The organism is Pseudolysinimonas yzui, assembly GCF_014653215.1.
GTDB lineage: Bacteria > Actinomycetota > Actinomycetes > Actinomycetales > Microbacteriaceae > Pseudolysinimonas_A > Pseudolysinimonas_A yzui.
This window is the reverse complement of the sequence record NZ_BNAI01000001.1, coordinates 794,880-907,377: the sequence shown is the minus strand read 5'-3', so window position 1 is coordinate 907,377 and position 112,498 is coordinate 794,880. Positions and strand designations below refer to the sequence as shown.

At 68.8% G+C, this 112,498-nt stretch carries 118 protein-coding genes, 1 tRNA gene and 1 pseudogene (2 of these 120 only partly in view); 58 read left to right on the top strand and 62 right to left on the bottom strand.

All coding sequences use genetic code 11. The annotated features are described in order from the left end of the window. The 11 genes from ftsW to dnaE form a co-directional block, all read left to right on the top strand. Window positions 1-420 carry the 3' end of a putative lipid II flippase FtsW gene (gene ftsW, locus IE173_RS04565; RefSeq protein ID WP_229841878.1) on the top strand. Its footprint begins 765 nt before the window's first position, so 420 of the gene's 1,185 nt are visible here — the last part of the coding sequence; its start codon lies beyond the left edge, outside the window; its stop codon occupies window positions 418-420. After that, a complete protein-coding gene (gene murG / locus IE173_RS04560; RefSeq protein WP_191282156.1) occupies window positions 417-1,499 on the top strand; it encodes an undecaprenyldiphospho-muramoylpentapeptide beta-N-acetylglucosaminyltransferase in 1,083 nt (360 codons plus the stop codon). The genes ftsW and murG overlap by 4 nt, the downstream gene beginning before the upstream one ends. Window positions 1,500-1,509: 10 nt before the next feature. Continuing rightward, window positions 1,510-2,898: a UDP-N-acetylmuramate--L-alanine ligase gene (gene murC, locus IE173_RS04555; protein WP_191282154.1), complete on the top strand. Its 1,389-nt coding sequence runs from the start codon at window positions 1,510-1,512 to the stop codon at window positions 2,896-2,898. 74 nt (window positions 2,899-2,972) lie between these two features. Further along, window positions 2,973-3,782, top strand: coding sequence for a cell division protein FtsQ/DivIB (locus IE173_RS04550; RefSeq protein WP_229841877.1), 810 nt, complete (start codon window positions 2,973-2,975; stop codon window positions 3,780-3,782). Between the two features lie 136 nt (window positions 3,783-3,918). Then, window positions 3,919-5,064, top strand: a complete 1,146-nt coding sequence (ftsZ, locus tag IE173_RS04545; protein ID WP_191282152.1) for a cell division protein FtsZ — start codon at window positions 3,919-3,921, stop codon at window positions 5,062-5,064. 41 nt (window positions 5,065-5,105) lie between these two features. After that, complete coding sequence (locus IE173_RS04540) at window positions 5,106-5,732, top strand: YggS family pyridoxal phosphate-dependent enzyme (RefSeq protein WP_373298449.1); 627 nt, start codon at window positions 5,106-5,108, stop codon at window positions 5,730-5,732. A gap of 55 nt (window positions 5,733-5,787) precedes the next feature. After that, window positions 5,788-6,240, top strand: coding sequence for a cell division protein SepF (locus IE173_RS04535; RefSeq protein ID WP_191282150.1), 453 nt, complete (start codon window positions 5,788-5,790; stop codon window positions 6,238-6,240). A 167-nt stretch (window positions 6,241-6,407) separates the two neighbouring features. Further along, window positions 6,408-7,160, top strand: a complete 753-nt coding sequence (locus IE173_RS04530; RefSeq protein ID WP_191282148.1) for a DivIVA domain-containing protein — start codon at window positions 6,408-6,410, stop codon at window positions 7,158-7,160. A 37-nt stretch (window positions 7,161-7,197) separates the two neighbouring features. Further along, the gene (lspA, locus tag IE173_RS04525) at window positions 7,198-7,746 is read left to right on the top strand and encodes a signal peptidase II (RefSeq protein ID WP_229841876.1); all 549 of its coding nucleotides are present in this window, start codon (window positions 7,198-7,200) and stop codon (window positions 7,744-7,746) included. Next, complete coding sequence (locus IE173_RS04520) at window positions 7,743-8,666, top strand: RluA family pseudouridine synthase (RefSeq protein WP_229841875.1); 924 nt, start codon at window positions 7,743-7,745, stop codon at window positions 8,664-8,666. Before lspA ends, IE173_RS04520 begins: the two co-directional genes overlap by 4 nt. A 36-nt stretch (window positions 8,667-8,702) precedes the next feature. Then, entirely contained in the window at window positions 8,703-12,227 is a 3,525-nt protein-coding gene (dnaE, locus tag IE173_RS04515) for a DNA polymerase III subunit alpha (RefSeq protein ID WP_191282147.1), read from the top strand. Window positions 12,228-12,249: 22 nt separating this feature from the next. Here dnaE and IE173_RS04510 read toward each other — a convergent pair whose 3' ends face one another. Continuing rightward, window positions 12,250-12,786: a flavin reductase family protein gene (locus tag IE173_RS04510; protein ID WP_191282145.1), complete on the bottom strand. Its 537-nt coding sequence runs from the start codon at window positions 12,784-12,786 to the stop codon at window positions 12,250-12,252. A 51-nt stretch (window positions 12,787-12,837) separates the two neighbouring features. Between IE173_RS04510 and hisD the strand changes: the two genes are divergently transcribed. From hisD to IE173_RS04495, 3 genes are read left to right on the top strand one after another with little or no spacing between them, the layout of a single operon-like run. Further along, complete coding sequence (gene hisD / locus IE173_RS04505; protein WP_191282143.1) at window positions 12,838-14,145, top strand: histidinol dehydrogenase; 1,308 nt, start codon at window positions 12,838-12,840, stop codon at window positions 14,143-14,145. A gap of 30 nt (window positions 14,146-14,175) precedes the next feature. Continuing rightward, the gene (gene nrdR / locus IE173_RS04500; protein WP_191282141.1) at window positions 14,176-14,652 is read left to right on the top strand and encodes a transcriptional regulator NrdR; all 477 of its coding nucleotides are present in this window, start codon (window positions 14,176-14,178) and stop codon (window positions 14,650-14,652) included. Window positions 14,653-14,699: 47 nt separating this feature from the next. After that, on the top strand, window positions 14,700-15,716 hold the full coding sequence (locus IE173_RS04495; RefSeq protein WP_191282140.1) for a quinone-dependent dihydroorotate dehydrogenase: 1,017 nt from the start codon (window positions 14,700-14,702) through the stop codon (window positions 15,714-15,716). Here IE173_RS04495 and IE173_RS04490 read toward each other — a convergent pair. Then, a complete protein-coding gene (locus IE173_RS04490; RefSeq protein WP_191282138.1) occupies window positions 15,713-16,276 on the bottom strand; it encodes a DUF3043 domain-containing protein in 564 nt (187 codons plus the stop codon). The two genes, IE173_RS04495 and IE173_RS04490, sit on opposite strands and share 4 nt — an antisense overlap. A gap of 16 nt (window positions 16,277-16,292) precedes the next feature. On the opposite strand from IE173_RS04490, the gene IE173_RS04485 reads away from it, so the two are divergent. The 7 genes from IE173_RS04485 (at window position 16,293) to IE173_RS04455 (ending at window position 22,137) form a co-directional block, all read left to right on the top strand. Continuing rightward, window positions 16,293-17,699 carry a dipeptidase gene (locus IE173_RS04485; protein WP_191282136.1) on the top strand — a complete coding sequence of 469 codons (1,407 nt, stop codon included), beginning with the start codon at window positions 16,293-16,295 and terminating at the stop codon, window positions 17,697-17,699. Between the two features lie 27 nt (window positions 17,700-17,726). After that, window positions 17,727-18,104: an iron-sulfur cluster insertion protein ErpA gene (gene erpA / locus IE173_RS04480; RefSeq protein WP_191282134.1), complete on the top strand. Its 378-nt coding sequence runs from the start codon at window positions 17,727-17,729 to the stop codon at window positions 18,102-18,104. A 93-nt stretch (window positions 18,105-18,197) separates the two neighbouring features. Beyond that, on the top strand, window positions 18,198-19,079 hold the full coding sequence (ctaC, locus tag IE173_RS04475) for an aa3-type cytochrome oxidase subunit II (RefSeq protein ID WP_229841873.1): 882 nt from the start codon (window positions 18,198-18,200) through the stop codon (window positions 19,077-19,079). Next, a complete protein-coding gene (gene ctaD / locus IE173_RS04470; RefSeq protein WP_191282132.1) occupies window positions 19,079-20,797 on the top strand; it encodes an aa3-type cytochrome oxidase subunit I in 1,719 nt (572 codons plus the stop codon). Before ctaC ends, ctaD begins: the two co-directional genes overlap by 1 nt. Before the next feature lies 1 nt (window position 20,798). Beyond that, complete coding sequence (locus tag IE173_RS04465; protein ID WP_191282130.1) at window positions 20,799-21,251, top strand: cytochrome c oxidase subunit 4; 453 nt, start codon at window positions 20,799-20,801, stop codon at window positions 21,249-21,251. A 30-nt stretch (window positions 21,252-21,281) separates the two neighbouring features. After that, on the top strand, window positions 21,282-21,749 hold the full coding sequence (locus IE173_RS04460) for a GNAT family N-acetyltransferase (RefSeq protein ID WP_191282128.1): 468 nt from the start codon (window positions 21,282-21,284) through the stop codon (window positions 21,747-21,749). A 46-nt stretch (window positions 21,750-21,795) separates the two neighbouring features. After that, window positions 21,796-22,137, top strand: a complete 342-nt coding sequence (locus IE173_RS04455) for a helix-turn-helix domain-containing protein (RefSeq protein WP_191282126.1) — start codon at window positions 21,796-21,798, stop codon at window positions 22,135-22,137. Here IE173_RS04455 and IE173_RS04450 read toward each other — a convergent pair. The 6 genes and pseudogenes from IE173_RS04450 to ctaE all read right to left on the bottom strand — a co-directional run bounded on the left by IE173_RS04450 (window position 22,115) and on the right by ctaE (window position 27,657). Then, a complete protein-coding gene (locus tag IE173_RS04450; RefSeq protein ID WP_191282124.1) occupies window positions 22,115-22,735 on the bottom strand; it encodes a ClpP family protease in 621 nt (206 codons plus the stop codon). The genes IE173_RS04455 and IE173_RS04450 overlap by 23 nt on opposite strands. Then, a pseudogene (locus IE173_RS04445) lies at window positions 22,732-23,344 on the bottom strand (ClpP family protease). The gene IE173_RS04450 and the pseudogene IE173_RS04445 overlap by 4 nt, the downstream one beginning before the upstream one ends. Before the next feature lie 76 nt (window positions 23,345-23,420). After that, complete coding sequence (gene qcrB / locus IE173_RS04440; protein WP_191282495.1) at window positions 23,421-24,986, bottom strand: cytochrome bc1 complex cytochrome b subunit; 1,566 nt, start codon at window positions 24,984-24,986, stop codon at window positions 23,421-23,423. A 74-nt stretch (window positions 24,987-25,060) separates the two neighbouring features. Then, window positions 25,061-26,134, bottom strand: a complete 1,074-nt coding sequence (qcrA, locus tag IE173_RS04435; RefSeq protein WP_191282122.1) for a cytochrome bc1 complex Rieske iron-sulfur subunit — start codon at window positions 26,132-26,134, stop codon at window positions 25,061-25,063. A 39-nt stretch (window positions 26,135-26,173) separates the two neighbouring features. After that, complete coding sequence (gene qcrC / locus IE173_RS04430) at window positions 26,174-26,959, bottom strand: cytochrome bc1 complex diheme cytochrome c subunit (protein ID WP_191282120.1); 786 nt, start codon at window positions 26,957-26,959, stop codon at window positions 26,174-26,176. Between the two features lie 5 nt (window positions 26,960-26,964). Then, window positions 26,965-27,657 (bottom strand): aa3-type cytochrome oxidase subunit III, encoded by a 693-nt coding sequence (gene ctaE / locus IE173_RS04425; RefSeq protein ID WP_191282118.1) that lies wholly within the window; start codon window positions 27,655-27,657, stop codon window positions 26,965-26,967. Between ctaE and trpD the strand changes: the two genes are divergently transcribed. After that, entirely contained in the window at window positions 27,656-28,708 is a 1,053-nt protein-coding gene (trpD, locus tag IE173_RS04420) for an anthranilate phosphoribosyltransferase (RefSeq protein ID WP_191282116.1), read from the top strand. The two genes, ctaE and trpD, sit on opposite strands and share 2 nt — an antisense overlap. Window positions 28,709-28,712: 4 nt before the next feature. Here trpD and glpK read toward each other — a convergent pair whose 3' ends face one another. Further along, window positions 28,713-30,215: a glycerol kinase GlpK gene (gene glpK / locus IE173_RS04415; protein WP_191282114.1), complete on the bottom strand. Its 1,503-nt coding sequence runs from the start codon at window positions 30,213-30,215 to the stop codon at window positions 28,713-28,715. 52 nt (window positions 30,216-30,267) lie between these two features. Between glpK and IE173_RS04410 the strand changes: the two genes are divergently transcribed. Genes IE173_RS04410 through IE173_RS04395 form a run of 4 tightly spaced genes read left to right on the top strand, consistent with a single transcriptional unit; the run spans window position 30,268 to window position 33,137 of the window. Then, window positions 30,268-30,708: a nuclear transport factor 2 family protein gene (locus IE173_RS04410; protein WP_191282112.1), complete on the top strand. Its 441-nt coding sequence runs from the start codon at window positions 30,268-30,270 to the stop codon at window positions 30,706-30,708. 39 nt (window positions 30,709-30,747) lie between these two features. After that, on the top strand, window positions 30,748-31,101 hold the full coding sequence (locus tag IE173_RS04405) for a metalloregulator ArsR/SmtB family transcription factor (RefSeq protein WP_191282110.1): 354 nt from the start codon (window positions 30,748-30,750) through the stop codon (window positions 31,099-31,101). Next, complete coding sequence (locus tag IE173_RS04400) at window positions 31,008-31,823, top strand: DUF2071 domain-containing protein (RefSeq protein WP_308433078.1); 816 nt, start codon at window positions 31,008-31,010, stop codon at window positions 31,821-31,823. The genes IE173_RS04405 and IE173_RS04400 overlap by 94 nt, the downstream gene beginning before the upstream one ends. 45 nt (window positions 31,824-31,868) lie before the next feature. Beyond that, window positions 31,869-33,137, top strand: coding sequence for an MFS transporter (locus IE173_RS04395; RefSeq protein ID WP_229841871.1), 1,269 nt, complete (start codon window positions 31,869-31,871; stop codon window positions 33,135-33,137). Here the strand turns inward: IE173_RS04395 and IE173_RS04390 are convergent. Continuing rightward, the gene (locus IE173_RS04390; protein ID WP_229841870.1) at window positions 33,116-34,585 is read right to left on the bottom strand and encodes an SDR family NAD(P)-dependent oxidoreductase; all 1,470 of its coding nucleotides are present in this window, start codon (window positions 34,583-34,585) and stop codon (window positions 33,116-33,118) included. The two genes, IE173_RS04395 and IE173_RS04390, sit on opposite strands and share 22 nt — an antisense overlap. A gap of 225 nt (window positions 34,586-34,810) precedes the next feature. On the opposite strand from IE173_RS04390, the gene IE173_RS04385 reads away from it, so the two are divergent. Then, on the top strand, window positions 34,811-36,082 hold the full coding sequence (locus IE173_RS04385) for a prolipoprotein diacylglyceryl transferase (protein ID WP_191282108.1): 1,272 nt from the start codon (window positions 34,811-34,813) through the stop codon (window positions 36,080-36,082). 272 nt (window positions 36,083-36,354) lie between these two features. Further along, window positions 36,355-36,786, top strand: a complete 432-nt coding sequence (locus IE173_RS04380) for a hypothetical protein (protein WP_191282106.1) — start codon at window positions 36,355-36,357, stop codon at window positions 36,784-36,786. Window positions 36,787-37,241: 455 nt separating this feature from the next. Here the strand turns inward: IE173_RS04380 and IE173_RS04375 are convergent, their stop codons facing one another. Further along, on the bottom strand, window positions 37,242-37,682 hold the full coding sequence (locus IE173_RS04375; protein ID WP_191282104.1) for a hypothetical protein: 441 nt from the start codon (window positions 37,680-37,682) through the stop codon (window positions 37,242-37,244). 89 nt (window positions 37,683-37,771) lie between these two features. After that, on the bottom strand, window positions 37,772-38,542 hold the full coding sequence (locus IE173_RS04370) for an IclR family transcriptional regulator (protein WP_191282102.1): 771 nt from the start codon (window positions 38,540-38,542) through the stop codon (window positions 37,772-37,774). Window positions 38,543-38,749: 207 nt separating this feature from the next. On the opposite strand from IE173_RS04370, the gene IE173_RS04365 reads away from it, so the two are divergent. From IE173_RS04365 to IE173_RS04340, 6 genes are all read left to right on the top strand, one after another. Then, window positions 38,750-39,538 carry an ABC transporter ATP-binding protein gene (locus IE173_RS04365; RefSeq protein WP_191282100.1) on the top strand — a complete coding sequence of 263 codons (789 nt, stop codon included), beginning with the start codon at window positions 38,750-38,752 and terminating at the stop codon, window positions 39,536-39,538. Further along, the gene (locus IE173_RS04360) at window positions 39,525-40,235 is read left to right on the top strand and encodes an ABC transporter ATP-binding protein (RefSeq protein ID WP_191282098.1); all 711 of its coding nucleotides are present in this window, start codon (window positions 39,525-39,527) and stop codon (window positions 40,233-40,235) included. Before IE173_RS04365 ends, IE173_RS04360 begins: the two co-directional genes overlap by 14 nt. Before the next feature lies 1 nt (window position 40,236). Next, window positions 40,237-41,118: a branched-chain amino acid ABC transporter permease gene (locus IE173_RS04355; protein ID WP_191282096.1), complete on the top strand. Its 882-nt coding sequence runs from the start codon at window positions 40,237-40,239 to the stop codon at window positions 41,116-41,118. Then, window positions 41,118-42,212 (top strand): branched-chain amino acid ABC transporter permease, encoded by a 1,095-nt coding sequence (locus IE173_RS04350; protein ID WP_191282095.1) that lies wholly within the window; start codon window positions 41,118-41,120, stop codon window positions 42,210-42,212. Before IE173_RS04355 ends, IE173_RS04350 begins: the two co-directional genes overlap by 1 nt. Further along, complete coding sequence (locus IE173_RS04345; protein ID WP_191282094.1) at window positions 42,209-43,453, top strand: ABC transporter substrate-binding protein; 1,245 nt, start codon at window positions 42,209-42,211, stop codon at window positions 43,451-43,453. The genes IE173_RS04350 and IE173_RS04345 overlap by 4 nt, the downstream gene beginning before the upstream one ends. Window positions 43,454-43,535: 82 nt before the next feature. Further along, complete coding sequence (locus IE173_RS04340) at window positions 43,536-44,114, top strand: dihydrofolate reductase family protein (protein WP_191282093.1); 579 nt, start codon at window positions 43,536-43,538, stop codon at window positions 44,112-44,114. Here the strand turns inward: IE173_RS04340 and IE173_RS04335 are convergent. Both IE173_RS04335 and IE173_RS04330 read right to left on the bottom strand, forming a co-directional pair. Beyond that, window positions 44,080-44,544 (bottom strand): NUDIX hydrolase, encoded by a 465-nt coding sequence (locus IE173_RS04335; RefSeq protein ID WP_191282092.1) that lies wholly within the window; start codon window positions 44,542-44,544, stop codon window positions 44,080-44,082. The genes IE173_RS04340 and IE173_RS04335 overlap by 35 nt on opposite strands. An 8-nt stretch (window positions 44,545-44,552) precedes the next feature. Beyond that, window positions 44,553-45,323 (bottom strand): SDR family oxidoreductase, encoded by a 771-nt coding sequence (locus tag IE173_RS04330; protein ID WP_191282491.1) that lies wholly within the window; start codon window positions 45,321-45,323, stop codon window positions 44,553-44,555. A 42-nt stretch (window positions 45,324-45,365) separates the two neighbouring features. Here IE173_RS04330 and IE173_RS04325 point away from each other — a divergent pair, with 42 nt between their 5' ends. The 4 genes from IE173_RS04325 to IE173_RS04310 all read left to right on the top strand — a co-directional run bounded on the left by IE173_RS04325 (window position 45,366) and on the right by IE173_RS04310 (window position 48,069). After that, complete coding sequence (locus tag IE173_RS04325) at window positions 45,366-45,845, top strand: NfeD family protein (RefSeq protein ID WP_191282091.1); 480 nt, start codon at window positions 45,366-45,368, stop codon at window positions 45,843-45,845. Further along, a complete protein-coding gene (locus tag IE173_RS04320; protein WP_191282090.1) occupies window positions 45,842-46,756 on the top strand; it encodes an SPFH domain-containing protein in 915 nt (304 codons plus the stop codon). The genes IE173_RS04325 and IE173_RS04320 overlap by 4 nt, the downstream gene beginning before the upstream one ends. Continuing rightward, window positions 46,734-47,522, top strand: a complete 789-nt coding sequence (locus IE173_RS04315; RefSeq protein WP_191282089.1) for a glycerophosphodiester phosphodiesterase family protein — start codon at window positions 46,734-46,736, stop codon at window positions 47,520-47,522. The genes IE173_RS04320 and IE173_RS04315 overlap by 23 nt, the downstream gene beginning before the upstream one ends. Window positions 47,523-47,688: 166 nt before the next feature. After that, complete coding sequence (locus tag IE173_RS04310) at window positions 47,689-48,069, top strand: RNA polymerase-binding protein RbpA (RefSeq protein ID WP_191282088.1); 381 nt, start codon at window positions 47,689-47,691, stop codon at window positions 48,067-48,069. Here the strand turns inward: IE173_RS04310 and lnt are convergent. The 9 genes from lnt to IE173_RS04265 all read right to left on the bottom strand — a co-directional run bounded on the left by lnt (window position 48,066) and on the right by IE173_RS04265 (window position 57,860). Beyond that, window positions 48,066-49,673, bottom strand: a complete 1,608-nt coding sequence (lnt, locus tag IE173_RS04305; protein ID WP_191282087.1) for an apolipoprotein N-acyltransferase — start codon at window positions 49,671-49,673, stop codon at window positions 48,066-48,068. The genes IE173_RS04310 and lnt overlap by 4 nt on opposite strands. After that, window positions 49,670-52,192 carry a DEAD/DEAH box helicase gene (locus IE173_RS04300; protein WP_191282086.1) on the bottom strand — a complete coding sequence of 841 codons (2,523 nt, stop codon included), beginning with the start codon at window positions 52,190-52,192 and terminating at the stop codon, window positions 49,670-49,672. Before IE173_RS04300 ends, lnt begins: the two co-directional genes overlap by 4 nt. Further along, window positions 52,189-53,028: a twin-arginine translocase subunit TatC gene (tatC, locus tag IE173_RS04295; protein ID WP_308433077.1), complete on the bottom strand. Its 840-nt coding sequence runs from the start codon at window positions 53,026-53,028 to the stop codon at window positions 52,189-52,191. The genes IE173_RS04300 and tatC overlap by 4 nt, the downstream gene beginning before the upstream one ends. A gap of 5 nt (window positions 53,029-53,033) precedes the next feature. Then, a complete protein-coding gene (gene tatA, locus IE173_RS04290; protein WP_373298446.1) occupies window positions 53,034-53,240 on the bottom strand; it encodes a twin-arginine translocase TatA/TatE family subunit in 207 nt (68 codons plus the stop codon). A gap of 61 nt (window positions 53,241-53,301) precedes the next feature. Beyond that, window positions 53,302-54,288, bottom strand: coding sequence for a helix-turn-helix transcriptional regulator (locus IE173_RS04285; protein WP_191282085.1), 987 nt, complete (start codon window positions 54,286-54,288; stop codon window positions 53,302-53,304). Beyond that, window positions 54,275-55,255 carry a helix-turn-helix transcriptional regulator gene (locus IE173_RS04280; RefSeq protein ID WP_191282084.1) on the bottom strand — a complete coding sequence of 327 codons (981 nt, stop codon included), beginning with the start codon at window positions 55,253-55,255 and terminating at the stop codon, window positions 54,275-54,277. Before IE173_RS04280 ends, IE173_RS04285 begins: the two co-directional genes overlap by 14 nt. Before the next feature lie 16 nt (window positions 55,256-55,271). Next, window positions 55,272-56,198, bottom strand: coding sequence for an FKBP-type peptidyl-prolyl cis-trans isomerase (locus IE173_RS04275; protein ID WP_191282083.1), 927 nt, complete (start codon window positions 56,196-56,198; stop codon window positions 55,272-55,274). Between the two features lie 10 nt (window positions 56,199-56,208). Then, window positions 56,209-57,195 (bottom strand): tRNA (adenine-N1)-methyltransferase, encoded by a 987-nt coding sequence (locus IE173_RS04270; protein ID WP_191282082.1) that lies wholly within the window; start codon window positions 57,193-57,195, stop codon window positions 56,209-56,211. Next, window positions 57,192-57,860, bottom strand: coding sequence for an HAD family hydrolase (locus IE173_RS04265; RefSeq protein ID WP_268248896.1), 669 nt, complete (start codon window positions 57,858-57,860; stop codon window positions 57,192-57,194). The genes IE173_RS04270 and IE173_RS04265 overlap by 4 nt, the downstream gene beginning before the upstream one ends. Window positions 57,861-57,902: 42 nt before the next feature. On the opposite strand from IE173_RS04265, the gene IE173_RS04260 reads away from it, so the two are divergent. Further along, entirely contained in the window at window positions 57,903-58,763 is an 861-nt protein-coding gene (locus tag IE173_RS04260; protein WP_191282081.1) for a proteasome assembly chaperone family protein, read from the top strand. A 3-nt stretch (window positions 58,764-58,766) separates the two neighbouring features. Here the strand turns inward: IE173_RS04260 and IE173_RS04255 are convergent, their stop codons facing one another. Genes IE173_RS04255 through IE173_RS04225 form a run of 7 tightly spaced genes read right to left on the bottom strand, consistent with a single transcriptional unit; the run spans window position 58,767 to window position 65,316 of the window. Next, the gene (locus IE173_RS04255) at window positions 58,767-59,633 is read right to left on the bottom strand and encodes an undecaprenyl-diphosphate phosphatase (RefSeq protein ID WP_191282080.1); all 867 of its coding nucleotides are present in this window, start codon (window positions 59,631-59,633) and stop codon (window positions 58,767-58,769) included. Window positions 59,634-59,668: 35 nt separating this feature from the next. Continuing rightward, on the bottom strand, window positions 59,669-61,090 hold the full coding sequence (locus tag IE173_RS04250) for a hypothetical protein (protein ID WP_191282079.1): 1,422 nt from the start codon (window positions 61,088-61,090) through the stop codon (window positions 59,669-59,671). Continuing rightward, window positions 61,080-61,847, bottom strand: coding sequence for a TIGR03943 family putative permease subunit (locus IE173_RS04245; protein WP_191282078.1), 768 nt, complete (start codon window positions 61,845-61,847; stop codon window positions 61,080-61,082). Before IE173_RS04245 ends, IE173_RS04250 begins: the two co-directional genes overlap by 11 nt. Before the next feature lie 22 nt (window positions 61,848-61,869). Beyond that, a complete protein-coding gene (locus IE173_RS04240) occupies window positions 61,870-62,892 on the bottom strand; it encodes a permease (protein ID WP_191282077.1) in 1,023 nt (340 codons plus the stop codon). Window positions 62,893-62,896: 4 nt separating this feature from the next. Continuing rightward, window positions 62,897-64,207: a M20/M25/M40 family metallo-hydrolase gene (locus tag IE173_RS04235; protein ID WP_191282076.1), complete on the bottom strand. Its 1,311-nt coding sequence runs from the start codon at window positions 64,205-64,207 to the stop codon at window positions 62,897-62,899. Between the two features lie 35 nt (window positions 64,208-64,242). Continuing rightward, window positions 64,243-64,713 (bottom strand): hypothetical protein, encoded by a 471-nt coding sequence (locus IE173_RS04230; RefSeq protein WP_191282075.1) that lies wholly within the window; start codon window positions 64,711-64,713, stop codon window positions 64,243-64,245. Between the two features lie 27 nt (window positions 64,714-64,740). After that, the gene (locus tag IE173_RS04225) at window positions 64,741-65,316 is read right to left on the bottom strand and encodes a YdeI/OmpD-associated family protein (protein ID WP_191282074.1); all 576 of its coding nucleotides are present in this window, start codon (window positions 65,314-65,316) and stop codon (window positions 64,741-64,743) included. A gap of 105 nt (window positions 65,317-65,421) precedes the next feature. Here IE173_RS04225 and IE173_RS04220 point away from each other — a divergent pair. The 4 genes from IE173_RS04220 to IE173_RS04205 all read left to right on the top strand — a co-directional run bounded on the left by IE173_RS04220 (window position 65,422) and on the right by IE173_RS04205 (window position 68,348). Beyond that, a tRNA-Leu gene (locus IE173_RS04220) sits at window positions 65,422-65,505 on the top strand. A 96-nt stretch (window positions 65,506-65,601) separates the two neighbouring features. After that, window positions 65,602-66,360, top strand: a complete 759-nt coding sequence (locus IE173_RS04215; protein ID WP_191282073.1) for a hypothetical protein — start codon at window positions 65,602-65,604, stop codon at window positions 66,358-66,360. Further along, on the top strand, window positions 66,357-66,656 hold the full coding sequence (locus tag IE173_RS04210; RefSeq protein ID WP_191282072.1) for a DUF1905 domain-containing protein: 300 nt from the start codon (window positions 66,357-66,359) through the stop codon (window positions 66,654-66,656). The genes IE173_RS04215 and IE173_RS04210 overlap by 4 nt, the downstream gene beginning before the upstream one ends. Before the next feature lie 24 nt (window positions 66,657-66,680). Further along, window positions 66,681-68,348 carry a phospholipase D-like domain-containing protein gene (locus IE173_RS04205; RefSeq protein ID WP_191282071.1) on the top strand — a complete coding sequence of 556 codons (1,668 nt, stop codon included), beginning with the start codon at window positions 66,681-66,683 and terminating at the stop codon, window positions 68,346-68,348. Between the two features lie 9 nt (window positions 68,349-68,357). Here the strand turns inward: IE173_RS04205 and IE173_RS04200 are convergent, their stop codons facing one another. Next, window positions 68,358-68,750: a hypothetical protein gene (locus tag IE173_RS04200; protein ID WP_191282070.1), complete on the bottom strand. Its 393-nt coding sequence runs from the start codon at window positions 68,748-68,750 to the stop codon at window positions 68,358-68,360. Window positions 68,751-68,793: 43 nt separating this feature from the next. Next, the gene (locus tag IE173_RS04195; RefSeq protein WP_191282069.1) at window positions 68,794-69,138 is read right to left on the bottom strand and encodes a VOC family protein; all 345 of its coding nucleotides are present in this window, start codon (window positions 69,136-69,138) and stop codon (window positions 68,794-68,796) included. Between the two features lie 44 nt (window positions 69,139-69,182). On the opposite strand from IE173_RS04195, the gene IE173_RS04190 reads away from it, so the two are divergent. Further along, window positions 69,183-70,748, top strand: coding sequence for a DNA polymerase Y family protein (locus IE173_RS04190; protein ID WP_191282068.1), 1,566 nt, complete (start codon window positions 69,183-69,185; stop codon window positions 70,746-70,748). Between the two features lie 25 nt (window positions 70,749-70,773). Here IE173_RS04190 and IE173_RS04185 read toward each other — a convergent pair whose 3' ends face one another. Continuing rightward, window positions 70,774-71,061 (bottom strand): DUF2087 domain-containing protein, encoded by a 288-nt coding sequence (locus tag IE173_RS04185; protein ID WP_191282067.1) that lies wholly within the window; start codon window positions 71,059-71,061, stop codon window positions 70,774-70,776. Between the two features lie 3 nt (window positions 71,062-71,064). After that, on the bottom strand, window positions 71,065-71,625 hold the full coding sequence (locus IE173_RS04180) for a GNAT family N-acetyltransferase (RefSeq protein ID WP_191282066.1): 561 nt from the start codon (window positions 71,623-71,625) through the stop codon (window positions 71,065-71,067). Between the two features lie 28 nt (window positions 71,626-71,653). On the opposite strand from IE173_RS04180, the gene IE173_RS04175 reads away from it, so the two are divergent. Further along, window positions 71,654-75,031, top strand: a complete 3,378-nt coding sequence (locus tag IE173_RS04175) for an error-prone DNA polymerase (RefSeq protein WP_191282065.1) — start codon at window positions 71,654-71,656, stop codon at window positions 75,029-75,031. Window positions 75,032-75,111: 80 nt separating this feature from the next. Continuing rightward, complete coding sequence (locus tag IE173_RS04170) at window positions 75,112-75,696, top strand: hypothetical protein (protein WP_191282064.1); 585 nt, start codon at window positions 75,112-75,114, stop codon at window positions 75,694-75,696. Here the strand turns inward: IE173_RS04170 and IE173_RS04165 are convergent. The 7 genes from IE173_RS04165 to IE173_RS04135 form a co-directional block, all read right to left on the bottom strand. Next, window positions 75,693-76,580 (bottom strand): oxygenase MpaB family protein, encoded by an 888-nt coding sequence (locus IE173_RS04165; RefSeq protein ID WP_191282063.1) that lies wholly within the window; start codon window positions 76,578-76,580, stop codon window positions 75,693-75,695. The genes IE173_RS04170 and IE173_RS04165 overlap by 4 nt on opposite strands. A gap of 30 nt (window positions 76,581-76,610) precedes the next feature. Beyond that, window positions 76,611-77,039, bottom strand: coding sequence for an OsmC family protein (locus IE173_RS04160; RefSeq protein WP_191282062.1), 429 nt, complete (start codon window positions 77,037-77,039; stop codon window positions 76,611-76,613). A gap of 37 nt (window positions 77,040-77,076) precedes the next feature. After that, on the bottom strand, window positions 77,077-78,255 hold the full coding sequence (locus IE173_RS04155) for a right-handed parallel beta-helix repeat-containing protein (protein WP_191282061.1): 1,179 nt from the start codon (window positions 78,253-78,255) through the stop codon (window positions 77,077-77,079). 262 nt (window positions 78,256-78,517) lie between these two features. Then, on the bottom strand, window positions 78,518-80,305 hold the full coding sequence (locus tag IE173_RS04150) for a DEAD/DEAH box helicase (RefSeq protein ID WP_229841869.1): 1,788 nt from the start codon (window positions 80,303-80,305) through the stop codon (window positions 78,518-78,520). A gap of 68 nt (window positions 80,306-80,373) precedes the next feature. Then, window positions 80,374-81,624 carry a DNA polymerase IV gene (gene dinB / locus IE173_RS04145; RefSeq protein WP_191282060.1) on the bottom strand — a complete coding sequence of 417 codons (1,251 nt, stop codon included), beginning with the start codon at window positions 81,622-81,624 and terminating at the stop codon, window positions 80,374-80,376. Window positions 81,625-81,674: 50 nt separating this feature from the next. Then, window positions 81,675-81,944 carry a GlsB/YeaQ/YmgE family stress response membrane protein gene (locus IE173_RS04140; protein ID WP_191282059.1) on the bottom strand — a complete coding sequence of 90 codons (270 nt, stop codon included), beginning with the start codon at window positions 81,942-81,944 and terminating at the stop codon, window positions 81,675-81,677. A gap of 112 nt (window positions 81,945-82,056) precedes the next feature. Further along, entirely contained in the window at window positions 82,057-82,326 is a 270-nt protein-coding gene (locus IE173_RS04135; protein ID WP_191282058.1) for a GlsB/YeaQ/YmgE family stress response membrane protein, read from the bottom strand. A gap of 148 nt (window positions 82,327-82,474) precedes the next feature. Here IE173_RS04135 and IE173_RS04130 point away from each other — a divergent pair, with 148 nt between their 5' ends. Next, window positions 82,475-83,236 (top strand): SGNH/GDSL hydrolase family protein, encoded by a 762-nt coding sequence (locus IE173_RS04130; protein ID WP_191282057.1) that lies wholly within the window; start codon window positions 82,475-82,477, stop codon window positions 83,234-83,236. 4 nt (window positions 83,237-83,240) lie between these two features. Here the strand turns inward: IE173_RS04130 and IE173_RS04125 are convergent, their stop codons facing one another. The 3 genes from IE173_RS04125 to IE173_RS04115 are packed head-to-tail and all read right to left on the bottom strand — an operon-like array spanning window position 83,241 to window position 86,857. After that, window positions 83,241-84,479, bottom strand: a complete 1,239-nt coding sequence (locus tag IE173_RS04125; RefSeq protein ID WP_229841868.1) for a D-alanyl-D-alanine carboxypeptidase family protein — start codon at window positions 84,477-84,479, stop codon at window positions 83,241-83,243. A 17-nt stretch (window positions 84,480-84,496) separates the two neighbouring features. Continuing rightward, window positions 84,497-86,038, bottom strand: a complete 1,542-nt coding sequence (locus IE173_RS04120) for an APC family permease (protein ID WP_191282056.1) — start codon at window positions 86,036-86,038, stop codon at window positions 84,497-84,499. Between the two features lie 9 nt (window positions 86,039-86,047). Further along, complete coding sequence (locus tag IE173_RS04115; protein WP_191282055.1) at window positions 86,048-86,857, bottom strand: TrmH family RNA methyltransferase; 810 nt, start codon at window positions 86,855-86,857, stop codon at window positions 86,048-86,050. A 109-nt stretch (window positions 86,858-86,966) separates the two neighbouring features. On the opposite strand from IE173_RS04115, the gene IE173_RS04110 reads away from it, so the two are divergent. Continuing rightward, the gene (locus IE173_RS04110) at window positions 86,967-87,812 is read left to right on the top strand and encodes a Sir2 family NAD-dependent protein deacetylase (protein ID WP_229841926.1); all 846 of its coding nucleotides are present in this window, start codon (window positions 86,967-86,969) and stop codon (window positions 87,810-87,812) included. A gap of 26 nt (window positions 87,813-87,838) precedes the next feature. Next, window positions 87,839-88,465, top strand: coding sequence for a histidine phosphatase family protein (locus tag IE173_RS04105; RefSeq protein WP_191282053.1), 627 nt, complete (start codon window positions 87,839-87,841; stop codon window positions 88,463-88,465). Here IE173_RS04105 and IE173_RS04100 read toward each other — a convergent pair. From IE173_RS04100 to IE173_RS04090, 3 genes are read right to left on the bottom strand one after another with little or no spacing between them, the layout of a single operon-like run. Then, entirely contained in the window at window positions 88,462-89,250 is a 789-nt protein-coding gene (locus IE173_RS04100) for a LamG domain-containing protein (protein WP_191282052.1), read from the bottom strand. The genes IE173_RS04105 and IE173_RS04100 overlap by 4 nt on opposite strands. Further along, on the bottom strand, window positions 89,247-90,338 hold the full coding sequence (locus IE173_RS04095) for a glycosyltransferase family 4 protein (RefSeq protein ID WP_191282051.1): 1,092 nt from the start codon (window positions 90,336-90,338) through the stop codon (window positions 89,247-89,249). Before IE173_RS04095 ends, IE173_RS04100 begins: the two co-directional genes overlap by 4 nt. Then, window positions 90,335-91,183: an alpha/beta fold hydrolase gene (locus IE173_RS04090; RefSeq protein ID WP_191282050.1), complete on the bottom strand. Its 849-nt coding sequence runs from the start codon at window positions 91,181-91,183 to the stop codon at window positions 90,335-90,337. The genes IE173_RS04095 and IE173_RS04090 overlap by 4 nt, the downstream gene beginning before the upstream one ends. Before the next feature lie 41 nt (window positions 91,184-91,224). Between IE173_RS04090 and treS the strand changes: the two genes are divergently transcribed. Further along, window positions 91,225-92,934, top strand: a complete 1,710-nt coding sequence (gene treS / locus IE173_RS04085) for a maltose alpha-D-glucosyltransferase (protein WP_191282049.1) — start codon at window positions 91,225-91,227, stop codon at window positions 92,932-92,934. 50 nt (window positions 92,935-92,984) lie between these two features. Then, window positions 92,985-94,106, top strand: a complete 1,122-nt coding sequence (locus tag IE173_RS15450) for an NUDIX domain-containing protein (RefSeq protein ID WP_229841867.1) — start codon at window positions 92,985-92,987, stop codon at window positions 94,104-94,106. A gap of 66 nt (window positions 94,107-94,172) precedes the next feature. On the opposite strand, the gene IE173_RS04075 is transcribed toward IE173_RS15450, so the two are convergent. The 3 genes from IE173_RS04075 to glgA all read right to left on the bottom strand — a co-directional run bounded on the left by IE173_RS04075 (window position 94,173) and on the right by glgA (window position 96,536). Continuing rightward, window positions 94,173-94,430 carry a type B 50S ribosomal protein L31 gene (locus IE173_RS04075; protein WP_191282048.1) on the bottom strand — a complete coding sequence of 86 codons (258 nt, stop codon included), beginning with the start codon at window positions 94,428-94,430 and terminating at the stop codon, window positions 94,173-94,175. 93 nt (window positions 94,431-94,523) lie between these two features. Then, window positions 94,524-95,309 carry an ABC transporter ATP-binding protein gene (locus tag IE173_RS04070; RefSeq protein WP_191282047.1) on the bottom strand — a complete coding sequence of 262 codons (786 nt, stop codon included), beginning with the start codon at window positions 95,307-95,309 and terminating at the stop codon, window positions 94,524-94,526. 12 nt (window positions 95,310-95,321) lie between these two features. Then, on the bottom strand, window positions 95,322-96,536 hold the full coding sequence (gene glgA / locus IE173_RS04065; RefSeq protein ID WP_191282046.1) for a glycogen synthase: 1,215 nt from the start codon (window positions 96,534-96,536) through the stop codon (window positions 95,322-95,324). Window positions 96,537-96,586: 50 nt separating this feature from the next. Here glgA and IE173_RS04060 point away from each other — a divergent pair, with 50 nt between their 5' ends. After that, the gene (locus IE173_RS04060) at window positions 96,587-97,828 is read left to right on the top strand and encodes a glucose-1-phosphate adenylyltransferase (protein ID WP_191282045.1); all 1,242 of its coding nucleotides are present in this window, start codon (window positions 96,587-96,589) and stop codon (window positions 97,826-97,828) included. Between the two features lie 28 nt (window positions 97,829-97,856). Then, window positions 97,857-98,498 (top strand): phosphoserine phosphatase SerB, encoded by a 642-nt coding sequence (gene serB, locus IE173_RS04055; RefSeq protein WP_191282044.1) that lies wholly within the window; start codon window positions 97,857-97,859, stop codon window positions 98,496-98,498. Here serB and fabG read toward each other — a convergent pair. Next, a complete protein-coding gene (fabG, locus tag IE173_RS04050; protein WP_191282043.1) occupies window positions 98,495-99,202 on the bottom strand; it encodes a 3-oxoacyl-ACP reductase FabG in 708 nt (235 codons plus the stop codon). The genes serB and fabG overlap by 4 nt on opposite strands. A 46-nt stretch (window positions 99,203-99,248) precedes the next feature. Here fabG and IE173_RS04045 point away from each other — a divergent pair, with 46 nt between their 5' ends. Genes IE173_RS04045 through IE173_RS04035 form a run of 3 tightly spaced genes read left to right on the top strand, consistent with a single transcriptional unit; the run spans window position 99,249 to window position 100,533 of the window. Then, a complete protein-coding gene (locus IE173_RS04045; RefSeq protein WP_191282042.1) occupies window positions 99,249-99,518 on the top strand; it encodes a DUF3099 domain-containing protein in 270 nt (89 codons plus the stop codon). Then, the gene (locus IE173_RS04040; RefSeq protein ID WP_191282041.1) at window positions 99,515-99,748 is read left to right on the top strand and encodes a hypothetical protein; all 234 of its coding nucleotides are present in this window, start codon (window positions 99,515-99,517) and stop codon (window positions 99,746-99,748) included. The genes IE173_RS04045 and IE173_RS04040 overlap by 4 nt, the downstream gene beginning before the upstream one ends. Next, complete coding sequence (locus IE173_RS04035) at window positions 99,745-100,533, top strand: SURF1 family cytochrome oxidase biogenesis protein (RefSeq protein ID WP_191282040.1); 789 nt, start codon at window positions 99,745-99,747, stop codon at window positions 100,531-100,533. Before IE173_RS04040 ends, IE173_RS04035 begins: the two co-directional genes overlap by 4 nt. Here the strand turns inward: IE173_RS04035 and IE173_RS04030 are convergent. Further along, window positions 100,530-102,128, bottom strand: a complete 1,599-nt coding sequence (locus IE173_RS04030; RefSeq protein ID WP_191282039.1) for an ABC-F family ATP-binding cassette domain-containing protein — start codon at window positions 102,126-102,128, stop codon at window positions 100,530-100,532. The genes IE173_RS04035 and IE173_RS04030 overlap by 4 nt on opposite strands. Before the next feature lie 143 nt (window positions 102,129-102,271). Here IE173_RS04030 and IE173_RS04025 point away from each other — a divergent pair, with 143 nt between their 5' ends. Both IE173_RS04025 and IE173_RS04020 read left to right on the top strand, forming a co-directional pair. Next, the gene (locus tag IE173_RS04025; RefSeq protein ID WP_191282038.1) at window positions 102,272-102,904 is read left to right on the top strand and encodes a biotin transporter BioY; all 633 of its coding nucleotides are present in this window, start codon (window positions 102,272-102,274) and stop codon (window positions 102,902-102,904) included. Between the two features lie 51 nt (window positions 102,905-102,955). Continuing rightward, complete coding sequence (locus tag IE173_RS04020) at window positions 102,956-103,792, top strand: response regulator transcription factor (RefSeq protein WP_191282037.1); 837 nt, start codon at window positions 102,956-102,958, stop codon at window positions 103,790-103,792. 19 nt (window positions 103,793-103,811) lie between these two features. Here IE173_RS04020 and IE173_RS04015 read toward each other — a convergent pair whose 3' ends face one another. The 10 genes from IE173_RS04015 to IE173_RS03970 form a co-directional block, all read right to left on the bottom strand. Further along, window positions 103,812-104,174, bottom strand: coding sequence for a hypothetical protein (locus IE173_RS04015; RefSeq protein WP_191282036.1), 363 nt, complete (start codon window positions 104,172-104,174; stop codon window positions 103,812-103,814). A 98-nt stretch (window positions 104,175-104,272) separates the two neighbouring features. Next, window positions 104,273-105,445, bottom strand: a complete 1,173-nt coding sequence (locus tag IE173_RS04010) for a GGDEF domain-containing protein (protein WP_191282035.1) — start codon at window positions 105,443-105,445, stop codon at window positions 104,273-104,275. Next, window positions 105,442-107,043 carry a sensor histidine kinase gene (locus IE173_RS04005; protein ID WP_191282034.1) on the bottom strand — a complete coding sequence of 534 codons (1,602 nt, stop codon included), beginning with the start codon at window positions 107,041-107,043 and terminating at the stop codon, window positions 105,442-105,444. The genes IE173_RS04010 and IE173_RS04005 overlap by 4 nt, the downstream gene beginning before the upstream one ends. Before the next feature lie 161 nt (window positions 107,044-107,204). Next, window positions 107,205-107,534, bottom strand: coding sequence for a metal-sulfur cluster assembly factor (locus tag IE173_RS04000; protein ID WP_191282033.1), 330 nt, complete (start codon window positions 107,532-107,534; stop codon window positions 107,205-107,207). Between the two features lie 26 nt (window positions 107,535-107,560). Continuing rightward, window positions 107,561-108,319 (bottom strand): Fe-S cluster assembly ATPase SufC, encoded by a 759-nt coding sequence (sufC, locus tag IE173_RS03995; protein ID WP_191282032.1) that lies wholly within the window; start codon window positions 108,317-108,319, stop codon window positions 107,561-107,563. Further along, the gene (locus tag IE173_RS03990) at window positions 108,316-108,630 is read right to left on the bottom strand and encodes a non-heme iron oxygenase ferredoxin subunit (RefSeq protein WP_191282031.1); all 315 of its coding nucleotides are present in this window, start codon (window positions 108,628-108,630) and stop codon (window positions 108,316-108,318) included. The genes sufC and IE173_RS03990 overlap by 4 nt, the downstream gene beginning before the upstream one ends. Next, window positions 108,627-109,808, bottom strand: a complete 1,182-nt coding sequence (sufD, locus tag IE173_RS03985) for a Fe-S cluster assembly protein SufD (RefSeq protein ID WP_373298445.1) — start codon at window positions 109,806-109,808, stop codon at window positions 108,627-108,629. Before sufD ends, IE173_RS03990 begins: the two co-directional genes overlap by 4 nt. After that, window positions 109,808-111,226, bottom strand: a complete 1,419-nt coding sequence (gene sufB / locus IE173_RS03980) for a Fe-S cluster assembly protein SufB (RefSeq protein WP_191282030.1) — start codon at window positions 111,224-111,226, stop codon at window positions 109,808-109,810. The genes sufD and sufB overlap by 1 nt, the downstream gene beginning before the upstream one ends. Before the next feature lie 103 nt (window positions 111,227-111,329). Next, entirely contained in the window at window positions 111,330-112,322 is a 993-nt protein-coding gene (locus IE173_RS03975) for a COX15/CtaA family protein (RefSeq protein ID WP_229841866.1), read from the bottom strand. Window positions 112,323-112,335: 13 nt separating this feature from the next. Further along, window positions 112,336-112,498 carry the final stretch of a heme o synthase gene (locus IE173_RS03970; RefSeq protein WP_191282029.1) on the bottom strand. It continues 779 nt past the right edge of the window, so only the last 163 of its 942 coding nucleotides appear in the window; its start codon lies off the right edge, out of view; it ends in the stop codon at window positions 112,336-112,338.

Here is a 112,498-nt window from a genome sequence, read left to right as displayed (position 1 = left end):
GGCGTGGGCCTGGGCAACTCCGCGGGCAAGTGGTCGTGGATCCCCGAAGCCGACAACGACTTCATCTTCGCGATCATCGGTGAAGAGCTGGGGTTGGTCGGCTGTCTGCTGGTGCTCGCCCTGTTCGTGCTGCTCGCGATCTGCTTCGTGCGCATCATCCGCATCGCACGCGATCCGTTCGCGAAGATCGCCACCGCGGCGGTGATGACCTGGATCCTCGGACAGGCATTCGTCAACATCGCGGTCGTGCTCGGAATCCTCCCCGTGCTCGGCGTGCCGCTGCCGTTGGTCTCGGCGGGTGGCTCCGCATTGCTCACGACGATGGTCGCGATCGGCATCGTGCTGTCGTTCGCCCGGCATCGGCCGCACTCGCTGGCCGACGATGTGCCGGTCGTGCGGTCGAACAGAATGATCAGGTGACCACCTACCTGTTCGCCGGCGGAGGGACTGCCGGCCACGTCAACCCGCTTCTCGCCACCGCCGACCGGCTCCGCGAGCGCGAGCCCGACGCCGTGATCCTCGTGCTCGGCACCGCCGAAGGCCTCGAGGCCCGGCTCGTGCCCGAACGGGGCTACGAGTTGCTGACCGTGCCGCGGCTGCCGTTCCCGCGGCGTCCGAACGCCGACGCCCTGCGATTCCCGCGCCGCTGGCGCGCGTCGGTCGACCGGGTGCGCGCCCTTCTGCGCGAACACCGGGTCGACGTCGTCGTCGGGTTCGGCGGCTACGCGTCGGCACCCGCCTACGCCGCCGCCCGCAAAGAGCGACTGCCGATCGCGGTGCACGAGCAGAACGCCCGCCCGGGGATCGCCAACCGGCTGGCCGCGCGCTGGACCCGGCACGTCGGCGTCACCTTCACCGGAACGCCGCTGTCGCACGCCCGGGTCGTCGGGTTGCCGTTGCGTGCCGAGATCGAGCGACTCGATCGCCCGTCGGCCCGCCTCGCGGGGCTCGAGCTCTTCGGGCTCGACGCCGGCGCCCCCGTGCTGCTCGTGACCGGCGGATCGACCGGGGCCCTGCGCCTCAACCGGAGCGTCGCCGCGTCGGTCGCCGCGCTCCTCGGCACCGGGTGGCAGGTGCTGCACATCACCGGGAGCCGCTCACCCGTCGACGACCCCGGACTCGCCGGCTACCGCATCCTGGAGTACTGCGACCGCATGGATCTCGCCCTCGCCGTCGCCGACCTGGCCGTCTCGCGCGCGGGGGCGGCGACGGTGTGCGAGCTCGCCGCCGTCGGCATCCCGGCGGTGTTCGTGCCCTACCCGGTCGGCAACGGCGAGCAGGCCCTCAACGCTCGCGGCGCGGTGGATGCCGGCGGGGCCGTTCTGGTGGTCGACGCCGCCTTCACTCCGGAGTACGTCGAGCGCGAACTGCCCGCGCTGCTCGCGGACCGCGCGCGCGTCGCCGACATGGCGGCACGCATGGCGTCGGTCGGCGTACGCGACGGCGCCGACCGGATGGTCGACCTCGTGCTCGAAGCGCGCGCCGCGGGCCGACGGTAGCGTTGAGTCGATGATCAAGCCCGACCTCGACCTGGAGATCCCGGCGGATCTGGGGAAGCTGCACTTCGTCGGGATCGGCGGCTCGGGCATGAGCGGGATCGCCCGCCTGTTCCTCGAGGCCGGGCACCGGGTCACGGGGTCGGATCGCAGCGAGAGCGCGGCCGTGATCGAGCTGCGTGAACTCGGCGCCGAGGTCTGGATCGGGCACGACGCCGCTCACGTCGGCGACGCCGACACCCTCGTCGTGACGGGGGCGCTCTGGCAGGACAACCCCGAGTACCAGGAGGCGCTGCGGCGCGGCATCCCGGTGCTGCACCGGGCGCACGCGTTGGCCTGGCTGGTGCGCGGAACCCGGCTCATCGCGGTCGCGGGCGCCCACGGCAAGACCACGTCGACCGGGATGGTCGTCACGGCGCTGCGGGAGCTGGGTGCCGACCCGAGTTTCGTGAACGGCGGCGTCATCGCCGGCTATGGCCGGAGCGCCGCGAGGGGTGCCGGGGAGTTCTGGGTCATCGAGGCGGACGAGTCCGACGGGTCCTTCGAGCTCTACGACCCGGCCGCGGTGCTGATCACCAATCTCGACACCGACCACCTCGACCACTACGGCTCCGAGGCGGCCGTCGAGGATGCCTTCGTGCGCGTCGCATCGGGCGCGAGCGAGTTGCTCGTGACCTCGGCCGACGACGCGGGTGCCCGCACGGTCGCCGCGCGGTCGACGGCACCCCGCGCGCTCACCTTCGGCACGGCTCCGGATGCCGACGTGCGTCTCGTCGATGTCGATGCCGCCGAGACGGTGTCGTTCACCCTGAGGTTCGGCGGCGAGGACCATCCGGTGCGGCTCGGCGTCGCGGGGGCGCACAACGCCCTCAACGCCGCCGGCGCGTTCGCGGTGCTCGCCGGTCTGGGCTTCGATCCGGCGGGGATCGCGCGCGGTCTCGAGGCGTTCGCCGGCACCGGGCGTCGATTCGAGCACCACGCAACGGTCGGCGGAGTACGGGTGTACGACGACTACGCGCATCACCCCACCGAGGTCGTCGCCGCGCTGCAGACGGCGCGTTCGGTCGTCGGTGCGGGTCGGGTCATCGCGGTGCACCAGCCCCACCTGTACAGCCGAACGCTCGCCATGGCGGGGGAGTTCGCCGAAGCCTACGAGCGACTCGCCGACCACACCGTCGTGCTCGACGTCTACGGGGCGCGCGAGGATCCGATTCCCGGGGTGACGGGTGCCCTGGTCGCCGAGCGATTCCACGACCCCTCGCGGGTCGACTACCTCCCCGACTGGCAGGCCGCCGCCGACCGGGTCGGTGAACTCGCCCGCCCCGGTGACCTCGTGATGACGCTCAGTTGCGGCGACGTGTACCGCATCATCCCGCAGCTGGTCACCGCGCTCGAGTCGTGAAGCGTCCCGAGCGCCCGGCCGCGCACCCGCAACAGCCTCCGCAGAAGCCTCCTCGGCGGGTCGAGGAGAGACCGGTGAAACGCGCGGCGACGCCGGCGGCGCAGCCGAAGGTGCGCGCCGAGCAGTCGGCGCGCAAGGCCGACCGCGTTCGCCAACGCTACGAACGCGCGGAGGTCAAGCGATTCACCCGGCATGCCCGGCGTCGCCGCATCGGCGGGCTGGTGGTGCTGGGGGTTCTCGCGTCCACGGCGGGCCTCATCGCGGCCGCGGTCTTCTCACCGATTCTGGCGCTGCGCGAGATCCGGGTCGACGGCACCGTGCGTCTCGACCCGGCCGTCGTCCAGGAGGCGGTGTCGGGGCAGCTCGGCACCCCGTTGGCCCTGCTCGACGAGGCGCGCATCCGCGACGAGCTCGGGCAGTTCACGAGCATCCGCAGCTACGTCACGGAACTCGTGCCCCCCGACACCCTCGTGATCCACATCGTGGAGCGCACGCCGCTGGGGGTGATCGCGACCCCCGCGGGATTCGACGTCGTCGATGCCGCCGGCGTGGTGCTCGAGTCGTCGCCGGCGCGCCCGGCGAACCTCCCGTTGATGCAGATCGACGGCAGCGAACCCGATGGCACCGGTTTCGACGCGATGGCCGAGGTTCTCATCGCGCTGCCCCCCGACGTGCTGGCACAGGTGGACTCGATCGGCGCGCGCACGCAGGACGATGTGACGCTGAGCCTCACCGGCAGCGACCAGCGCGTCGTCTGGGGGAGTGCCGACGACTCCGAGCGGAAGGCCGACATCCTCGCCGCGCTGCTGGCCCGGTTCGCGACCGCCGGCCCGGGGGAGTACGACGTCTCGGCGCCGGGAAGCGCGGTCTTCCGACTGGATTGACTCCCGGCGCGACGACACGCGCACAGATGTCCGGGGTGTTGCGCGTCGACGCGCTTACCGTGGGGGCGAATCATCATATTGAGAAAGAATCTCAACTTCAAGCTGAGGTTGAAACTTTCCCCTCGGAGGCCGGAACGTGACGTCGAACCAGAACTACCTGGCGGTGATCAAGGTCGTCGGAATCGGCGGCGGTGGGGTCAACGCCGTCAACCGCATGATCGAGCTCGGTCTGCGCGGGGTGGAGTTCATCGCGATCAACACCGACGCTCAGGCCCTCTTGATGAGCGACGCCGACGTCAAGCTCGACGTCGGACGGGAACTCACCCGCGGCCTCGGCGCCGGCGCCGACCCGGAGGTCGGCCGCCGCGCCGCTGAAGACCACGCCGAAGAGATCGAAGAGGCCCTCGCCGGCGCCGACATGGTCTTCGTCACGGCAGGTGAGGGCGGGGGCACCGGAACCGGTGGCGCGCCCGTCGTGGCCCGCATCGCCAAGTCGATCGGTGCGCTCACCATCGGTGTCGTCACGAAGCCCTTCGCGTTCGAGGGCAAGCGGCGTTCGTCGCAGGCCGAGGTCGGAGTCGCCGCGCTCAAGAACGAGGTCGACACGCTCATCGTCGTGCCGAACGACCGTCTGCTCGAGATCAGCGACCGCGGCATCAGCATGCTTGAGGCGTTCGCCACCGCCGATCAGGTTCTGCTCGCGGGTGTGCAGGGCATCACCGACCTCATCACGACGCCCGGTCTCATCAACCTCGACTTCGCCGACGTCAAGAGCGTCATGCAGGGTGCGGGTTCCGCGCTCATGGGCATCGGAGCCAGCCGCGGCGCCGACCGCGCGATCAAGGCCGCCGAACTCGCGGTCGCCTCGCCGTTGCTCGAAGCCTCGATCGACGGGGCGCACGGGGTGCTGCTGTCGATCCAGGGCGGCTCGAACCTCGGCATCTTCGAGATCAACGACGCGGCCCGGCTCGTGCAGGAGGCCGTGCACCCCGAGGCGAACATCATCTTCGGTGCCGTCATCGACGACACCCTCGGCGACGAGGTGCGCGTCACCGTCATCGCCGCCGGGTTCGACGGTGGCGAACCCTCGATCTACCGGCCGGCGCCGGTGCGCCGCGACTCGTTCGTGGCCGCCGAGGCCCCGGTGCCGGTCGCGGCCGGAGCGACGGGAGCCGTCGACACCCAGGGCTGGGCCGCCGAACCGGATGCGCCGCTCGGTGCCCCGCTCGATCGCGACTTCGACGACGAGGGCGACCTCGACATCCCGGAGTTCTTGAAATAGCACCCACACTCGCGGAGCGCCTCGCTGCGGTCGACGCAGCCATTGCCGACGCGGTACGGGATGCCGGTGCCGCGCCGCCGACGCGCATCGTCGTGACCAAGTTCCAGCCCGCCTCGCTCGTGCGCGAACTCGCCGACCTCGGGGTGCGCGATGTGGGGGAGAACCGGCATCAGGAGGCCGTCGCGAAGGTCGCGGAGGTCGACGACCCGCGGCTGGCCTGGCATTTCGTCGGACAGTTGCAGAGCAACAAGGCCAAGGCCGTGCGGCAGTATGCGGCGACCGTGCACTCGGTCGACCGGGAGTCGCTCGTCGCCGCGCTCGCCTCCGACGACGGACGGGTGCTCGGGGCCTTCCTCGAGATCGGGCTGAGTGACGAGCCCGGGCGCGGGGGAGTCGATCCTCAAGAGGCCGAGTCGCTCGCCGACCGCGTGCTCGCCGCACCGGGACTCCGGCTGCTCGGCGTGATGGGTGTCGCACCGCTCGGCGTCGAGCCGCGACGCGCCTTCGCCCGCCTGCGCGAGGTGTCGGAGCGGGTGCGCCGGGTGGATCCGAGCGCCACCGCGATCTCCGCCGGGATGTCGGGAGACTTCCGCGAGGCGATCGCCGAGGGCGCGACACACCTGCGCATCGGCACGGCAATCACGGGAAATCGACCGATCCCCGGTTAATGTCGAATCGGATGCCGCGCCTGTGACAGCGGCACCGATCCTTCGGGAGGACGACATGGCGAATCCGCTGCGCAAGACGATGGTCTACCTCGGCCTGGCCGACGAGGACTACGACGAACACCTGCCCGCGGCTCCGGTCGCGCCGGTGGCCTCGACGGCGGGCCGCGCTCCGGTGACCCCGCTCCGGCGTCCCGCGGCGGCGAGCACCAAGCACGCCGCCCCCGGGATGAACGAGATCCTCACGGTCAATCCGCGTCAGTACAAAGACGTGCAGGCGATCGCCGAGGCGTTCCGCGAGGGTGTTCCGGTGATCATGAACCTCTCGCAGATGCCCGAGCCCGATGCGCGGCGCCTCATCGACTTCGCGAGCGGCCTGGCATCCGGCCTGTACGGCAAGATCGAGCGCGTCACGAACAAGGTGTTCCTGCTGTCGCCTGAGCATGTCGCCGTCAGTGGCGAGGCCGAAGAGGCCGAGGCGGGCGTCGACGCGGGCTTCTTCGCTCAGTGACCGGCAGGTAGCTCGACTGAGCGACTGCCGGTAACCTTCGGTTCATCCGGCCTGGCGTTGTACGCTGGAACCCTCACCCCTTCACTGAGGGTGAGATGTCGATATCGTCATCGAGGCGCGACCGGAGGTCGCGGGGGTGATGGCGAGCAATGCGTGAGGTGAAAGACATGGCCTTGACTCCTGAAGATGTGGTCAACAAGCGGTTCAACCCGACGAAGTTCCGCGAGGGCTACGACCAGGACGAGGTCGACGACTTCCTCGACGAGGTGGTCGTCGAGCTGCGCCGCCTGAATCAGGAGAACGAGGAGCTGCGTCAGCGCCTCGTCGCCGGGGAGTCGCGTCTCGCCGAGCTGCAGCGCAGCGCCGCACAGCAGCCCGCAGCGCAGCAGGCGGCTCCGCAGCAGGCAGCGCCCCAGCCGGCGCCGGTGCCCGAGCAGCCGGCCTACGCGCCCACGGGCGGCTTCGACCCGAACGCCATGGACCCGGGCAACACCAACAACCTCCTGCAGCTCGCCCGCCGACTCCACGAAGAGCACGTCCGCGAGGGCATGGAGAAGCGCGACGCGCTCATCGCCGAAGGGCACGCCGCAGCAGCGCGCGTGGTCTCCGAGGCCGAGCAGGGCGCGCGCGCTCAGCTCAACGCCCTTCAGCAGGAGAAGAGCGAACTCGAGCGCGAGGTCGAAGAGCTGCGCCAGTTCGAGCGCGACTACCGCACCAAGCTGCGTGGCTACATCGAGGGGCAGCTGCGCGAGCTCGAGAACTCCAACGCGCTGAGCGCCGCGCCCGCGCAGGCGGCCGTCACGGCGACCCCGCAGCCGTACGCGGCGGCCGCGCCGGCCGGCTACGGTCAGCCGCAGCAGGCGGAGTACTCCGCATATCAGCAGCCCACCGAGTACACGGGTTTTGGCCCGGGCAACTGACCCGCCCGCGCCGGACGCCGCACCGCGCCAGCGGCAGGTGAGTCCCCGCGCGCTCGGGTTGCTCGCCGCCATCGCCGTCGTCGCCTACGGCCTCGATCAGGGTACGAAGTATCTCGTCACGACCAACCTCGCGGTCAACGAGACGGTGCCGGTCCTCGGCGAGATCCTGCAGCTTCACTACGTCACGAACCCGGGCGCCGCGTTCTCGTTCGCGACCGGGTTCACCTGGGTGCTCTCGATCGTCGCGATCGGAGCCATCGTCTTCATCATCGGCTTCGCGCCCCGCATCAGATCGCTGCGCTGGGCGACCATGTTCGGGCTCGTGCTGGCGGGGGCTTTCGGCAATGTGACCGATCGCCTGACCCGCCCGCCGGGGTTCGGGGTCGGTCACGTCATCGACTTCATCCAGGTGTGGGGGTTCCCGGCGATCTTCAACGTCGCCGACATCGCCATCGTCTCGGCGATGGGGCTGTTCCTGTTGCTCTCACTCCGCAACGTCGGTCTCGACGGCGTGCGCCGTACCGACGACGCCGGGGGCACCGACGACCCCGAGAAGGCGTCCGCCGACGCACCCTCGACCCCGTGACCGAGCAACGCAGTCTGCCGGTCCCCGAGGGTCTGGGCGGCGAACGCGCCGATGCGGGCATCGCCAAGCTGCTCGGATTCTCACGCAGCTTCGCGGCGGAGGTGCTGGAGGCCGGGGGAGTTCGGCTCGACGGGATCCTGCTCGGCAAGTCGGATCGGTTGCGGGCCGACGGGTGGCTCGAGGTGGAGTGGGCGCCGAAGGAGGCGCCGCGCGTCATCCCGCAGCTCGTTCCCGGGTTCCGGATCGTCCACGACGACGACGACCTCGTGGTGATCGACAAGCCGGTCGGCATCGTCGCGCATCCCGCGCCCGGGTGGAGCGGCCCGACGGTGCTCGGCGCCCTGGCCGCCGCCGGCTACCGCATCTCGACGTCGGGAGCAGCCGAACGCGCCGGCATCGTGCACCGGCTCGACGTCGGCACGAGCGGGCTCATGGTGGTGGCGAAGTCGGAATCGGCGTACACCGAGCTGAAGCGGCTGTTCCATGACCGGGAGGTCGACAAGATCTACCACGCGGTCGTGCAGGGTCACCCCGATCCGCTCGCCGGCACGATCGACGCCCCGATCGGGCGCCACACCAGCAACGACTGGAAGTTCGCGATCCGCGCCGAGGGCAAGCACGCGGTGACCCACTACGAGACGATCGAGGCGATGCGCGCCGCAAGCCTGCTCGAGGTCACCCTCGAGACGGGCCGCACGCATCAGATCCGCGTGCATCTCGCCGCCCAACGGCATCCGTGCGTGGGCGACACCCTGTACGGCGCCGACAAGGGTCTGACCGAACGACTCGGACTCACCCGGCAGTGGCTGCACGCGCACAAGCTCGGATTCCGGCATCCCGCGACCGGGGAGTACGTGTTGTTCGAGTCGCCGTACCCCGACGACCTGCAACACGCTCTCGATGTTCTGCGCGCCGACTAGCCGCGACCTATCCTGGGATTCGACCCCGGAGCCAGAGTGACCGATTCCTTCGTGCATCTGCACGTGCACAGCGAGTATTCGATGCTCGACGGTGCGGCCCGCGTCGGCGAACTCATGACGGCCGTCGCCGAGCAGGGCATGCCGGCGATCGCAATCACCGACCACGGCAACAACTTCGGCGCCTACGACTTCTACAAGCAGGCGACCGCGCTCGGGGTCAAGCCGATCATCGGCACCGAGGCGTACCTCACGCCCGGCACGCACCGCACCGACAAGACCCGGGTGCGCTGGGGCGACGGCGGGCAGGACGACGTCTCCGGCTCGGGCGCGTACACGCACATCACGCTGCTCGCCGAGACCACGGAAGGCATGCACAACCTCTTCCGGATGTCGTCGCTCGCCTCGATCGAGGGCTACTACTTCCAGCCGCGCATGGACCGCGACCTGTTGAGCACCTACGGAAAGGGCATCATCGCCACGACCGGGTGCCCCGGCGGCGAGGTGCAGACCCGGCTGCGGCTCGGGCAGTGGGACGAAGCGGTCGCGGCCGCGGCGGAGTTCCGCGACATCTTCGGCAAAGACAACTACTTCGTCGAGATCATGGACCACGGCCTGCAGATCGAGCGCCGGGTGCAGTCCGACCTCATCCGGCTCGCGAAAGAGCTGAACCTGCCGCTCGTCGCGACCAACGACCTGCACTACACGCACGCGGCCGACGCGCACGCGCAGGAGATCCTGCTGTGCATCCAGTCGGGCTCGACGATGGACGACCCGAACCGCTTCAAGTTCGACGGGCAGGACTACTACCTGAAGTCCGCCGCCGAGATGCGGCAGCTGTTCCGCGATTACCCGGAGGCGTGCGACAACACCCTGCTGATCGCCGAGCGCACCCACGTCGAATTCGCCAAGCGCGACCTCATGCCGCGATTCCCGGTGCCCGAGGGCGAGACCGAGGCGTCGTGGTTCGAGAAGGAGGTCGAGCGCGGGCTGCTCGTGCGCTTCCCCGGCGGCGTGAGCGACGTGCATCGGCGTCAGGCCGACTACGAGGTCGACGTCATCAAGCAGATGGGCTTTCCCGGCTACTTCCTCGTGGTCGCCGACTTCATCGCGTGGGCGAAGGCACAGGGAATCCGGGTGGGCCCGGGGCGCGGCTCGGCGGCCGGATCGCTCGTCTCGTACGCCATGGGCATCACCGAGCTCGACCCGCAGCGCTACGGGCTGATCTTCGAGCGATTCCTCAACCCCGACCGCGTCTCGTTGCCCGACGTCGACGTCGACTTCGACGACCGCCGCCGGTCGGAAGTCATCCGGTATGTCACCGAGAAGTACGGCGACGACCGGGTCGCGCAGATCGTCACCTACGGCACGATCAAGGCAAAGCAGGCGATGAAGGACTCGGCGCGCGTGCTCGGGATGCCGTTCAGCGTCGGCGAGAAGCTCACGAAGGCGTTCCCCCCGCCGGTGCTCGGCAAGGAGATGACGCTGACCGATGTCGTCACTCCGACATCCGAGCGCTACAAGGAGGCGGCCGACATCCGGGCGCTGCTCGAGACGGACGCCGAGGCGGCCCAGGTCTTCGAGACGGCGCGGGGCATCGAGAACCTGAAGCGGCAGTGGGGCGTCCACGCCGCGGGCGTCATCATGTCGGCCGAACCGCTCATCGACGTCGTGCCGCTCATGAAACGGCAGGACGACGGCGCGATCATCACGCAGTTCGATCAGCCGCCGTTGGAAGACCTCGGCCTGCTGAAGATGGACTTCCTCGGCCTCCGCAACCTGACCGTCATCCAAGACGCCCTCAATGCGATCGAGAAGAACACCGGGCGGCCGCTCGCCATCGAGGACCTCGACCTCGACGCCGACCCGGCGACCTACGAGCTGCTCTCGCGCGGCGACACGCTCGGGGTGTTCCAGCTCGACGGTGCGCCGATGCGGGCGCTGCTCAAGCAGTTGAAACCCACCAACTTCGAAGACATCTCGGCCGTCATCGCGCTCTACCGGCCCGGCCCGATGGGCATGAACTCCCACACCAACTACGCGCTCCGCAAGAACGGGTTGCAGCGTTCCGAGCCGATCCATCCCGAACTCGCCGAGCCGTTGCGCGAGATCCTCGACACCACATTCGGCCTGATCGTCTACCAGGAACAGGTGATGGCGGTCGCCCAGAAGGTCGCCGGCTTCAGCCTCGGTCAAGCCGACGTGCTGCGGCGGGCGATGGGCAAGAAGAAGAAGTCGGAGCTCGACAAGCTCTTCGCCGAATTCGAATCCGGGATGACCGGCAACGGGTACTCGAAGCAGGCCGTGCAGGTCCTGTGGGACACCCTGATGCCGTTCGCCGACTACGCCTTCAACAAGGCGCATTCGGCCGGCTACGGCGTGCTGGCCTATTGGACGGCCTATCTCAAGGCGAATCATCCGGCCGAGTACATGGCGGCGCTGCTGACCAGCGTCGGCGACGCGAAAGACAAGCTCGGCCTTTACCTCAACGAGTGCCGGCGCATGGGCATCCGGGTGCTGCCGCCCGACGTCAACGAGTCGGCAGGCGACTTCACCGCCGTGCCCAGCGAGACGGGCGTCGGCGACATCCGCTTCGGCCTCGGGGCCGTGCGCAACGTCGGCTACGGCGTCGTCGAGCACATCCGGGCCGCCCGCGAGAAGGAGGGGCGCTTCGTCGCGTTCCACGACTTCCTGCGCAAGGTGCCGATCCCCGTCGCCAACAAGCGCACCGTCGAATCGCTCGTGAAAGCCGGCGCCTTCGACTCGCTCGGCAACACCCGGCGTTCGCTCATCGAGATCCACGAGGGTGCCGTCGAGCGGGCCGTGAGCGACAAGCGCAACGAGGCGAACGGCCAGGTCGGCTTCGACTTCGACTCGCTGTGGGACGAGCCGGAGCACGCCACCGAGTCGGTGCCGGAGCGGCCGGAGTGGAGCAAGCGCGACAAGCTCGCCTTCGAGCGCGAGATGCTGGGCCTCTACGTCAGCGACCACCCGTTGGCCGGCCTGGAGCAGACGCTCGCGAAACACGCGACGATCTCGATCGGCGAGCTCATCGGCGGGGATGCCGCGAACGACGGCGAGCAGGTCACGGTCGCCGGGCTGCTGACGACCGTGCAGCACCGCACCGCCCGCAACTCCGGCAACCAGTACGGGATGGTGACGGTCGAGGACTTCGGCGGCGAAGTCACCGTGCTGTTCATGGGCAAGACCTACCAGGAGTTCGCGCCCGCGCTGCAGAACGACTCCATCGTCGTGATCAAGGGCCGGGTCGCCACCCGCGACGACGGGCTCAACCTGCACGCGGTCAGCCTCTTCGTGCCCGATACGGGTGCGTCGCTCGGTGCGGGGCCGCTCGTCATCTCGGTGCCCGAGCACCGTGCGACGACCGACGTCGTCTCCGCCCTCAACGACGTGCTCATCCGGCATCGCGGCGACAACGAGGTGCGGTTGCGGCTCGTGCGCGGCGAGAGCGCCCGGATGTTCGAGGTGCCGTTCCCGGTCACCGTGACCGCCGACCTCTACGGCGAACTGAAGTCGCTGCTCGGGCCGAACTGCATCGCCTGAGCGTCGGATCGCCTGAGCGTCGCTACGGGGTGAGGGGTGGCCCGGGAGTCATGTAGGTGCGCTCGTGGTACAGCAGCGCGTCGTCATCCACCCCGAGTCCGCCGTCTTCGATCTGCACGACGACGACGGCGTTGTCGGCGACCGGCACCCGCTCGACGATCCGACCGAGCATCCAGGCGGGAACGTCTTTCAGCAACGGCAGACCGAGCGGCCCCGGAGCCCAGTGGTCGCCGGCGAACCGCTCGTCGTGCGGCCCGGAGAGCCGATCGGCGAGCGCACGGTTGCGGGCGCCGAGCAGATGGATGATGACATGCGTCGTGCCCTCGACGGCCGGCCAGGCGGTCGAGACGCGCGCCATGTTGAAGGTCGCGAGCGGCGGCACGGCGGCGAGGGAGGCGAGCGACGTCGCCGTGAACCCGACGGGCGTGCCGTCGGGGGTGCGAGCGGTCACCACGGCGACCCCCGCGGCGTGCCGCCGGAACGCGAGCTTGAACGCGGAGAGGTCATCGACGATGTGCGGTTCCACGCCACCAGTCAACCCTGTCCGCGGGGTCGGCATTCCACCGCGCTGGCATTCGAGGCTTTCGTGCGCCCGTAGCATGGACGGGCCATGATCCAGACGATCGATCTCCGCGGCCGGCGTCCCACCCCCGGGGAGCTCCGGGCACTCGTGCATCGTGCCGAGGTCGACGTGTCGGCCGCCATCCCGGTGGCCGCCGAGCTCGTCCGCGACGTTCGCGAACGCGGCACGATCGCGCTCGACGAGCAGGCCGACCGATTCGACGGCGGGCGGGCCGAGACCATCCGGGTCGACCCGGCCGCGATCACCGCCGCCGTCGCCCGACTGCCCACGCCGATCCGGGCGGCCCTCGACGAGGTCGTCGGCCGCGAGCGGGCGGCCAGCCGGGCGCAGGTGCCGAGCCCGGCGGTCACCACCGTCGCCCCCGGGGCGCAGATCACGCAGCGCTGGCAGCCCGTGGACCGGGTCGGGCTCTACATCCCCGGCGGCAAGGCGGTGTACCCGTCCAGCGTCGTCATGAACGTCGTGCCCGCGCAGGTCGCGGGGGTCGGGTCGATCGCCCTCGCCTCGCCGCCGCAGAAGGACTTCGACCACGGCATCCACCCGCTGATCCTCGGTGCGGCGGGCGTGCTCGGCGTCGACGAGGTCTACGCGATGGGCGGTGCCGGGGCCATCGGCGCGCTCGCCTACGGCGTCCCCTCGCTCGCACTCGACCCGGTCGATGTCGTCGCCGGTCCGGGCAACGTCTACGTCGCCGCCGCGAAACGAGTCGTGCAGGGCGACGTCGGCATCGATGCCGAGGCCGGTCCCAGTGAGGTGCTGGTGATCGCGGATGGCGCTGCGGACGCCCGCGTCGTCGCCGCCGACCTGATCAGCCAGGCCGAGCACGACGAGTCGGCCGCAGCCGTTCTGGTGACGGATGCGCCGCAGCTGGCGGACGCCGTGCGCGCCGAGCTCGAGCGTCAGGTCGCGACCACGGCGGCGCGGGACCGGGTGCTCATCGCCCTCGCCGGCCCGCAGTCGGCGATCGTGCTCGTCGACGACCTCGAGACCGCGGCACGGGTGAGCGACGCCTACGCGCCGGAGCACCTCGAGATCCAGACGGCCGACCCGGGCGCCGTGCTCGACCGCATCTCGCACGCGGGCGCCATCTTCGTGGGCGCCTTCTCGCCGGTGAGCCTCGGCGACTACCTCGCCGGGTCGAATCACATCCTGCCCACGGGGGGAACGGCGCGCTTCGCATCCGGCATCTCGGCCGTCACCTTCCTGCGCCCTCAGCAGGTGGTGAGCTATGACGCCGAGGCGCTTCGGGGGGTCGCGCACCACATCCGCGCGATGAGCGACGCCGAGCAACTGCCCGCTCACGGCGACGCGGTGGATGCCCGCTTCCCTGACTAATCGCGCGGCGGCGCCTATCCTGGTGCCACCATGTTCTGCCCGTTCTGCCGTTACCCGGACAGCCGCGTCGTCGACTCGCGCACGAGCGACGACGGCCTCGCCATCCGTCGGCGGCGGCAGTGCCCCGAATGCGGGCGCCGGTTCTCGACGACCGAGACGGCGAGCCTCTCGGTGATCAAGCGCTCCGGAATTGTCGAGCCGTTCAGCCGGGAGAAGATCGTCGCCGGCGTACGCAAGGCCTGCCAGGGTCGTCCGGTGAGCGACGCCGACCTCGCGCTCCTCGCGCAGCGGGTCGAGGAGTCGATCCGGGCGACCGGGGTGTCGCAGATCGACGCCAACGACATCGGTCTCTCGATCCTGCCGCCGCTGCGGGAGCTCGACGAGGTCGCCTACCTCCGCTTCGCGAGCGTCTACCAGGGCTTCGACTCGCTCGACGACTTCGAGGCCGCGATCGCCCTTCTCCGTGTTGAGAACGCGAGCACCGGAGAGACCTCGGTGGTCGAGTAGCGCAGGGCGCGCGTCTCGCGACCGCACCTCCCGATAGCCTGAACTCGATGTACGCGCTCCTGTTCCGCTTCGTGCTGCGTCGGATGGATCCCGAGCGGGCACACCACCTGGCATTCCGCGTCATCCGCCTGCTGCCGGGCTTCCTCCGGGGGCTGAGTCGCCCGCATCCGTCGCTCGCCGTCGACGCCCTCGGGCTGCGCTTCGCGTCGCCGTTCGGGCTCGCCGCCGGGTTCGACAAGGAGGCGTCGGGAATCCGCGGCCTCGGCGTGCTCGGCTTCGGTCATGTCGAGGTCGGCACGATCACGGCGGTGCCGCAACCCGGCAACCCGAAACCGCGGCTGTTCCGGCTCGTCGCCGATCGTGCCGTGGTCAACCGGATGGGGTTCAACAACGCCGGCGCCGAGGCGGCGGCCGAGCGACTGGCCCGGGAACGTCGTCGCCGCGGGCGGCCGATCATCGGCGTCAACATCGGCAAGTCCCGCGTCGTCGCGGTCGAGGACGCCCTCGACGACTACCTGGCTTCGACCCGCTTGCTCGCACCGCTCGCCGACTACCTGGTCGTGAACGTCAGCTCACCCAACACCCCGGGCCTGCGCGGCCTGCAGGAGCTCGACCGGCTCGCCCCCCTGCTCGAGGCGGTGCGGGATGCCGCCGAGGGCGTGCCGGTGCTCGTCAAGATCGCGCCCGACCTCACCGACGAGCAGGTGCTGCGGATCGCGGCGCTCTGTGTCGATCTCGGTCTTCCCGGGCTGGTCGCGACCAACACGACCCTGTCCCGGGCGGGCCTGCGTTCCGACCCCGCCGAGATCGCGGCGGCGGGGGAGGGCGGCCTGTCCGGTGCGCCGCTCGCCGCCCGCTCGATCGAGGTGCTGCGCCTGGTGCGCCGAGCGGTGCCCGACGACTTCGTGGTGATCTCGGTCGGCGGTGTCGACACCGGCAAGGATGTCGCCGAACGCCTGGCGGCCGGCGCGACCCTGGTGCAGGGCTACACGGCGTTCCTCTACCGCGGCCCGTTCTGGGCCCGCGGCATCAATTCAGTGCTTCGCTCGGCCGCTTCCGGCTAAGACGGGTACGCGCCGCGCTTCACCTGAGGCTTGGGCAGGCGCAGGAAACGCATCTGGATGGCGCGCATCGCGGCATACCAGCGCACCTTCTCGACCTTGTCCTTGCCGTACTTCGCCGCGAGCCTGCGGGTCACCTGGAAACCGAGCACGACGCAGTCGGCGACGACGAAGAGGAAGATCGCCCAGAAGCCGAGGAACGCATAGTCCGCGATCTGCGGCACGAACCAAGTGAGGATGACGAGCACGAGGGTCGGCATCAGGATCTCGCCGGCGCTGAACCGGGCATCGACGAAGTCGCGCACGAAACGCTTCTGCGGGCCCTTGTCGCGGATCGGGAGGTAGCGTTCGTCGCCCTTCGCCATGCCGATACGGGCCTTTTCGCGCTCGGTCGCCAGCGCCGCGCGGTTCTGCTGGGACGCGAGTTTGCGGTCCTTCGGCACGAGCGGACGACGTTGCGCCGCCTCCCGCTCCTTACGCGTCGGGGTCGCGCGACCCTTGCCCGCGGGAGTCGGATCGGGTTCGACCGCGGGGGAGGCGGGAGTGCTGGGGGTCTTGGCCACGACTTAAGATTACGGGATGCCTGCCACGCCGCCTTCGACTCCGTTCGCCGACGAACTCCGTGAGGCGGTCGCTGCCGGGTTCCCGCTCGCGGTGGCCGACCTGTCGCGCCTCGTGCGCATCCCGTCGGTCTCCTGGGATGGGTTCGACCCGGAACAGGTCGAGGCGAGCGCCGAGGCCGTGAGGGCCCTCGCGGCCGATACCGGCGTCTTCGAGGACATCGACATCGTGCAAGTGCCGATTGGCGAGGGCAGCAAGCTGGGGCTTCCCGCCATCATCGCCACCCGCGCCGCACGCAACGGGCGGCCGACGATCCTGCTCTACGCGCACCACGACGTTCAGCCGCCCGGTGAGGACGAACACTGGGACTCGGTGCCGTTCGAGCCGACGCTGCGCGGCGACCGGCTGTACGGCCGGGGCGCGGCCGACGACAAGGCCGGGGTGATGACCCACATCGCCGCGATCCGATCGCTCGTGGCGGTGGCTGGCGACGATCTGGATGTCGGCCTCGTGCTGTTCATCGAAGGCGAGGAGGAGTTCGGCTCCCGATCGCTTCCCGAGATCCTGCGCCGCTACCGGGACCGCATCGCGTCCGACGTCATCGTCGTCGCCGACTCGGGCAACTGGGACCTCGATACCCCTGCCCTGACGATCGCGCTGCGCGGCGCCGTGGCCTTCAACCTCAGGATCACGACCCTCGCGCACGCCTCGCACTCCGGGATGATGGGCGGCGCCGTACCCGACGCGCCGATGGCCGCGATCGAACTGCTCGCCACCCTCTGGAAGAAGGACGGCTCGGTCGCCGTCGAGGGTCTGACGAGTCACGACGAGGAGACTCCGAAGTACGGCGAGACGAAGCTGCGCGAGGAGTCGGGACTCCTCGACGCGGTCAGCCCGATCGGGAAGGGGGCGATCCTCTCGCGGCTCTGGTACCAACCGTCGATCACCGTCACCGGCATGGACATCCCGAACATCCGCAACGCCTCCAACACCCTGGTGCCGAGCGTCAGGGTGCGGATCAGCGCGCGGGTCGCGCCGGGGCAGACCGCGCAGGAGGCGTTCGACGCGATCGAAGCTCACCTCATGGGCCATGTGCCGTTCGGGGCCGAGATCTCGATCGAAGACCTCGACATGGGCAACCCGTTCCTCGTCGACTCCTCAGGCTGGGCTGCCGCTGACGCCCTCGAGACGATGGGGGAGGCCTGGGACACCGAAGGGGTCGAGATCGGTGCAGGTGGGTCGATCCCGTTCATCGCCGACCTCGTCGACATGTTCCCCGAGGCCCAGATCCTCATCACCGGCGTCGAAGACCCCGACTCACGCGCGCACAGTCCGAACGAGTCGCTGCATCTGCCGACTCTGCGACGCGCCATCCTCTCGGAAGCACTGCTGCTGTCACGGTTGAACGCCAGATCCGGCGAATGACCGGGATGCTCGCTTACACTCGATGACATGACCGACACCGCCCTGACCTCGACTGACCAGGCCTCGACCGACGTCACCACGCACGGCGTGAAGCTCACCGACACGGCGGCGACCAAGGTCAAGAACCTGCTTCAGCAGGAAGGTCGCGACGACCTCCGCCTGCGGGTCGCCGTGCAGCCGGGCGGCTGCAGCGGCCTCATCTACCAGCTCTACTTCGACGAGCGACTGCTCGACGGCGACGCGACGGTCGACTTCGATGGCGTCGAGGTGGTCGTCGACAAGATGAGCGTGCCGTACCTCGAGGGAGCGGCGATCGACTTCGAGGACACCATCCAGAAGCAGGGGTTCACGATCGACAACCCCAACGCCGCCGGATCCTGCGCCTGCGGCGACTCTTTCCACTAGATCGGCGCGACTCTCCGGGGCCTGCGGCGGTTTCTGTCGTTCGGCTGATGGATAGACTGGCCTCAGGTCATCCACGTTCCTGAGAGGTCACCGGTGCGCTCCACTCGCCCCCCGAAGTCGAAACTGGCGCGTTGGGCGTTGCTCCCCATCGTGGGCGCCCTCACCGTCATCCTGGCCGGCTGCACGCAAGCGCAGCTCATCGGGTTCCTCCCCGAGGACTCGGTTGGGGCGACGAACCACACCGATCGCATCACCGGTCTCTGGGTGACGTCGTGGATCGTGCTGCTTGCAGTCGGCGTCGTCACCTGGGTGCTCATCATCTGGGCCGCCGTGGTCTACCGGCGCCGCAAGGGTCAGACCGGTCTGCCGGTGCAGCTGCGCTACAACATGCCGATCGAGATCTTCTACACGATCGTGCCGCTCGTGCTCGTGATCGGCTTCTTCGCCTTCACCGCCCGCGACCAGACCGCGATCGAGCAACCCACCGCCGACCCCGACGTGCAGATCGAGGTCTACGGCCAGCGCTGGTCGTGGGCGTTCAACTACACGCAGGAAGACGTGTACGAGGTCGGCATCCAGGCGCAGGAGGGCGAAGACGGTCAGGTCGACACCGACCAGCTTCCGGTGCTCTACCTGCCCGTCGACGAGACGGTCGAGATCAAGATCGAGTCACGCGACGTCATCCACTCGTTCTGGATCGTCGACTTCCTCTACAAGAAGGACATGATCCCGGCGCGGTCGAACTACATGTACTTCACCCCGCTCAAAGAGGGCGAATACGACGGCAAGTGCGCCGAACTGTGCGGCGAGTACCACTCGCAGATGCTCTTCAAGGTGAAGGTCGTCTCGCGTGAGGAGTACGACGCCCAGATGGAGCTGCTGCGCGAGAAGGGCCAGACCGGTCAGCTCGACGACACGTACAACGTGAACCAGAACCAGCCGGGCACGGGCGCCACGGGCGAGGGAGAGAACTGATGACCACGGCCACCGCACCCCAGCAGGCCTTCGGCACGCCCAGGGTCGAGCGCAAGGGCAACATCGTCGTCAAGTGGATCACCACCACCGACCACAAGACGATCGGTTACCTCTACCTCATCTCGTCGTTCATCTTCTTCTGCATCGGTGGCGTGATGGCCCTCGTCATCCGCGCACAACTGTGGGAACCGGGCAACACGCTCGTGGCGAGCGGTGAGCAGTACAACCAGCTTTTCACGATGCACGGCACGATCATGCTGCTGCTGTTCGCGACACCGTTGTTCGCGGGTTTCGCCAACGTCGCCATGCCGCTGCAGATCGGCGCCCCCGATGTGGCCTTCCCGCGGCTCAACGCCTTCGCTTACTGGCTCTTCCTGTTCGGCGGCATTGTCACGGTCGCCGGCTACCTGACGCCGCAGGGGGCGGCGTCGTTCGGTTGGTTCGCCTACGCCCCGTTGTCGAACACCACCTTCACGCCGGGGCTCGGGGGCAACCTCTGGGTATTCGGTCTGACGATGACCGGGTTCGGCACGATCCTCGGTGCCGTGAATTTCATCACCACGATCATCACGATGCGCGCGCCCGGGATGACGATGTTCCGCATGCCGATCTTCACCTGGAACATCCTGGTGACCTCGATCCTCGTGTTGATGGCCTTCCCGGTGCTCGCCGTTGCCCTGTTCGCGCTCGGCGCGGACCGCGTCTTCGGAACGCACCTCCTCGACCCCGCGAACGGCGGCGCCATTCTCTGGCAGCACTTGTTCTGGTTCTTCGGGCACCCCGAGGTCTACATCATCGCGCTGCCGTTCTTCGGCATCATCTCCGAGGTGCTGCCGGTCTTCAGCCGCAAGCCGATCTTCGGCTACAAGACCCTCATCTACGCGACCATCGCAATCGCGGCCCTCTCGGTGACGGTGTGGGCGCACCACATGTACGTCACCGGGTCGGTGCTGCTGCCCTTCTTCGCGCTACTGACGATGCTCATCGCCGTGCCGACGGGGGTGAAGATCTTTAACTGGGTCGGCACGATGTGGCGCGGGTCGGTGACGTTCGAAACTCCGATGCTCTGGGCGATCGGCTTCCTTATCACCTTCACGTTCGGTGGTCTGACCGGTGTCATCTTGGCAAGCCCGCCGCTCGACTTCATGGTTTCCGACACCTACTTCGTGGTCGCGCACTTCCACTACGTCGTGTTCGGCACCGTCGTCTTCGCCATGTTCTCTGGCTTCTACTTCTGGTGGCCGAAGTGGACCGGCAAGATGTTGAACGAAACGCTTGGCAAGTGGCACTTCTGGATGCTGTTCATCGGATTCCACACGACCTTCCTCATCCAGCACTGGATCGGCGTGGCGGGCGGGGCCCGGCGCTACTGGAGCTACCTCGAGGAAGACGGCCTGACCTGGATGAACCAGATCTCGACGTTCGGCGCGATGATCCTCGCCGTTTCTCTGATCCCGTTCTTCCTCAACGTGCTGATCACCGCGCGTCGCGGCGAGAAGGTCACCGTCGACGATCCCTGGGGCAACGCCCGTTCGCTCGAGTGGGCCACCTCGTGCCCGCCGCCGCGTCATAACTTCGTGTCGATCCCGCGCATCCGTTCGGAGTCGCCGGCATTCGACCTCCACCACCCCGAGGCCGGCCCCCAGGTCGGGATCGGACCCCTGAAGGACGCTCCCGAGGGTCCTGTCGTCGACCTCGTCGACGGAAAGGTGAAGTAGCGTGCGCGTCAACGCCAACCTGTTCTGGATCCTCGCGGTGTTCTTCGGACTTTCGGCGGTCGGGTACACGCTCTGGTCGCTCATCGACTACGCCAACACCCCCGGGCAGATCGAGCCGCTCACGGCGCAGGGCGTGGAGTGGGTCGGCACCGTGGGCATTGGCCTCGGCACCGTCTTCTCGGCGTTCCTCGCGTTCTACCTGACGATCACCAAGCGCGCTCAGGGCGGCGAACTGCCCGAGGACTCCTACACCGCGGACATCGACGATGGTGACCCTGAGGTCGGACACTTCAGTCCGTGGAGCTGGTGGCCGATGGTGCTGGCACTCGGTCTCGCTTTCATGTTCCTCGGCTTCGCCGTCGGCATCTGGCTGGCCTTCCTCGGCGGTCCGATCGTGCTGATCGCCATCGTCGGCTGGCAGTACGAGTACTACCGCAGCTTCTTCGCCCGCTAAGAGTTCGCCTCCTGAAGGGGGATGGCTTCGATGACCGATGCCGTGATCCGCGAGGCACGCCCCGGGGATGAGGATGCCATCTTCGACCTGGTGCAACAGCTCGGGCACGCCTTCACCCCCGATCGTGCCGCGTACGACGTCACCATTGCCGAGTACTTTGCGGGCGCTCACCCGACTGTGCTGTTGCTTGTCGTTGACGATGGCTCGCCGCGACTCGGCGGTTACGCGCTGACGACCATCGTTCCGCTGCTCGCCACCAACGGGCCGTCGGCTCAACTCCAGGAGATCGCGGTCGACGAGGCCGCCCGCGGACGCAACTACGGAACCCTTCTGGTGCGCGCGGTCGAGGCGGCCTGCGAGGAACGTGGTGTGACGCAGCTGACGGTCGCGAGTCGCCGAGCCGGAGGGTTCTACGACCGCCTCGGCTTCAGCGACGCAGCGGAGTATATGCGCCGCTTCTTCCCGCCCGACCGGGGTGCCGCCCGCGTTCTGCCCTGAGCGGACGCATCTCCTCGTCGACCACGCGGCGCCCTATCGTGAGGTCATGGCCGATGTGACGCTCATCGACGAAGCTCCCCGCCGACGCTCGTCGACCCCGGAGACGGCGGGACTCGAACCGCTGTGGCGCGAGGTGCTCGGCGGTCACCTGCGCGACCTCCGTGCCGACCGCGAGCAGACGCTGGTGGACACCGCGCGCCGGGCCGGCATCTCGCCGCAGTATCTCTCCGAGATCGAGCGGGGGCTCAATGAGCCGTCGAGCGAGATGATCTCGGCGGTCGCCGGGGCGCTCGACACGACGCTCGCCGAGATCGCCTCCGACATCGGTCGCGACCTGGGCCGTCGCTCGGCGGCCACCCAGCGCATCACGTTCGCTTTCGCGGCGTGAGCGCCCCAACCGCTCGCGGCGGCAAGAGCTCGTCGATCAGCCCGTAGTCCCGAGCCGTCGCTGCGGCGAAGACCCGATCGCGGTCGGTGTCACGACGCAGCGTCTCGACACTCTGCCCGGTGTGCATCGAGAGGATCGCCTCGAGGTCGGCACGAACGCGCACGATCTCGTCGGCGGCGAGGATGAGGTCGGGAATCGTGCCGCGTCCCTGCCCCGACGGTTGGTGCAACACGATTCGGGCGTGGGGCAGAGCGGCTCGTCGTCCGGGCGAGCCCGCGGCGAGCAACACGGCCCCGGTCGCGATGGCTTGCCCGACACAGGTCGTCGCGACGGGCGACTGCAGGTACTGCATGGTGTCGTAGACGGCGAGCATCGCCGCGGGGTCGCCGCCGTTGCAGTTGATGTACATCGCGATCTCCCGCCCCGGCCCGTCGGCGTCGAGGTGCAGCAGCTGGGCGATCAGTGCGTTCGCGACGCCGGCGTCGATCGCGGTGCCGAGGTAGACGATCCGCTCGGTCAGCAGGTGCGAGTACACGTCCATGATCCGGTCGCCACGCGGATGCGCCGACACGACGTTGGGCACGAGGTAGCTGTTCATCGACCCGCCCCGATTCCGATCGGTAGCGCACGGTCGGGCATGACCTCGTCGAACGATCCCACGATGGCGTCGACGAACCCGTAGTCCCGCGCCTCGGGGGCGGAGTACCAGCGATCGTGGAGTGAGTCCTCGAACACCCGCTCCAGCGGCTGCCCGGTGTCGGAGGCGATGATCCCGAGCACGATGTCGCGAGTGTGCCGCAGGTCGTCGGCCTGGAGCTCGATCTCGACGGCCGAGCCGCCGATCCCGGCGGAACCCTGGTGCATCAGGATGCGCGCGTGGGGGAGGGCGTAGCGCCTCCCGGGAGCGCCGGCCGAGAGCAGGAACTGCCACGCGCTGCAGGCCAGCCCGAGGGCGAGGGTTGCGACGTCGCACGGCACGAGTCGCAATGACGTCGCGAATCGCGAGCATCGAGGGCACTGATCCGCCGGGGGAGTGGATCCACATTGCGATGTCGGCGCGCGGATCGTCGGCAGCGAGGGTGAGCAGTTGCGCCGCCAGGAGCGTGCCGTTGTCGTCGTCGAGCACTCCGTCGAGTACGACCACGCGCTCGTGCAGGAGCCGTTCGCGCATCGCGGAGGAGAACTGGCGAGGAGGGGTGTCGGTCATGCTCCCCAGCCTGCGCCGGCCGAGCATGCCGAGGGCCGATCCACTGCTCAGAGCGGATCGGCCCTCGGCAGAACGGTCAGTGGTGGCTCTGGGACTCGAGTTCCGTCTTGGTGACCGGTGCGATGCGATCCTCGAAGAACAACCTCGACGCGGCGGCACGCACGCGTTGCGCGACCGAGATCCGGCCGTGCTTATCCGGGCGCACCATGAGCGGCTGGTAGTCGGTGTAGGACACCAGGCGCCAGCGCTCGTAGTCGCTGAGCGGCTGGTGCACCTCGACGTACTGACCGCCAGGAAGACGCACGATCCGGCCCGACTCGTAGCCGTGCAGGGCGATCTCGCGGTCCTTCTTCTGCAGAGCGAAACAGATGCGACGGGTCACGAAGAACGCGATGATCGGTCCGGCGATCAACAGAATCTGAAGGGCGAGAGTCACCCCTTCGACGGCGAGCTTGAAGTGTGTCGCGATGAGGTCGGAGGATGCCGCGGCCCACATGACCGCGTAGAAGGTGACGCCGGCGGCGCCGATCGCGGTGCGCATCGGGGCGTTGCGCGGACGGTCGGCGATGTTGTGGTGCCGCTTGTCGCCCGTGACCCACGCTTCGAAGAACGGGTAGAAGGCCACGAGGGCGAGGAACAGCGGGAGCACGAGCAGCGGCACGAGGATGTTGAGCGAGAGCGTGAAGCCGAGGATCTCGAGTTCCCAGCCCGGCGGGATGAGCCGCAACATGCCGTCGGCGAACCCGATGTACCAGTCGGGTTGTGTCCCGGCCGAGACGGGGGACGGGTCGTAGGGGCCGTAGTTCCAGATCGGGTTGATCGTCACGGTCGCCGCGACCAGCACGATGACGCCGAACACGATGAAGAAGAATCCGCCGGCCTTCGCCGCGAACACCGGCATCACCGGCACACCGACGACGTTGTCGTTAGAGCGGCCGGGGCCCGCGTACTGGGTGTGCTTGTTGACGAACACCATGATCACGTGCACGCCGACGATCGCGACGAGGATCGCGGGTAGCAGCAGGATGTGCAGGCTGTAGAACATGCCGATGACCGTGGTGCCCGGGAACTCGCCACCGAACAGCAGGTACGAGATCCAGGTGCCGATGACCGGCACTCCCTTGACCATGCCATCGATAATGCGCAGACCGTTACCCGAGAGCAGGTCGTCGGGAAGCGAGTAGCCCGTGAAGCCCTCGGCCATCGCGAGGATGAAGAGGGTGAAGCCGAGCAGCCAGTTGATCTCGCGGGGCTTGCGGAACGCGCCCGTGAAGAACACCCGCAGCATGTGCAGACCGATCGAGGCGACGAACAGCAGCGCCGCCCAGTGGTGGATCTGCCGCACCAGCAGCCCGCCGCGGATGTCGAAGGAGATGTCGAGCGTCGAGGCCATTGCCGCCGACATCTGGATGCCCTTGAGCGGCACGTACGAGCCGTCGTAGTGCGTCTCGACCATCGACGCCTGGAAGAAGAAGGTCAGGAACGTGCCGGAGAGCAGCACCACGATGAGGCTGTAGAGCGCGACCTCGCCGAGCATGAACGACCAGTGGTCGGGGAAGATCTTGCGCCCGTAGTCCCGCACCCAGCCCGAGAGCTTGAAGCGTTCGTCCACGTAGCCGGCGGCCCAGTTGGTGAATCGCATGCCGCGGCCGACTTCGGCGACGGCGGGCTCGGTGCCCGGGCGGTTCGTGCCGGTGGTGTCAGACACAGTGACGGTCACAGCGAACGCTCCCAGAAGCTCGGGCCGACGGGCTCGGTGAAGTCGCTCTGAGCGATCAGGTAGCCCTCGTCGTCGATGGTGATCGGCAGTTGCGGCAACGGGCGCTTGGCGGGGCCGAAGATGACCTTCGCCTCTTTCGTGATGTCGAACTGCGACTGGTGGCACGGGCACAACAGGTGGTGGGTCTGCTGCTCGTAGAGCGCGACCGGGCAGCCGACGTGGGTGCAGATCTTGGAGTAGGCGACGATGCCCTGGTAGTTCCAGTCCTTGCGATCCTCGGAGATTTCGAGGTCTTCGGGCTTGAGCCGCATGAGCAGCACGGCGGCCTTGGCCTTCTCTTCGAGCTTGCCGTGCTCGAGGTCTTCGAGACCTTCGGGGATGACGTGGAAGACCGAGCCGAGCGTCACGTCGGCGGCGCGGATCGGGGTGCCGTCGGGGTCGCGCGCAAGCCGGGTGCCCTTCTTCCACAGCGTGTGCTTGAGCAGTGTCACCGGGTCTTCGGCTGGGGCGAGGTCGCGGAAGAGCACGACCGCCGGCAGCGGGAACACAACGAGTGCGCCGATGAGCGAGTTGCGGATCAGCTTGCGCCGGGTGAACCCGGATTCCTTGTTGCCGGCGGTGAAGACCGCGGCCGCTCCGGCGCGCTTCTCGTACTTCTCTTCCGGCGGGTGGCCGGCGTTGCGGTCTTCGACGAGGTCGTGACCGTCCATGAGCGACTTCGACCAGTGCACGGCACCGAATCCGATGCCGAACAGCGCGAGCGCCATCCCGAGCCCGAGGAAGGCGTTGTTGACGCGCACCGACCCGGGGTCGTCGGCATCGATCGGGAAGACGAAATAGGCGACGATCGCGAACACGCTGCCGATGATCGACGCCCAGAAGAACCAGGCGACGCGACGCTCGTTCTGTCGTTCCTTCTTGGGGTCGACGTCGCTCACTCGCGGCCGGTAGGGCGGAAATCCGGGGTTCTCGATCGCGTCCGTGGGCACGACGGCAGTTCCGGGTGCGTCGACCGGGATGTCCCGCGGAACGACTGCGCTACCGGGTTCGGCGCTGCCGTGGTCTGCCATGCTCGTGTGCTCTCTTATCTCTTCGTGCGCCAAGAACGCTCAGTTTGACTTCGCGGTGAGCCAGACCGTCACCGCGACGATCGCGCCGAGCGCGAAGATCCAGACGAACAGACCCTCCGAAACGGGCCCCAGTCCGCCGAGGTCGAGGCCTCCGGGGGAGGGGTGATCGTTGAGGTATTCGAGGTAGGCGATGATGTCGGCCTTCTCCTCGGGGGTGATGTTGAGGTCGTTGAACACCGGCATGTTCTGCGGCCCGGTGACCATCGCTTCGTAGACGTGCGCGGGGTCGACGTCTTTGAGGTCGGGTGCGAACTTCCCTTCGGTCAGCGCTCCGCCCGCACCGGCGACGTTGTGGCACATCGCGCAGTTGATGCGGAAGAGTTCGGCTCCGAGGGCGACATCGCCTTCCCCGGTCAGGAATTCGTCGGCCGGGATGGCGGGGCCTTCGCCGAGGGTCGCGACGTAGGCCGCGAGGGCTTTGACCTGCTCGTCGGTGAACTGTACCGGTTTGGCTTCCGCCTGCGGTCCGGAGGCGGCCATCGGCATCCGTCCGGTGCCCACCTGGAAGTCGACCGCGGCGGCGCCCACCCCGACCAGGCTGGGGGCGTCGGTCGTGCCGACCGCACCGATTCCGTGGCAGGAGGCGCAGTTCGCCATGAAGAGCTTCTCGCCTTCCTCAGCGGTCGTCGCCGAAGCGGAGGTCGTGCTGGCGGTGGCGCTCGACGTGACGAGGGCATAGGCGCCGCCCGTGGTCAGCAGACCGATGACGAGGAGCGCGACCGAGGCCAGGGGAGAACGGCGGCCCGTGCGGCGACTGCGTGGCATAAGGGTCAGACTCCGAATCGCGGGAGAACGTAGATGACGAGGAAGAGCCCGATCCACACCACGTCGACGAAGTGCCAGTAGTACGAGACGACGACCGCGGTGGTGGCTTCCTTGTGGGTGAAGCGTTTGACGGCGAAGAATCGGCCGATCACGATGAGGAACGCCAGAAGGCCGCCGGTGACGTGCAGGCCGTGGAAGCCGGTCGTGAGGTAGAACGCCGAACCGAACGAGTCGGAGGTGAATCCGACGCCTTCGCTGACCAGCAGGGCGTACTCGTAGACCTGGCCGATGATGAACAACGCGCCGAGGAAGAACGAGAGGAAGAACCACTCGACGACACCCCAGCGGCGCAGGTTCCACCACGCACCGGTGCGCCACTTCTGCAGGCGCTCCGCGGCGAAGACGCCGAACTGGGCGGTGAACGACGACGACACGAGGATGATCGTGATGATCGCCGAGAAGAAGATGTTGAGCTTCGACCCCTGGTCGGCCCACAGACCCGGTGAGGTCGACTTCAGGGTGAAGTAGACGGCGAACAGGCCGGCGAAGAACATGACTTCGCTGCCCAGCCAGACGATGGTGCCGACCTGCACGGAGTTCGGTCGATTGATGACCCCTGCGGCTGGGCGGTGCGAAATCGGTGTCGAGGTCACGAGCCCATTATGGCCGATATCGGAGGTCGCTACGATCGACGCCATGCCGACGGAACTCACCTGGCCTGCTCTGATCACGCAAGCACTCGCCGGGGCCGACCTGTCGATCGCCGAAGCGTCCTGGGCGATGGAGCAGGTCATGGAGGGCGCCGTCACGAACGCGCAACTCGCCGGCTTCCTCGTCGCCCTGCGCGCGAAAGGCGAGACGGTGGATGAGATCGTCGGATTCCGCGACGCGATCCTCGCCCACGCCCAGCCGCTCGCGGTCGACCCGATGGCGCTCGACATGGCGGGCACGGGCGGCGACCGGATGGGCACGGTCAACGTGTCGACGATGGCCTCGATCGTGGCCGCGGCTGCGGGGGCGAAAGTCGTCAAGCACGGCAATCGCGCGGCGTCGTCGGCCTCCGGTTCGTCGGACGTCCTGGGGGCGCTCGGCATCGAGCTGCAGCTGACCCCGGATCGGGTCGCCGCAGTGCTGCAGGAGGTGGGCATCACCTTCGTCTTCGCGGCTCTGTTCCACCCCGGGTTCAAGCACGCCGGCCCGGTGCGTGCCGAGCTCGGCATCCCGACCGTCTTCAACTTCCTGGGCCCGCTGTGCAACCCGGCACGCCCCGAGGCGTCGAGCGTCGGGGTCGCGGCGCTCGACAAGGTACCCCTGATCACGGGGGTGTTCCGCACCCGCGGGGCGACCGCGCTCGTCTACCGCGGCGACGACGGACTCGACGAGTTGACCACCACCGGGCACAGCCACATCTGGGAGGTCTCGCGAGGCGACATCCACGAGCACGACCTCGATCCGGCCGACCTCGGCATCGGCAGGGCGAGCATCGACGACCTGCGTGGCGGCGACGCGGCGCACAACGCCGCGATCGCCCGCGGGGTGTTCGCCGGTGATCCGGGGCCGGTGCGCGACATCGTGCTGCTCAATGCGGCAGCGGGCCTCATCGCCTGGGAGCTCGCGCACGACGCGACGCAGCAGGAGCGCGACATCCGCGATCGCTTCACCGAGAAGCTCGCGGTCGCGACCGAGGCGATCGACTCCGGCGCGGCGACCGAGAAGCTCGACGCCTGGGCCGCGGCCACGCAGCGCTGAGGGGTCAGGGCGAGTCGACCCAGTCGAACGTGCGCGTGACCGCCTTCTTCCACGCGCGCATCCGCTCGGCGCGTTCGGCGGCAGCCATCATCGGTTCCCAGCGGTGGTCTTCGCGCCAGTTCGCGCGCAGCTCGTCGAGGTCTGACCAGAACCCGACCGCGAGACCCGCGGCGTAGGCCGCGCCGAGCGCGGTCGTCTCGATCACCGCGGGACGCACCACGGGAATCCCGAGCACGTCCGACTGGAACTGCATGAGGGTGTCGTTGGCGACCATGCCGCCGTCGACCCGCAGTTCGGTGATCGGGGCGGGAAGGTCGGCACCCGCGGCGTCGAGCACGTCGACGGTCTGAAGTGCGACGGCCTCGAGGGCGGCCCGGGCGATGTGGGCTTTCGTCGCGAACCGCGTGAGGCCGAGGATGGCGCCCCGCGCGTCGGGCCGCCAATAGGGCGCGAACAGCCCCGAGAACGCCGGCACGAACGCGACGCCGCCGGTGTCGGGCACCGAGAGCGCGAGCTGCTCGACATCCGCCGAGTTCTCGAAGAAGCCCAGGTTGTCGCGCAGCCATTGGATGAGCGATCCGGTCACCGCGATCGAGCCCTCCAGCGCGTAGCGCGGTTCGTCGTCACCGAGTCGGTACGCGACCGTCGTGATGAGCCCGTTGGCGGAGTGCACGATCTTCGTGCCCGTGTTGGCGATCAGAAAGTTGCCGGTGCCGTAGGTGTTCTTGCTCTCACCCGCGCCGAAGGCGGCCTGCCCGAACGTGGCCGCCTGCTGGTCGCCGAGGATGCCGGAGATCGGCACCCCCGCAAGGGGAGCGATCGCGGTGCCGTAGACCTCGGACGAGGAGCGGATGTCGGGGAGCAGTGCGCGAGGGATGCCGAACGCGGTCAGGAGGCCGTCGTCCCAGGCGAGGGTGGCGAGATCCATCAGCAGGGTGCGGCTCGCGTTCGTGACATCCGTCGCGTGCACTCCGCCGTCGGCTCCGCCGGTCAGGTTCCAGAGCACCCAGGAGTCGGTCGTGCCGAACGCGAGTTCGCCCGCCTCGGCCCGCGCTCGAGCTCCCTCGACCGAGTCGAGCAGCCAGGCGATCTTCGTCGCCGAGAAGTAGGTCGCCAGTGGTAGCCCGGTCTGTGCGCGAAACCGATCGACCCCGCCGTCGGCGGCGAGACGATCGACGAGATCCTGGGTGCGGGTGTCCTGCCAGACGATGGCATGCGCGATCGGCTCGCCGGTCGCGCGATCCCAGATCACCGCCGTCTCGCGTTGGTTGGTGATGCCGATCGCGGCGACATCGGCGGGGTCGGCACCGGCGGCGGCGAGCGCCTCGGCCAGCACCGCGAACGTATTGTCGCGGATCTCGGTCGCGTCGTGCTCGACCCAGCCCGCCTGGGGGAAGATCTGCCGGTGCTCCCGCTGTCCGGTGGCTACCGGCATCCCGGCATGGTCGAAGAGGATCGCGCGGGTGCTCGTGGTGCCCTGATCGATCGCGATGACGTACCTCGGCATGCGCCCACGCTACGCTCTCGACCACGTAAGGCTGGGCTGAACGGGGGACGACATGGCCGCAGATATCAAGCCGATCATCGAAGCGATGTTCGCGGGGGTGGAGGCGCGAGACCTCGACCTCGCGACCGCGCATTTCGCCGACGACATCCAGCTCTACGACCCGCACTACCCGTACCCGAACATGAACGGCATCGCCGAGGTGCGCGAAGGCCTGACCTGGAGTTTCGCCGGGATGAAGAGCATGGGCTTCGACATCGATCGCTGGTTCCTCAGCGCCGACGGGCTCTCCGCGGTTGTGGAGGTTTCGACGCACCATGTGCTGGCTGCCGGAGGCAAGCACCTCGACTTTCCGCAGGTGTTCGTCATCGAGACCGACGGATCCAAGATCACGAAGATGCGCGCCTACGAGCCGTACGGCCCGGGCGGCTCGGTCGGCTTTGGGCTCGCGATCGGGCACACCGTGTACCGGCTCACCCACCGTCGCAAGAAGTAGAGCTATCTCGCTAATTAGCAATAGTGCTAAGTTGCGAACGTGACCGATTCAGTCAGCGACGTCTTCACGGCGCTTGCCCATCCGACGCGTCGCCAGATCCTCCAGGATCTCAAGAACGGCGAGCTCGCCGCAGGGGAGATCGCCTCGCGATTCGCGACCTCGGGGCCGACGATCTCGCGGCACCTCTCGGTGCTGCGAAGCGCCGGACTCGTGGCCGAACGACGCGATGCCAACCGCATCCTCTACTCGCTCGTCGAAGATCGACTGGCGCTCTCGGTGGGCGACTTCCTCTCGACGGTGTGTCCCGAACAGATCGTGTTGCGCGAAGTGCGGCGCCATCGGCGCGGCGAAGGTGCGGCTCGATCGGCCTCTCCCAGCGAGGCCTTGTCGTGAGCGCCCTTGCGACTCTCCGCGCCCAAGTGCGCCGTCGACTCCTCATCACGTATCGGGTGGACCCGGACGTTGCAGCATCCCTCGTCCCGGCTCCCCTCCGGCCGCAGCTCGTCAACGGGAGTGCGGTCGCCGGGGTGTGCATGATCGGCCTGAGCGCGGTGAGGCCGGGTTGGCTTCGCCCTCGGTTCGGCTTCCGCACCGAGAATGTCGCACACCGAGTCGCGGTGGAGTGGGATGACGAGGGCGGCACACGCACGGGTGTCTACATCGTCGAACGGCACAGCTCGTCGTTGCTGCCGGTGCTCGGCGGCGGGCGGTTGTTTCCCGGAGTGCAGCGTCGCGGACGATTCGATCTCGATGAGACCAAGGATCGCTTTCGCGTCCGAATGACGGCGCCCGGAATCCGAGTTGCGGTCGATGTCGGGGTGGGAGGTCCGTGGCACAGTGAGCTCTTCTCGTCCGTCGAGGACGCGTCGGAGTTTCATCGTCAGGGGTCGGTCGGGTGGTCACCATGTGCGGGCGGTGGCGGAGTCGAGGCGCTCGAGTTGACATCGAAAGAGTGGGCGGCTGAGACGGGCGTCGTTCACTCCGTGGAATCGTCGTTCTTCGATTCGCTTCCGCAGGGTTCAGCCGAGCTCGACAGTGCGCTGGTCATGCGCGACCTCCCGTTCTTCTGGGACACCCCGCGCATCGACCTCACGCGCGGGCACGCGGTGGTCTGACGCCTCGCGACCCGCCCGCCGGCGGAAGCTGAGAGACTGTCGGACGTGACCGACGTCGACACCCGCCCGCACTGGAAACGCGACGTCGGGATGTTCCTGACCGGGCAGACGGTGTCGTTGTTCGGCTCCATGCTCGTGCAGTACGCCGTCATGTGGCACCTGACGCTCACCACGAAGTCGGGCACCGTGATGGCGCTCGCCGCGCTCTTCGGGTTCCTGCCGCAGGCGGTCGTGTCGATCTTCGGGGGAGTGTGGGCCGACCGGCTCAACCGCAAGATGCTGATCATCGTCGCCGATGCCGCGATCGCGGCCTCGACCCTCGCGCTCGCGCTGTTCATGCTCTCCGGGGTCGACTCGTTGGTGCTCATCTACGCGACGCTCGCGATCCGATCGATGGGCGCCGGCATCCAGACCCCGGCGGTCTCGGCGCTGATTCCGCAGATCGTGCCCACCCAGCATCTGATGCGCGTCAATGGGATTCTCGGCAGCATCCAGTCGGCGCTGGCGCTGATCGCGCCGGCCGCTGCCGGCGTGCTCTACGCGACGGCGTCGATCGTCACCATCTTCTTCGTCGACGTGGTGACGGCGGTTCTCGGCATCGCGCTGCTCGCGACCGTCGCCGTGCCGACGATCGTGCGGGCGGAGCGCACCGGGTACTTCACCGACCTCGTCGAAGGGGTGAAGTACGTCGCCACCCACCGGCTCATCCGCTGGTTGTTGCTGGTCTTCGCCATCATCTTCCTGCTCACGGTGGCGCCGTCATACCTCACGCCGCTCATGGTCGTCCGCTCGTTCGGGGGCGACTTCTTCGGGCTGGACGACGTCGCGAAGCTGACGATTCTCGAGATCGCTTTCAGTGTCGGAATGCTGCTCGGGGGCATCGTGATCTCGATCTGGGGCGGCACGAAGAACAAGGTGCTGATGATCATCGCGTCATCGGTGTTGTTCGGGCTGCTGTCGATCGCCCTGGGCCTCTCGACGAACCTGTGGTGGTTCTTCGGCTTCATGTTCGTCTTCGGGCTGCTCGTGCCGTTCTTCTCGACGCCCGCGATGACGCTGCTGCAGTTGCGGGTCGAACCGGAGCGTCAGGGCCGGGTCTTCGGGTTCGTCGGCATCGTGATGGCCGTCTCGATGCCGATCGGCATGGTGGTGTTCGGCCCGCTCGCCGACGTCATGCCGGTGGAGACGCTGATCGTGAGCGCCGGCATCCTGACCTTCGTCGTCGTGGTGCTCGCCGTGCTCGTGCCCGCCGGGCGGCAGGCCATCCGGGAGGGGCGCGTCGAGGCGGACCCTCACCAGGAGCCGGGCGCGTAGTCCTTCAGGAAGACGCCGTACAGGTCTTCGCCCGCCTCGCCGCGCACGATCGGGTCGTAGACCCGCGCAGCACCGTCGACGAGGTCGAGCGGGGCGTGGAAGCCCTCTTCGGCGAGCCGCACCTTCGTCGGGTGCGGGCGCTCGTCGGTGATCCAGCCGGTGTCGACGCTCGTCATGAGGATGCCGTCAGTCTCGAACAATTCTCGGGAACTGGTGCGGGTGAGCATGTTGACGGCCGCCTTGGCCATGTTGGTGTGCGGGTGACCCGGGCCCTTGTAGCCCCGGCCGAAGACGCCCTCCATCGCGCTGACGTTGACGATGTAAGTGCGGCGCGCGGGGGAGGAGGCGAGGGAGGCCCGCAGCTTGGAGATGAGGATGAACGGTGCCGTCTCGTTCGCGAGCTGCACCTCGAGCATCTCGAGCGGATCGACCGCGTCGACGCTCTGCGTCCACGAGTTGATCGGTGCGAGGTCGGGCACGAGCCCGCCGGCGTCGATCGCGGTGCCGGCGGCGAGACGCTCCAGCGAGGACGATCCGGCGGCCATCGCCTGCTCGGTGAGCTCGTCGGCTTGCTCGGCGGCAGCCGCGAGGATCGGATGCGCGGCGACGGCGCGCGCCAGGGCCTGCGGGTGACTGTCGTTGGTGTGGCCGAAGGTCTCCAGCTCGGGAAGCGGACCATCAGGCAGGGGAGCGAGCTCGGCATCCACGAGCTTGGAGTACGCACCGGGGGAGCGGCGCACCGTCTGGGCGGCGTTGTTGATGAGGATGTCGAGCGGCCCCTGCTCGGCGACCGATTCGGCGAGCGCGATCACCTGAGCAGGGTCCCGCAGGTCGATGCCGACGACGCGCAGCCGGTCGATCCACTCGGGGGAGTCGGGGAGGCTCGTGAACCGGCGGACGGCATCCCGCGGGAACCGCGTGGTGATCGTCGTGTGGGCGCCGTCGCGCAGCAGCCGCAGCGCGATGTACATGCCGATCTTCGCGCGGCCGCCGGTGAGCAGCGCGCGCTTGCCGGTGAGATCGGTGCGGGCGTCGCGCTTGGCATGGCTCATGGCCGCGCAGGTCGGACAGAGCTGGTGGTAGAACGCGTCGACGACCGTGTAGTCCTGCTTGCAGATGTAGCAGGGCCGCGGCTTGCGGAACACTCCGGCGATCGCGGCGGTCGTCGCACCCGAGATCGGGATGCCGCGGGTCTCGTCGTCGATCCGGTCCGGGGCGCCGGTAGCAGTCGCGGCGACGACGGCCTTGTCGGCTTCGGCGACCTGCGCGCGCAGTTCGAGCCGACGCTCCCGCTTGACCGCTTTGAACATCGCGGCGGTGGCGCGACGGACCGCGACGAAGTCGGGATCGGCGGGATCCACACCGGGCATCGCCGCGAGAACGCGGAGGGTGGCCTCAAGATCCGCCGGGTCGATGCCGCTGCGGGAACGGGGGTGGTCGGAGGGCACGGGTGATTCTCTCACCACCCTGGATCGCGCGCCGCCCGACGGGCTCGGAGTCGCTCGGGCGCGTACCTCGTCGACCACACCCTTGTTGGCGAGAACGACTAAACTCGCACAAACATCATCGTCGCCCTGCCGGGGTCCCGACCGAGGCGGCCGAGGTCCCGCGACCAGTGTGTTTCGTTGCGCGGGGCCGCGATGTCCGCCGGAATTCGAGATAGAGCCAAGACGATGACCAATCACCACAAGCCGGGCACCTGGCAGCCAGGGGCGTCCTTTCAGCGCCGACCGGCGGCTTCTGCCACGAACTCTTCCGCCACGAAGGTGGAGCCGAGCCATCCGGCACCTCCGCTGCCGGATCCAGATCGCGGCAGCGACGCGGCGCCGACGAACGCGTTGCGGGTTTCCGCGTTCAACTGCGATGCGTTGGCAGAGGTCGAACCGCATGCGTTGGGACTGACGTATGAGTTTCTTGCCGCGCCTGAGGGCGATCCGTATTCGGTGACCATCGCGTTCGAGGGGCGCCGCACCGGCGTCAAGCACCAACCCCGTCCCGGTGACCGGTTCACCCTCTCCACGACGGTGGAGAAGGTGCTGCCCGGGAGCGGGCGGGTCGCGGTCACCACTCGAGTACCCGATGTGACCCCCGGTTCGTGGCATGTGGTGGCGCGCCCTTCCGTACACCCCATCGGATCCGATCGCAAGCCCTCCGGCGGTGCGCGCCCGGTGCTACCACGTCTGGCGGGGGGCTCCGCCGAGGGCTCGACCGGCTGGGCGCCGGTGATCGCCCAGAAGGCCCCGGGGGTGCTGCTGGGCTCCTGGGCCGGGCTGGTAGGTCTGGGGGCGGGGGTCGGGCTGATCGTCCAGGCGATTCTCGCCGGCCTCCTGGGGCTCCCTGTGTTCGGTGTCTTTCTGGTGTCGGTGTTGGCGAGCCTGATCGGGCTGGTCGGCGCGAAGGTCTACTACCTGGCCGTGTACCCGGCCGCTCGACGACAGCCGCTCAACGGCGGTGGGATGTGCATCCAAGGGTTCGTCATCGGCGCCGCTGTCGGGTTGATCGTCGGGGCGTTGGCCGTCGGCGTCGAGATCGGTTCGCTGCTCGACATCACCGCGCCGCCGCTGATGTTCGGAATGATGATCGGGCGCTTCGGGTGCTTCTTCAGCGGATGCTGCGTGGGCCGGCCGACGGCGTCGCGTTGGGGCCTGTGGTCCTCGGACCGACGGCTGGGAGTGCGCCGGATCCCCACACAGTTGTTCGAGTCTGCGCTGGCGGCCACCATCGGCGCGATCGCGCTGGCCGTACTGGTCACGGCCGGACTGCCCGAGCTGGGCGGCACCATCTTCATCGGAGCACTGGCCGCCTACGTCCTGGGTCGTCAGTTGCTGTTGCCGCTGCGTGCCGAGTCCAGCAAGACCCAGCATGGCCGGGCAATCACGCTCGCCGGCGCGGCAATTGTTCTGCTAGCCGCCATCGTTGTTGCGATCATCACGTACGCGAGCTGAGGTCGGGGCCGGGACACCGACCGTGCCGGCCCGGGCGTCGGCGAATCGTCCTACCGCCCCTCGGGCGGGAGGACGCGGGCCTGATCCTGGCGGCTGTCTCGACGGCTGAGAGCGGAAGGCCAAATCCCGAGGCGGGTGCCAAGGGGGAACCGTGCGCGACCGCGTGCCGATGCCGGGACTTTCGACACTTGCTCTCCACGCCCGGAGGGGGCGGAATGGTCATGCCGGTCGGGCATTTGCCAAGCCGAAGAGACGGATCGCAAGAAGGGGCCATGAGCGCGGACGGGACGAGACCCTCAACCAGGCACCGATGGATGGGGCTGTCCGCGATCGCGATCGCGATCTTCCTCGCGGTAGAGGCTGTGACCAAACTCACGATGGGCGCGCGCCCGGAACTCGATGACTCCCTGGCGCTCGTCGAATACATCCGGGAAAGGTCGACGCAAACCTTCATCGTGATTCTCGCTGACACGTTCTTGTTGGCGTTTCTCATCGTGTTTCTGGCATGCTTCCAACACCTCGTCACGGCTTCACGGCCCGACCTCGCGTGGGTTGCACAGATCACATTTGGCGCTGGGCTCGTCTTCGTCGCTGTTACCCTGGTGGGCGATTCGATGGAGGGCGGGGCAGCGCTCGATGTCATCGCGCTAAGTGGACTCCACTCGAACAGCTTTCGGTATAGTCGGTGTCTGTCGTGTAAGTGACCGGGATGATGAGATCGGGGTCATGCGCTCCTCGATTCCACCGGTGAGGGCGAACGCGAGCGCGGGTACCAGTGGGATCGCGGCGAACCACAGAGCACGGCGTCGACGGCGAGCGGGCCGCGCCTTGTGTCGCGCATCGTCGACCATCGCAAGGAGGTTTGCCTCCACCGCCGGATCGGCCGGGGCAGGGGAGGGCGCACTTCGCCGAAGCAGGGTGTCGAGGGTGCGGTCGTCCATTCATACCGTGTATATGGCCGGCCGGGCGTGAAGTGTTGCACCCTCAAGAGGGAAAGCTCACAAGCCTCTGCGCGACGTGGCCTCCGCCCGATCAACGCGGCACCCGAGAAAGTCCTGGTGAGGCAACCACTCGGGGAGTGCTGAACGCTTACCCGTTGAATCCAATTGGACATAATGCTGCTTATCGGATGTGCTGAATCGCCCGGAAGGGGCGGGATTCAGCCCGCCGCCTTCTTCAGGGTGGCGAGGAAGGCCTTCTCGTCGGCCGCGGTGAATGCGGAGATGCCCCAGGCGACGGGCCACATCGTGGTGTCGTCCAGCGTCGCCGGCTGTTCGAAGCCGATCGTCGCGTAACGCACCTTGAACTTCGACGCCGGCTGCATGAACACGAGGATCTTGTCGTCGGCGTTCGCGAAGCCCGGCATCCCGTAGTAGGTCTTGGGCACCAGGTGCGGAGCGTGTTCCGTGACCAGCGCGTAGAACTTCTCGGCGATCTCGCGGTCGCTGCCCGCCAGCTTCTCGATCGCGTCGCGCACCGCTTTCGTGCCGGCGGCGCGCTTGTCGGCGGCCTTGGATTGGGCGCGCAGTTCCGCGGCGCGCTCCTTCACGGCGGCCCGCTCGTCGGCGGTGAGCCCATCGGATGTCGTCTTCTCAGCCATCTCGTGTTCCTTTCCCTGGTCGGGTGTCTCCCCGAATGCCTTCACGATAGGCAGGGACGCGTCGCTCCCGCTTCTCAGGATCTGCTCGATCAGCCGGCGCGGCTGAGCGGCCGGAACGGCGGGTCGTCGCCGGCCGACAGCAGCGCGGCACTGATGAGGCGTGCGGCCCGCAGCACCAGCGGAGCCAGCTGTTTCGGATCGACGGTGCCGATCGTGGCGACGATCGACACGGCCCCGTAGAACTCGCCGCGCTGGGCGAAGACGGGTGCCGAGATCGACACGGTTGTCGACACGATCGCGCCCTCGCTGATAGCGATCGAGGTGCGTCTCACTTCGCGCACCACGGCACGTAATGCATTCGGATCCGTGATGGTGCGCGGCGTGTAGGCGTGCAGCGGCCCGGCCTCGATGGTCTCCCAAAGTTCCGGCGGCCCGAATGCGAGGAACACGTGACCCGGCGACGAGGCGTGCAACGGCAACCGCTCCCCCAGGCCCGCCGCGAGCCGCGCGCCGCGTCGCCCGAGCAGCTGTTCGACCATGACCGGTTCGCCGTCGAGGAGCACCGTGAGCACCAGGTGTTCCCGGGTCGCGACGAACAGCTCCTCCAGAAAGGGCAGGATGCGCGAGCGATGGCGGTAGGCACGGGGCGACAGCAACCCGAGCTCCCACAACCGCAGGCCGATGACATATCGTCGGCGCTCGTCACGTTCCAGGGCTCCCCAGGCGACCAGCTGGCCGACCAGGCGATGCGTCGTCGAGATCGGCAGCTTCGTGGCCTCGGCGATCTCCGACAGGCTCAGGCTGGGACGGTCGGCGGTGAAGGCACCGAGGATGCCGAGTACCCGTTCTTGCACGGCCATGGGCGACAGACTTCCACTGGTTGGGAATCGAATTGTCAACAATCTACCCCTCCCCTACGTTTCCCCTCACACAGCAGGAGGCGACGTGGCCGAAGCACCTTCGTCGACGAAATTGTCGACAAGCGGTTGCCGGGTGGAAGGCGACGGGTTACCGTGGCACCACCCCTCCACCACCACGACGTTCGGCAACGAAGCGGAGGACGGCGTATGGCCGCTCGGCTGAAGCTCACAGATGTCTCCCTGCACTTCGGCGGGATCTCGGTGCTGCAGAACGTGAGCCTCGAGGTCGAGCCGGGCGCCGTCTTCGGCCTCGTCGGACCGAACGGGGCCGGCAAGACGTCGCTGTTCAACTGCATCAGCGGGCATTACCGCCCCTCGTCGGGCTCGATCCGGATCGACGACGTCGAGACCCTGGCGGTGCACTCCTCTCGACTCGCGAAGGTCGCCGGTCTCGCCCGCACGTTCCAGCATCCGGCCCTGCGGCTGGAGGCGTCGGTGCTCGAGAATGTGCTCCTCGGCGCCCACAGCCACCTCCCGGGCGGCCCGGTCAGCTGGGCCCTCCGGCTCCCCCCGACCATGAGGCGGGAACGTGAGGCACGCGCCGAGGCGCGTGACCTGCTCGAACGATTCGGGCTGGCGTGGGCGGCCGACATCCCCGCCGACGAGCTGTCCCACGGCTTGCACAAGGGAGTCGAACTGGTGCGGGCGATGATGTCCCATCCGCGACTGCTTCTGCTCGACGAGCCGGCCGCCGGCCTGTCGCATGCCGAGGTGGAGAGCTTCATCGCGTCGGTCCGCACGATGCGTGCCGACTTCGACCTGACGATCGTGATCGTCGAGCACCACATGGGGCTCATCTCGGCGTTGACCGACCGCGTGGTCGTGCTCGACCACGGCGCGAAGCTGATGGAGGGAACGGCAGCCGAAGCGCAGTCCGATCCACGCGTCGTCGAGGCCTACCTGGGCAAGGAGGTGGCCGACGGTGACGCTGCTTGAACTCGAGGACGTGACGGCGTCGTACGGCCACGCGCAGGTGCTGCACGGCATCTCGTTCCGGGTCGGTGAAAACGCCGCCGCGGGCATCCTCGGCGCGAACGGTGCCGGCAAGACGACCACGTTGCGTGCGATCAGCGGGATGGTCGCCACCGGCGGCAAGATCACCTACGACGGGCGGGACATCACCGGATACCGCCCCGACAAGGTCGCGGCGCTCGGCATCGCACACGTGCCGGAGGGGCGCGGCACCCTCGGCGACCTCTCGGTGCGCGACAACCTGCGGGTCGGTGCTTACCTGCGCAAGGACCGCAAAGGGGTCGCGGCCGATCTGGACCTGTGCCTCGACCTGTTCCCGAACCTGCGGGAACGCATCGGGTCGAATGCGTCGGCGCTCTCCGGCGGCGAGCAGCAGATGCTCGCGATCGCGCGCGCGATCATGGCCAAGCCGCGCCTGATCCTGCTGGATGAGGCATCCCTCGGCCTGGCGCCGAGCACCGCCCAGCGGGTGTACCAGGCGATCCGGCGGCTGCGCAGCGAGCAGGGCGTGGCGATGGTGGTGGTCGAGCAGAACGCGATGCTGGCCTTCTCGGTCGTCGACCACGCGATCGTGCTGGAGACCGGAAAGACCTCGCTCAGTGGCTCGCGTGACGAGCTCATGGGCCTCGACGAGGTGCGCCGCGCGTACCTGGGAGGCTGACATGGAGTACTTCATCCAGCTCGTCATCGAAGGTCTCGCCACCGGCTCGATCTACGGTGCGCTCGCCCTGGCGATCGTGCTCGTGAACCGGGCGACCGGCCTCATCAACTTCGCCCAGGGCGGGATGGCGGTGCTGTCGACCTTCGTCGCCTACGCCCTGTTCGACGCCGGCGCCCCGCTCGCGCTGGCGATCCTCGGCGCGATCGTCTTCGCCTTCGCGCTCGGCGCCGTTCTCGAGCGGGTTATCGTGCGGCCGTTCGAACGGGGCGACCCCGACACGGCGGTCGTCGTGACGATCGGCCTGTTCGTGCTGCTCGGCGGCGTCGCGGCCTTCTTCTTCGGCTATGAACCCCGCCAGTTCCCGTCGTTCTTCGGCCTGGAGACCCTCAACATCGCCGGCGTGTTCGTCAGCCTCCGGTCGATCGGCACGATCGTCGTGCTCGCGCTCGTCGTCGTGCTGCTGCAGGTGCTGTTCCGCGGCACGAAACTCGGGCTCGCGATGCGCGCCGTCGCCGACAACCCGGTGTCGGCATCCCTCTCGGGCCTGCCGGTGAGCTGGCTGCTCATGATCGGCTGGGGCCTGGCCTCCGTGCTCGGCGTCATCGCCGGCGTGCTGGTCGCACCGCAACTGTTCGTCTCGCCCGGGATGCTCGACTTCGTGCTCGTCTACGCGCTCGCGGCGGCGATCCTCGGCGGGCTCGACTCTCCCCAGGGTGCCGTCATCGCGGCCTGGTTCATCGGTGTGATCGAGAATCTGGCCGGCGCCTACATCGACATCGTCGGCAATGACCTGAAGATCGCCGTTCCGTTCGTGGTGATGATCATCATCCTGATCGTGCGACCCCAGGGGCTCTTCGGACGGAAGGTCGTGGTGCGCGTCTGATGAAATCGCTGACGAGACTCACGACGAACCGCTGGGTTCGCCTCGCTATCGGCGTCGCCGTCGCGGCGCTGCTCATCGTGCTGCCGTTGATCTCGAGCAAGTTCGTGAACTACCAGCTGTCGCTGATGGCCGTGTTCGCCGTCGCGATCCTCGGGCTCAACATCGTCATGGGCTACACCGGCCAGGTGTCGCTCGGCCAGAGCGCCTTCCTCGGCCTCGGGGCCTACATCGCCGCCTATGGGGTGACCGAAGGCTGGCCGATCCCGTTGATCTTCCTGCTCTGCGCCGTCGTGCCCGCGATCGTCGGCCTCATCATCGCTCTCGCCGCCGCCCGCCTGCGCGGTCTCGCGTTGGCGATGGTGACGATCGCCCTCCCGATCATCGGCATCCCCCTGGCGAAGCGCTTCCGCGAGTTCACCGGCGGTTCGCAAGGCACCACCGTGCGGTGGCTCAGCGCCCCGGAGTGGAACGAAGGATTCCTCGAGAACGACCAGTGGCGCTACTACGTCGTCGTCATCATCGCGGCGCTCATGTTCCTCCTGGCCCGCAACCTCGTACGGGGACGCATGGGCCGCGCCTTCCGCATCGTGAAGGAGAACGAAGCCGTCGCCATCTCGATCGGCATCTCGCCCTACCGGTACAAGGTGCTCGCCTTCACGATCGCGTCGCTCTTCGGCGGCGTCGCCGGTTTTCTGTACCTCGGCGTCGTGCAGTACACCTCCCCTGAGACCATGTCGTTCCACACCTCGATCAACATGGTCGCGGCGATGGTCATCGGCGGCTCCGCCAGCATCCTCGGCACGATCTTCGCCGCGATCTACTTCGTGCTCGTGCCCAACCTCGCGAACGAGATCAACCCGTCGCTGACGGCGCTGTTCTCCGGCGCCATCCTGCTCGCGGTGCTCTTCCTCGTTCCCGGCGGCGTCGTCTCGCTCCCCCGCCGGATCGCGCAGGTCCTGCGTTCACTCCGCCGCCGCGGCAACGCGCCAGCCCGAGACGCCGAAACTCCCCAGAACCCTTCGGATGGGGCGCTCGCGCCCACCGCCACCGGTCCGAAGTCCACCGAGAAGAACAGAAAGAGGCAAGGTCAATGATGAACCTCCGTAACGCGAGCCGCATCGGCGGCGTCGTCGCCACGGGCGCCATCGCCGCCCTGCTCATCACGGGATGCACCCGTGAGGGCGACGGCGACGCCGGCCCCGCCGAGGCCAGCCCGGGAATCACCGACACCACCCTGAGCCTGGGGATCAGCAGCCCGCTGAGCGGCCCGACGGCCGGCCCGGGCTCCTGCACGGTGGCCGGGCTCTACACCTACCTCGAGGCGGGCAACGCCGCGGGCGGTTTCGAGTTCGGCGACGGCAACACGCGCACCGTCGAACTCACCTACCTCGATGACGTGTACGACCCGGCGAAGGCCGTGTCGAACTTCCGCCAGCTGGTGGATGACGGCATCTTCGCGTACGTCGGCGCCCTGGGCACCCCGACGAACGCGGCGATCCTGCCGATCGCCAATGAGGACGAGATCCCGCAGGTCTTGCTGGTCACCGGCGCGACGATGTTCTCGTCGGACCAGGAGACGAACCCCTGGACCTTCGGTCTGCTCCCGACGTACTACAGCGAAGGCTTCGCCTTCGGTGAGCTCCTCGCCGAGCGCGGCGAGGTCACGGTTGCGGTTCTGTCGCAGAACGACGACTACGGCGACGACTACGTGGCCGGGTTCGAGGCGGCCATCGAGGGAACCGATGTCGAGGTCGTCGCGTCCGCGACGTACGAGCCGACCGATCCGACCCTCGACGGGCAGGTCACGGAACTCGCGGCTTCGGGTGCCGACGCTCTGCTGAGCGCCGTGTCGGTCACCCCGCTGCAGGTCGGCGTGCTGACCAAGGCACAGTCGCTCGGCTGGCTGCCGGAGATCTTCCTGCCGTCGAACACCTCGACGCCGGCGACGGTCGTCATCCCGGGCAACGGGGCCGCCTACCCGGCGGTCTACACCACGTCGCTGTCGAAGGTTCCGGTGTCGCCGACGTTCGCCGAGGACGAGGACGTCATCGCCTTCAACGAGGCCTTCGCCGAGTACGGTGCGGAGATCGCGCCGACCTACACGCCGCACTGCGCGTGGAGCTACGCCGAGGGCGCGATCCTCGAACAGGCGTTCCTGGGAATGACCGAGCCGACGCGCGACAGCTTCATGGAGGCGCTGCACTCGATCGAGGACTTCCAGGCACCGCTGCTGCTCGACGGCATCACCGTCAACACGACCGACCCGACGCTGCCCGCGATCCAGGGACTCAACCTGGTGCAGTTCAACGGCACCGGCTACGGCCCGGTCCAGTAACACCGAGTGACGAGAACGCCCCGGGCCGCGAGGTCCGGGGCGTTCCCTCATGAGCGTCGGATGTCGCGCCTAGCGTTGCGGCATGGGCAAGATCCTGTTCGACACCGCCACGACGATCAACGGCTGGATCGCCGACGAGAACAACTCCCTCGCCTGGCTGTTCGCGGTCGAGGACGGCGAACAACCCGACGCCGCGCTCCTGCCCGCGAACGCGACCGTGCTGGTAGAAGGGTCGACGACTTACGAGTGGATGCTCGCCGAGCTCGGTCTGCTCGAACACCTTGAGAAGTGGGCCGACTTCCACCGAGACCGGCCGACTTTCGTGTTCACGACGCGGCAGCTCCCGACGCCGACCGGTGCCGACATCCGGTTCGTGAGTGGATCGGTGGCCGACGCACTCCCCGCCATCCGGCACGCCGCGGGTGACGGCGACATCTGGGTCATCGGCGGGGGCGATCTCGCGGGGCAGTTCTTCGACGCAGGAGCGCTCGATGAGATCGCGCTGTCCGTCGCGCCGGTCGCGCTCACCGGCGGCGCCCCCCTCTTTCCGCGCCGGGTCGAGTCGGACCGCTTGCAACTGGTCTCGGCCGAGAAGGTCGGCCAGTTCGCGCGACTGGTCTACGCGGTCACGCCTGGCACGACGGCAGTTGCCGGCGGATGAGGTCGATGAGTTCTTTCGGTTCGAACGGCGGGCGCTCCGCGAGCAGCTCCGCCAGCGTCCACCAGCGGTGCTCGCTCACGTCGATCCGCTCGTCGTCGGTCCAGTTCGCGTCGGAGGGCTCGAAGGCGTCGACGACCGCGGTGTAGAACTCCGCATGTCCGGTGTCGTGGTCGGCAGAATCCCACTCGACGTCGAAGTCGTGCGACCACACCGGACCGGTCAGGACCTCGAGGCGCAGGCCGGTCTCTTCGTCGAGCTCGCGCAGCGCCGCCTCGTGGTGGGACTCACCGGGGTCCACTCCCCCGCCGGGGGTGATCCAGCGTGCCCGCCGGGACGAGTCGGGCGCCGCCGTCAGGAACAACAGCACCCGGTCGTCGCGGTCGAACAGCAGCACCCGCGAGGTGAGGCGATGCGCGTGGAGATTGGGCACGGCGCGCCTCAGCGGTGCGGGTTGAGGAAGCCGCTCACGTCGCCGACATAGCGGATGCGGCCCTCCGGCAGCGGGTCCACGGCGGCACGGGCGACCTCGGCGGCGAACTCGCTCACCGTGTAGAGGCGTCCGGCGTCTTCGCGGCGGGCGTCGATCGCGCCGGGGCGCGCGCGGTCGAGCAGGGTCGCGGTGATGGTGCCCTCGATCATGTCGCCCGAGACGACGACGAAGCCGATGCCCGCGGCATCCAGCGTCGGGATGCGCTCCCGGAGGGCATCCTCGCCGGCGCGCTTGCTCTCGGCGACCTTCTGGTACTCCGGCATCGTCGGCACGGTGTGGATGAAGTGGGCCTGGTGGCTCGTCACGAACACGACGCGTGAGCCTTCGCCGAGCAGTGGCAGCGCCGTCTCGAGCGCACGCACCTGCGCGTCGCGGTTGAGCTGCAGGGCGTAGTCCTCGGCCATGCCGCCCTCCATGCCGCCCGAGGCGTTGAGCACGAGGATGTCGAGGCCGCCCCAGGCGTCGGCGACGGTCTGGAACATCGCGTCGACCGACGGCGCATCCGTGAGGTCGCCGCCGATCGCGATCGCCTCGCCTCCGGCAGCCGTGATCTCGGACACGAGCTTGAGGGCTCGAGCCTCCTTGTTGCGGTAGTTGATCGCCACCTTGGCGCCGGCGGCGGCGAGGTACTTGGCGGTGTCGGCGCCGATGCCCCGGGAGGATCCGGTGACGAGGGCGCGCTTTCCGGACAGGGATCCGGCGGGCAGAACGGGGTCGATGCTCACGGTCACTGAGACTAGCCGGTCTGCTAGTTTCGACACATGTCGGGAGAGTTCCTGGTTCAGTGGGGCTGGGTCTTGTGGCTCGCCCTCATTCTGATCTTCGTGATCATCGAGGTGTTCACTCTCGACTTCACCTTCCTCATGCTGGCCGGCGGCAGTCTCGGCGGGCTCGTCGCCGGATTCTTCCAGGCTCCGCTCTGGGCGCAGATCGTCGTCGCGGGCATCCTCGCGCTGCTGCTGCTCTTCGTCGTGCGGCCGCCGCTGCTGCGGGCGTTCCGCAAGGGCGGTGATCCCACCCTCAGCAACGTCGAGGCACTCGTGGGGCTCACCGGCGTCGTCGTCACCGAGAACGCCTCGCGCAGCCAGGTGAAGCTCGCGAACGGTGAGACGTGGACCGCGCGCCTGGTCGACGGTCTCGACGGCGAACTCATCGAGGGCGATCGCGTCGTCGTCACCGCCATCGAGGGGGCGACCGCCGTGGTCGTCCCGGCGCCCCGAAAAGAAGGACAGATCTCATGAGCGACGCCGAAGTCTTCAACTCGGTGATCCTGTGGATCGTCGTGGCGGTCGTGATCATCTTCGTGTTCACGATCATCGCTCGCTCGATCCGCATCATCCCGCAGGCGTATGCCGGCATCGTCGAGCGGCTCGGCCGCTATCACAAGACGCTCAACCCGGGCCTCAACATCCTCGTGCCGTTCATCGATCGGCTGCGTCCGCTCGTCGACATGCGCGAGCAGGTCGTCTCGTTCCCGCCGCAGCCGGTCATCACCGAAGACAACCTCGTCGTGTCGATCGACACCGTCGTCTTCTTCCAGGTGAACGACGCCCGGGCCGCGACCTACGAGATCGCCAACTACCTCGGTGCGGTCGAGCAGCTCACGACGACGACACTCCGCAACGTGGTCGGTGGCCTCAACCTGGAAGAGGCGCTGACCTCCCGCGACAACATCAACGGCCAGCTGCGCGTGGTGCTCGACGAGTCGACCGGCAAATGGGGCATCCGCGTCGGTCGTGTCGAGCTCAAGGCGATCGACCCGCCGGTGAGTATCCAGGACTCGATGGAGAAGCAGATGCGCGCCGAGCGCGACCGCCGCGCCGCGATCCTCACCGCCGAAGGCACCAAGCAGTCGCAGATCCTCGAAGCGGAGGGCATGCGGCAGTCCGAGATCCTCCGCGCCGAGGGTGACGCCAAGGCGGCCGTGCTGCGCGCACAGGGTGAAGCCGAGGCGATCACGACGGTCTTCGGCGCCATCCACGCCGGCAACCCCGACAGCAAGCTGCTCGCGTACCAGTACCTGCAGACGCTGCCGAAGTTGGCAGAGGGCGAATCCAACAAGTTGTGGATCATCCCGAGCGAACTGACCGAGGCGCTCAAGGGCATCACTCCCGGCTTCTTCGCACCACGTGACACCCCTCCCGCCAAGTAGTAACGGGTACTTCTCCCCCGCTCCCCCGCGGGTGCTCGCTCACCGCGGGTTGGCGCTCGGGGCACCCGAGAACACCCTGCTGGCTTTTGCGAAGGCCGTCGCGGTCGGCGTGACGCACCTCGAGACGGATGTGCACGGCTCGGCCGACGGCGTCGCGATGATCAGTCACGACCCCGACCTCACCCGGCTCGCCCGGCGAAAGGTCGGCGTCGGGCAACTCACCTCACATGAGCTGCGCCGCATCCAGCTGGGCGAGGGCCAGGCCTTCTGCTCGCTCGCCGAGGCGCTCGACGCCTTCCCCGACGCGCGGTTCAACATCGATATCAAGGCCGAGAACGCCGTCGCCCCGACCGTCGCCGCGATCCTCGCCGCGCGCGCGACCGACCGGGTGCTCATCGGGTCGTTCAGCCCGGCTCGTCGGCTCGCCGCGGTGCGCCAGCTGCCCGGCGTCGCCACCTCGATCTCGGCTCGCGGCGCCGTCGCCGCCGTCAGTGCCGCCCGCAGCTTGGGCGGCCTGCCGACGCTGCGCCGCATCCTGCGTGACGTTCACGCGGTGCAGTTGCCCCTCTCGGTTCTGCGGATGTCGACGATGACCCCGCGCACGATCGCGGCATTCCACGCGGCAGATGTCGAGATCCACGCCTGGACGATCAACGACGAAACCACGATGGACCGGCTGCTCGACCTCGGCGTCGACGGCCTGGTGACCGACCGCTCCGACCTCGCCATGGCGGTGTTGGCACGGCGTTCCGGCCACCGATCCTGAGGCGTCCTCGCGACCCGCTTCGCATCCGACCGGCAACGGCTGTGAATGCACTGGGAACAGGTGTGCGCGGGCATGGCGGACGCCAGCCTGTCGTTATACCAGTCACGGGTGCGCTCCACAGAGTGCGCCGCATCACCGCCACCGGGAACAGGAAGAAGGCCACACGATGGCAGAGCGAAACCTGCGGGGCATGCGTCTTGGATCGCAGAGCCTCCAGAGCGAAGAGGGCGTCGAGTTCGTCTCGCGCCGCAAGAGCCTCTACCGCACGGAAGACGGCTCCACGTTCGAGGTGACGTTCGCCTTCGACGCCGAGATCCCCGAGACCTGGGAGTCGCCGCGCAGCGGCCAGGAAGGCCGCCTCGTCGCCGAAGACGGTTCGCTCGTCGAGACCACCGTCGTCGAGACGAAGGCCCCCCGCACGCATTGGGACATGCTGCTCGAACGGCGCACGCGCGCCGAGCTCGAGGAGCTGTTGCAGGAGCGCCTTCAGCTGCTTCGCGCCCGCCGCGGCGACGAGGCCGTGAAGAACTCGAAGAAGTCGGCCTAACCCCGGCGCTCGCGCAGGCTCGATCCGCTCCGCGCGGTGAGCCCCGCGATCAGCAGTCCGGCGAGCCCGACGATCGACGCGAGCCATTCGAGCTGACGGCCGACGAGCACGGCCGGAGTGACCGTGGTGAGCAGCGGCACATCCGCCACCATGACGCCCGGCTCGTACCACGGCAGCTGTTGTTCGATGGTTCCGTCGGGCAGCACGATGGCACTCGTGCCCACGGTCGAGATGTTGACCACGGTGCGCGCCGTCTCGATGGCCCGGATGCGCGCGATCGCCAGCTGCTGCACGCTCTCATCGGTGCGTCCGAAGTCGGCGTTGTTCGTCTCGGCGAAGACGATCTGACCACCCTGCTCCACGATCTCGGTGAGCAGCTGGTCGTCGACGATGTCGAAGCAGATCGCGTGGCCGACGATGACGCCCTCCCCCAGGTCGAAGACGGAGTCGGTCGTCCCCGGCGTGTACTCGCGCTGGATCAGGTCGATGAGGTCGGGCGCGAACTGTCTCCAGAAGGCGCGGTCGGGAACGTACTCGCCGAACGGCACCGGATGCTTCTTGTCGTAGTAGTCCAGAACCCGGGATTCGCGTGAACCCTCCCCCGCATCCCACAGCATGACGGTGTTGAAGTACTCCGGCATCGGTTCGCCGTCGGCGTCGACCTTGTCGAGCTGCCGCGTCGTGATCGTGCCTCCGATGAGCGGCGCACCGGCGCGCTCCGACACCTCGTCCCACAGGTCGGCCGCCCACGCGTAGCGCAGCGGGTCGGCATCCGAGGCACCTTCCGGCCAGACCACGACATCCACGTCTTCGTCGTAAAGGGGCTCGGTCGCCGCCACCTGTGCGATCAGGTTGTCGCCGAACGCCTCGGGCGGGTCGAAGTAGCCCGCCTTCGTGGCGCCCTGCACCGCGCCGACCCGCAACGTGGGCGCGCTCATAGGGGCGGTTCCGGGCAGCGACGTCCACGGCGGCACGGCGACGAGCAGCATCGCGAAGACGGCGACGAGCGCGCCGAGGGCGGCGCTGCGCTGTGGATGCCGAATCGCCTCCTGCACGGCGGCGACCGCGAGGGCGACGAGGAACACCATCGCGAACGAGACGCCCGAGACCCCAAGCCAGGCGAACAGCGGGGAGAGCGGGCTGTCGGACTGGGAGAACGCCACCCGACCCCACGAGAAGCCGCCGTACGGCCAGACGCTGGCGATCGCCTCGCGGGCGGTCCAGATGCCGGCGACGATGGCGGGAAGCAGCAGCAGGCGCCCGGCGGCCCCGTTCCACACCCGGGGCACCCAGCGATAGGCGAGGGCGATGAGTGCCGCGGCGGCACCGTTCCAGAGCGTCATGACGGCGGCGAGGGCCGACCACGGGACGACGCCGAGGAACTCCGATGCCCACTCGATGTGCGGCCAGTAGAAGAACGCCCCGAACACCAGCCCGACGAGGATCGCGCCCCCGACCCGGCGGCCCTGCATCGCGATGAGCGCGAGGGCGATGGCCGGAAACGCGGTGAACCACCACCCCTTGTCGGGGAATGCCGTGTCGAGCAGCAACCCCGCGGCGGAGGCGACGACGAGCGCAACCGGAAGCGGCAAGGGACGGGTCACGAGACCCCAGAGTACGCGACGATTCCCCGGCGGATACTGTCGATCGCCTGCCGCGCCCGACGCCCGAGCGGACCGTCGGCGACGATCGACAACTGGTCGAGCAGATCGACCGCCTGCTTCATCCAGCGCACGAAGTCGCCGGCGGCGAGCTCGGCATCCCGCAGCACCACATCCAGGGCCGCACCCTGCGCCCAGCGCTGGGTGGCGAGCGCGATCCCGGGCGAGGGTGCGGTGCCTTCGGGCAGGCGGTGCGCGATCTCGAGGGCCTGCAGTTCCTGCCACACCGCCTCGGTCGCCTCGAGCGCTGCCCGAAACCCCCCGCGAGGGATGCGATAGTCGACGTCGGAACCCTCGCGGCGCGGCTCGTAGACGAGGCTGCTCGCGAGGGCCGCCAGCCCGGCGACGTCGAGGTCGTCCCACAGCCCGCGGCGCAGGCACTCCGACACGAGCAGGTCGCGTTCACCGTAGATGCGCATCAGCACGCGACCGGATGCGGTGACCTCGAGCTCGCCCTCACCGCCCTGTTCGGAGGTCGTGACGTAGCCCAGCTCGTACAGCACCTCGGTGACCCGGTCGAACACCTGCGAGACCGCCCCCGTGCGTCCGGAGATCTGCGACCGCAGCTGGTCGGTGTCGCGCTTGAGCCGCCACCAGCGCTCCGCCCAGCGGGCATGCGCGTCGCGTTCGGCGCAGGCGTGACAGGGATGCTGCTTCATGCGCTTGCGCAGGTCGGAGATCTGGCGTTGCCGGCGGTCGCGTTCGCCCCGGCTCTCGTGCTGTGTGCGACCCTCGGCGCGGGCGTTCTTGCGTTCCAGGTCGCTCAGCTCGCGGCGCAGCGACGAGTACTCGCGGAAGTCGCCGAGGTGGCAGGTCATCGCCTCCTCGTCGCCGCCGAGCGCCTCCTCCTGTTTGCGCACCCGTCGCGCGAGGTCGACGACGGCGCGGTCGGCCTGGAACTGCGCGAACGACTGCTCGAGGATCTCGCGTGTGCGGGTGCGGCCGAACTGCTGGATGAGGTTGACCGCCATGTTGTACGTCGGGCGGAAGCTCGAGTGCAGCGGATACGACCGGCGCGAGGCGAGAGAGGCGACCGCCCGCGGGTCGACCCCGCCCGTCCACTGGATGACGGCGTGCCCCTCGACGTCGATGCCGCGGCGACCGGCGCGCCCGGTGAGCTGGGTGTACTCCCCCGGCGTGATCGGAACCCGGGCCTCGCCGTTGAACTTCTCGAGCTTCTCGATCACCACGGTGCGAGCCGGCATGTTCACGCCGAGTGCGAGCGTCTCGGTCGCGAAGACGACCTTCAGCAGCTTGCGCTGGAAGAGCTCCTCGACGATCTCCTTGAAGATCGGCAGCATCCCGGCGTGGTGGGCGGCGAGGCCGCGCTCCAGTCCGTCGAGCCACCCCCAGTAGCCGAGCACCGCGAGGTCGGAGTCGGGGATGGCGCGGCAGCGTTCCTCGACGAGCGCGCGGATCTCGGCGCGCTCCCACGCCTCGGTGAGCCGCACGTCGCTGCGGGCGACCTGTTCGACGGCGGCATCGCAGCCGACCCGGCTGAACACGAAGAAGATCGCGGGCAGCAGGTTGCGCGACCGCAGCAGCTTCACGATGTCGCCGCGCCCCATCCGATCACCGAACAGCCGCTCGGATTTCTCGGTGGTCGAGGAGCCGCCACCGACGTCGTATCGAGACCCGCGGCCCCGGGAACCACCCCGGTATCCGGTTCTGGCCCGGTCCGACGCGCCGGTGAGCCGGGTCACCTCCGGGTTCACGCGGGCCGCGTCGGTGCCGTCGCCCCGCACCAGGCTCGAGGTCTCGAACAGGTCGAGCAGCTTGCTGCGCACGAGCACGTGCTGTTCCAGCGGAACCGGGCGTTCCTCCGAGACGACGACATCGGTGTCGCCGCGCACCGCCTGAAGCCAGTCGCCGAACTCCTCGGCGTTCGACACGGTCGCCGAGAGCGACACCATGCGCACGTCCTGCGGGAGATGGATGATGACCTCCTCCCAGACGGCGCCGCGGAAGCGGTCGGCGAGGTAGTGCACCTCGTCCATGACGACGTAGGCGAGGTCGCGCAACAGCGGGCTGTCGGCGTAGAGCATGTTGCGCAACACCTCCGTCGTCATCACGACGACGCGGGCGTGACTGTTGATGTTGCTGTCGCCGGTCAGCAGCCCGACCTGGTCGGCACCGTGCTCGGCGGTGAGCTCGGTGAACTTCTGGTTGCTGAGCGCCTTCATCGGGGTGGTGTAGAACACCTTGGCCCGGTCCCGCGCCAGCGCGAGGTGCACGGCGAACTCGGCGACGATGGTCTTGCCGGCTCCGGTCGGCGCGGCGACGAGCACACTGCGTCCCGCCTCGAGCGACTGGCAGGCCTCGAGCTGGAACGGGTCGAGGTCGAAGGCGAGCTTGCTCCGGAAATCCTGAAGCCGCGGGGTGCCGCGGCGGGACTTCGCGGCCGCGAAGCGTTCGGCCGGCGACGGCTCGCCCCCCGACGACCCGGACGAGGGCGCGTTCACTCCTCCAGGCTAGCTGCCGCGCGGCGGTCGGCGATCCGGTCGTGCCAGACGGCGATCCCCACGGCGGCGAAATAGAGCACCGTCATCGGGATGGCCAGCAGCACCATCGAGAGGACATCCGCGGCGGGGGTCGCGATGGCGGTGAACACGACGATCGCGAGCACCGCCCAGCGCCAGCCCTTGAGAATCGAAATGCCGCGCAGCACGCCGACGAAGTTGAGCAGCACGAGGAAGACGGGCAGCACGAACGCCACCCCGATGGCGAGCATCAGCTTCAGCACGAAGTCGAGGTAGTACTTCGCGTCGTACAGCGTCGTCGCCCCGGGCGGCACGAAGTTCGCCATCACCTCGACGATGCGCGGCAGCACGAACCAGCCGGAGGCGCAGCCGGCGAGGAACAACGGGATGGCGGTGAAGAAGAAGCCGAAGGTGTAGCGCTTCTCGCGGCCGGTCAGGCCCGGAACGAAGAAGGCGAACAGCTGATACAGCCAGACCGGGCTGGACAGCACGATGCCGGTGGCGAGGGCCACCTGGAACTGGATGTCGAGCGCGCCGGTGATCGTCGTGAAGTTGATCGCCGCATCCTGGGCTTCGGCGATCCGCTCGATCGGCTCCCGGAGCGCTGCCCACGTTCCGACGTCAGTGAGCGCCTTCCCCGCACCCGCCATCGCGGGTTCGAGCAGGTTGCCGACCCACGTCAGGTCGTAGACCATCCAGCCGATGATGGTGCCGCCGACGATCGCGAGGGCGGCGCGGGTGAGCCGTTTGCGCAGCTCGACGAGGTGGGCGCCGAGCGACATCCGCCCTTCGGGGTTCCGCCGGCGTGGGGCGGCCACGCGGGCTACTTCTTGTCGGCGGGCTGGTCCGACGAGGCCGTCGGCGCCTCATCGGTGTCGTCCGACTTGATCTCCTTGCGGAAGACCTTCGCCGACTGGCCCAGGCTCTTGGCGAGCGCCGGCAGGCGAGTCGCGCCGAACAGCAGGAGAACGACGACGAGGATGATGACCCACGTCTGCCACTGGTTCACCAGAAGGATGTGTGTGAACACGCGGATCTCCTTGCTCAGAAAGTCAGGGTCGAGTAGCCGTCAGGACTGCGTTCAGTGTATCTCAGCGGTATCGCTCGGCCCCGGCAGCCGCCCACTCGGCGACGGCTGCTCGTGCGGCCTCGGGTGCGATGACGGTGACGACCCCGGGCATGCTCGCGATGAGCCGTTTCAGGCCGTGGTAGTGCGAAACCCGGAGGGTGGTGCGGATGCGACCGCCGTCCGGCGTGCTGCGCGCCCCGTCGGGGATGAAGTCGGCGAGCAGCGGCATGGCGGAGGCCTCGACATCGATGACGACCTCGAGATCGTCGGGCGATCCTTCGAACAGAGCCGGCAGCCGCACGTCGCTCGCCCGATGTTCGATGGCGGCATCGGTGACGACGGCGCCGGAGATGCGGTCGAGCCGGAAGGTGCGCACCGCTTCGCGCAGGTGGCACCAGCCGCGCAGGTACCAGTCGGCGTCGATCGATTCGATCTGGAGCGCGTCGACGCGGCGGCGTTCGCGTTCGCCGCGGGCGTTGAGGTAGTCGAACTCGAGCTGCAGCCCCTTGTCGACCGATTCGCGGATGAGCGCGAGCGACGGGGTGAGGCTCTCGAGAGACTCCGCTCCCCCGACGCTCACCGGGGCGACCGCGCCCGACGTGCCACGGGAGAGTTTCGCGATGAGGCTCGCGATCGAGGCCCGGTCGGCGTACTCGGGCAGCGCCGAGAGGTACTGCAATCCCATGATGAGCGCCGAGGCTTCCCGAGCCGAGAAGCGCGGCGAGTCGTCGATCGCCACCCGATTGGTGAGCACGATCTCGTCGTCGTTCTCGAAGGCGTCCCAGTCGATGTCGAACAGGTCGTCGTGCTGGTAGGCCGATGTCTCACCCGGCAGGCCGCTCACGGCGATGAGGTTGACGGCATCCCGGATCTGTTCGGGCTCGACCGCGAAGTGCTCGGCCGCCTCGGTGACGGTCACCCGGTCGTGGTCCATGAGATAGGGCACGAGGGCGAGCAGGAACGCGAGCTTGTCGCGCGCCTGGAACGGCTGCGGCTTAGGGCCGGCCATGGGCGGCCACCACCCCTCGCAGGCGGTCGACGACGGCGTCGCGCAGGGCGGGCGGTGAGAGCACGAGCACCTCGGGCCCGAAGCCGCTCAGCTCGTCGGCCAGGATGTTGATGTCGACGAAGTGCACCCGGGCGCGGTCGCCGGTCAGCTCGACGCCGTCGCGGTTGGCGAGGCGGGTGGCGGCATCCGATCCGGGCACGAGGTCGAGTTCGGCGACGTTGCGCTCCCACACCTCTTCGAGCCCGGCGAGTGCCTCCGCCGCGTGGTCGCCGTCGGGCATCGTCACCGCCTTGCCCGAGGTGATGGCGCCGACGATGCGGCGCAGCAGGAACACCTTGCGATCGCCGTCGAGCTCCTCGGCGGAGAGGTGCCACCGGCCCTGGTACTGCACGAGCGCGAGCGGGATGACGTCGCGGTCGGTGGCGCGCTCCTCCCCCGGCTTCAGGTACTGGAAACGCACCCGCACGCCCTTGCGGATGGCGGCGTCGAGGGGGTCGAACGCGGCGTCACGCAGGCGGATGCGCGGCGCGTAGCCGAGCAGCGGTTCGTCGGCGGTGACCCCGAGCGAGCGCAACTTGAGCAGCGCGCGCCGCGACTCCCCGGAGAGCGAGCCTTCGCGCCACACCATCGCCGCAAGGTTGAGCAGTGCCGTCTCCTCGGGGCTGAACGTGACATCCCGCGGCAGTTCGTACGCGCCTTTCGGGATGCGGTAGCGCAGCATCTGGTTGTTGCCGGCGTCCCCCGGGGAATCCAGGGTCTCCAACGGCACTCCGAGGTCGCGGATGTCGTCTTTGTCGCGCTCGAACTGGCGCTCGAGGTTCGCGTTGTCGCCACCGCTCTTGAACCGCTGGCGGTACCCCTGCACGGTCGACAGGATCTCGTTCTTCGTCAGCCCGGTCTCGGTCGCGAGCAACGCGAGCACGAGGCTGAAGAGCCGCTCCTCGACCGGTACGGCAGCTTGCGTCACGCCGTCACCCCGATCGTTACTCCGTGGCGAGAATGCCGAGGATGTCGAACACGAAGACGGTCGCCGACGAGGCGGAATCCGCCGCGGGGATGACGACGAGAATCTGCGATCCCACGGTGGCCCCGATGAAGGCGTCGACGAGGGTCTCGTCGCCCAGCGAATCCACCGTGGGGGCGAACGCGTAGGGCGTGCCGGTCGTCCAGGAGTCGACGTCCCCGAGAGTCACGGTGTTCGTGGTTCCGGCCGACCAGTTCCAGCTGCGGGCGTGGAAGACCACGGTGTCATCTTCGGTGACCGTCGCACCGCTGCCGGCCTTGATGGTGGCGGTGCGGGGTTCCTCGGCGATCGGCTGATAGGTCGAGCTGATGCCGGGCTCGCCGTTGACCGCGGTGACGACCGTCGGCATCCCGTCCTGCGGAAGCTGGTTGACGCCGTTCGCCTTGCCGAGGTAGATCGCCTCGATGTCGAGAATCGCGACGATGGTTCCCTCAGTGCCTTCCTCGACACCGTCGAGGACCTCGGCGACCGGACCGACGACCGCGATCCGCGAGCCGACCGTGACGCACTCGAGCGACTCCCCGAGGCCCATCGCGAGGTCGCTCGCGGTGAACAGCTCGGTGCTCTCGGTGCCGGAAGCCCCGGTCGCTCCGTCGAAGTAGGTGTAGCGCGCGCGGATCACCGAACCGGCGGCGGCGGGCTCGCCGTCGCCCTGGACCAGCACCGAGCGCTGGGTCTCTTCGGCGATGAGCGGAGTCGGGAACTCGACGGCCGGCGAGTCGCCGACATCCCCCGTCGCGGTGACGGCGTTCGACGCGTCGCCGGGCTCGAACACCGGCTCGCACGCGCCGGAGAACGAGACGCCGGTGCAGCCGACGAGGGCACTCGTGACCAGAACGGCGGCAACGACGGCCGTCAGGGGCCGGGCAAGGGGGGAACGACGCACGACGAACACTCTACTTGTCATCGTGCGCACTGCCTGCGTCGAGCGGCGCCCCCGCCTGGTCGGCGATCGCACGGGCCTCGCGGGCGACTTTGCGCATCCGTTTGTCGCTCTTGACGTGTTCGCCCAGGGCCCCGGGCGTCCACAGCTCGACGTCTTCGTCGCCGTACTCGGTCTTCGAGCTGCGGCGCGCGGGCGGCGGGAGCACGGCGCCCGGGGCGAGCCGGCGTGCGGTGAGCAGAAAGCCGGTGTGACCCACCATCCGGTGGTCGGGCCGCACCGCGAGACCCTCCACGTGCCAGCCGCGCACCATCGTCTCGCTCGAGTCGGGTTGGGTGTACAGCCCGGTGGCGCGGATCGCTTCGGCGACCCGGGAGAGCTGGGTGACGGTTGCGACGTAACACAGCAGCACGCCGCCCGGGGCGAGCGCGGCGCTCACGGCGGGCAGGCACTCCCACGGCGCGAGCATGTCGAGGATGACGCGGTCGGCTTCGATGCCCCGCTCGGGAAGCTCCTCGGCGAGGTCGCCGAGGGCGATCTCCCAGTTGCCGGGCACCTCGCCCAGGAATCCGGCGACGTTGCCGCGGGCGATGTCGGCGAACTCCTCACGGCGCTCGAACGACACGAGCCGCCCGGCGGGCCCGATCGCGCGCAGCAGCCAGAGCGACAACGCGCCCGAGCCGACGCCGGCTTCGACGACCGTCGCACCCGGGAAGATGTCGGCCAGCCCGATGATCTGCGCCGCATCCTTCGGGTAGATGATCGCCGCCCCGCGCGGCATCGACATGACGTAGTCGCTCAGCAGCGGCCGCAGCGCGAGGTAGGCGTCGCCGTTCGACGCCGTCACCACCGACCCGTCGGGCTGCCCGATCAGCACGTCGTGCGCGAGCGTGCCTCGGTGGGTGTGGAAGACCTTGCCCGCTTCGAGCGTGATCGTGTTGAGCCGGCCGCGAGGACCGGTGAGCTGGACGCGTTCCCCGGCGCGGAACGGGCCGCTCATGCCAGCACCGCCGTGAGATCGGCGAGCGTCGGGACCTGATCGCGCAACAGATAGGCGGGGCTGGGCGGCAGCGGGATGTGGAGCGGCAGCGCGAACACCGTGGCTCCGGCCGCGACCGCCGAGGCCACCCCGGGCTCGGAGTCCTCGAGCGCGATGCACTGCTCGATGGCGACCCCGAGCTGCGACGCCGCCGTGAGGTACGGCTCGGGATGGGGTTTCGCGTTCTGCACGTCGTCACCCGCGACGACGACGTCGAAGCCGTCGAACCCGAGTGCCGCGACGATGTCGAGCGCCATGTGCCGCCGCGACATCGTGACGAGGGCGGTCGGGATGCCCGCGTCCTTCAGTTCGCGCAGCAACTCGCGCGACCCGGGCCGCCACGGCACCGCGTCGGCGATCTGCTCGCGGACCCGGTCGGTGAGCGTGGCGATGACCTCTTCGACGCTCAACTCGACGCCACGCGACTGCAGGATGAGCGCGGAACGCTCCAACCCCGAGCCGACCAACTGGAGTCCGTCCTCCGGAGTCCAGACGCCGCCCGCCGCATGTACCAGGTCGCTCTCCGCCCGCAGCCAGTACGGTTCGGTGTCGACGAGCGTGCCGTCCATGTCCCACAGGACGGCGGCGGGATGCCGGGGGGCGGTGAGAAGGGTGGCGGCGGTCACAACGCACCAGCTTAGGTGCGGCGCGCGGCCTATCCTGGGGGGATGGCCGAGTCGGGAAACCTGCACCCGTTCCACGGGGGGTCCGTCCTCATCGTCGCCTTCGAAGGCTGGAACGACGCCGGTGAGGCGGCGAGCGGAGCTGTACGCGCTGTGCGCGACCAGCTCGGCCTCGTGACGCGTCTCGAGATCGAGCCTGAGGACTACTTCGACTACCAGTTCAACCGTCCCAGCGTGTCGACCAACGACGACGGCGACCGGGTGCTCGAGTGGCCCAGCATCACCCTTTCCGCCCCGGCCGACGGGGGCAACATCTTCGTTCTCCTCGGAACCGAGCCGTCGCGCGGCTGGAAGACCTTCAGCGGCGAGATCATCGACGCCGCCGAAGCCGCCGGGGTGACCGGCATCGTCTTCCTCGGTGCGATGCTCGCCGACGTGCCGCACACCCGCCCGATCTCGGTGTTCGTCGGCAGCGACAACACCGCCGTTCAGGATTTCTGGGCGCTCGAGGCGAGCACCTACGAGGGCCCTGTCGGCATCCTCTCGGTGCTCGGGATCGCCGCCGAGAAGGCCGGCATCCCGACCCTGGCGATCTGGGCGTCGGTGCCGCACTACGTGCACAACTCCCCTTCGCCGAAGGCCACCCTTGCGCTGCTCGACCGGCTCGAGGAGTACGTCGACGTCGTCGTGGATCGCGGCTCGCTCGTCGCGGACGCCTCGGCCTGGGAGGACGGCATCGACGCGCTCGCGGAAGACGACGAGGACATGGCCGCGTACATCAAGCAACTCGAGCAGGCCCGCGACACCGTCGACTCCCCCGAAGCCTCGGGCGACGCGATCGCCGAGGAGTTCGAGCGTTACCTCCGCCGCCGCAACGGCCGCGACGACAAGGCCGGCGGCGCGTAGCTCCTAAGCCTCGAGGATGCCGGTGAGCAGCAGCGCGATCAGCACGCCGCCGAGCAGGATGCGGTAGATCACGAACGGCAGGAACGACCTGGTCGAAATGTACCGCATCAGGAACGCGATGACGGCGAGCCCCACCCCGAACGCGACGACGGTCGCGGCGATCGTCTCGAACAGCCCATAACCGGTACCGCAGCCGGCGTCGACGCCGGGCTCACAGGTGAATGCCGTGTAGGTCTCGTACAGGCCCGACCCGAAGACGGCGGGTACGGCGAGCAGGAACGAGAACCGCGCCGCCGAGGGTCGGTCGTAGCCGAGCACGAGTCCCGCGCTGGTCGAGGCACCCGAGCGGGAGACGCCCGGCACGAGGGCGAGCATCTGCGCGAGCCCGATGAGGATGCCGTCGCGGTAGGTGACGTCGGCGACCGTCTTCACCCGCCGACCGAGGCGGTCGGCGAGGCCGAGCAGGATGCCGAAGACGATGAGCACGATCGCGGTGATCCACAGCGACCGCAGGCCGGTGCGGATGTAGTCCTGCAGGAAGAACCCGGCGAGCACGATCGGCACGGTGCCGATGATGATGATCCAGCCGAGGCGCACATCCGGATCGCCCTTCCGGATGCCCGCGGAGTGCGCTCCCCCGCGGGCTCCGAACGACCGGAACCACTTGCCGATGATGCGGAAGATGTCGCGACGGAAGTAGATGAGCACCGCGAGTTCGGTGCCGAGCTGGGTGATCGCGGTGAAGGTCGCGCCCGGGTCGCCCCAGCCGACGAGGTCGCCGAGGATGCGCAGGTGCGCACTCGACGAGATGGGGAGGAACTCGGTGAGGCCTTGCACGAGACCCAGGATGATCGCCTCGAGAAAGTCCACCCGCCTATCCTTCCAGCACTTCCCGGTGCCGCCTCTCAGCTACACCAGGAGGCCGCGAATCCGGCGATGGCGCGATTCGCCTCACCGCTGGCGAGGTCGACGAAGTAGGTGGTGCTGAGGGTCCGTCCCGACACGTTCGGGTAGCCGTCGGGTTCCCCCTCCGGATCCTGGACTTCGACGGCGACGTACTGCGCATTCGGCGACAGGCAGATGTCGCGGATCGGAATGCCGGCATCCGGGTCGTAGAGCACCTCGACGCCCTCGCGGCTCACCAGCAGGATCTCGTAGTCGAGCACGAACCCCTCCCCCGGTGCGGGACGCGACGCGACCTCGAGATAGCTGTCGCCGCCGAGGGCGACGACCTTGCCGGGATAGGCCGTCTCGTCCAGCTGGTCGTCGGGCAGCTCGAGCGGGGCGCTCTCGCCGGTCTCGAGGTCGATCGTGCTTCCGGAGAGCGGGTCGGCGACCACGAGCTGCAGGGTGCCGGGCAGGAAGCCGCGCAGCTCGGCGTGTTCGCCGAGTGGCACCGGCACGGCGTCCGTCGCCGCGGTGTCGATCAGCAGCATCGAGTGATCGAAGGCCTGCACGACGAGGTACGGAGTGCCTGGTACGAAGCGCCAGTCGAGCACCGAGATCGCTTCTCCGTCGAGCCCCGTCACGGGGTGCGCAACGCCCGAAGGGTCGAGCCGGTCGATCAGCAACAGCTGCGAGAGCCGCGCGTCGGTCGCGTCGGAGTCGGCCGAGGTGAACAGCACGCCGAGCCGGTCGGTCGTGTCGGAGGCGCGCAGCTGCTGCAGCCGGCCCGGCCCGGGCAGGGTGATCTCTTCGGTGACTTGCGCGCCGTCGGGGGCGATCATCAGGCGTCCGTTCGCGCCCGACTCGTCGAGCACCACCGCGGCGACACCGTCGCGCAGCAGGGCGAACTCCTGGATCCGGTCGGCGGCGAACAGCGTCGTCGCCTCGTCGCCGGACACCGTGCGCCCCCGCACCTCGTCGGGGCCGTCGAGGTCGCGCACGAGCACGGCGATGTCGAGGTCGGGGGTGGTGAACGCATACGAGAGGGTGCCGTCGACCCCCGTTGCCGCGCCCGACACGGCGACGGTGACGGTGTAGTCGGTCAGGGTGCGCAGCATCCCGGTGAATCGCACGGTGATGGTGCGCTCCTCGGACGACACCTCGATGGGCACGTCGGGCGTGACGCTCACATCGGCCGCGTCGACGGGATCGATCGCCTGGTCGGCCTGCAGTACGAGCCGTTGCCCGGCGCGTTCGAGTGCCGTCGCCGAAGCGACGCTCGCGTCGGCGAGGTGCGGTCCACGGAAGGCACCCGCCACCGCCAGCCCGGTGGTCGCCAGACCGAGGATGCCGAGGGTCGCGACGACGGCACGCCGGAACCCGCGGCTCTGCCGCCGGATGCGGCGCGTACGGTCGGTCGAGGCTGAGGACTCAGTAGACATAGGGCTGCGCGGGTCGCTCGATCTCGTCGAAGGTCTCGGGCATCAGCACGATCGGCTCCGTCGCCGCGGCGTCGGGGTTGGGCACGAAGCCGCCGGTCACCTCCACCCAGTCGTCGGCGGCGAAGTCGTCGCGCCACCCGGGATACAGCACGGGAACCGCGAGCGGCTGGGCGTCGACGGCGCAGCAGGTGACGAGGAATCGTGCGACATAGACGATGTCGGGGTCGTCGGTGGGAACCAGGAAACCGGAGAACGCCGCAGGCTTGCCCGCGAAGAAGTCGTCGCCGAGCCCCTGGTGCAACAGGGTCGCCCAGTCCTTCACCGTGAAAGTCGTGGAGTCGCCCCCGACCAGTTCGGTCGTGTCGACCGACGACAGGGCGGTGGATCCCGCGATGTCGCGGTTCTCTGCGGTAGCCGAGCTGAGGGTGGCGGGCGGCAGCACGAGCAGTGCGACGACGGTGGCGAGAACCAGGAGCGCGCTCCCGGCGATCGCGATCGCGGCCCGCCACCCGGTGCGCGGCGGACCTTCCGCCAGCTCGTCGTGATCGTGGTCGTGCCCGTGGTCGTGACCGTGCTCGGACCGGGTGGGCAGCACGAGGAACGCCGCGATCGAGGCCAGTCCCCCGATGACCGCCATCACCACGGTGAACACGACATACCGGGGGTGGATGTAGAGCTCCAGTCGTCCCGTCAGGCCGAGCCAGAGGATGGCGACGACGCCGATGAGGCTCAGGGTCACTCCGAGCCAGCGCTGCACGAACCGATGTGCCAGCCGATGCTCAGGCAAGGTTGATCGCCAGTCCGATGGTCGCCGCTCCGAGACCGACGACGAGGTTGAGCAGTGCGAGCGTGCGAGCGCTGTAGGTCGTGCGCATGAGCGCGAGCATCTTGATGTCGATCACCGGACCGAACAGCAGGAAGGCGACGATCGCCCCCGGCAGGAACGTCGACCCGAGGGCCAGCACGAAGAAGGCGTCGACGTTGGAACACACCGAGATCACGAACGCGAGCAGCATGAGCACGAACACCGAGATCACCGGGTTGGAGCCGAGCGTGACCAGCACGTCACGCGAGATCGCCACCTGGATCAGGCCCGCGACCGCCGAACCGACGAGCAGGGCGGGCATCATCGCGGTCGTCTCGGCGGAGAAGTTCTCGACCGATCGGCGCCACCGGCCGCTGTGGCCGTCGTGCGCGTGATCTTGCGCCCGCTTGCACGTCGCCGAGAACGATCGGGTGAGCAACGCGTCGGGGTCGGGTGACTTCGAGAACAACCAGCCGACGAGGTTCGCGATCGCGAAACCGCCGACCACCCGAGCGATGAGGATGCCGTCGTCGAATCCGAAGGCCTGGTACGTCGTGATGATGGTGACCGGGTTGACGATCGGCGCCGCGACGAGGAAGGTCATCGCCTCGGGCACCGTGAGCCCGCGCATCACGAGCCCGCGCGACAGCGGCACGTTGCCGCACTCGCACACCGGCAGCAGCACGCCGAGCAGCGAGAGCACCATGCGCCGCAGGATCGGGTTGCGCGGCAGCACCCGCAGGATCACCCGCTCGGGCACCCAGACCTGCACCACGACCGCGAGACCGATGCCGAGGAACACGAACGGGATCGACTCGATGATGACCGCGAGCGAGAGGGTCACGAAGTCTTGCGCGATGTCGCCGAGCTCGACGTCACCCGGTGCGAAGACCCGCAGCAGCGCCATCCCGGCGACGAGCACGACACCGGCGATCACGTAGCGCGCGGGTGAGGCACCCCTTCTGGTCGGAAGGGTCGTCGGGTGTGTTGTCGACATCCGGTCAGCAGGTCCGCAGGAAGTCGGCGAGCACCGCGCGGCCGAACGCGAGCGCATCGAGCGGCACCCGTTCGTCGACACCGTGGAACATCGCGGGGAAGTTCAGCTCGGGTCCGAGTTTGAGCGGCGCGAAGCCGTAGCCGGTGATCCCGAGCTTGGCGAGGGCCTTGTTGTCGGTGCCGCCGCTCATCAGATACGGCAGCACGGGGGCGCCGGGGTCGAAGCGGTGCAGCGAGGCGACCATCGCATCCACCAGGTCTCCCGAGAACTCACCCTCCATGCCGATGTCGTGGTGCACGATCTCGATCTCGATCTCGGGCCCGACGATCTCGCGGATGCGGGCGAGCACCTCGTCTTCGCGACCCGGGAACGGCCGGGTGTCGATGAGCGCCTCTGCGCGGTCGGGGATGACGTTGTGCTTGTAGCCCGCTTCCAGCACCGTCGGGTTGGTGGTGACGTGGATGCCGGCCTGCAGGAACCCGGCCGCCGTTCCCGCCGAGAGGATGAGCGCGTCCGGATCGTCGACGCTGCCGCCGAGGATCTCGGCGAGCCGGCCCAGCTGGTCGCGCGTCGTCGCCGTGAGATGCACCGGCCACTCCTCGCGACCGAGCTTCGCGACGGCTTCGGCAAGCTTCGTGACCGCATTGTCGCGGAACACCCGTGACCCGTGCGCGGCCGTTCCCCGGGCGATGAGCTTGATCCAGACGAGGGCCTTCTCGCCCGTCTGCAGCAGGTAGGCGCGGGTTCCGCCGAGGTCGATCGAGTAGCCGCCGACCTCGCTCACCGCCTCCGTCGCGCCGGCGAACAGCTCCGGATGCTCGTCGACCATGAAGTGCGACCCGTAGACGCCGCCGTTCTCCTCGTCGGCGAAGTAGGTGACGATGAGTTCGCGGGCCGGCAGCTCGCCCGCCGAGAGGATGTCGCCGAGCGACGTCAGGATCATGGCATCCATGTCCTTCATGTCGACCGCTCCCCGCCCCCACAGCATCCCGTCTTTGATGACGCCCTCGAAGGGGTCGACGCTCCAGTTGGCGGCATCGGCGGGCACGACGTCGAGGTGACCGTGCAGCACCATCGCGGGCCGTTCCGGATCGCGCCCCGGCACGCGGGCGACGACGCTGGTGCGTCCGGGTTCGGAGTCGAAGAGCTGCGGCGCAAGACCCAGAGCCTCGAGTTTCGCGGCCACGTACTCGGCGGCTTCGGTCTCGCCCTTGCTGCGCCCGCCGCCGAAGTTGACCGTCTCGAACCGGATCAGGTCGCGGGCGATTGCGGCGGTCTCTTCGAGTTCGCCCGACTCCTGACCGCTCGTCGCCATGCGTTCGAGAGTAACCGAGGCCGGATGGGGGTTCGTCAGGCGCACGCCGCGGCGCGGAACTCCTCGAGGGTGCCGACGAGGGTGGCGACCTCCGGCTCGATGACGCGGTAGAAGACGTCACCGTCGGTGAGTGCGCCGAGGTCGGCGGCCGAGATGTTCGGCCCGCGAGCGGAGCGGGAGTCGTCGTCGGGTTCCGCGCTGGTCGAATACGACACCTCCGGGTCGAGCGACGCGGCGAACTCGGCGGCGTCGCCGATCTCGAGGCGGTACTCCTTTCCGTCGCCGGCGGGGAGGTCCCAGAACTGCCGCTCGAAGTAGCCGTCGCGTACGTCGCCCTCGGGGACGATCTGGAACTCGTCGGCGGTGCCCTCGCACATGTGCACGATCGCGACCAGGCGCCCGCCGTCGACGGTGAACGCGACCGAACCCGTCACCGGAGGGCTGCACGCGGAGAGAAGCGCGAGCGTGGCAACGGTCAGCGTGACCACCGCGACAGGATGCCTCATGGCGGCAGGATACTCAGCCGCCGCCCCTCAATAGAAGGCTTCGCCGCGGGCGAGCATCGCGACGAACTTCTCGACGTTGCGGGCACGGGTTTCGGGCTTCTTCGCCTGATGCAGACGGAAGTAGATCGCGAACCGGTTCTGCGCCGTGAGCGCCTCGTAAGTCGCCTGTGCCGCCGGATTCGCGGCGAGGGCGGCGAGGAAGTCGGGATGCGGCTCGGCGGTCGCCGAGCCGGCGTAGGCCCGGTCCCAGCGCCCGTCGGCTTTCGCCTTCTCGACCTCGGCGAGCCCGCGCGGCTTCATCTGCCCCGCCGCGATCTTGCGGGTGACGGTCTCGACGTTCTTCACCGACCAGGTGCTCTTCGGTCCGCGCGGGGCGTAGTACTGCTCGAAGAGGTGCTCATCGATGCCTTTGCGACGCCCGTCGATCCAGCCGTACTCGAGGGCGGCATCCAGTGATTCTTCGACGGTGTGGGTGACGACCGGCGCACCCTTCTTCGCGATCTCGAGCCGGATGCCCTGCGACGTCTCGTGATTCGCGTCGAGCCAGGCGCGGAACTGCGCGATCGTCGCGAAGCGCATGCGCGGATGATCCTCGATCGCCATGCCCTCAAGCTACCGGCGACCACCGACCGGGTCGGAGCCGAGGGAAGGCGCGTGCTAATGTCTATCCTCGGTCGCCCAGTGATTTCTCACGACGGTGGCACACTCGCGCGGGTGGCGGAAATGGCAGACGCGCTAGCTTGAGGTGCTAGTGCCCGAAAGGGCGTGGGGGTTCAAGTCCCCCCTCGCGCACGCGAGTGTCGAAGGCCCCCGATCATCACGATCGGGGGCCTTCCTCGTGGATGCGCATCATGGCATCTGTCGGTCGACGGTGGCAGAATCGAACGTATGTTCGAGTCGGGCGCCGCCACGGCAGCCGTCGTCGTGCCCGACGCGTTGCCGAGCAACGCCGACGTCATCCGCGACCTGCAGGCGCGTATCCGCGGCATGCAGCGCAACCGCCTCGACACCCGCGCCATCCCGACCCATGCGGCGCTCGCCGACCTGCTGCCCGGCGGGGCGCTCGTGGCCGGTGGTCGCTACCAGGTGGCGGCGTCGACGACGCTGGCGCTCGCGCTGCTGCAAGGGCCGAGCGCGGCGGGAGCATGGTGCGCGATCGTCGGTGCGCCCGATCTGGGTGCGGAGGCGGCGGCCGGCCTCGGGATCGACCTCGAGCGCCTCGTGCTCGTGCCGCATCCCGGTCAGCAGTGGATGGCGGTGGTCTCGGCGCTCGTCGACGTCGTCTCGGTCGTGCTCGTGAAACCGCCGGTGCGCGACGGCCGGTCCCGGGTGCCCGAAGCAGCGGCGGGCAAGCTCGCGGCCCGGCTGCGGCAGCGAGAGGCGGTGCTCGTCGCGCTCGGCGAGTGGCCGCAGGCGGATGCCGCCCTCACGGTCTCCGAGAGCGCCTGGGCGGGGCTGGGGGCGGGATTCGGGCACCTCACGGCGCGTCAGGTCACCGTGGGGTCGGTGGCGTCGGCGTGGCAGGGCCGGGTGAAGTCGCGCCGGCTGTGGCTGCCCGGCGTCGATCAGCAGGTCGGGCTCGTCGAACCTCGCGTGCGTGACGTCGTTCCCCTGCACGGTGTCGCCGCGCATAGTGTGGCGCCGTGATCTACCTGTTCGACGCGGAGCTCTGGCTGTGGGATGCGCGTCAGAACGACGCGTGGACCTTCGTGAACCTCCCCGAGGAGGCGTCCGCCGAGATCCGTGAGGTCGCGGGTGCCTTCCCTCGCGGGTTCGGGTCGGTGCGGGTCACGGCGACGATCGGATCGACGGCCTGGAAGACCTCGATCTTCCCCGACGCGAAGGCCCGGGTCTACGTTCTGCCGCTCAAGAAGGCCGTGCGGAAGGCCGAGAAGATCGAGGCCGGCGACGTCGCGACCGTGAAGGTCGAGCTCGATCTCTAGCGCCGCCAGGCATAGCCTGTGCGCATGCGGAGCACTGGGAGTTCCGACGGTCTCGGGGTGCTGGCGGTGGCCGGCAGTTTCGTGGTGACGCTCGGCTGGGACCTGTCGCTCGGTCGCATCCGGTCGCGCAAGGTGCTGGGCTTCGCCATCAGGCGCCACCGCCATTCGGACGGCGAGGTCGCGTGGCTCACCGGGCTGAAGACGTTCGAGTCGGTCGAGGCGCATCCGCCGCCCGGGGTGGGGCGTTCTTCGCGCATTCACCCGTTTCAGACCTTCCAGTGGGCCGACTATTCGGTCTCGCCCGGGCAGACCTACACGTACCGGGTCGTCGCGCGGAAAGGGCAGCCGACCGCGCTCGTCGACGACGCCCGCGTCGAGGTGACGGTCACCACCGAGCAGGTCGACCAGGGTCGGCACGCGGTGTTCTTCAACCGGGGTGCGATCGCCTCCCAGGAATACGCCCGCCGGTTCCAGAACCGGCCGCCCGACGAGGTCGGCCCGGCCGCCTACGACTGGTTGTCACGCGGGCTCGTCGAAGGGCTCGAGACCTTCATCGCTCAGGCGGGCGCGGGCGACGAGCTGCATGGGGCCTTCTACGAGTTCGAGAGCCCGCGCATCCATGCCGCCCTCGCCGCCGCGCGCGACCGGGGCGCCACGATCACCGTGCTGTACGACGCCGACAGCGCCCGAGCCGGCAACGAGGCGGCTCTCGCCGCCAGTGGGATCGCCGCGCTGTGCAAGCCGCGCACCCGCTCGGGTGGATTCGCGCACAACAAGTTCTTCGTCTACTCCCCCGCCGGGCAGCCGGCGCAGGTGTGGACCGGCTCGACCAACCTCTCCGAGAACGGAATCTTCGGCCACTCCAACAACGCGCACATCGTGCGGGATGCCGGCGTCGCCGCGTCCTACCGCGCGTACTGGGACATCCTCGACGCCGACCTCACCCGCAAGCCGACGGCGACCGCGGTGACCGCCCTCTCGCCGTCCCCGCCCGCGCACCCCGCTGCCGGGCACCCCGACACGGATGTCGTGTTCTCGCCGCGCCTCGACCTCGAGGTTCTCGACTGGTACGCCGCCCGCGCCAAGGCGGCCAAGCGCGGGCTGTTCATGACCTTCGCGTTCGGGATGGATGCCCGGTTCGTCGAGGCCTACGACCGCCCCGACCGGGCGCTCAGGTTCGCCCTCATGGAGAAGAAGGGCAACGGCGCGACGTTCGCCGAGCAGTCGAAGACGATCGACCGCATCCGTCGGCTGCCCAACACGACGATCGCCGTCGGCGCCCGCATCGAACTGAACTCCTTCGATCGGTGGCTCGCCGAGACCGATCGGGCCACCGGCGACGCCCACGTGCTCTACGTGCACACGAAGTACATGCTGGTCGACCCGCTGGGGCCCGACCCGCTCATCGTCATCGGGTCGGCCAACTTCTCGAAGGCCTCGACCGAGAGCAACGACGAGAACATGCTCGTGATCCGTGGTGCGCCCGCCGTCGCCGACGTCTACCTCGGCGAGTTCATGCGGCTGTTCAGCCACTACGCCTTCCGGGAGTCCCTCGCGCAGAAGAATCGCCGCACCTTCGACGCGGCCTTCCAGCCGAACTATCTGCACGAGTCGACGCAGTGGGCCGAGACCGGCTACTTCGACACCGGGTCGGACCGGTACCTGCGGCGGCGCTACTTCTCCGGCACGTAGCCCGAGCGGCTAGATTCCGCCGCCCCCTCCCCCACCGCCGGGCTTTCCGGTGCGGGGCTTGGCGGGCTTCGACGCTGCCGTCAGGGCGGCTTCGTCGGCGAGGTCGATCGCCGTGCGCACCCAGTCGAGCCAGACCCCGCTCGCCGCCAGCGGCATCCCGACCCAATCGGTGAACCCGCGGCGACTCGGCTGCGGTGACCAGGTCGCGGCCCCGGGTACTTTGAGCGCTTCGGCATGCTCCGGGCGGTTGCGCCCGAGCTTCACCGCGAGCAGATCGCCGTTGAGGCAGGCGACCATCTTGCCGTCGCGCATCAGGATCGGCGATCCCATCATCTTCCGGCGCTCGACCTCGGGCCCCAGGGTCTCGACGACCTTGTCGAACTCGCTCATCGCATCCGTCATGCGTTGAGTTTGGCGTCCCGTTGCCCCGGGAACAATGGCACGCCTATACCTGCACGATGCAGAAGCGGTTGCCGTCGGGGTCGCTGAGCACGACGTAGTCGGCGTCGGGTTCGTACTCCCAATCGACGGGGTCGGCGCCGAGCTCGAGGAAGCGCTCGACGTCGGCGGCCTGGTCGTCGCTGAACAGGTCGAGGTGGTGCCGGTGCGGCCCGTCGGAGTTGGTCAGCTTGAGGGAGAGCTGGATGCCCTCCTGCCCTTCGTGCGGCTGCAGCACCGCCCAGTCCTCGTCGGGCGGACGCAGGAGTTCGTAGTCGAGTGCGGCAGCCCAGAACTCGATCGCGCGCGGGATGTCCCGCACGCCCCACACCACGGACCCGATGGTGGCCATGACCACAGTTCACGCCGTCGGTGGGGCGTGGCACAATCGAACACATGTTCGAATCCTCGCGGCAACCACGACTGCTCGTGCTGTGGTGCCCCGACTGGCCCGTGCATGCGCACGGCCGGGAAGCGCGCCTGCCCGCCGAGGCTCCCGCCGCGCTCATCGAGAAGAACGTCGTGCTCGCCTGCTCCCCCGCGGCCCGCGCGGAGGGCGTGCGCCGCGGGATGCGCCAGCGTGAGGCGCAGGCGCGATGCCCCGCGCTGCACCTGCTGCGCTACGACCCGGCGCTCGATTCCCGGGCGTTCGAACCGGTGCTGTCGGCGCTCGAAGGGGCGCTGCCGGGTGTGCACCCGTTGCGACCCGGGATGCTCGCGGTGCGTGCCCGCGGACCGGCACGGTACTACGGCGGCGAGACGGCGGCCGCTCTCGCCCTGCTCGGAACCCTCGCCGAACTGGGAGTGCCGGCGGCCCGGGCGGGCATCGCCGACGGGCTGTTCGCTGCGGAGCGCGCCGCGCGCTGGTCGGCTCCCGACGCCCACCCGGTGACGATCGTTCCCGCGGGTGAAACGGCGGAGTTCCTCGCCCCGCTGCCCGTGGGGCTGCTCGAAGACCCCGAGCTGGTGTCGCTGCTGCCCCGGCTCGGCATCCGCACCCTCGGCGCGTTCGCCGTGCTTGACGAGGCGGATGTCGCCGCCCGTTTCGGCCCGCTCGGGGCGCGGCTGCATGCCCTCGCGGCGGGTCGCGATCCGCGGCCGGCGACCCCGCGCATCCCCCCGCGCGATGTCGACGCGACCGTGGATTTCGAACCCCCGCTCGCCCGTGTCGACCAGATCGCGTTCGGCATGCGCACCGCGGCGGAGCGCTTCCTCGACGACCTGCTCGAGCAGCGCCTGGTCTGCACGGCGCTGCGCGTCGAGCTGTTCGGCGCCGATGGCGAGAGCACCGACCGGGTCTGGCTGCATCCGCGGTCGTTCACGGCGACGGAGGTGGTGGATCGCGTGCGCTGGCAGTTGGACGCACTGAGCCGTCGGGATGGCCAGGGTGAGCTGCGCTCCCCCGTCGCCCGCGTGCGGCTCACCCCCGAGACGGTCGACCCGGTCGGTGCGCACGAACGCGGCATCTGGGGAACCGGGCCCGACGAAGGTGTGCACTCCGGGTTGAGCCGGGTGCAGGGCATGCTCGGGCACGACGGCGTCGGCACCGCCGTGCCGTCAGGCGGACGGATGCCGGCCGACCGCCAGCAGCGGGTCGCCTGGGGCGATCGTGCGGTGCTCACCCGCGACCCGCGGCGTCCGTGGCCGGGAGCCGTGCCTCCGCCGCATCCGGCGACGGTGTACGAGATCCCGAGGGCCATCGCCGTCGAAGACGTGCGCGGAGCCCCGGTGTCGGTCACCGAGCGCGGGGTGCTCTCCGCCTCGCCGGCGGTCATCGTGTCGCCGACGGGTGCCCGTCGTGACCTCACCGCGTGGGCCGGGCCGTGGCCGCTCGAGGAGCGCTGGTGGGATCCGCACGGCGCCCGGGCGGCTCAGCGGTTCCAGGTGGTGGATGCCACCGGTGAGGCGTGGCTGCTCGTGCTCGACGCGCGGGGGTGGTGGGCGCATGGGCGCTACGACTGAGGTCTCGACACGCGCCCTGCGGGCGCTACTCGACCACCGAGATGAGGATCCGGCGGTAGGCGGTGCCGTCGGAGCTGCGGTCGAGCATTCCGGCGTCGACGAGGTAGCGGCGCAGCACCGCGACATCCTCGGAGTACCGATACAAGCGCCCGTTCACCTCCGACTCGGTGAGGGCGGGCTCCCCCGGCGGGAACGTGCGGTCGGCGATCCATTGCAGCAGCATCCGCCGGTCGGTCTGCCGCCGGGGGTAGCGGTCGATGGTGTCTTCGCCGCGCACCAGGAACCGGCGCACGGACTCGTCGGGTACCGGCACCGCTCAGAGCTCCCGGCGCATGATCCAGCGCACGCGGTGTCCGGCGTGCGCGGAGGTCTCGGCGGCGCGCTCGAAGCCGTGGGCCTCGAACAGGTCGGTCGTGCCGACGTAGCCCGAGATGACTTCGATCCTGTCGCCTCCCGTCTCGGCGGGGTACCCCTCGACGACCTCGGCACCGTGCGCCCGGGCGTGCTCGACGGCGCCGTCGAGCAGATGGTGCATGAGGCCCTGCTTGCGGTAGCCGGCCCGAACGACGAAGCACACGATCGACCAGGCGTCGCGCTCATCGAGGAACGGGATGGTGCGGGAGTTCATGAGCCGCCGGTAGGTCGACCGCGGCGCGACCGAGCACCAGCCCGCCACCTCACCGTCGACGTAGACGAGCACCCCCGGCCCGGGCGAGGTCTCGCATTCGCGCGCCATGTACTTCGGACGCTCCGCGTTGCTCACCCGGGAGTCGCGATAGCTCATGCACCAGCAGCCTCCGCCGCCGGGCTTCTTGACGCCGACGACCTCGGCGAAGTCGTTGAAGCGGCCAGTCGCGGGCAGCACCTCGATCGCCATGACCCCACCCTAGAGACGCGCCTCTGACATGGGTGGCTGGCACAACCCGCCGTTCGACTGGAGCGAACTCGAGAGGCGGATGTCGGGGCAGGCTCCGCGGGCCGACGGTGCGACCGCGCACAACCACCGCCCGCGATACCAGGCGCCCGCCCTCGAGAGCCCCGATGAGCCGCACGTGCCGTACGCCGAATTGCACGTGCATTCGGCGTATTCGTTCCTCGACGGGGCGAGCATGCCCGAGCACCTCGTCGAGGAGGCGAAGCGGCTGCAGCTGGAGGCGATCGCCCTCACCGACCACGACGGCTTCTATGGCGCGGTGCGGTTCGCCGAGGCGGCGCTCGCCCACGGGATGCCGAGCGTCTACGGCGCGGAACTCTCGCTCGGTCTGCGCACCCCGCAGAACGGCATCCCCGATCCCGAGGGAGCCCACCTGCTCGTGCTGGCGCGCGGCACCGAGGGATATCACCGGCTGTCGAAGGCGCTCACCCGAGGCCACCTCGACGGCGGCGAGAAGGGCCGCCCGGTGTACGACCTCGGCACCCTCGGCGACACCGCCGAAGGCCACTGGGCGGTGTTGAGCGGGTGCCGCAAGGGCACCGTGCGGCAGGCCCTCGAAACCCACGGCCGGGATGCCGCCGCGCGCGAACTGCGCGCCCTCGTCGATCGGTTCGGCCGCGACAACGTCATCGTCGAGCTGACCGACCGCGGCGATCCGCTCGACTCCGACCGCAACGACGCCCTCGCCGGGCTCGCGCGCGACCTGAAACTGCCGATCCTGGCGACCGGCAACGTGCACTACGCCCGGCCGGAGCGGGCCCCGCTCGCGACCGCTCTCGCCGCCGTGCGGGCACGGGCGAGCCTCGACCAGCACGAACCGTGGCTGCCGGCGGCGGGCGGCGGCTTCCTGCGGTCGGGGTTCGAGATGACGCAGCGGTTCTCCCGTTACCCCGGAGCGGTCGCGTACTCGGTCGAACTCGCCCGCGAGACCGCGTTCGCGCTGCGGAGCGTCACCCCACGACTGCCGCAGCTCGACGTACCGCCGGGGTTCGACCTCATGGGTTGGCTGTCGCACGAGACCTGGCAGGCGGCCGCCCGCATCTACGGGCCGGACCTGCCCGCCGGGCATCGCCGCCGCATCCAGAACGAGCTCGACGTCATCGCGGCGAAGGACTTCCCCGGCTACTTCCTGCTCGTGAAGGACATCGTCGACTTCGCACGCTCACGCGGCATCCTCTGCCAGGGGCGCGGCAGTGCCGCCAGCAGCGCGGTCTGCTACCTGCTCGGCATCACGGCGATCGATGCGATCTTCTACGAGCTGCCGTTCGAGCGGTTCCTGTCGAGCATCCGCGACGAGGAGCCCGACATCGACGTCGACTTCGACTCCGACCGGCGCGAGGAGGTCATCCAGTACGTCTATGAGAAGTACGGGCGCGAGAACGCCGCCCAGGTCGCCAACGTCGTCACCTACACGCCGCGCAACGCCATCCGCGACATGGCGAAGGCGTTCGGGCACGGGCCGGGTCAGCAGGACGCCTGGTCGAAGCGGCTCGAACGCTGGGGTGACCCGATCGCGGAAGACCTGCACGACATCCCGCTCGGGGTGCGGCAGCTCACCGGCGAGCTGCTCGGCTTTCCTCGGCACCTCGGCATCCACTCCGGCGGGATGGTGATGACCGAACGCCCGATCGGCGAGGTGGTGCCGATCGAGCACGCGCGCATGAAGGACCGCACCGTGCTGCAGTGGGAGAAGGACGACTGCGCCTGGATGGGGCTGGTCAAGTTCGACCTGCTGGGCCTGGGCATCCTGTCGGCGCTTCAGCACTCGTTCGACCAGATCCGCACGGTGTTCGGACGCGAACTGACCCTCGCGACGATCCCGAAAGAGGAGCCGGGAACCTACGACGCGCTGTGCCGGGCCGACGCGATCGGGGTCTTCCAGGTGGAGTCGCGGGCACAGATGGGGCTGCTCCCCCGGCTGCAGCCACGGGCGTTCTACGACCTCGTCATCCAGGTCGCGCTCATCCGTCCCGGGCCGATCCAGGGTGGTGCGGTGCATCCGTTCGTGCGGCGGAAGCTCGGCGAGCCATTCGCGTACCTGCATCCCGAGTTCGAGCCGATCCTCGGCCGCACCTTCGGGGTCCCGGTGTTCCAGGAGCAGGTCATCAAGATGGCGCGCGACGTCGCCGGTCTCGACCCCGAGGAGGCCGACCTGCTGCGACGCTCGCTCGGCTCGAAACGCGGCACGATCCGCATCGGCACGCTGCGCGAGAAGCTCGAACAGGGGCTGCGGGGCAAGGGCATCGACGAGAACGGCATCGCGACGATCTACGGGCAGATCGAGGCCTTCGCGAACTTCGGGTTCGCCGAGAGCCACGCCCTGAGTTTCGCGTTGCTCGTCTACGCCTCGTCGTGGCTGAAGCTGCACTATCCGGCGGCGTTCCTCGCCGGGCTGCTGCGCGCCCAGCCGATGGGCTTCTACTCCCCCGCGACCCTGGTCGCCGACACCCGCCGCCACGGCGTCGAGGTGCGGCGCCCCGACGTCCTGCGTTCCGGGGTGTTCGCCCTCGTGGAGCCGCTCGAAGGTGACGGGCTGGTGCCCGAGACGGGGCTCGACGGATGCTTCGGCGACCAGCCGCCCGTCCCGGTGTTCGACGCGCGCGCCCCCGACACGACGGCCGAGCATCGACGCGACGGCAACGCCGCAGTACGCCTCGGGCTCGCCGGGGTACGTGGCATCGGCGAATCGGTGGCGAAGCGCATCGTCGCCGAGCGCGACGGCCCGCGCGGACCGTTCACGTCGATGGAAGATCTCGTGCGCCGCGTCGGCCTCACCACCGCGCAGCTGGAGGCGCTCGCGACGGCCGACGCGTTCGAGGGGTTCGACCTCGCCCGCCGGGAGGCGCTCTGGCGCGCGGGTGCCGCGGCGGGCGACCGCGCGGAGTTCCTGCCGTCGAGCATCGTCACCGTGCAGCCGCCGCTGTTCGCCGACCCGACGTCGTTCGAGATCCTCCGCGACGACCTCTGGGCGACCGGAATCTCGGTCGACGACCACCCCGTCGCACATTTGCGCGGCGCCCTGGACGAACGGGGCGTGCTGCCGTCATCGGCCCTGCGCAGCCACGAGTCGGGGCGGCGGGTCGAGGTCGCCGGGCTCGTCACCCACCGGCAGCGGCCGGGAACGGCCAGCGGCATGACGTTCATGAATCTCGAAGACGAGCACGGCTGGGTCAACGTGATCTGCTCGGTCGGCGTCTGGAAGCGTTACCGTCGCATCGCCCGGGAGTCGCCTGCACTGCTCGTGCGCGGCATCCTGGAACGCTCCGACGAGGGTGTGACCAACCTGCTCGCCGACGCCTTCGAGCCGCTCAGCGCGGGCGTGCTGCACCGCTCCCGCGACTTCCACTGAGCGTCAGCTCGGCGCGACAACACCATCGGATAGCATCTCCGAACGGCGCTCAGCGGGAGCCGATCAGGGAGGACCACACGGTGGCGCTGTTTGGACGACGACCGACGGTCTACCTCCTCACATCTCCGGCTCATCTGCAGCCGGTGCATCGCGGTCGACAAGTGGAAGATCCGCTGCTCGAATTGCTCGCCCGGTGGCCCGACTCCGGCATCGTCGGAAGCGGAACACAGCTTGATGCGGATAACCGGATCTCGGGCTTTGTGATCGAGGTTGCGGTTCCCGCGCGTGGAGCGGCCGATTCCGTCGAGGCGATGACCCGCTTTCTCACGCCACGCCTCCCGGTCGGTTCGCGCCTTGAGAGCCAATCCGGCGATGTCGTGCCAGTGGGCAGCCTTGAAGGCGTGATCCTTCGCTTCTCCGAAATCGTTCGTGTCGACTTCACCGATCCTGACGAAGTCGAGCACAACCGGGAGCTCGACCGGATCTTCGCGAAGGTACGGCACGTTGTGAACCCCGACCCGGTGTTGGCCTCATGGCGGGTCATGAACGACGATTCGGAGATCGCGGTCTACGGGAGCTCACGCGAGCGAATGCACGGTCTGATCAAGTCGCAACTGGGCGAGGAGCTCACGACCTACGGAGGCAGGTTCCTCGAAGTCGACTAACCGTCGCCCACGAGCCGCCGCAGTCGCATCCGCGCGAAGTCCTGCGCCCGCGGACCCGAGCCGATCGCGCGCCCGGCTGCCCACAGCGCCACGCCGGTCAGCGCCCGCACCGGCAGGATCGAGCGGCGCACCCCGAGCATCCGCCGATAGGGCGCCGGGATGGTCGCGACCGCCGCCGCGAACAGTACCCGGTAGGCGATGCCGAGCGTTCCGCGGAACGGCGGCTTCTTCAGGAACCGCACGACGTCGGCCACCCGTTCGTCGCCCCGGAGTTCGCCGCGCTCGAGGAAGCCGTCGCGGCGGGCACGCAGCTCGGCGGCGGTGACGGGCGGCGTCTCGACGCCCATGAGACGCCCGGCGGTCGCCCACTCGCCCACGTAGGCATCCGCCCCGCCGGGGATGCCGTCGCCCCAGGTCTCGTGGCAGGTCAGGAACGCGTCGGCGAAGGTGACATGCACCCAGTCGACGAGGTCGCGGTCGGTCGCCGAGTAGCGCCGAGCCGACCCGTCGCCCGCGGTGTAGTCACCGGCAACCCGGGTGTGGAAGCGCGCGACCCGGGCGGTCTCCCGATCGGCCTGATCCGTCGAGCCGAAGGTGAGCACGACGATCCAGCGCACCGTGCCGGCGAGTCGGCCCATGGGGTCGTCGCGGTAGCGCGACCAGTCATGCACGCCCGCCATCGCGCCGGGATGAAGCGCCTGCATGAGCAGCGCCCGGATGCCGGCGACGAAGGTGCCCATGCCCGCGTGCACGATCCACGGTGCGGAGCCTTCCGCGAAGTACCCCGCGTCGTCGCCCTCGGCGAGTTCGAGCACATACGGTGCGGTGCCGTCGGGATGTCCGGCGACGGCGGTCAACAGCCGGGCGCGGAGGGAAGGGGCCACCCGCTCAGTCCATCATGCGGAGGCGGTCCATCATGCGGAGGCGCGGACGCCGGTCGCCGTCCCGTGCACGTCGCAGACCGCCGCGAGCGTGTTGTACACGGTGCCGTAGTTCTGAAGGTTGCGATGCACGAGCTGGACGCGGTGATCGGACTCGCTCGTGGTGATCACCAGTTCGTAGGCGATCTCGACGAACTTCGGCGGGGCGTCCTGGCGGCGCGCCGTGACGATCACCCGGGCGCTTTCGTAGTGGAAATCGAGTAGCTGCCCCGACCGCTCCAGGTTCTTGACCAGACACGCCGCGAAGGCGGCCGCGAGCAACTGGGCCGGCCCGGGATGCCCTGACGGCTCCGTCGCCCACCCCGCATCGATCGGCAGGGTGTCGGTTCCCGCGTCGACCTCGGCGTGGCCGGGAGCTGAGACGCGAGCCGTGACGGAGTAGGTCGTGGGTGCGGACGCCATGACTCATCGTGCACCCTCGGGTAGGGGCGTCGCGAGGTCAGTCGTCGGCGCCCGCCGTGCTGGTGCGGAGGACCGTCCCGTCTCGGCCCACGACGGGAACGGTCAGGGCCACGGTCGCCCCGGGGTCGATCGTGAACGAGACCCCATCCGCGACGTGCAGATCGCCCGCCGGACGGTTGACGAACGCGACGGTCCCCTGTCGGTTGCCGTCGAGGCCGAGCCGCGCGGGAGTGGCGCACGCCCCTGAGTTCCAGGCCTGAACGACGCTGGCGGTGATCGGAGCCGTGCAGTCGGCCAGGTAGGACACGATGTTCCGGTCGAAGACCAGCCCGGTGCGAGGCACCAGCCTGGTCGCGCCGTCGACGATCGAGTTGTTGCGCACGACGACGTTCGAGGCGCTCGCCTCCCGCACGTCGAGCGCAGAGCCGCCCTTGCACGTGGTGGAGACGACGATGCAGCCCTGGATGAAGTTGCCGCTGATCTCGATTCCCGAGATTCCCAGGCCGATGCCGGGCGACAGGATGACCCCCGCGTTGCTGCATCCCGAGATCGAGTTGCGCACGATCCTCACCTGGGCGGCGTCGTAGACCTGAACGCAGTCGACGTGGGCCGTGCTGGTGCTCGAGCTCAGGCGATAGTCGCGGATGACGTTGCCCTCGAGCGTGACGCCGGTCGCATCCTTGATCTGCACGGCATCCCGGTCGATCCCGCCGCTGAAGACGGAGTTGCGCACGACCGTTCCGTTCGCCCGCAGGAATGAGCCGGCCTTCGCCATGGTGAAGTTCTCGACCACGGTGTTGACGGCGCTCGGGTAGACGTAGAGCAACAGGGTCACCGTGAGGCCCGACCAGGTGACGTTGGGCAGGTACGTCTGGACCTTGCTGAACGACACCGCGGCGCCGGTCGCGGGGCGCACCCGGATCGGCGCCGCGGTCGAGCCGCCCGTGCCGGTCAGCACGGGGGCGCCGTAACTGCCGGCCATCAGCACGACGACGTCGCCGCCACGCGCCTTGGCAAGGGCGGTGGCGACGGTGCAGGGCGCGCTGGCGGAACAGGCGGTTCCGGCGCCCGTCGGCGACGCGGTGAGTGTCGTCGCGGCGTGGGCGGCGGATGCCGTCAGCGGCGCGAACGCGGCGATGGTCGCGATACTCAGCGCGACGGCGGCGAGCCGAACGCGTCGGCGCGGTTGCGAAACGGGCAGGGGTGATCCAGGCATGAGCGGCTGATCCTCGGTTGACGGCGGTCGGGGATCGGCGGTGTACGCACGCGGATTTCCTCGGCGAGCATCGCGACGATCCCCCCGGTCGCCGATGCTGCAACCATGAGAACACGCGGTCGCGGTCGCTCGACCCGCAACGGCCGGAATCCCCCGTCAACTGGGGGTGCCATCCGCGCGACACGCCGTACCCGTCCCAGGGGGTGTGCATCCCCCGCTCAGGAGTCGTGCGGCCGAACGTCAGCCGAAGGTCGGCGGCGACTCAGCGACCGTTGATGCGTTTGCGCAGGATGTCGATGCGGGCCTGCAGTTGCGCGACGGTCGCGCGACCCACCTCGGGCCCCCCGCCCAGCCGGCGCACCTCGGCGTGCACCTGCGCGTGCGTCTCCCCCGTGGTGCGCGCCTGGATCGACACGAGACTGTTCAACAGACGCCGCTGCTCGGCGAGCGAACGGTGCAGGGGCATCGGCGCCTCCCGCTCGGGCTCCTCGCGCGATCGCTCCAGCCCCCGTCGCTGCTGACGCGCCTGCCGCAGTTTCAGCAACCGGCTGACGTCTTCCGGCTCGAGGATGCCGGGAATGCCGATGAACTCCCACTCTTCGGGGCTGCCGGGTTCGGCGAGGGTGCCGAAATCCTGCCCGTCGTAGAGCACCTTCTCGAACGTCGCGACCGAGCCGAGCGCCTGCCACTCGTATTCGTCGAGCAGTTCGGCCGATGCGGCTTCGCGTTCCTGCGCACGTTCCAGGCTCTCGTCGTCGAGCAGCTCGTCGTCGGCACGCTCCCGGTCGAGGGCGTGGTCGCGTTCGCGCTCGAGCTCGGCCGCCAGGGTCAACAGGATCGGCACACTCGGCACGAAGATCGACGCCAGCTCGCCGCGTCGGCGGGTGCGCACGAAGCGCCCCACGGCCTGCGCGAAGAACAGCGGGGTCGACGCGCTCGTGGCGTAGACCCCGACCATGAGGCGGGGCACGTCGACGCCCTCCGACACCATCCGCACCGCCACCATCCAGCGTTGCGACCCGTTCGTGAAGTCCTGGATCTTCTCGCTGCCGCCGACCTCGTCGCTGAGCACGACGGTGGGAACGTGCCCGGTGATGTCGGTGAGGATCGTCGCATACGCCCGCGCGGTGACGTGGTCGGTCGCGATGACCAACCCGCCGGCGTCGGGCACGTCGCGGCGCACCTCGGAGAGCCGACGGTCGGCGGCGGCGAGCACCGCGGGAATCCAGTCCCCGTCGGGGTCGAGCGCCGCCCGCCAGGCCTGTGCCGTGACATCGGCGGTGTCGCCTTGCCCGAGGGCGGCCTCCATCTCGTCGCCCTGCCGCGTGCGCCAGCGCATCGACCCGGCGTACGACAGGAACATCACCGGGCGCACGATGCCGTCGGCGAGAGCACGGCCGTAGCTGTAGGCGTAGTCGGTCTGCGACAGGCGGATGCCGCGTTCGTCGCGCAGGTAGCTCACGAACGGGATCGGCGCCGTATCGGAGCGGAACGGCGTGCCGGTGAGCGACAGCCGCCGCGTCGCGCCCTCGAAGGCTTCGCGGATGGCGTCACCCCACGACAGCGAGTCGCCGCCGTGGTGCACCTCGTCGAGGATCACCAGCGAGCGCTTCGACTCGGTGAGCGCCTTGTGCAGTGACGGCCGCACCGCGACCTGAGCGTAGGTGACCGCGACGCCGTGATACGGGCGGGACTCGCGCGAGTGCTTGTTGCTGAACCGCGGATCGAGACGGATGCCGGCACGGTGGGCGGCATCCGCCCACTGGATCTTGAGGTGCTCGGTCGGCGCCACCACGGTCACCCGGTCGATGATCTTGCGCCGCAGCAGCTCCGAGGCGAGGCGCAGTGCGAAGGCGGTCTTGCCAGCGCCCGGTGTCGCCGAGACGAGGAAGTCGCGGGCGTCGCGCCGCAGATACTCGGTGAGGGCCTCCTCCTGCCAGGCCCGCAGCTTCGCGACGGTGCCCCACGGGGCGCGCTCGGGGAAGCTCGGCGAGAGGTGTTCGGCTGCGGCGGTCGCCCGGAACACGGGGACTTCCGACGGCTCGCTCACTTGATGAGACGTTACCCGTTCGGGGTGACACGGTGGTCGAGTAGCGGCTGCAAGCCGCGTGACGAGACTCAGGTCGGCTCGCCGCGCATCGGCATCCGGCGGTCGGGATCGTCGCCGAGCAGGGTCGCGGGGCGCACGAGCGATCGACCGAACTTCGCGGTGATCGCGTCGACGGCCTGCTCGGCTTCGCGCCAGTCGCCGTCGTCATCCCACAGCCCGAGGTCGGCGACGCGTCCGGTGAGTTGCTCGCCCCGCACCCCGAGCAGCCGGATGGGCTCGCCGACCCGGCCCGACTCGGCGTACAGCGAACGCGCCTCTTCGTAGATGCGCCGGCCGAGATCGGTGGGGTCGGCGAGGGTGCGGGATCGGCTGATCGTCGAGAAGTCGCCGAATCGCAGTTTGAGGGCGATCGTGCGCGCCTGCACGCCCGCCCGCCGAAGCCGCACCCCGACCGCGTTCGCGAGCCGCAGCATCTCCTTCTCGAGTTCGCCGACGTCGGAGATGTTCGTCTCGAAGGTGCGTTCGTGGCCGATGCTCTTCTCCGAGTGCTCGGTGACGACGACGCGCGGGTCGCGCCCCCACGACAAGGCGTGGAAGTGGGCGGCCATCGCCGGCCCGATCGCACGGGTCAGCGCCTCGACCGGGATGTTCGCGACGTCGCCGACGGTGCGCAGCCCGAGTCGTTCGAGTTTCTCGGCGGTCTTCGCGCCCACTCCCCACAGTGCCGAGATCGGCTGCGGATGCAGAAAGGCGAGAGTCTCGGTCTCGGGGATGACGAGCAGGCCGTCGGGTTTCGCCCGGCTCGAGGCGAGCTTCGCGACGTACTTCGTGGCAGCGGCCCCGACGGAGCAGCGCAGCCCGGTCTCGGCGAACACGCGTTCCCGGATGCGCGTGCCGATCTGCCAGGGCGTGCCCATCAGGCGTCGGGCGCCCGCGACATCCAGAAAGGCCTCATCGATTCCGAGGACTTCGACCAGAGGGGTCACGTCGCGGAAGATGTCCATGACCAGGCCGGAGTACTTCGTGTAGCGGTCGTAGTGCGGCTCGAGCACGATCGCCTGCGGGCAGCGCCGCAGGGCGACCGCCATCGGCATCGCCGAGTTGACCCCGAATCGGCGCGCCTCATAGGTGGCGGCCGTCACGACCGACCGTGCCGAGGGATGCCCGACGATGACGGGTTTGCCGACCAGTTCGGGATGCTCGAGCAGCTCGACCGACGCGAAGAACGCGTCCATGTCGACGTGCAGCAGGTGTGCCGTGAGGTCGTCGACGGCCGATGCGGAGGTGACCTGCCGCCCGGTGCCGTCCTGTTTGCCCACGCCGCCATCCTGTCACCGGCCGCCGTCACCGACAGCGGCCGGTGACCGGGTCAGGATTTGGAACGGTTGCGGGTGATCAGGCCGAAGACGAGCAGCACGATGACGGCCCCGCCGATGGCGTAGAGCCACGAGACGATCGAGAAGAAGCCGTTGACTCCGTAGATGTCTTCGCCGGTGATCTGCCCGCCGATGAAGCCGCCGAGCGCGGCACCGGCGAGGCCCAACAGGATCGTGACGATCCAGCCGTGCTTCTGCTTGAGGATCAACTTGGCGATCACGGCGGCGATGAGGCCGAGGATGAGGAACGGGATGAAGCTCACGAGGACCTCCTGAAGGGGCGCGCGTCTCGCGTCCGCGCCCAGTCAACCACCAGCCGCCGCCCAGACGAAGGAGGCCGGTCGGCGAACCGCCCGGCCTCCTTCGTCTCGCGCCTCAGGCGCGGGTGCTGCTGCCTCGCGTGACGAGGCCGTAGATGAGCAGCACGACGATCGAGCCCGCGATCGCGACGAGCCAGGTCTGGATCGACCAGAAGGTCTCCAGGCCGACGCCGAAGATGGCGCTTCCGAGGAAGCCTCCGAGCAGCGCGCCGACGACGCCGAGGATCAGTGTGACCACCCAGCCACCGCCCATGCGGCCCGGCAGAATCGCCTTCGCAATCGCACCGGCGATGAGGCCGAGAACGATCCATCCGAGAATTCCCACGGTGAACCTACTTTCTTGAACGAGGCGGGTCTCGCCTCACGTCAAGGAAAGCCTGTCCCCCGTTCGGGAGGAATGGTCTTGTGCCGCGACGCGTGGTGCGATAAGCGCGAACCAGCGCGCGCCCCCGAAGATTCGTCATGATGGAGCTATGACCGCCCGTCACCCGTGGTCCCGTTACGTCGCGATCGGAGACTCGTTCACCGAAGGCATCGGTGACCCGGAACCCGCCAGCCCCGGTGGTCATCGAGGCTGGGCCGATCGGGTCGCCGAAGTGCTCTCGTCTCAGGTCCCCGACTTCGCCTATGCCAACCTCGCCATCCGGGGCCGGCTGTTGCAGCAGATCCTCGACGAGCAGGTGGATGCGGCGCTGGACCTGCATCCGGATCTGATCACCATCTCGGCGGGAGGCAACGACATCATCCGCCCCGGAACCGACCCCGACGAGGTCGCGGCTCGGCTCGACGGCGGCATCGCACGGCTGAGACGCGACGGCGCGACGGTGGTGATGTTCAACGGTCCCGACATCGGCGGCACGCCCGTGCTCGGACGCATCCGCGGCAAGGTCGCGATCTACAACGAGAACCTGCACACCGTGGCGAAGCGGCACGACGCGATCGTCGCCGACATGTGGGCGCTGCGCGAACTGAGCGACCCGCGGATGTGGGCGCCCGATCGACTGCACTTCTCGCCGATCGGGCACCAGACGATCGCCCGCATGGTGCTCGACGCCCTCAACGTTTCCCACGATCTGGAGCCGTTCGAAGCGGAACCGCTGCCTCGCCAGTCGTGGCGACAGGCCCGAATCGACGACATCGGATGGGCCCGCGAGCATCTCGCCCCGTGGATCCTGCGGAGGCTGCGGCACCAGTCCTCCGGCGACGGGGTGGCGCCGAAGCGACCGGAGTTCTAAAGGCTCAGAACAGGGCGACCGGGTTGGTGAGCCGCCACCACGGCCCCGGATCCTCGAGATCGGCCGCCAGCTCGAGGTCGACCGTCACGCTCGAGGTGCCCGAGGTGAACACGAGATCGCCGACGTCGTCGCCGGCGTGCCCGGTGCGCAGCTCCTCGGTCACCACCTCGACCGTCACGGGCGTGTCGGACCAGACCAGCAGGGTCGCGCGCTCCCCCGCGACGGCGGCGACCGTGTCACCCCAGGCCGCCTCGTAGCTGGCGAACGTCTCGGCGTCGGCGGCGACCTCCACCTCGGTGAAGTTCGCGACGGTGCTCTCGAGCAGGGTCAGGATGTCGCGGTCGATCACGTCGTGGTCGGGGCCGCCGAGCACGACACCGATCACCGTGACCGTCGATGCGCCGATCGTGTAGTCGGCCGAGAACAGCAGGTTCGCGCCGAAGTCGTCGAGTGTGCCCGTCTTGATGCCGTCGACACCGCTGAGCCCGAGCAGCTGGTTGGTGTTCGGCAGCGCCCCGAGGGGCGGAACGTCGGTCGTGCGGGTCGCGACGATCTCGGCGACGACCGGATGCGCGAGAGCGATCCGTCCGAGTTCGACGAGTTGGTCGACGGGCGCGACGTTCGAGCGGTCGATCCCGGTGGGCTCGGTGATGACCACGCCGTCGAGCCCGTTCTCGGCGAGCCAGCTGCGGGCCGCGGCGAGGAACGCCTCCTGCGACCCGAAGGCCCAGATCGCCATGCTCGTCGTGTAGTTGTTGGCCGACTTGATGAGGGTCAGCTCGAGTAGCTGGCGCTCACTGAACGTCATGCCGGCGCGGACGGTCGCCACCGTTCCGTTCTGCGCGAGATAGGTGCCGTACAGGGCGGCGTCGGCCGACGACATCGTCGCGGTGGGGCCGGTCTCGCCGACCGCGAGGGGATGGGCGTCGAGCACCACCAGGGCGGTGATGACCTTGGTGATGCTCGCCATCGGCAGCGCCGTCGTCGCGCCGCTCTGCGCGAGCACTCCCGGGTAGCCGACGGCCCCGATGGCGCTCGCCCCGTAGCCGGGGAAGGCGAGGGCCGGAACCACCGGCGCATCCTCCACCGGCGCCGTGACGGTGGCGACTGCAGGCTTGAGCGGCGCGAGCAGCGTCAGCGGAAGGTAGACCAGCGAGGCGAGCGCGAGCCCGATCCCGCCGAACACCACGATGCGGCGCCGACGGTAGATCTGTCGACGGGTCAGCGAACGACTCGGGGGCACCCGTCGACCCTAAACGGTCATGCCCGCCCGCCGTCGACACTGCGGATCACGACGTGGTCGTCTTCGGGCACCAGCACCTCGGTGTCGCGGTTGAGGCTCTCGCCGCGGAAGAACGGACGCGACTGGTGGAAGAGAGCCCAGACGACCATGAGCACGACTCCGAGCAGCAGAGATCCGATGCCGATCACGAAGACACCGCCCACTCCGAGCAGCACGGTGTAGCCGTAGTCCGGGTCGAGCATGTCGATCGAACTCTTGACGAACGCACCGGTGAGGATGAGCGCTCCGAGGAGCGGGAACAGGAACTTGAAGAAGACGTTGTGCGCATTGGCGAACAGCTCTCGGCGGAAGTACCAGACGCACGCGTAACCGGTCAGCCCGTAGTAGAAGGCGATCGCCAGGCCGAGCGAGTAGATCGAGTCGGCGAGGAAGTTCTCGCTGATCGCCGTCATGCCGACATAGAAGACGGTCGCGACGATGCCCATGACGAGCGTCGCGAATCCCGGCGTGTGGAATCTCGGATGTACCCTCGCGAACCGGGCCGGCAGAGCGCGGTAGACCGCCATCGACAGCGTGCCGCGAGCAGTCGGCAGAATCGTCGTCTGCGTCGACGAGATCGCCGAGATCATCACCGCGAGAACCAGCAGCCACGCCCACGGTCCGAAGAGCGCGTCTTTGAGCACGAAGAACACGTCGTCCACCTCGTTGAGATGGTCGACCCCCGCGTACGCCAGTGCGGCGACCGTGACCGCGACATAGGTGATGACCAGCACCACCGTCGAGATGAGCGCGGCGCGGCCGGGGATCCGCTTCGGGTCCTTCGTCTCCTCGTTGAGCGCGAGGCAGGTGTCCCAGCCCCAGTAGATGAACAGGGCGAGGAGGATCGCCGCCGTGAAGCCCTCGAACGACTCGAACCCGAAGGGGTTGAACCAGCCCGCGGAGACGGGCGTCGCCTCGACCGAGGTTCCGTTCGCGAGGGCGACGACGACGAAGACCACGAACAGCACGAGCGCCAGATACTGAACGCCGAGCAACACATTCTGCAGCCGTTCGCCGATCTCCACGCCCCGATACGAGACATAGACCATCGCAGCGAGGAAGATCGCGCCCGTCAGGGTGACGATCCAGGTCTCTTCGGCGAAGGCCTCCAGACCCAGCAACGGGCCGACGAGGTACCAGAAGTACAACCCCGCGATCTGCGCCAGATTGCCCAGCACGATGATGCCGGCTACCGCGACCCCCCACCCGCCGATCCACCCGATCCACGGCCCGAAGGCCTTCGTCGACCAGGTGAAGGTCGTGCCGCAGTCGGGGATGGCCCGGTTCAGTTCCCGGTAGGCGAACGCGATGAAGAACATCGGCACGAACGCGAGGATGAACGCGATCGGAGCCTGGGTGCCCACCTCCGCGATCACGAACCCGAGCGTGGCGACGAGCGAGTACACGGGAGCGGTCGAGGCCAGTCCCATCACGGTCGACCCGAACAGCCCCAGCTGGCCTTTCGCGAGGCCCTTGCCGGAGCCGGTGCCCGAACCCGCGTCGTTGCGTGTCGTCGTCATGCGCCGACCCTAGTGCGGGGTCGCCCGCAGAGACCAGAGGGCGACGGCGGCCGCAGCCGCGACGTTCAGGGAGTCGACGCCGTGGTCCATCGGGATCGTGACGATCACGTCTGCCGCGTCGAGGGCGTCGCGGCTCAGGCCGTCACCTTCGGTGCCGAGCACGAGAGCGACGCGAGGAGGCGGATTGCGGGCGAACGCCGCGAGGTCGACCGCGCGGTCATCGAGGGCGAGGGCGGCGATCTGGAAGCCTGCGGCGTGCAGCTCCGGCGCGGCGACGTCCCACTCCCCCAGGCGCGTCCAGGGCACCTGCAGCACCGCGCCCATGCTCACCCGCACCGAGCGGCGGTAGAGCGGGTCGGCGCAGCGCGGCGTGACCAGCACGGCATCCGCTCCCATCCCGGCGACGGCCCGGAAGATCGCGCCGACGTTGGTGTGGTCGACGATGTCTTCGAGCACGACGACGCGTCGCGCGTCGCGCAACACGTCGGCGACCGGCGGGAGCACCGGTCGATGCATCGAGGCGAGGGCGCCGCGGTGCATGACGAAGCCCGTCACGGCTTCGAGCACCTCGGCCGTGCCGACATAGACCGGAACGTTCCATGAGGCGAACAGCGGCTCGATCTCAGGCAGCCACTTCTCGAGCACGAGCACCGATCGCGGGTGATGACCCGCCGCGAACGCACGCTCGATGACCTTCACGGATTCGGCGAGGTAGATCCCCTCCGCGGGTTCCCGCAGCCGCCGACGCACGACATCCGTCAGCTCGGTGTAGTCGCGCAACTCGGGCGCGGCAGGGTCGGTGACGGGGACGATGTGCACTGCGCCGAGCCTACGGGGGCCCGCGATCTCACGGCACCCGGAAACATCCCCGCAACCTGGACGTTCTAGCCTTCGAGTCAGGAACCGCGTCGAAGGAGGCACCGTGTCGATCACGACCCTGCCTGCCCTCGACCCCGCGCTGCTCTCCCTCATCGACCAGGCCGAGCGGCTGCTGGCCGGCCGCCGCATCGCGGTGCTCACCGGTGCCGGCGTGAGCACCGACTCCGGCATCCCCGACTACCGCGGCGAGGGTGCGCCCGTGCGCAGCCCCATGACGTTCCAGACCTTCCTCGCCGACACCCGGGCGCGGCAGCGCTACTGGGCGGGCAGCCACCTCGGCTGGCGCTACTTCGCGGCGGCCGCTCCGAATCCCGGCCACCAGGCCCTCGCCGACCTGGAACTCGCCGGAATCGTGAACGGCGTCATCACGCAGAACGTCGACGGGCTGCACCTTCGGGCCGGGTCCAGGCACGTCGTCGACGTGCACGGCTCGATGGATCGCGTGTTCTGCCTCTCCTGCGGCCAGCAGTTCGCCCGGGAGGACATCGCGGCGCGGATGACCCGGGAGAATCCCTGGCTCGCCGAGCCCGACACCGTCAAGCTCAATCCCGACGGAGACGTCGACATCGACGCGGTCGGCGAGATGATCGTGCCCGACTGCACGGTGTGCGGCGGGGTGCTCAAGCCCGATGTGGTGTTCTTCGGCGAACTGGTTCCGACCGCGAAGTTCACCGCGGGTGCGGCGCTCATCCGGACCGCCGACGCGTTCATCGTCGCCGGGTCGTCGCTCGTCGTGAACTCCGGGATCCGCCTGCTCGAGCAGGCGGTGCGGCGGCGCGTTCCGATCCTCATCGTCAACCGGGGCGAGACGAAGGGCGACTCCCGCGCGACGCTCAAGATCGATGCCGGCGCGTCAGAAGTGCTCGGTGCGCTGCGGGAGCGCCTCGCCTCCTGACCCCCGACCGTAGGATCGGGGGTGCTATGACCGATCTGTACCTCGTGCGTCATGGTGAGACCGAGTGGAACCGGCAGCGCCGCATCCAAGGGCTCACCGACATCCCCCTCAACGACACCGGACGCGAGCAGGCGCGCGTGACGGGAATGCTGCTCACCCGCCGACCGATCACCCGCGTGGTCGCCAGCCCGCTCGGCCGGGCCCGTGAGACGGCGCAGATCATCACAGCCCAGCTCGGCCTCGGCGACCCGGAACTGCGCGATGCGTTCGTCGAACGCAACTACGGCGCGGCCGAGGGACTCGACTTCCACGAGATCGACGTGCTCTACCCGCCGGGGGTTGAGGTTCCGGGGCGTGAGTCGCGCGAAGAGGTCGCGGCCCGGGTCATCCCGGCGCTGCAGGCGCTCGCCGCGGAGTACCGCGGGGAGGCGATCGTCGTGGTCAGCCACGGCGGGGCGATCCGCGCCGCCCTCATGGTGGCCGAACCGAACCGCGGGTTCGGGCCGATCACGAACGGGTCGGTGCACAGCTTCCACGTCGACGGCACCGACCTGAAGCTTGTCGCCTTCGACGACCCGATCGAGTTGGCCGCGATCGACCCGCGCGCCGGCGACATCGACCTGCAGAACGCGGTCGAGGCCCGCGACGCCTAAGCGCCCCGGTTCGGCGAGCTCCAGCCGCGCACGCGATGGAAGGTCGCCGTCTTCGGGTAGGACCCGACTCCGGCGCCCGAGGTCTCGAAGAGGTCGATCAGCAGCACGAGCGGGTAGTCGGGCGCGAGGGTGAGCCGTCGCAGCTCGCGCCCCTCGCAGCCGAGCACCAGTTCGCCGTCGCCCCAGATCGCCGTCCAGGTGTGCGGTCGCGACGCGTCAACGGGGATCGTGACCTCGGCCATGTCGGTGACGAGACCCGGGTCGCGGTGCGCCTTCAGTCCCGAGCGGGCGACGGTCGCCTCAGGCCCGATCGCCTCGGCATCGATCTCGAAGAGGCAGATCTCGCCCGACTGCCCCGCTACGAGGTGCTCGGTGCCGACGAGCCACGCGGCGGTCATGCAGCCGGCGTCGGTGCTCGCGCTGACGGTCACCTCGACCCGACCAGCCGACGGAGCCCAGCCGAGACGCAGCGACTGCGGGGTGCGCACGACGAGGCCGTCGGGACGGTGGGGATGGATGCCGCGGGCCGATCCGGCGGCACCGGAGAAGCTGCCGGTCTGCACATTCGAGACCCGCAGCGGCGCGTCCTCGGGCCGCCAGTCGGGCTGATCGGCGTCGATGCGCAGCCGAAGGCCGCCCGCGGTGAGATCGAACCGTGCCGCGGAGCGCTCGGGAGTGGTCCAGTGCGGGAGGTAGTGCGCCGTCCAGTGTTCGCTGAGCGTGGTCCCCGTGAAGTCGTCGTCGAGGTCGGGCGAGCGGTCAGGAGGCGGCGGGAGAAGCGTCAACGCTCGGCATCTTCCGGGCGCGGCTTCGTCGCGACCCGGCGCATCACCTCGTAGAGCACGTCGGCCGAGCGGTCCCAGTCGAACAGCCGGGCCTGCTCTCGAGCCCGGGCCGAGCGTCGCTCCCACTCGACGGAGTCCTCGAGGGTGCGCACCGCCGCGGCGAACGCCGCCGGGCTTCGCGGGTCGGCGTAGGTGCCCGCTTCGCCACCGATCTCCCGGAAGATCGGGATGTCGCTCACGACGATCGGGGTTCCGACGCTCATCGCCTCGACGAGCGGGATGCCGAAGCCTTCGTCGAGAGAGGCGTGCACGAGTGCGTGCGCCGTCTCGAGCAGCTCGGCGTACTCGGCATCCGTCACCCCGTCGTGGAAGGTGAGCGTTCCCGTCGGCGCGAGCGCCTCGAGCCGGTCGCGCTCGGCCGCCGGAACCTTGCTGAGCAGGTGCAATCGGTAGCCGGGAAGGTCGTGGAGGGCCTTCACGAGGGTGTCGACGTTCTTGTAGGGCATGAACGACCCCATGTAGACCAGATCGCGACCCGGGGTCGCCCGTCGAACCGGCGGATCGTCGCCGAGAGGATCGGCGGCGTTGCGCACCACGGTCACCGGGCGCAGGGTGAGTCGATGCTCGGCGATGAGCGCCTTCGTGGTCTCCGACACGGTCACGACCTCGTCGGGGCGATTCAGCGCCTTCCGCTGGGGAATCCAGGTGAGGTGATACGCCCACCAGCCGAAACGGATGTACCAGGGAAGGTTGCGCGGCGGCGTGCGGTGCCGGTGGTAGATCAGGTCGTGCAGCGTGAGCACGAGGCCGTAGCGACGCCCCGCCGAACCCATCGTCTGTAGCGGACTGAACACGGCATCCGGATTCAGGGGGTTGATCTGGCGCGCGATCCACGGCTCTCGCAGGCTCGTCGGCGATGAGACGAGATGCCACGGCAGATCGGGTAGCTGGGCGAGCTGGGCTTCGTCGCTGATGAGCATCTCGACCGGCATCCGGCGCGCGAGGGCTTCGACCAGCCGCGCCGAGTAGCGGCTGACGCCGTCGTGATGATCGACCCGCACGTAGCGGCAGTCGAAGAGGATCTTCACGCGTCGAGATCCGTCACGAAGGCGCGGACGGCGTGTGCGGCCGCCTCCGGGGTCTCGTAGTGGATGAGGTGGCCGACCCCCGGGATGACATCGAGCCGGGCATCCGGGAAGGCGTCGAGCAGCGCGAACTGACCGGCGAGCGGTGCCACCTCGTCGCGCTCCCCCGCGACGAGCAGCACCGGCTGGGTGATCTGTGCCGCGACGTCGGCGACCGTCGCCGAAAGCGACGCCTCGAAGCCTTCGACGATACTCGCGCGCGAACCGAACCTGCTGAAGTACGCGTGGTGCTGGCCGTGGATGAACCGCCGCAGTCGCCGGTCGCGGGTCTTGGCGAGCTTGACGCTCATCCCCTGCACGACGAGCGGATTGCTCAGCCAGGCGCGCGCGGCGCGTTCGGGGAGGCGACGGGCGACGGCGTAGTAGAACTTCGTCGCCCCGATGCCGGCGACCTTCGCCGGATCGTCGGCGATCGGGTTGATGAGGATGACGGCGCGGGCGGGGAGGCCATCGGCCACGGCGTGCGCCACGACGATCGAGCCGAACGAGTGGCCGAGCAGGATCGCGTCGGCTCCGAGGCCGAGGGCCTCAATGAACGCCCGCAACCACGCCCCGTATCCGGCGATCGAGTGGGCGGCGTCCGTCATCGGAGTCGAATCGCCGAATCCCGGCAGGTCGGGCGAGACGATGTGGAAGTCGGGCAGCAGGTTCACGACCGGTTCGAGCCCGTGGTGGTCGCCGCGATAGCCATGGACGACGACGATCGTCGGCCCGTTCCCGCGAGTGCCGTACTCCCAATAGCGCACCCGGCTTCCGAGCAGCTCGAGGTCTCGCGTGACCGTATCCATTGGTCCCGAGTCTACGAGCGTCGCTGCCTAGACTCGGGAGGGTGACCTTCACCGCTCCGATCACGTTGCCCGGGCTTGCCCTCGACCCTCAGTGGTATCGCCGTTCGGTCTTCTATGAGGTGATGGTGCGGTCGTTCGTGGATTCCAACGGCGACGGGTCGGGTGATCTGGGTGGGTTGATCTCGAAGCTGGATTACCTGCAGTGGTTGGGGGTGGATGCGTTGTGGATTCCGCCGATCTTCAGCTCTCCACTGCGGGATGGCGGGTACGACGTCGCCGATTATCGGGCGATCCTGCCCGATTTCGGAACGCTGGATGAGTTCCGCGAGTTGGTGACGAAGGCGCATGAGCGCAACATGCGGATCGTGATCGATCTGCCGCTGAATCACACCTCGGATGCGCACGAGTGGTTCCAGCAGTCCCGCAGCGACCCGGAGGGTCCGTATGGGGATTTCTATGTGTGGAGCGACTCGGATGAGAAGTATCCGAACATCCGGATCATCTTCACCGACTATGAGGACTCGAACTGGGCGTTCGATCCGGTGCGGCGCCAGTTCTACTTCCACCGGTTCTTTTCCCACCAGCCCGATCTGAACTACGACAACCCGGCCGTGCATGAGGCGGTGTTCGACATCATCCGGTTCTGGATGGACATCGGTGTCGATGGGTTCCGGCTGGATGCGATCCCCTACCTGTACGAGTCAGAAGACGGCAACGGCGAAGGTGAGCCGCCCACGCACGAGTTCATCAAGGCCGTGCGGCGGATGATGGACACCGAATACCCGGGCCGGGTGATGATCGCCGAAGCCAACCAATGGCCCAAAGAAGTCGTCACGTTCATGGGCACCAATGAGGAACCGCAATGCCACATGGCGTTCGATTTCCCCGTCATGCCCCGCATCTTCTACTCCCTGCGCTCCCAATCCGCCGCCGAACTGACCCGGGTGCTCGCCGAAACCACCGACACCCCTGACGGGGCCGGCTGGGGCGTGTTCCTGCGCAACCACGACGAACTCACCCTCGAAATGGTTTCCGAGGAGTACCGGCAGGCGATGTACGGCTGGTACGCCTACGACCCCAGAATGCGCGTCAACGTCGGCATCCGCCGCCGCCTCGCCCCCCTGCTGGACAACGCCCGCCAAGAACTCGAACTCGCCCACGCACTGCTGTTCTCCCTCCCCGGATCGCCATTCCTGTACTACGGCGACGAAATCGGCATGGGCGACAACATCTGGCTCCCCGACCGCGACGCCTCCCGCACCCCCATGCAATGGACCCCAGACCGCAACGCCGGCTTCTCCACCGCCGACCCCGGCAAGCTCTACCTGCCCGTCGTGCAATCCCTCGTCTACAACTACACGCTCGTCAACGTCGAATCCCAGCTCGCCCAATCCCGATCCCTCCTGCACTGGGTGCGCAACGTCATCCACGTCCGCAAAGCCCACCCCGTCTTCGGCCTCGGCACCATCCGCGTGCTGCCCACCGACGACGAATCCGTCCTCGCCTTCATCCGCGACTACCCCGGAGCCGGCACCTCCCACGGCGACAAACCCGAACAAGTCCTCTGCGTGTTCTCCTTCGCCCACAACCCCACCGCCGTCACCATCACCTTCGACGGCTGGTACGGAGCCCCCCTCACCGACCTCTTCGGCGGCGGCGACTTCCCCCACATCGGCGACGACGGAAAACTCACCCTCACCCTCGGCACCCAATCCTTCTACTGGCTCCACATCGGCGACGCGACACGCTAGACCAGCACCGGATGTGGCTCGCGCGGGGGCTGGCGTCGTAGCCTGATCGGGTGGGGACATGGCAAGGTCGCCTGGGCGTCGCGGAGTTCGCGATCTCCGGCACGGATCACGACACGGCACGCATCGTCGCGGCGCGAGTCGCGGTGCTCGACGACGACGGCGGCGAGCTCGCCCGCTGGGACTGGGGCTCGGATCGCGCCGACGCCGTCGTCGGGGAAGTGGCGCAGACGCTGCGCACCCTGCTCGTGCTCGGAGTCCCGATCGCGACCTTCGACGCGTCGAGCGGGCTCACCGTGCTCGACCGGGAGTGCCGACGCCGCGGAATCGACCCGCTCGTCGACCCGTCGCCGATCCTCGACCCGCTGCTTCTCGACAGCTTGATCGAACCCGAATTCGAGGGCGGCCGCAGCCTGAACGCGATGGCGGAGCGCTATCAGGTCGAGCCCGGGTCGCTCGCCGCCGGCCGGATCGTGCGGGCGATGGCGCAGCGCGAGGAGTTCTCGGGCACCCTCGCCGCGCTGCACGCGCGACAGCGCAGCATGAGCGACGGGTGGCCGGTCGTGCCGCTCGAGGACATCCGCCTCATCGAGGACACCCAGCCGATCCCCGCTCCCGACCCGCGCCCGAGCGACACGGTGCCAATGTTCGACTTCTCCGACACCGGGGTGCTCGCGCTCGAACCGCCCGATGACCCGGTACCTCCGGAGTCCGCGGACCCGCCTCCCGCCTCTCCGCCACCGTCGGCGCCCGTCCCCACTCCGCGCCGCATCCACGTCGCGGCGGCGATCGTGACCGACACGGCCGGACGGGCGATCGTCGTGCGCAAGCAGGGCACGACCGGCTTCATGCAGCCGGGGGGCAAGATCGAACGCGGCGAGAGCGCGCTGGCGACCCTCATCCGCGAGCTTCGCGAAGAGCTCGGCCTCGAAGTGGATGTCGACGCCACCGAGTTCCTCGGATCGTATGAGGCCGCCGCCCTCAACGAGCCCGGGCAGACGGTGCGTGCCGAGGTGTTCGCCCTGGTGACGGATGCCGAGCTGCGCCCGACCGCCGAGATCGACGCGATCTACTGGCTGGAGTCCCCCGACGACACGGGGTCGGTCGAGCTTGCGCCGCTCACGCTCGACGTCATGCTGCCCCTCTGGGCCGCCCGGCGACCCGCCCTCTTCTGAGCACCTGGGGAAACGCGAAAGCCCCGCACCTGTGGGGTACGGGGCTTTGATCGCGGCTGAGGAGCGTTAGCTCTTCTTCTCGCCGAAACCCTTGTAGCGCGAGTTGAACTTCTCGACGCGACCGGCGCTGTCGAGGATGCGCTGCTTGCCGGTGTAGAACGGGTGCGACTCCGACGAGATCTCGACGTCGATGACCGGGTAGGTCTCGCCATCGAGGTCGATCGTCTTGTCGCTCGACACGGTCGACCGGGTGAGGAACGTGGCGCCGCTCGCGAGGTCGCGGAACACGACGGGCGCGTACTCGGGGTGGATCTCGGACTTCATGGCGCTACCTCGACAGAAACGGAAGGGATGATGGCCGAACGGCCAAGGAGCGACTTTACCAGAGATCGACGCCCGGCCGGGCGTCCTCGCCGGCTAAGCCGCGCGGGCGGTGAACCGGCCGTCCGAGCTGGTCAGTTCGATCGGCAGCCCGAAGGTCGCGGTGAGGTTCTCGCTGGTCAGCACCTCACCGATCGGTCCGGCGGCGGTGACCGCTCCCCCGGCCAAGAGCAGGACGTGTGAGAACCCCGGCGGGATCTCTTCGACGTGGTGCGTGACCATGACCATCGCCGGGGACTTCGGGTTGCTCGCGAACCCGCCGAGCAGTTGCAGCAACTCTTCGCGGGACCCGAGGTCGAGACTCGCCGCGGGCTCGTCGAGCAGCAGCACCTCGGGGTCGGCCATCACCGCACGGGCGATCTGCACCCGCTTCTGCTCGCCGTCGCTGAGGGTTCCGAACCGGCGGTCGTCGAAGGCCGAGAGCTTCCACTCCGCCAGCACGCGTCGAGCCCGGTTGACGTCGACGTCTTCGTAGACCTCGTTCCAGCGTCCGGTGACGGCGTAGGCGGCGGTGAGCACGACATCCAGCACCACCTCGTCGGCGGGGATGCGCTTCGCCATCGCCGACGAGGCGAGTCCGATGCGCGGCTTGATGTCGAAGACGTCGGACTTGCCGAGTCGCTCGCCGAGAAGCGTGGCGACGCCTGAGGTCGGGTGCATCGCAGCCGCGGCGATCTGCAGCAGCGTCGTCTTGCCCGCGCCGTTGGGGCCGAGGATCACCCAGCGCTCATCGGGCAGCACGACCCAATTCACCTGGTCGAGGATGCGGGTGCCTCCTCGGACGACGGACACCTTCGAGAAGTCGAGCACCGGGGAGGACATGGTGCCCCCAGCCTACTTCTCCGGGTTTGCCTGCGTCGCCGCCGCGTCGACCAGCTCGGCGTAGATGGCGTGGGTGCGTTCGGCGATCGACGCCCAGCTGAACTCGGCCTCCGCCCGCCGACGCCCGGCGATGCCCATCAACCGCGCCGCGGCCGGGTCGGCGACGACGGCGGAGAGAGCGGCGGCGAGATCGGCGATGAACTGTTCCGGGTCGACCGGGACGCCGGTGCCGTCGTCGACCTGCACGATCGGCACCAGGCGGCCCGTGACGCCGTCGGCGACGACCTCGGGGATGCCACCGGTCGCGGTGCCGACGACGGGCAGGCCGCAGGCCATCGCTTCGAGGTTCACGATGCCGAGGGGCTCGTAGACCGAGGGACAGACGAACGTCGTCGACGCCGACAGCAGCGCCGCCAGTTCGGGCTGCGAGAGCAGCCGGTCGATCCAGATGACGCCCGTGCGCTCGGCCTGGAGCGCGGTGACTCCGGCCTGCACCTCGGCGAGGATCTCCGGGGTGTCGGGAGCGCCCGCGCAGAGGATGAGTTGCACTTCGGGGGCGAGTCGCTGGGCTGCTGCGAGCAGGTAGGGCAACCCCTTCTGGCGGGTGATGCGACCGACGAAGATGACGCTCGGCCGAGTCGGGTCGATGCCGAAGCCGCGCACGATCTCGGGCTCGTCGACCGGGTGCCAGCGCTCCAGGTCGATGCCGTTGTGCACGACCCGCACCTTGGCCGGATCGATCGCCGGGTAGCACCGCAGAATGTCGGCGCGCATCCCGTGGCTCACCGCGATGACGGCGTCGGCGCTCTCGAATGCGGTGCGCTCGATCTCGCTCGAGATGCGGTACCCGCCGCCGAGCTGCTCGGCCTTCCAGGGGCGCAGCGGCTCGAGACTGTGGGCGGTGACGACATGCGGGATGCCGTGCAGCAGTTTCGCGAGGTGTCCGGCGCCGTTCGCGTACCAGGTGTGCGAATGCACCAGGTCGGCACCGCCGACATCCTGGGCGATCTGCAGGTCGACCCCGAGGGTGGCGAGCGCCGGATTGGCGGACGCGAGCTGCGGCGGCACGAGGTAGGCGTGCACATCGTCCTCGTCACGCGGCATCCCGAAGCAGCGCACGACGACGTCGGTGGTGGGTCGCAACGCGGCGACGAGCTCGGCCACGTGCACGCCGGCGCCTCCGTAGACCTCCGGCGGGTACTCGCGGGTCACCACGTCTACTCGCATTCTGTGAACGCTAGTACACCGCCCCCGTGAGCGGCCCGTACTGTTGACCCATGACGGCGAAGAAGGTGTTCGGGATCGTGCTCGCGGGCGGCGAAGGGAAGCGTCTGATGCCGCTCACGGCCGACCGGGCGAAACCCGCCGTGCCGTTCGCGGGCGGCTACCGACTCGTCGATTTCGCCCTGTCGAATCTCGTCAATTCGGGCCTGCGCCAAGTCGTCGTGCTGACCCAGTACAAGTCGCATTCCCTCGACCGTCACGTGTCGCAGACCTGGCGTCTCTCGGGCCTGTTGGGCGCCTACGTGGCTTCCGTGCCCGCGCAGCAGCGCCTCGGCAAACGCTGGTTCTCGGGATCGGCGGATGCCATCCTGCAGAGCCTCAACCTGCTGCGCGACGAGCGACCCGACATCGTCGTCGTCGTCGGAGCCGATCACGTCTACCGCATGGACTTCAACCAGATGGTGGAGGCGCACATCGAGTCGGGCGCGGGTGTCACGGTGGCGGCGATCCGCCAGCCGATCGCGTTGGCCGACCAGTTCGGCATCATCGAGCTCGATCCGAAGGACCCGCATCGCATCGCGGCGTTCAAAGAGAAGCCGAAAAATGCGGTCGGCCTCGCCGACTCCCCCGGTGAAGTGCTCGCCTCGATGGGCAACTACGTCTTCGACGCCGAAGTGCTCATCGACGCGGTGCAACGCGACGGGGAGCAGCCCGACTCCAACCACGACATGGGCGGCGACATCGTTCCCGACTTCGTGGCGCGGGGCGACGCGGCCGTCTACGACCTGCAGCGCAACCAGGTGCCCGGCGCGACCGATCGCGACCGCTACTACTGGCGCGACGTCGGAACGATCGAGTCGTTCTTCGACGCCCACCAGGATCTCATCTCGGCGCTGCCCGTCTTCAACCTCTACAACCGCGACTGGCCGATCTACAGCCAGCAACTGAACTCGCCCCCCGCGAAGTTCGTGCGCGACGGCGAGAACGCCGTCGGCACCGCGATCGACTCGATCGTCTCGCTCGGCTGCGTGGTGTCCGGCGGGCATCTGGAGCGCAGCGTTCTGGGCCCGTGGGTCACCGTCGAGTCGGGGGCGAAGGTCGTCGACTCGGTCGTCTTCGAGCGCGCCCGGATCGAAGATCGGGCCACCGTGCAGCGCGCTATCCTCGACAAGGATGTCGTCGTCGAGTCCGGCGCCACCGTCGGCGTCGACCACGATGCCGACCGCCGCCGCGGCTTCACCGTCACCGACTCCGGCATCACCGTCGTCGGCAAGGGAGTCGTCGTCACCCGATAACTCCCTCAGGAAGGCACGTGCTGCGCCGATGGCCCGCTTCCTCGTCGTCCTCGATGTCGACTCGACGCTGATCGAGAACGAGGTCATCGAGCTCCTCGCCGACGAGGCGGGATCCGGTGAACGCGTCGCGGAGATCACGTTCCGCGCCATGAACGGCGAGCTCGACTTCGAGCAGAGCCTGCGGGAACGCGTGGCGACCCTCGCAGGGCTCCCCGAATCGGTGATCGACACCGTGCGGTCACGGGTCACGGTGACCCGCGGCGTTCCCGAGCTCATCGCCGGAGTTCAGGCGGCCGGCGGCAAGGTCGCGGTCGTCTCCGGCGGCTTCCACGAGGTCATCGACCCGCTCGCGCGCGAGCTCGGCCTCGACTTTTGGCGCGCGAACCGTCTTGAGGTCGTCGACGGTCGGCTCACCGGCGACGTCACCCCGCCGGTGATCGACGCGGCGGCGAAGGCGTCGGCGCTTCGCGAATGGGCGGCGGAAGCCGGCATCCCGATGGCGCAGACGGTCGCCGTCGGTGACGGCGCCAACGATCTGCCGATGATGGCGATCTGCGGGCTCGCCGTGGGCTTCGACGCGAAGGCCCCGGTGCGCGACCTCGCCCACGTGCTGCTCGACGAACGCGACCTCGGGATGCTGCTGCCGCTGCTGGGGCTGCCCCGGCCCTAGTGCCCCATGCCCAGGCCGCCGTCGACGGGGATGACGGCTCCCGAGATGTAGGCGGCGTCGTCGCCGGCGAGCCAGGCGACGACCCTGGCGACCTCGGTCGGAGTGGCGAAGCGGCCGGCCGGAATCGACTTCTTGTACGCGGCCTGGGTGTCGTCGGACAGCTCGGCCGTCATGTCGGTCTCGATGAATCCGGGTGCGACGACGTTCGCGGTGATGCCGCGGCTGCCGAGTTCGCGGGTGATCGACCGGGCCATGCCCACCAGACCCGCCTTCGACGAGGAGTAGTTGACCTGACCGGGCCCGCCGAAGAGTCCGACGACGCTCGAGATGAGGATGATGCGGCCGAATCGGGCCTTCATCATCGCCTTGGTGGCCCGCTTGACGACCCGGAACGATCCGCCGAGGTTGGTGTCGACCACGACGTCGAAATCGTCTTCGGTCATCATCATGAGCAGCTTGTCGCGCGTGATGCCCGCGTTGGCGACGACGACCTCGACCGGTCCGAGCTTCTCTTCGATCTCGGTGAACGCCGCGTCGATCGCCGCGGTGTCGGTGACGTCGGCGCGCACCGTGAGCGTTCCCGCCGGCCCCTCGCCCGACCGGGCGGTGACGGCGACTCGATGGCCTTGGGCGACGAATTCGGCGGCGATCGCGTGGCCGATGCCACGGTTCCCTCCGGTGACGAGAACGGTGCGAGCGGTCATCCGTCCAGCCTACCGACGGGCGCGCGCGTACCCTGATCACAAGACCATGCGCAACCGACCCGTCGCGATCACCGAACTCCCCCCGTCACCGGAGCAGGAGCAGGGTGCCCGCATGCGGCGCTACGCGCTCACGATGGGCATCCGCGTGCTGTGCATCTTCGCCTGCCTCTTCGTGCAGGGCTGGTGGCTGCTCGTTCCCGCCCTCGGGGCGGTCTTCCTGCCGTATGTCGCCGTCGTGTTCGCGAATGCCGTGTCCCGGCGCGGCAGCGGAACGGTGGAGCGGCCCGGCGCCATCGAGCGGCGAGACGACGCGTGATCGGTTCCGAGCCCGACGTGCAGTGCTCGTCGGCGGGATGCCGCGCCGACGCGACCTGGCGGGTCAACTGGCGCAACCCCCGCATCCATTCGGCCGACCGGGTGAAGGTCTGGCTGGCGTGCGGCGATCACCGCGACACCCTCGCCGACTATCTCGCCACCCGCGGCTTTCCGGTCATCGTGACCGCGCTCGACTCCCCCGCCGATACCGTCCCGGATCCGGCGCGATGAGCTGGATGCGGCGCTGGGGCGGGTATGTCGCCCTCACGATCGTCTTCGCGGTCGTCTGCGGCCTGCTGTCCTGGTGGCAGTGGGCGCGCCGCGTCGACGCCGTCGACGAGATCGCCAAGATCGAGGCGAACTACGAGGCCGATCCGGTGGCGCTCGGCGACCTGATTCCCGAGCTGGATTCCGTGGTCGACTCCGCGGAATGGCACCCGGTCGAGATGACCGGCGAGTACCTCGCCGACGAACAGCTCCTCGTGCGCAACCGGCCGCGCAACTCCGCCGCCGGGTTCGAGGTGCTCGTGCCGCTGCAGCTCGCCGACGGCACCGTGTTCGTCGTCGACCGGGGGTGGGTTCCGGCGGGATCGACTCCCGAGGCGCCCGAGTCGGTGCCGGCGGCACCGTCGGGTGAGGTGACGGTCGTCGTGCGGTTGAAGCCCGGCGAACCGGAGATCCCCGGGCGCGGTGCGCCGGACGGCCAGCTCGCGACGGTGCGGCTGCCCGATGTCGCCGCGCTCGTCGACGCGCCGACCTACACCGGCATGTACGGCCTCCTGGTCACCGAAGATCCCGCACCGGCCGAGAGCCCGCTGCCGGCGCTGAGACCGGTCGAAGACGAGGGCCCGCACCTGTCGTATGCGCTGCAATGGATCGCATTCGGCGTCCTGGCGTTCGTCGGACTCGTCTGGGCGGTGCGCCGGGAACGGAAGATCGCAGCCGGCACGGCGCCGGTCGCCCGCCGGGAACGCGATGCCGAGGTCGAAGACGCCCTTCTCGACGCCCAGTCCTAGGCGAGGGCGATCAGGTCGGCGTAGCCGGGGTTCCAGTGATCCTCGACGCCGTCGGGCAGGATCAGCACCCGCTCGGGGTTGAGCGCCTCGACGGCGCCCTCGTCGTGCGACACCAGCACGACGGCACCGGAGTAGCTCGCCAGAGCCCCGAGGATCTCTTCTCGGCTCGCCGGGTCGAGGTTGTTGGTCGGCTCGTCGAGCAGCAGCACGTTGGCGCCCGACACGACGATCATGGCCAGCGCCAGGCGGGTCTTCTCGCCGCCGGAGAGCACCCCGGCGGGCTTGTCGGCGTCGTCGCCGGTGAACAGGAACGAGCCGAGCACCCGGCGCGCCTCGGTCGCATTCAACTGCGGGCTCGACGACGTCATGTTCTCGAGCACCGAGCGCTTGACGTCGATGGTCTCGTGCTCCTGCGCGTAGTACCCGATGCGCAGGCCGTGGCCGGGCTCGATGCGCCCCGTGTCGGGCTTGTCGACGCCGGCGAGCATCCGCAGCAGTGTCGTCTTCCCCGCGCCGTTGAGGCCGAGCACGACGACCTTCGATCCGCGGTCGATGGCGAGGTCGACGGCTGTGAAGATCTCCAATGACCCATAGCTCTTCGAGAGGTTGCTCGCGGTGAGCGGGGTCTTGCCGCACGCCACCGGGTCGGGGAACCGCAGCTTCGCGACCCGATCGACGGCGCGTACCTCTTCGAGGCCGGAGAGCATCTTCTCGGCACGCGCCACCATCTGGTGAGCGGCAGCGGCCTTTGACGCCTTCGCGCCGAAGCGGGCGGCCTGCAACTGCAGCTGGGTCGCCTTCTTCTCGACGTTGACGCGCTCCTTCTTGCGGCGCTCCTCGTCGGCTTCGCGTTGGCGCAGGTAGTGCTTCCACCCCATGTTGTAGATGTCGATGACCTGACGGTTCGCGTCGAGGTAGAAGACCCGGTTCACGGTGTCTTCGACGAGATCGACGTCGTGGCTGATCACGATGACCCCGCCCGCGTAGCCCTTGAGGAACTCCCGAAGCCAGACGACGGAATCCGCATCGAGGTGGTTGGTCGGCTCATCGAGGATCATCGTGTCGGCACCTGAGAACAGGATGCGGGCCAGCTCGATCCGTCGACGTTGACCACCTGACAGGGTCTTCAGCTGCTGGTCCAGGATGCGGTCCGGCAGCGCGAGGTTCGAGGCGATGGATGCCGCCTCCGCCTCGGCGGCGTATCCGCCGAGAGCGAGGAAGCGGTCTTCGAGGCGGCCGTAGCGATCCATCGCGGCGGAACTGATCGCCTCGTCGGGGCTCGCCATCTCGTCGGTGGCTCGCCTCAGGTCGAGCACGAGACGTCCGAGGCCCCGGGCGTCGAGGATGCGGGTGCGGGCGGTGTCGTCGGGATCGCCGGTGCGCGGATCCTGCGGCAGGTAGCCGATCTCGCCCGTGCGGTCGATCTTGCCGTTGCTCGGCTGGCTCTCACCGGCGAGAGTCTTCGTGAGGGTGGTCTTGCCGGCGCCGTTGCGTCCGACGAGCCCGATCTTGTCGCCCTTCTCGACCCGGAAGCTGACGCCTTCCATGAGCAGGCGTGCGCCGACGCGGATCTCGAGATCGTGCACGGCGAGCACAGCAAGGTCCCTTCAAAGTTGAGGTGGGGATTCGGGAGGATGTCGACAAGCGGCGCGAGTGCGCCAGCCCGCTAGTCTAACCGCAGCGCCTTCGCCACCTGCCGACACGGCGCATCCCCGACCGAAGAGGATTGCCCTACCCCATGTCTGCTGTCGTCCCTGCTGCACCCCGTCTCGTTCTCGCCGATCGCGTCTTCCCCCGCACCTGGGTGCTCGACATCGTCCTCGTCGCTGCGGGCGCTGCCCTGACGGCGCTGCTCGCGCAGGTCATCATCCCGATGTATCCGGTTCCGATCACCGGGCAGACCCTCGCGGTGCTGCTCGTCGGCGCGACGCTCGGGTGGGCCCGTGGTGCCGCATCGCTGGGCCTCTACCTCGTGCTCGGCCTCGTCGGCCTCCCCGTCTTCGCTCCGCAGGACGACGGCTCGCACCTCACCGGCCTGGCTGCGCTCGCCGCGCCGAGCTTCGGGTACATCATCGGCTTCGTGTTCGCCGCGGCCGCCGTCGGTTGGCTCTCGGAGCGCACCTGGGATCGTCACGTGCTCAAGGCCCTGGCGACCTTCGTGGGCGGTTCGGTCATCGTCTTCGCCTTCGGCCTGCCCTGGCTGGCCGCCGTCACCGGGGGCACGTTCGCCCAGGTGCTCGAGTGGGGCCTGATCCGGTTCATCCCGGGTGGCATCATCAAGGCGCTCATCGCGGCGGCCCTGCTGCCGCTCGCGTGGTGGGGCGCGAACCGTCTCGCGAAGCACCGCGAGTCGGACGTCGACGCCGGCTGACACCGCGCGGCGTCTCCCGTCGAGCGCCGGACCCGCATACGATTCAGAGCTATGGAGCCTGTTCGCCGCGCTGTCGTCATTGAGGATGACGACGACATCCGCCACTTGCTCGAGACCGTCCTGAGCCAAGCGGGTTTCGCGGTGACGGCATGCGCGAACGGATACGACGGCATCGAAGCGGTGCGCAACGTCGGCCCGATGGTGGTGACGCTCGACGTCAACATGCCGGGAATCGACGGCTTCGAGACGGCGAAGCGCATTCGAGCGTTCTCCGACGCCTACATCGTCATGCTGACCGCACTCGGCGAGGAGATCGACACCCTCCAGGGACTCGAGTCCGGTGCCGACGACTACGTCACCAAGCCGTTCCGGCCGCGGGAACTCCGTGCGCGCATCGAAGCGATGCTGCGCAGGCCCCGGGCCGGCGCGGCGCCGACTCCCCCGCCGGTCGCCCCACAAGGCCGCCCTGCCGAACCTCCTGCCTACGCCCCGCCGGCGGCGGGTGCCCACGCGGCTCCGCCCGCAGCCGGCCCGCCCCCGACGGCTCCCGCCGAACGGCTCGAGCACCTGGGGCTCCTGATCGATCTCGGCACTCGCCTGGTGATGGCGGACGGACAGGAGATCCCGCTGACCCGCAGCGAGTTCGATCTGCTCGCCGCGCTCATGCAGTCCGGCCGGCGTGTGCGCACGAAGGCCGACCTCGCGATCTTGCTGCGCAATGAGAGCTACGTCACCAGCAACTTCGTCTCCGACGCCGACAAGCGCGGCATCGAGGTGCACATGGGCAACCTGCGCAAGAAGATCGGCGAGAACTCGGTCACCCCGCGGTGGATCGAAACCGTTCGCGGCGTGGGCTACCGCATGACCGGACCCGACGCTCCGGTCTGATCCGACCGGTTGCCTTCACTCAGGCGGCGCGCATCTCCGCCGTCGCCAGCCTGAGTTCGGAACACACCGCTTCCCCGATACGCGCCAGATCGTCGGCGCCGTGCGCGGGGATGGTGCCGAGCTGGCGTGACTCGGCGTGCAGCGCTCGGGCGGCGGCGCTGAGACCTTCGGCGCCGAGCATCGCGCTCGACGTGGACAGGCTGAGGAGCGCGGCGAGGGCGTCATCGATCACCACGCGATCGACGGCGGTCGCGACTCGTGCACGCCGGTGTTCCCAGGCATCGAGGTAATCGTCGATGAAGCGGATGCATGCCGAGGCGTCGTTGGCGAGCTCGCTCGCCAGCCGCGAGATGCGGCTGACGTCGATGTGCTCGTAGCGCATGCGACCGTCCCGGTGGATCAAATGTGGAGAGCCCCGACCCCGGCTCCCAGTCTCCTGGGGCAACAGCAGGACTCGATCAGTTTCGCGTCAGGTTTCGCTCAGGATTCGTGTCCAGCGTTCTCACGTTGGTTCTCCTGGGCGGTCTTCATCTCGAGGTTCACCGCGTCCACTGCGGCGGCCAGCAGGTCGCTGTAGCCGGCTCCACTCGTGCGGGTCGTCGCGATTCCGCGGAAGGTCGACGCGCGGAACCGGTCTTGGTCGTCGATCGCCGCGCCGAGCACGCCTTCGCCGATCCGGTCGGCGATGGTCTCGACGGAGTCGTTGGCCGGAAGCTCCAGAAGCATGGCGAAACGCCGCGTCGAGAGATGACCGACGAGGGAGGCGGTCGGAGCCTGGGTGAGCACGACGCGTCCCGTCGTGCGGACGGCGGCGTCCCCGGCAGCGCGACCGAAGGCCGTGTTGATGGCGCCGAGGTCGGCGACATCGATCAGGAGAAGGACGAGCGTGGTGCGTTCCCGGACCGCGCGCAGCAGCCAGGTCTCCGCCATCTCGCGGAACAGCGTGGAGTTCAGGATGCCGTCGATCCTCAGCCGGGCGCCGATCTCGACATCGTTCTCGCTGATCCGCGCGAATCGGTCGCCTTGCACCGACGCGAGCATGATGGTGCCGATGACGGCGAGTCCGATCTCGACGAGAGTGGAGACCTCGGTGCCGAAGTAGTCGGCGAATACGGGATGTTCCGGCCCGAGCGAGACGAAGACGACTGCACGACCGAGGTAGAACAACCCCATCCCGCCGAGCAGCACGGTGAGCACTCGGGAGGCGAGCAGGCGGGTGAGATCACCCCGCGTGAACTCGAAGGCCGACAGGAGGCACACGACCGCCACCCCGAGGAACATCTCGATGGCCCCGGCCCACAAGCCGGCCTCGGGTCCGGGAAGCAACGAGGCGACGGCGACGACGGCGCCCAGAGCGATCGGGACGAGGATCAGCGCCCGACGTCCGTTCGCCCGACGGGCTCCCGCCCAGATGAAGCCGAGCGCCGTCACATACGCGCCGTTGGCGATCGCGCCCGCCCACCAGCGCGATGTGTCGGTCGACACGACGACGAAGGCGAATACCGAGAACATCGCGCCGAGATAGAAGACGCTCCACAGCCGACCGACGGCGTCATTGCGGCGCAGGAGCGTCTCGAGCAGAAAGGAGATGCCGGCCAGCAGGACCACGAGCCCGCCGACCACGAACAGCGTCGTCGAGTCGAGGATGCTCACGCGGCGACGCTCCGCGCGCCGGCATTCGCCGAGGACTCGCGCTCGGTGGGTACGGTGACTCGGAACGTCGTGCCGATCCCCAGTTCGCTCGTGACCGTGAGGTGCCCGCCGTGCCGATGCACGATCTCACGGGTGATGCTCAAACCGAGGCCGGTACCGACCGTTGCCGACGACTTCGCGGACTTCGTGCGGTAGAAGCGGTCGAAGATCCGCGGGAGATCGGCCTCGGGAATGCCCTGGCCGGTGTCCCTGACCTCGACGCTGACCCCGCCCGCGCCGGGCTCGACTGCGACCGTCACCGTGCCCCACTCACGGTTGTACTTGATCGCGTTGGTGATCAGGTTGTCGAGCACCTGCCGCATGCGCATCGGATCGATCGCCGCCACTGCGGAATCCGCGCCGTCCATCACGAGTTCCACCTCGCGTTCTTCCGCCATCACGCGGTGGGCTTCCACGGAGTCGCGGGCGATCTGCGCCACATCGCCCGCCGTGAACGACATCGCCAGCTGTTGGTCGGCGTCGCTGGCGGCTCGGAGCAGGTCGGTGACGATCACGAGCAACCGCTCGGAGTTGGCGTACGCCACGTCGATCATCCGCCGGGTTTCCTCGTCCAGCTGGTCGTCGTCGCGTGCGAGATCGAGGTAGCCGAGGATCGAGGTCAGCGGCGACCGGAGCTCGTGCGAGACCGAGCCGATGAGGTCATCGCGGGCCCGGACCGCCTCGAGTTCCTTCGTGATGTCGGTCAGCACGATCACGCCGCCGTCGTATTCGCCTTCGCGGTCGTGCAGGATCCGGGAGCTGACGGAGTGGGCGGCACGGCGCTCTCCGGGCTCGCCGACCCAGATGATGAGGTTGTCGAACGCCTGCCCGCTGAGTGCGCGGTTCAGCGGTCGGTCGTCCTCGGTGTAGAGGGTGACCCCGTCCGCCTGGTAGATCACCGGGTGGACGACCGCATCCGCCGGGGTTCCGAAGTCGGTGAGGTACTGACGTTGTGCGCGGTTGACGAAGGTCACCGTGCCGGTCCGATCGAAGGCGATCACTCCGAAGTCGACGGCGTTGAGGAGTTCGTTGAGAACGCCTTCCTGTCGGCTCGCCTTCTCCAGAGCGACCTGCACCATGCTCGAGTGCTGACGCAGCAACTTCGCCTGCGCGCGGCCGCGTGCCGACGAGACATAGATCGCGCCGGCGACGAAGCCGACCAACACCGGGACGACGACGAAGGTCACGAAATCGTTCCAGGTGATCGGTGACCCGCGGAGGAGCCGAGTGCCCCACATGGCGAGGATCGTTCCCGCCACGCCGGCGATCGTCAGGGTGGACCCGAACGTGCGGGCGATCCAGATGATCGGAAGCACGACGAGGAGGCCGACCCCGGTCTGAGGATCGAATTCACGCAGCACCAGAATGCCCGCGAGGTTCGCGAAAGGCAGCAGAGCACCCCAGAGGCGAGGGATCGAATCCCACGGAACGAGGGCCGAAACCGCGGTGAGGGCGAAGAAGAAGAAGACCATGCCGAAGACGACAGGGGACGAGTAGACCGATGGGCTCACGAAGAGCAGGGCGATGATCACGACGAGCAGCGGCCCCGAGATCAGCAATTGGGCAGAGAGAATGCCCGACGCGACCCGTCCGCGCTTTCGGGGACCTGCAGTGGTCCGGACTCCCCCTGACACGCACTCAGGCTATCGGCGAGTCACGGCATGCGCGCTACCCAGTCAGGGGGCCCTCAGAATTGGGGGCAGAACCCACCGCCGAGCGGTCAGATGCTGAAGCCGAGCGCTCGCATCATGTCGCGGCCGTCGTCGGTGATGCGCTCCGGTCCCCACGGCGGCATCCAGACCCAGTTGATGCGGAACCGCTCGACGATCCCGTCGAGCGACTGGGCGACCTGTTCCTCGATCACGTCGGTCAGCGGGCAGCCCGCCGAGGTGAGCGTCATCGAGATGATGAGGGCATCGTTCTCGTCATCCCAGGTGAGGTCGTAGATGAGCCCGAGATCGACGATGTTGACCCCGAGTTCGGGATCGATGACGTCCTTCAGCCCCTCTTCGACGTCGTTGAAGAGTTTCGGTTCCAGAGCGGTGGGCATCGGTTCGCGTCCTTTCGACGAAAAGGTTACGCCGTGGGGGTGAGGTAGCGGTCGTAGCCTTCGCTCTCGAGGCGCTCGGCGAGCTCCGGACCGCCCTCTTCGGCGATCTTGCCGTCGACGAAGACATGCACGAAGTCGGGCTTGATGTAGCGCAGGATGCGCGTGTAGTGCGTGATCAGCAGGATGCCGAGGCCGGTGTCGGCGTGGGCGCGGTTGACGCCTTCCGAGACGATCTTGAGGGCGTCGACATCCAGCCCGGAATCGGTCTCGTCGAGCACCGCGAACCGCGGCTTGAGCAGCTCGAGCTGCACGATCTCGTGCCGCTTCTTCTCGCCGCCCGAGAAGCCTTCGTTGACGTTGCGGGCGGCGAAGGCGGGATCCATCTTGAGGTCGGTCATCGCCTTCTTGAGCGTCGGACCCCAGGTGCGGATGGCGGGCGCCTCGCCGTCGATCGCGGTCTTCGCGGTGCGCAGGAAGTTCGCGACCGTGACCCCGGGGATCTCGACGGGATACTGCATCGCGAGGAACAGCCCGGCCCGGGCGCGCTCGTCGACGCTCATCGCCAGCACGTCCTCGCCGTCGAGCTCGATCGTGCCGCCGTCGACGTGATACCGCGGGTGGCCCGCGATCGTGTACGCAAGCGTCGACTTGCCCGAGCCGTTCGGCCCCATGACGGCGTGGATCTCGCCCTGGTTGATGGTGAGGTCGACGCCCTTGAGGATGGGCTTCTTGACGCCGTCGGCTTCGATCGAGACCTGCAGGTCGGTGATCTTCAGTGTGGTCATGAGATCTTCTCTCCGATGTAGACGTCGCCGTCGATGATCTCGACCGCGAAAACGGGAACCGGTTCGTAGGCCGGGAGGGTCAGGGGTTTGCCGGTGGCGAGTTCGAACTTGGAGCCGTGCGCCCAGCATTCGAGGGTGTCGTCTTCGACGAACCCCTCCGAGAGCGAGATGTCGCCGTGCGTGCAGGTGTCGCCGAGCGCATGTACGTCGCCCGCCGAATCCATGACCACGGCGATGGGGGTGCCGTCGACGACGACCTTCTTCGCCGTCGACACCGACAGGTCGCTGAGAGCGCAGACCTTCGTGCTCACGCAGCGCCCTCCAGTTCGGCGACGAGAGCCGAGACCAGCCGCGCCTGCAGCACCGGCTCGGGGATGCGCTGCACGACCTCGATGAGGAAGCCGAGGACGACCAGCCGACGGGCTTCGGCCTCGGGAATGCCCCGCGACTGCAGGTAGAAGAGGTGCTCGTCGTCGAACCGGCCGGTCGCGCTCGCGTGTCCGGCGCCGACGATGTCGCCGGTCTGGATCTCGAGGTTCGGGATGCTGTCCGCCCGCGTTCCTTCCGAGAGCACGAGGTTGCGGTTCTGCTCGTAGGTGTCGGTGCCGACCGCGCGCGGACCGATGAGCACGTCGCCGACCCACACGGTGCGCGCGCCCTCGCCGTTGAGCGCACCCTTGTAGGTGACCCGGCTGCGGGTGTGCGGGGCATCGTGGTGCACGTAGACCCGCTGCTCCAGGTGCTGTCCGGCATCCGCGAAGTAGACGCCGAGCAGCTCGGCGTCCGAGCCCTCGCCGGCGAGATGCGCCGACGGGTTGACCCGCACGATCGAACCGCCGAGCGAGACGACGATGTGGGTGAGCTTGCCGTCCTTGCCGATCGACGCGAAGTGGCTCGCCAGGTGACGGGCGTCGTCATCCCATTCCTGCAGGCTGACCACCGTGAGGTGAGCGCCTTCGCCGACGACGATCTCGACGTTCTCGGTCAGCGCGGCGCTGCCTCGGCTGTCGAGGATGACGAGACCCTTCGACTGCGGCGCAGCTTCGACGAGCACGTGTGCGGCGCGGGCGGCCGACCCCATCGCGGCACGCGTGACGGTCAGCGATTCGGGTTCGCCCTCGATCGCGATCCGCAGAGCCTTCTCGAAGCTGCTCCAGCCGTTCGCGGCGGCGCGCTCCTCCGGGATGCCGGCGGACCCGATGCGGGCGTCGGTGCGGTCGATCCACTCGACGGTCGTGTGCGCGACATCCGGATACTGGATCGGGTACGGCGACCCGTCGAGGGGTCCGTCGATCAGGTCGCGGATGCGGTCGATCGGAGTGAGTTTCCACTCCGTCTGCCACGCCTCGACGGCGGCGAAGTCGTCATGGAGGGTCGACTTCGGCCGTTCGGAGCGGGTTTGAACGGGAACGAACGGTCCATCGCTGTGCGCGACGATTCCCAGCCGCTGTGCCGTGGTATCCGGGGCGGCCTCGGTGCCGACGGCCACTATCCGACCGAGCCTTCCATGCTCATTTCGATCAGCTTGTTGAGTTCCAGGGCGTACTCCATCGGCAGTTCGCGGGCGATCGGCTCGATGAAGCCGCGCACGATCATCGCCATCGCTTCGTCTTCGGCCATGCCACGGGACATCAGGTAGAACAGCTGTTCCTCCGACACGCGCGACACCGTCGCCTCGTGGCCGAGTTGCACGTCGTCGACGCGGATGTCGATCGCCGGGTAGGTGTCGCTGCGCGAGATCGAGTCGACGAGCAGCGCGTCGCAGCGCACGGTGTTCGCCGAGTGGTGGGCGTTCTCGCCCACCCGCACCTCGCCGCGGTATCCGGCGCGACCGCCGCCGCGCGCGATCGACTTCGAGACGATCGAAGAGGTCGTGTACGGCGCGAGGTGGATCATCTTGGCGCCGGCATCCTGGTGCTGTCCCGGACCGGCGAAGGCGACCGACAGGGTCTCGCCCTTGGCATGCTCCCCCACCAGGTAGATCGACGGGTACTTCATCGTCACCTTGGAGCCGATGTTGCCGTCGATCCACTCCATCGTCGCGCCCTCGTGCGCGATCGCGCGCTTGGTGACGAGGTTGTAGACGTTGTTCGACCAGTTCTGAATCGTCGTGTAGCGCACCCGGGCGTTCTTCTTGACGATGATCTCGACGACCGCGGAGTGCAGCGAGTCCGACTTGTAGATCGGCGCGGTGCAGCCCTCGATGTAGTGCACGTAGGAGCCCTCGTCGGCGATGATCAGCGTCCGCTCGAACTGGCCCATGTTCTCGGTGTTGATGCGGAAGTAGGCCTGCAGCGGAATCTCGACGTGCACGCCCTTCGGCACGTAGACGAACGAGCCGCCCGACCACACCGCGGTGTTCAGCGCGGCGAACTTGTTGTCACCGGACGGGATCACGGTGCCGAAGTACTCCTGGAAGATCTCCGGGTACTCCTTGAGCGCCGTGTCGGTGTCGAGGAAGAGCACGCCCTGCTCCTCGAGGTCCTTCTGGATCGAGTGGAAGACGACCTCTGACTCGTACTGGGCGGCGACGCCCGACACCAGTCGGGACCGCTCGGCCTCGGGGATCCCGAGCTTCTCGTACGTGTTCTTGATGTCGTCGGGCAGGTCTTCCCAGGTCTGGGCCTGCTTCTCGGTCGAACGCACGAAGTACTTGATGTTGTCGAAGTCGATGCCCGACAGATCGGCACCCCACGTCGGCATCGGCTTCATGCCGAAGATCTTGAGCGCCTTCAGGCGGTTCTTGAGCATCCACTCGGGCTCGCTCTTGAGGTGCGAGATGTCGGTGACGACCTCCTCGGAGATGCCGCGCCGGGCCGAGGCGCCGGCGGCATCCGAGTCGGCCCAGCCGAACTCGTAGTTGCCGAGGTCGTTCAGCTCCGGACGGTCGATGAGCACGTCAGACATGGGTATGAGCCTCTTTTCTGCCGAAGCGAGCCATTCCGCTCGTGTCGGCCTGCTCGTTTCGGGCAGTTCAACGCTGTTCAAGAGCCAGCAGCGTCGATGCTCCCTAGCGGAGCGAGTCTACAGGGTCGGCTTGCGGAAGGCTGGGCACGAGCGCGCCGGTGATCAGTTGGTGGTCGCGCACGGCCCAGAGCCTCGGGTCGGTATCGAGGACGACGCGCAGGGCTCCCACCCAGACGAGCGCGGCGAGCACGCCGTGGATCGCGACGAGCACTTCAGGGATGCCGATGAGCGACTGGGTCGTGCCGACGGTCAGCTGAATGACGAGCACGAGCAACAGCACACCGACGCGCCGGAGCGCCAGGTGTCCCCCGGCTTCGCGGCGAAGCCGGAAAGCCAGCACCGTCGCGATCAGGAGCACGGAGACGGCGGCGACTCCATGCACCGTCACCACCGCCGTCCAATCGAATCCCATGCGGGGCACCTCGGCCGAGTCGCCGGCGTGCGGGCCGGAGCCGGTGACCAGGGTCCCGGTGGCCACGACTCCCCCCGTGGCCACGACGAGCGCCCAGGCGAGAGCGCGCGACGCGCCCGAGGGCCGGGGCCCGGATCCACCCGTCCAGCGGGCGCGATGCCAGGTGAAGGTTGCGCAGGCGAGCAGGCCCATGGCGAGAACGAAGTGCATCGCGACGACCCACGGGTTGAGATCGACCCACACCGTGACGCCCCCGGCGAGGGCATTGGCGACCACGAGCCAGAACATCGACCAGGCGAGTCGGGTGAGCATCCGATCCCGCGGGCGCTGCAACCTCGCCGCGACGATCGCCCAGCCCACGGCGACGATCAACACCCCGGTGACGGTGCGGTTGGCGAATTCGATGAAGCCGTGGATGCCGAGCTCCGGGGTCGCGATCAGCGAGTCGTCGGTGCAGGTGGGCCAGGTCGGGCAACCGAGGCCGGAACCCGTCACCCGCACGACGACGCCGCCGAGCACGATGAGAATGCTCGCGACCAAGGCGGCGGTCGTGCCCCAGCGCAGCGCCCGCGACCCGAGAGTCCAGCGTTCGGCGGCCCAGCCGAGAGGGGTGCGCAATTTCACGGTCGGGTCCCGATCAGAACGGGATCGGCAGGTAGAGCAGCGGGTCGAGCCCGACGGCGACGAACACGAGCGTCAGATACGTGATCGACGCGTGGAAGACCCGCATGGGCTTGAGCTCCTCGCCACGGATGGCTCCGGCGTACAGGCGATGCGATTCCACGACGAACCAGGCGCCG

Excerpts from the sequence above, each read along its gene's own strand:
- murC (WP_191282154.1), top strand. The coding sequence starts at position 1,510 with ATGATCAAGCCCGACCTCGACCTGGAGATCCCGGCGGATCTGGGGAAG.
- IE173_RS04535 (WP_191282150.1), top strand. The coding sequence starts at position 5,788 with ATGGCGAATCCGCTGCGCAAGACGATGGTCTACCTCGGCCTGGCCGAC.
- IE173_RS04530 (WP_191282148.1), top strand. The coding sequence starts at position 6,408 with ATGGCCTTGACTCCTGAAGATGTGGTCAACAAGCGGTTCAACCCGACG.
- IE173_RS04510 (WP_191282145.1), bottom strand. The coding sequence starts at position 12,786 with ATGCCGACCCCGCGGACAGGGTTGACTGGTGGCGTGGAACCGCACATC.
- hisD (WP_191282143.1), top strand. The coding sequence starts at position 12,838 with ATGATCCAGACGATCGATCTCCGCGGCCGGCGTCCCACCCCCGGGGAG.
- nrdR (WP_191282141.1), top strand. The coding sequence starts at position 14,176 with ATGTTCTGCCCGTTCTGCCGTTACCCGGACAGCCGCGTCGTCGACTCG.
- IE173_RS04495 (WP_191282140.1), top strand. The coding sequence starts at position 14,700 with ATGTACGCGCTCCTGTTCCGCTTCGTGCTGCGTCGGATGGATCCCGAG.
- IE173_RS04485 (WP_191282136.1), top strand. The coding sequence starts at position 16,293 with ATGCCTGCCACGCCGCCTTCGACTCCGTTCGCCGACGAACTCCGTGAG.
- erpA (WP_191282134.1), top strand. The coding sequence starts at position 17,727 with ATGACCGACACCGCCCTGACCTCGACTGACCAGGCCTCGACCGACGTC.
- ctaD (WP_191282132.1), top strand. The coding sequence starts at position 19,079 with ATGACCACGGCCACCGCACCCCAGCAGGCCTTCGGCACGCCCAGGGTC.
- IE173_RS04460 (WP_191282128.1), top strand. The coding sequence starts at position 21,282 with ATGACCGATGCCGTGATCCGCGAGGCACGCCCCGGGGATGAGGATGCC.
- IE173_RS04455 (WP_191282126.1), top strand. The coding sequence starts at position 21,796 with ATGGCCGATGTGACGCTCATCGACGAAGCTCCCCGCCGACGCTCGTCG.
- IE173_RS04450 (WP_191282124.1), bottom strand. The coding sequence starts at position 22,735 with ATGAACAGCTACCTCGTGCCCAACGTCGTGTCGGCGCATCCGCGTGGC.
- qcrB (WP_191282495.1), bottom strand. The coding sequence starts at position 24,986 with ATGCGATTCACCAACTGGGCCGCCGGCTACGTGGACGAACGCTTCAAG.
- qcrA (WP_191282122.1), bottom strand. The coding sequence starts at position 26,134 with ATGGCAGACCACGGCAGCGCCGAACCCGGTAGCGCAGTCGTTCCGCGG.
- qcrC (WP_191282120.1), bottom strand. The coding sequence starts at position 26,959 with ATGCCACGCAGTCGCCGCACGGGCCGCCGTTCTCCCCTGGCCTCGGTC.
- trpD (WP_191282116.1), top strand. The coding sequence starts at position 27,656 with ATGCCGACGGAACTCACCTGGCCTGCTCTGATCACGCAAGCACTCGCC.
- ctaE (WP_191282118.1), bottom strand. The coding sequence starts at position 27,657 with ATGGCGTCGATCGTAGCGACCTCCGATATCGGCCATAATGGGCTCGTG.
- glpK (WP_191282114.1), bottom strand. The coding sequence starts at position 30,215 with ATGCCGAGGTACGTCATCGCGATCGATCAGGGCACCACGAGCACCCGC.
- IE173_RS04410 (WP_191282112.1), top strand. The coding sequence starts at position 30,268 with ATGGCCGCAGATATCAAGCCGATCATCGAAGCGATGTTCGCGGGGGTG.
- IE173_RS04385 (WP_191282108.1), top strand. The coding sequence starts at position 34,811 with ATGACCAATCACCACAAGCCGGGCACCTGGCAGCCAGGGGCGTCCTTT.
- IE173_RS04380 (WP_191282106.1), top strand. The coding sequence starts at position 36,355 with ATGAGCGCGGACGGGACGAGACCCTCAACCAGGCACCGATGGATGGGG.
- IE173_RS04375 (WP_191282104.1), bottom strand. The coding sequence starts at position 37,682 with ATGGCTGAGAAGACGACATCCGATGGGCTCACCGCCGACGAGCGGGCC.
- IE173_RS04370 (WP_191282102.1), bottom strand. The coding sequence starts at position 38,542 with ATGGCCGTGCAAGAACGGGTACTCGGCATCCTCGGTGCCTTCACCGCC.
- IE173_RS04365 (WP_191282100.1), top strand. The coding sequence starts at position 38,750 with ATGGCCGCTCGGCTGAAGCTCACAGATGTCTCCCTGCACTTCGGCGGG.
- IE173_RS04355 (WP_191282096.1), top strand. The coding sequence starts at position 40,237 with ATGGAGTACTTCATCCAGCTCGTCATCGAAGGTCTCGCCACCGGCTCG.
- IE173_RS04350 (WP_191282095.1), top strand. The coding sequence starts at position 41,118 with ATGAAATCGCTGACGAGACTCACGACGAACCGCTGGGTTCGCCTCGCT.
- IE173_RS04345 (WP_191282094.1), top strand. The coding sequence starts at position 42,209 with ATGATGAACCTCCGTAACGCGAGCCGCATCGGCGGCGTCGTCGCCACG.
- IE173_RS04340 (WP_191282093.1), top strand. The coding sequence starts at position 43,536 with ATGGGCAAGATCCTGTTCGACACCGCCACGACGATCAACGGCTGGATC.
- IE173_RS04325 (WP_191282091.1), top strand. The coding sequence starts at position 45,366 with ATGTCGGGAGAGTTCCTGGTTCAGTGGGGCTGGGTCTTGTGGCTCGCC.
- IE173_RS04320 (WP_191282090.1), top strand. The coding sequence starts at position 45,842 with ATGAGCGACGCCGAAGTCTTCAACTCGGTGATCCTGTGGATCGTCGTG.
- IE173_RS04310 (WP_191282088.1), top strand. The coding sequence starts at position 47,689 with ATGGCAGAGCGAAACCTGCGGGGCATGCGTCTTGGATCGCAGAGCCTC.
- IE173_RS04285 (WP_191282085.1), bottom strand. The coding sequence starts at position 54,288 with ATGGCCGGCCCTAAGCCGCAGCCGTTCCAGGCGCGCGACAAGCTCGCG.
- IE173_RS04270 (WP_191282082.1), bottom strand. The coding sequence starts at position 57,195 with ATGAGCGGCCCGTTCCGCGCCGGGGAACGCGTCCAGCTCACCGGTCCT.
- IE173_RS04260 (WP_191282081.1), top strand. The coding sequence starts at position 57,903 with ATGGCCGAGTCGGGAAACCTGCACCCGTTCCACGGGGGGTCCGTCCTC.
- IE173_RS04250 (WP_191282079.1), bottom strand. The coding sequence starts at position 61,090 with ATGTCTACTGAGTCCTCAGCCTCGACCGACCGTACGCGCCGCATCCGG.
- IE173_RS04240 (WP_191282077.1), bottom strand. The coding sequence starts at position 62,892 with ATGTCGACAACACACCCGACGACCCTTCCGACCAGAAGGGGTGCCTCA.
- IE173_RS04235 (WP_191282076.1), bottom strand. The coding sequence starts at position 64,207 with ATGGCGACGAGCGGTCAGGAGTCGGGCGAACTCGAAGAGACCGCCGCA.
- IE173_RS04230 (WP_191282075.1), bottom strand. The coding sequence starts at position 64,713 with ATGAGGCATCCTGTCGCGGTGGTCACGCTGACCGTTGCCACGCTCGCG.
- IE173_RS04225 (WP_191282074.1), bottom strand. The coding sequence starts at position 65,316 with ATGGCGATCGAGGATCATCCGCGCATGCGCTTCGCGACGATCGCGCAG.
- IE173_RS04215 (WP_191282073.1), top strand. The coding sequence starts at position 65,602 with ATGTTCGAGTCGGGCGCCGCCACGGCAGCCGTCGTCGTGCCCGACGCG.
- IE173_RS04205 (WP_191282071.1), top strand. The coding sequence starts at position 66,681 with ATGCGGAGCACTGGGAGTTCCGACGGTCTCGGGGTGCTGGCGGTGGCC.
- IE173_RS04200 (WP_191282070.1), bottom strand. The coding sequence starts at position 68,750 with ATGACGGATGCGATGAGCGAGTTCGACAAGGTCGTCGAGACCCTGGGG.
- IE173_RS04195 (WP_191282069.1), bottom strand. The coding sequence starts at position 69,138 with ATGGCCACCATCGGGTCCGTGGTGTGGGGCGTGCGGGACATCCCGCGC.
- IE173_RS04190 (WP_191282068.1), top strand. The coding sequence starts at position 69,183 with ATGTTCGAATCCTCGCGGCAACCACGACTGCTCGTGCTGTGGTGCCCC.
- IE173_RS04180 (WP_191282066.1), bottom strand. The coding sequence starts at position 71,625 with ATGGCGATCGAGGTGCTGCCCGCGACTGGCCGCTTCAACGACTTCGCC.
- IE173_RS04175 (WP_191282065.1), top strand. The coding sequence starts at position 71,654 with ATGGGTGGCTGGCACAACCCGCCGTTCGACTGGAGCGAACTCGAGAGG.
- IE173_RS04160 (WP_191282062.1), bottom strand. The coding sequence starts at position 77,039 with ATGGCGTCCGCACCCACGACCTACTCCGTCACGGCTCGCGTCTCAGCT.
- IE173_RS04155 (WP_191282061.1), bottom strand. The coding sequence starts at position 78,255 with ATGCCTGGATCACCCCTGCCCGTTTCGCAACCGCGCCGACGCGTTCGG.
- IE173_RS04130 (WP_191282057.1), top strand. The coding sequence starts at position 82,475 with ATGACCGCCCGTCACCCGTGGTCCCGTTACGTCGCGATCGGAGACTCG.
- IE173_RS04120 (WP_191282056.1), bottom strand. The coding sequence starts at position 86,038 with ATGACGACGACACGCAACGACGCGGGTTCGGGCACCGGCTCCGGCAAG.
- IE173_RS04105 (WP_191282053.1), top strand. The coding sequence starts at position 87,839 with ATGACCGATCTGTACCTCGTGCGTCATGGTGAGACCGAGTGGAACCGG.
- IE173_RS04090 (WP_191282050.1), bottom strand. The coding sequence starts at position 91,183 with ATGGATACGGTCACGCGAGACCTCGAGCTGCTCGGAAGCCGGGTGCGC.
- IE173_RS04075 (WP_191282048.1), bottom strand. The coding sequence starts at position 94,430 with ATGAAGTCCGAGATCCACCCCGAGTACGCGCCCGTCGTGTTCCGCGAC.
- IE173_RS04070 (WP_191282047.1), bottom strand. The coding sequence starts at position 95,309 with ATGTCCTCCCCGGTGCTCGACTTCTCGAAGGTGTCCGTCGTCCGAGGA.
- glgA (WP_191282046.1), bottom strand. The coding sequence starts at position 96,536 with ATGCGAGTAGACGTGGTGACCCGCGAGTACCCGCCGGAGGTCTACGGA.
- IE173_RS04060 (WP_191282045.1), top strand. The coding sequence starts at position 96,587 with ATGACGGCGAAGAAGGTGTTCGGGATCGTGCTCGCGGGCGGCGAAGGG.
- serB (WP_191282044.1), top strand. The coding sequence starts at position 97,857 with ATGGCCCGCTTCCTCGTCGTCCTCGATGTCGACTCGACGCTGATCGAG.
- fabG (WP_191282043.1), bottom strand. The coding sequence starts at position 99,202 with ATGACCGCTCGCACCGTTCTCGTCACCGGAGGGAACCGTGGCATCGGC.
- IE173_RS04045 (WP_191282042.1), top strand. The coding sequence starts at position 99,249 with ATGCGCAACCGACCCGTCGCGATCACCGAACTCCCCCCGTCACCGGAG.
- IE173_RS04035 (WP_191282040.1), top strand. The coding sequence starts at position 99,745 with ATGAGCTGGATGCGGCGCTGGGGCGGGTATGTCGCCCTCACGATCGTC.
- IE173_RS04025 (WP_191282038.1), top strand. The coding sequence starts at position 102,272 with ATGTCTGCTGTCGTCCCTGCTGCACCCCGTCTCGTTCTCGCCGATCGC.
- IE173_RS04020 (WP_191282037.1), top strand. The coding sequence starts at position 102,956 with ATGGAGCCTGTTCGCCGCGCTGTCGTCATTGAGGATGACGACGACATC.
- IE173_RS04015 (WP_191282036.1), bottom strand. The coding sequence starts at position 104,174 with ATGCGCTACGAGCACATCGACGTCAGCCGCATCTCGCGGCTGGCGAGC.
- IE173_RS04000 (WP_191282033.1), bottom strand. The coding sequence starts at position 107,534 with ATGCCCACCGCTCTGGAACCGAAACTCTTCAACGACGTCGAAGAGGGG.
- sufC (WP_191282032.1), bottom strand. The coding sequence starts at position 108,319 with ATGACCACACTGAAGATCACCGACCTGCAGGTCTCGATCGAAGCCGAC.
- sufB (WP_191282030.1), bottom strand. The coding sequence starts at position 111,226 with ATGTCTGACGTGCTCATCGACCGTCCGGAGCTGAACGACCTCGGCAAC.